Source organism: Kitasatospora sp. NPDC001547 (assembly GCF_042894165.1).
Lineage (GTDB): Bacteria > Actinomycetota > Actinomycetes > Streptomycetales > Streptomycetaceae > Kitasatospora.
Genome location: NZ_JBIAVL010000026.1, coordinates 1 through 89,831 on the forward strand (window position 1 = coordinate 1; position 89,831 = coordinate 89,831).

Annotated in this window: 77 protein-coding genes; 39 read left to right on the top strand and 38 right to left on the bottom strand. The window is 74.5% G+C overall.

Translation table 11 applies throughout. The annotated features are described in order from the left end of the window. Positions 1–115: 115 nt before the first annotated feature. The 3 genes from ACFY0X_RS31555 to ACFY0X_RS31565 all read right to left on the bottom strand — a co-directional run bounded on the left by ACFY0X_RS31555 (position 116) and on the right by ACFY0X_RS31565 (position 3,152). Positions 116–1,558, bottom strand: a complete 1,443-nt coding sequence (locus tag ACFY0X_RS31555; RefSeq protein ID WP_387759718.1) for a TolB family protein — start codon at positions 1,556–1,558, stop codon at positions 116–118. Between the two features lie 174 nt (positions 1,559–1,732). Continuing rightward, complete coding sequence (locus tag ACFY0X_RS31560) at positions 1,733–2,503, bottom strand: lysophospholipid acyltransferase family protein (protein ID WP_387759719.1); 771 nt, start codon at positions 2,501–2,503, stop codon at positions 1,733–1,735. A gap of 223 nt (positions 2,504–2,726) precedes the next feature. Next, complete coding sequence (locus tag ACFY0X_RS31565; RefSeq protein ID WP_387759720.1) at positions 2,727–3,152, bottom strand: DUF4395 domain-containing protein; 426 nt, start codon at positions 3,150–3,152, stop codon at positions 2,727–2,729. A gap of 293 nt (positions 3,153–3,445) precedes the next feature. On the opposite strand from ACFY0X_RS31565, the gene ACFY0X_RS31570 reads away from it, so the two are divergent. From ACFY0X_RS31570 to ACFY0X_RS31590, 5 genes are all read left to right on the top strand, one after another. Further along, on the top strand, positions 3,446–3,772 hold the full coding sequence (locus tag ACFY0X_RS31570) for a thioredoxin family protein (protein WP_387759721.1): 327 nt from the start codon (positions 3,446–3,448) through the stop codon (positions 3,770–3,772). Between the two features lie 287 nt (positions 3,773–4,059). After that, positions 4,060–4,845, top strand: a complete 786-nt coding sequence (locus tag ACFY0X_RS31575; protein ID WP_387759722.1) for an electron transfer flavoprotein subunit beta/FixA family protein — start codon at positions 4,060–4,062, stop codon at positions 4,843–4,845. A gap of 45 nt (positions 4,846–4,890) precedes the next feature. Further along, positions 4,891–5,853 (top strand): electron transfer flavoprotein subunit alpha/FixB family protein, encoded by a 963-nt coding sequence (locus ACFY0X_RS31580; protein WP_387759724.1) that lies wholly within the window; start codon positions 4,891–4,893, stop codon positions 5,851–5,853. Between the two features lie 230 nt (positions 5,854–6,083). Beyond that, a complete protein-coding gene (locus ACFY0X_RS31585) occupies positions 6,084–7,505 on the top strand; it encodes an acyl-CoA synthetase (RefSeq protein ID WP_387759726.1) in 1,422 nt (473 codons plus the stop codon). 298 nt (positions 7,506–7,803) lie between these two features. Then, positions 7,804–8,670, top strand: a complete 867-nt coding sequence (locus tag ACFY0X_RS31590; protein WP_387759728.1) for a C40 family peptidase — start codon at positions 7,804–7,806, stop codon at positions 8,668–8,670. Positions 8,671–8,833: 163 nt separating this feature from the next. Here ACFY0X_RS31590 and ACFY0X_RS31595 read toward each other — a convergent pair whose 3' ends face one another. Next, entirely contained in the window at positions 8,834–9,526 is a 693-nt protein-coding gene (locus tag ACFY0X_RS31595; RefSeq protein ID WP_387759729.1) for a PfkB family carbohydrate kinase, read from the bottom strand. Between the two features lie 324 nt (positions 9,527–9,850). Between ACFY0X_RS31595 and ACFY0X_RS31600 the strand changes: the two genes are divergently transcribed. Together ACFY0X_RS31600 and ACFY0X_RS31605 are read left to right on the top strand one after the other, a co-directional pair. Then, positions 9,851–10,918: an NUDIX domain-containing protein gene (locus tag ACFY0X_RS31600; protein ID WP_387759731.1), complete on the top strand. Its 1,068-nt coding sequence runs from the start codon at positions 9,851–9,853 to the stop codon at positions 10,916–10,918. A gap of 153 nt (positions 10,919–11,071) precedes the next feature. Next, positions 11,072–11,932 carry a DUF4184 family protein gene (locus ACFY0X_RS31605; protein WP_387759732.1) on the top strand — a complete coding sequence of 287 codons (861 nt, stop codon included), beginning with the start codon at positions 11,072–11,074 and terminating at the stop codon, positions 11,930–11,932. Here ACFY0X_RS31605 and ACFY0X_RS31610 read toward each other — a convergent pair. Then, positions 11,908–13,272, bottom strand: coding sequence for a dipeptidase (locus ACFY0X_RS31610; protein WP_387759733.1), 1,365 nt, complete (start codon positions 13,270–13,272; stop codon positions 11,908–11,910). The genes ACFY0X_RS31605 and ACFY0X_RS31610 overlap by 25 nt on opposite strands. Positions 13,273–13,519: 247 nt before the next feature. On the opposite strand from ACFY0X_RS31610, the gene ACFY0X_RS31615 reads away from it, so the two are divergent. Continuing rightward, positions 13,520–14,776 (top strand): geranylgeranyl reductase family protein, encoded by a 1,257-nt coding sequence (locus ACFY0X_RS31615; RefSeq protein WP_387759735.1) that lies wholly within the window; start codon positions 13,520–13,522, stop codon positions 14,774–14,776. A gap of 104 nt (positions 14,777–14,880) precedes the next feature. On the opposite strand, the gene ACFY0X_RS31620 is transcribed toward ACFY0X_RS31615, so the two are convergent. The 3 genes from ACFY0X_RS31620 to ACFY0X_RS31630 form a co-directional block, all read right to left on the bottom strand. Further along, entirely contained in the window at positions 14,881–17,184 is a 2,304-nt protein-coding gene (locus ACFY0X_RS31620) for a glycosyl hydrolase family 18 protein (protein ID WP_387759737.1), read from the bottom strand. A 305-nt stretch (positions 17,185–17,489) separates the two neighbouring features. Further along, a complete protein-coding gene (locus ACFY0X_RS31625) occupies positions 17,490–17,894 on the bottom strand; it encodes a RidA family protein (RefSeq protein WP_387759739.1) in 405 nt (134 codons plus the stop codon). A 62-nt stretch (positions 17,895–17,956) separates the two neighbouring features. Further along, positions 17,957–18,772 carry an ATP-grasp domain-containing protein gene (locus ACFY0X_RS31630; protein WP_387759740.1) on the bottom strand — a complete coding sequence of 272 codons (816 nt, stop codon included), beginning with the start codon at positions 18,770–18,772 and terminating at the stop codon, positions 17,957–17,959. Between the two features lie 285 nt (positions 18,773–19,057). Here ACFY0X_RS31630 and ACFY0X_RS31635 point away from each other — a divergent pair, with 285 nt between their 5' ends. Continuing rightward, positions 19,058–19,831 (top strand): enoyl-CoA hydratase family protein, encoded by a 774-nt coding sequence (locus ACFY0X_RS31635; RefSeq protein WP_387759741.1) that lies wholly within the window; start codon positions 19,058–19,060, stop codon positions 19,829–19,831. Positions 19,832–19,991: 160 nt separating this feature from the next. Here the strand turns inward: ACFY0X_RS31635 and ACFY0X_RS31640 are convergent, their stop codons facing one another. Further along, entirely contained in the window at positions 19,992–20,822 is an 831-nt protein-coding gene (locus ACFY0X_RS31640) for a maleylpyruvate isomerase N-terminal domain-containing protein (protein WP_387759742.1), read from the bottom strand. A 106-nt stretch (positions 20,823–20,928) separates the two neighbouring features. Between ACFY0X_RS31640 and ACFY0X_RS31645 the strand changes: the two genes are divergently transcribed. Beyond that, positions 20,929–21,684 (top strand): acyltransferase, encoded by a 756-nt coding sequence (locus ACFY0X_RS31645; RefSeq protein WP_387759743.1) that lies wholly within the window; start codon positions 20,929–20,931, stop codon positions 21,682–21,684. A gap of 182 nt (positions 21,685–21,866) precedes the next feature. Here the strand turns inward: ACFY0X_RS31645 and ACFY0X_RS31650 are convergent, their stop codons facing one another. Further along, complete coding sequence (locus tag ACFY0X_RS31650) at positions 21,867–23,249, bottom strand: PucR family transcriptional regulator (RefSeq protein WP_387759745.1); 1,383 nt, start codon at positions 23,247–23,249, stop codon at positions 21,867–21,869. A gap of 278 nt (positions 23,250–23,527) precedes the next feature. On the opposite strand from ACFY0X_RS31650, the gene ACFY0X_RS31655 reads away from it, so the two are divergent. Beyond that, positions 23,528–24,400 (top strand): esterase/lipase family protein, encoded by an 873-nt coding sequence (locus tag ACFY0X_RS31655; RefSeq protein ID WP_387759820.1) that lies wholly within the window; start codon positions 23,528–23,530, stop codon positions 24,398–24,400. A 118-nt stretch (positions 24,401–24,518) separates the two neighbouring features. Here the strand turns inward: ACFY0X_RS31655 and ACFY0X_RS31660 are convergent, their stop codons facing one another. Next, positions 24,519–25,094, bottom strand: coding sequence for a HutD family protein (locus ACFY0X_RS31660; RefSeq protein WP_387759747.1), 576 nt, complete (start codon positions 25,092–25,094; stop codon positions 24,519–24,521). A gap of 108 nt (positions 25,095–25,202) precedes the next feature. Continuing rightward, positions 25,203–26,531: an MFS transporter gene (locus ACFY0X_RS31665; protein WP_387759749.1), complete on the bottom strand. Its 1,329-nt coding sequence runs from the start codon at positions 26,529–26,531 to the stop codon at positions 25,203–25,205. Positions 26,532–26,548: 17 nt separating this feature from the next. Between ACFY0X_RS31665 and ACFY0X_RS31670 the strand changes: the two genes are divergently transcribed. After that, complete coding sequence (locus tag ACFY0X_RS31670) at positions 26,549–27,829, top strand: ROK family protein (RefSeq protein ID WP_387759751.1); 1,281 nt, start codon at positions 26,549–26,551, stop codon at positions 27,827–27,829. A gap of 99 nt (positions 27,830–27,928) precedes the next feature. Continuing rightward, positions 27,929–29,047 carry a PLP-dependent cysteine synthase family protein gene (locus ACFY0X_RS31675; RefSeq protein ID WP_387759752.1) on the top strand — a complete coding sequence of 373 codons (1,119 nt, stop codon included), beginning with the start codon at positions 27,929–27,931 and terminating at the stop codon, positions 29,045–29,047. A gap of 110 nt (positions 29,048–29,157) precedes the next feature. Here ACFY0X_RS31675 and ACFY0X_RS31680 read toward each other — a convergent pair whose 3' ends face one another. From ACFY0X_RS31680 to mscL, 4 genes are all read right to left on the bottom strand, one after another. Beyond that, on the bottom strand, positions 29,158–31,665 hold the full coding sequence (locus ACFY0X_RS31680; RefSeq protein ID WP_387759754.1) for a right-handed parallel beta-helix repeat-containing protein: 2,508 nt from the start codon (positions 31,663–31,665) through the stop codon (positions 29,158–29,160). A 319-nt stretch (positions 31,666–31,984) separates the two neighbouring features. After that, positions 31,985–32,860, bottom strand: coding sequence for an MOSC domain-containing protein (locus ACFY0X_RS31685; protein WP_387759755.1), 876 nt, complete (start codon positions 32,858–32,860; stop codon positions 31,985–31,987). A gap of 200 nt (positions 32,861–33,060) precedes the next feature. Beyond that, entirely contained in the window at positions 33,061–33,846 is a 786-nt protein-coding gene (locus ACFY0X_RS31690; protein WP_387759757.1) for a DUF6643 family protein, read from the bottom strand. 395 nt (positions 33,847–34,241) lie between these two features. Then, the gene (gene mscL / locus ACFY0X_RS31695; protein ID WP_387759758.1) at positions 34,242–34,688 is read right to left on the bottom strand and encodes a large conductance mechanosensitive channel protein MscL; all 447 of its coding nucleotides are present in this window, start codon (positions 34,686–34,688) and stop codon (positions 34,242–34,244) included. A 443-nt stretch (positions 34,689–35,131) separates the two neighbouring features. On the opposite strand from mscL, the gene ACFY0X_RS31700 reads away from it, so the two are divergent. The 3 genes from ACFY0X_RS31700 to ACFY0X_RS31710 all read left to right on the top strand — a co-directional run bounded on the left by ACFY0X_RS31700 (position 35,132) and on the right by ACFY0X_RS31710 (position 38,255). Continuing rightward, on the top strand, positions 35,132–36,412 hold the full coding sequence (locus tag ACFY0X_RS31700; protein ID WP_387759760.1) for a glycosyltransferase family 4 protein: 1,281 nt from the start codon (positions 35,132–35,134) through the stop codon (positions 36,410–36,412). A 129-nt stretch (positions 36,413–36,541) separates the two neighbouring features. Beyond that, a complete protein-coding gene (locus ACFY0X_RS31705; RefSeq protein ID WP_387759761.1) occupies positions 36,542–37,216 on the top strand; it encodes a thiol:disulfide interchange protein DsbA/DsbL in 675 nt (224 codons plus the stop codon). Between the two features lie 163 nt (positions 37,217–37,379). Next, positions 37,380–38,255 carry an alpha/beta fold hydrolase gene (locus tag ACFY0X_RS31710; RefSeq protein ID WP_387759763.1) on the top strand — a complete coding sequence of 292 codons (876 nt, stop codon included), beginning with the start codon at positions 37,380–37,382 and terminating at the stop codon, positions 38,253–38,255. Positions 38,256–38,290: 35 nt separating this feature from the next. Here ACFY0X_RS31710 and ACFY0X_RS31715 read toward each other — a convergent pair whose 3' ends face one another. Beyond that, on the bottom strand, positions 38,291–39,040 hold the full coding sequence (locus ACFY0X_RS31715; RefSeq protein WP_387759764.1) for an SAM-dependent methyltransferase: 750 nt from the start codon (positions 39,038–39,040) through the stop codon (positions 38,291–38,293). A gap of 43 nt (positions 39,041–39,083) precedes the next feature. Then, complete coding sequence (locus tag ACFY0X_RS31720; protein ID WP_387759765.1) at positions 39,084–40,232, bottom strand: glycosyltransferase; 1,149 nt, start codon at positions 40,230–40,232, stop codon at positions 39,084–39,086. A gap of 57 nt (positions 40,233–40,289) precedes the next feature. On the opposite strand from ACFY0X_RS31720, the gene ACFY0X_RS31725 reads away from it, so the two are divergent. Further along, complete coding sequence (locus tag ACFY0X_RS31725) at positions 40,290–41,060, top strand: glutamate racemase (protein ID WP_387759766.1); 771 nt, start codon at positions 40,290–40,292, stop codon at positions 41,058–41,060. A 1,299-nt stretch (positions 41,061–42,359) separates the two neighbouring features. Here ACFY0X_RS31725 and ACFY0X_RS31730 read toward each other — a convergent pair. After that, entirely contained in the window at positions 42,360–43,175 is an 816-nt protein-coding gene (locus tag ACFY0X_RS31730; protein WP_387759767.1) for a polysaccharide deacetylase family protein, read from the bottom strand. Between ACFY0X_RS31730 and ACFY0X_RS31735 the strand changes: the two genes are divergently transcribed. From ACFY0X_RS31735 to ACFY0X_RS31750, 4 genes are all read left to right on the top strand, one after another. Beyond that, positions 43,164–43,796, top strand: a complete 633-nt coding sequence (locus tag ACFY0X_RS31735) for a hypothetical protein (RefSeq protein WP_387759768.1) — start codon at positions 43,164–43,166, stop codon at positions 43,794–43,796. The two genes, ACFY0X_RS31730 and ACFY0X_RS31735, sit on opposite strands and share 12 nt — an antisense overlap. Positions 43,797–44,008: 212 nt before the next feature. Further along, positions 44,009–44,281: a hypothetical protein gene (locus tag ACFY0X_RS31740; protein WP_387759770.1), complete on the top strand. Its 273-nt coding sequence runs from the start codon at positions 44,009–44,011 to the stop codon at positions 44,279–44,281. A gap of 289 nt (positions 44,282–44,570) precedes the next feature. After that, complete coding sequence (locus ACFY0X_RS31745) at positions 44,571–45,113, top strand: sugar transferase (RefSeq protein WP_387759772.1); 543 nt, start codon at positions 44,571–44,573, stop codon at positions 45,111–45,113. Between the two features lie 22 nt (positions 45,114–45,135). Continuing rightward, the gene (locus tag ACFY0X_RS31750) at positions 45,136–45,624 is read left to right on the top strand and encodes an NUDIX domain-containing protein (RefSeq protein ID WP_387759773.1); all 489 of its coding nucleotides are present in this window, start codon (positions 45,136–45,138) and stop codon (positions 45,622–45,624) included. Between the two features lie 58 nt (positions 45,625–45,682). Here the strand turns inward: ACFY0X_RS31750 and ACFY0X_RS31755 are convergent, their stop codons facing one another. Continuing rightward, the gene (locus ACFY0X_RS31755) at positions 45,683–46,222 is read right to left on the bottom strand and encodes a PTS-dependent dihydroxyacetone kinase phosphotransferase subunit DhaM (protein ID WP_387759775.1); all 540 of its coding nucleotides are present in this window, start codon (positions 46,220–46,222) and stop codon (positions 45,683–45,685) included. Between the two features lie 458 nt (positions 46,223–46,680). Between ACFY0X_RS31755 and ACFY0X_RS31760 the strand changes: the two genes are divergently transcribed. The 4 genes from ACFY0X_RS31760 to ACFY0X_RS31775 all read left to right on the top strand — a co-directional run bounded on the left by ACFY0X_RS31760 (position 46,681) and on the right by ACFY0X_RS31775 (position 50,035). Continuing rightward, on the top strand, positions 46,681–46,893 hold the full coding sequence (locus tag ACFY0X_RS31760) for a DUF397 domain-containing protein (protein ID WP_387759821.1): 213 nt from the start codon (positions 46,681–46,683) through the stop codon (positions 46,891–46,893). Between the two features lie 840 nt (positions 46,894–47,733). Then, entirely contained in the window at positions 47,734–48,228 is a 495-nt protein-coding gene (locus ACFY0X_RS31765) for a hypothetical protein (RefSeq protein ID WP_387759777.1), read from the top strand. Positions 48,229–48,322: 94 nt separating this feature from the next. Then, on the top strand, positions 48,323–48,406 hold the full coding sequence (locus tag ACFY0X_RS31770; protein WP_387759823.1) for a putative leader peptide: 84 nt from the start codon (positions 48,323–48,325) through the stop codon (positions 48,404–48,406). Positions 48,407–48,574: 168 nt separating this feature from the next. After that, on the top strand, positions 48,575–50,035 hold the full coding sequence (locus ACFY0X_RS31775) for an acyl-CoA dehydrogenase family protein (RefSeq protein ID WP_387759779.1): 1,461 nt from the start codon (positions 48,575–48,577) through the stop codon (positions 50,033–50,035). Between the two features lie 21 nt (positions 50,036–50,056). Here the strand turns inward: ACFY0X_RS31775 and ACFY0X_RS31780 are convergent, their stop codons facing one another. Then, complete coding sequence (locus ACFY0X_RS31780) at positions 50,057–51,052, bottom strand: aminoglycoside phosphotransferase family protein (protein ID WP_387759824.1); 996 nt, start codon at positions 51,050–51,052, stop codon at positions 50,057–50,059. 755 nt (positions 51,053–51,807) lie between these two features. On the opposite strand from ACFY0X_RS31780, the gene ACFY0X_RS31785 reads away from it, so the two are divergent. Then, complete coding sequence (locus ACFY0X_RS31785) at positions 51,808–53,289, top strand: hypothetical protein (RefSeq protein ID WP_387759780.1); 1,482 nt, start codon at positions 51,808–51,810, stop codon at positions 53,287–53,289. Between the two features lie 39 nt (positions 53,290–53,328). Here the strand turns inward: ACFY0X_RS31785 and ACFY0X_RS31790 are convergent, their stop codons facing one another. Then, on the bottom strand, positions 53,329–53,910 hold the full coding sequence (locus ACFY0X_RS31790; protein ID WP_387759781.1) for a hypothetical protein: 582 nt from the start codon (positions 53,908–53,910) through the stop codon (positions 53,329–53,331). A gap of 288 nt (positions 53,911–54,198) precedes the next feature. Between ACFY0X_RS31790 and ACFY0X_RS31795 the strand changes: the two genes are divergently transcribed. Beyond that, positions 54,199–55,710 carry a HEAT repeat domain-containing protein gene (locus ACFY0X_RS31795; RefSeq protein ID WP_387759782.1) on the top strand — a complete coding sequence of 504 codons (1,512 nt, stop codon included), beginning with the start codon at positions 54,199–54,201 and terminating at the stop codon, positions 55,708–55,710. Positions 55,711–55,904: 194 nt separating this feature from the next. Here the strand turns inward: ACFY0X_RS31795 and ACFY0X_RS31800 are convergent, their stop codons facing one another. Then, entirely contained in the window at positions 55,905–56,750 is an 846-nt protein-coding gene (locus tag ACFY0X_RS31800; protein WP_387759783.1) for an undecaprenyl-diphosphate phosphatase, read from the bottom strand. A gap of 229 nt (positions 56,751–56,979) precedes the next feature. Next, positions 56,980–57,675, bottom strand: a complete 696-nt coding sequence (locus tag ACFY0X_RS31805; RefSeq protein WP_387759785.1) for a class I SAM-dependent methyltransferase — start codon at positions 57,673–57,675, stop codon at positions 56,980–56,982. Between the two features lie 388 nt (positions 57,676–58,063). Between ACFY0X_RS31805 and ACFY0X_RS31810 the strand changes: the two genes are divergently transcribed. Further along, positions 58,064–58,489: a DUF4396 domain-containing protein gene (locus ACFY0X_RS31810; protein ID WP_387759825.1), complete on the top strand. Its 426-nt coding sequence runs from the start codon at positions 58,064–58,066 to the stop codon at positions 58,487–58,489. A 131-nt stretch (positions 58,490–58,620) separates the two neighbouring features. Here the strand turns inward: ACFY0X_RS31810 and ACFY0X_RS31815 are convergent, their stop codons facing one another. Beyond that, the gene (locus tag ACFY0X_RS31815) at positions 58,621–59,154 is read right to left on the bottom strand and encodes a PadR family transcriptional regulator (RefSeq protein WP_387759786.1); all 534 of its coding nucleotides are present in this window, start codon (positions 59,152–59,154) and stop codon (positions 58,621–58,623) included. Between the two features lie 168 nt (positions 59,155–59,322). Between ACFY0X_RS31815 and ACFY0X_RS31820 the strand changes: the two genes are divergently transcribed. Together ACFY0X_RS31820 and ACFY0X_RS31825 are read left to right on the top strand one after the other, a co-directional pair. Continuing rightward, entirely contained in the window at positions 59,323–60,093 is a 771-nt protein-coding gene (locus ACFY0X_RS31820; protein WP_387759787.1) for an alpha/beta fold hydrolase, read from the top strand. 95 nt (positions 60,094–60,188) lie between these two features. Continuing rightward, entirely contained in the window at positions 60,189–61,112 is a 924-nt protein-coding gene (locus tag ACFY0X_RS31825; RefSeq protein WP_387759788.1) for an aminoglycoside phosphotransferase family protein, read from the top strand. An 18-nt stretch (positions 61,113–61,130) separates the two neighbouring features. On the opposite strand, the gene ACFY0X_RS31830 is transcribed toward ACFY0X_RS31825, so the two are convergent. The 4 genes from ACFY0X_RS31830 to ACFY0X_RS31845 form a co-directional block, all read right to left on the bottom strand. Beyond that, positions 61,131–61,994 (bottom strand): biotin-dependent carboxyltransferase family protein, encoded by an 864-nt coding sequence (locus tag ACFY0X_RS31830; RefSeq protein ID WP_387759790.1) that lies wholly within the window; start codon positions 61,992–61,994, stop codon positions 61,131–61,133. 12 nt (positions 61,995–62,006) lie between these two features. Then, the gene (pxpB, locus tag ACFY0X_RS31835) at positions 62,007–62,669 is read right to left on the bottom strand and encodes a 5-oxoprolinase subunit PxpB (RefSeq protein ID WP_387759791.1); all 663 of its coding nucleotides are present in this window, start codon (positions 62,667–62,669) and stop codon (positions 62,007–62,009) included. Further along, entirely contained in the window at positions 62,666–63,442 is a 777-nt protein-coding gene (locus tag ACFY0X_RS31840; protein WP_387759792.1) for a LamB/YcsF family protein, read from the bottom strand. Before ACFY0X_RS31840 ends, pxpB begins: the two co-directional genes overlap by 4 nt. A gap of 242 nt (positions 63,443–63,684) precedes the next feature. Then, a complete protein-coding gene (locus tag ACFY0X_RS31845) occupies positions 63,685–64,740 on the bottom strand; it encodes an IPT/TIG domain-containing protein (protein ID WP_387759794.1) in 1,056 nt (351 codons plus the stop codon). A 185-nt stretch (positions 64,741–64,925) separates the two neighbouring features. Between ACFY0X_RS31845 and ACFY0X_RS31850 the strand changes: the two genes are divergently transcribed. From ACFY0X_RS31850 to ACFY0X_RS31865, 4 genes are all read left to right on the top strand, one after another. Further along, positions 64,926–66,464: a hypothetical protein gene (locus ACFY0X_RS31850; protein WP_387759796.1), complete on the top strand. Its 1,539-nt coding sequence runs from the start codon at positions 64,926–64,928 to the stop codon at positions 66,462–66,464. 101 nt (positions 66,465–66,565) lie between these two features. After that, the gene (locus ACFY0X_RS31855) at positions 66,566–67,441 is read left to right on the top strand and encodes a hypothetical protein (RefSeq protein ID WP_387759797.1); all 876 of its coding nucleotides are present in this window, start codon (positions 66,566–66,568) and stop codon (positions 67,439–67,441) included. A gap of 116 nt (positions 67,442–67,557) precedes the next feature. Further along, positions 67,558–72,120 carry a hypothetical protein gene (locus ACFY0X_RS31860; RefSeq protein ID WP_387759799.1) on the top strand — a complete coding sequence of 1,521 codons (4,563 nt, stop codon included), beginning with the start codon at positions 67,558–67,560 and terminating at the stop codon, positions 72,118–72,120. 19 nt (positions 72,121–72,139) lie between these two features. Further along, positions 72,140–72,907 carry a metallophosphoesterase gene (locus ACFY0X_RS31865; protein WP_387759800.1) on the top strand — a complete coding sequence of 256 codons (768 nt, stop codon included), beginning with the start codon at positions 72,140–72,142 and terminating at the stop codon, positions 72,905–72,907. Positions 72,908–72,922: 15 nt separating this feature from the next. Here the strand turns inward: ACFY0X_RS31865 and ACFY0X_RS31870 are convergent, their stop codons facing one another. Both ACFY0X_RS31870 and ACFY0X_RS31875 read right to left on the bottom strand, forming a co-directional pair. Continuing rightward, positions 72,923–73,474: a hypothetical protein gene (locus ACFY0X_RS31870; protein WP_387759802.1), complete on the bottom strand. Its 552-nt coding sequence runs from the start codon at positions 73,472–73,474 to the stop codon at positions 72,923–72,925. Positions 73,475–73,673: 199 nt separating this feature from the next. Then, positions 73,674–74,369, bottom strand: a complete 696-nt coding sequence (locus tag ACFY0X_RS31875; RefSeq protein ID WP_387759803.1) for a FadR/GntR family transcriptional regulator — start codon at positions 74,367–74,369, stop codon at positions 73,674–73,676. Positions 74,370–74,581: 212 nt separating this feature from the next. Here ACFY0X_RS31875 and ACFY0X_RS31880 point away from each other — a divergent pair, with 212 nt between their 5' ends. Further along, positions 74,582–75,136, top strand: coding sequence for a gluconokinase (locus tag ACFY0X_RS31880; RefSeq protein WP_387759805.1), 555 nt, complete (start codon positions 74,582–74,584; stop codon positions 75,134–75,136). 2 nt (positions 75,137–75,138) lie between these two features. Further along, entirely contained in the window at positions 75,139–76,527 is a 1,389-nt protein-coding gene (locus ACFY0X_RS31885; RefSeq protein ID WP_387759826.1) for a gluconate:H+ symporter, read from the top strand. A gap of 342 nt (positions 76,528–76,869) precedes the next feature. Here the strand turns inward: ACFY0X_RS31885 and ACFY0X_RS31890 are convergent, their stop codons facing one another. The 5 genes from ACFY0X_RS31890 to mmuM all read right to left on the bottom strand — a co-directional run bounded on the left by ACFY0X_RS31890 (position 76,870) and on the right by mmuM (position 83,206). After that, positions 76,870–78,462, bottom strand: coding sequence for an FAD-dependent oxidoreductase (locus ACFY0X_RS31890; RefSeq protein ID WP_387759806.1), 1,593 nt, complete (start codon positions 78,460–78,462; stop codon positions 76,870–76,872). Positions 78,463–78,635: 173 nt separating this feature from the next. Continuing rightward, positions 78,636–80,156 (bottom strand): glycerol kinase GlpK, encoded by a 1,521-nt coding sequence (gene glpK, locus ACFY0X_RS31895; RefSeq protein ID WP_387759807.1) that lies wholly within the window; start codon positions 80,154–80,156, stop codon positions 78,636–78,638. A 96-nt stretch (positions 80,157–80,252) separates the two neighbouring features. Further along, complete coding sequence (locus ACFY0X_RS31900; protein WP_387759809.1) at positions 80,253–80,972, bottom strand: MIP/aquaporin family protein; 720 nt, start codon at positions 80,970–80,972, stop codon at positions 80,253–80,255. 325 nt (positions 80,973–81,297) lie between these two features. After that, positions 81,298–82,062 carry an IclR family transcriptional regulator gene (locus ACFY0X_RS31905; protein WP_387759810.1) on the bottom strand — a complete coding sequence of 255 codons (765 nt, stop codon included), beginning with the start codon at positions 82,060–82,062 and terminating at the stop codon, positions 81,298–81,300. A 190-nt stretch (positions 82,063–82,252) separates the two neighbouring features. Next, complete coding sequence (gene mmuM, locus ACFY0X_RS31910) at positions 82,253–83,206, bottom strand: homocysteine S-methyltransferase (RefSeq protein WP_387759811.1); 954 nt, start codon at positions 83,204–83,206, stop codon at positions 82,253–82,255. Positions 83,207–83,379: 173 nt separating this feature from the next. On the opposite strand from mmuM, the gene ACFY0X_RS31915 reads away from it, so the two are divergent. From ACFY0X_RS31915 to ACFY0X_RS31925, 3 genes are all read left to right on the top strand, one after another. Next, positions 83,380–84,285 carry an NUDIX domain-containing protein gene (locus tag ACFY0X_RS31915; protein WP_387759813.1) on the top strand — a complete coding sequence of 302 codons (906 nt, stop codon included), beginning with the start codon at positions 83,380–83,382 and terminating at the stop codon, positions 84,283–84,285. A 50-nt stretch (positions 84,286–84,335) separates the two neighbouring features. Next, the gene (locus ACFY0X_RS31920) at positions 84,336–84,902 is read left to right on the top strand and encodes an NUDIX domain-containing protein (protein WP_387759814.1); all 567 of its coding nucleotides are present in this window, start codon (positions 84,336–84,338) and stop codon (positions 84,900–84,902) included. 129 nt (positions 84,903–85,031) lie between these two features. Beyond that, positions 85,032–87,050, top strand: a complete 2,019-nt coding sequence (locus tag ACFY0X_RS31925; protein ID WP_387759816.1) for an acetoacetate--CoA ligase — start codon at positions 85,032–85,034, stop codon at positions 87,048–87,050. A gap of 68 nt (positions 87,051–87,118) precedes the next feature. Here ACFY0X_RS31925 and ptsP read toward each other — a convergent pair whose 3' ends face one another. Both ptsP and ACFY0X_RS31935 read right to left on the bottom strand, forming a co-directional pair. Then, entirely contained in the window at positions 87,119–88,789 is a 1,671-nt protein-coding gene (ptsP, locus tag ACFY0X_RS31930) for a phosphoenolpyruvate--protein phosphotransferase (RefSeq protein ID WP_387759818.1), read from the bottom strand. Positions 88,790–88,886: 97 nt separating this feature from the next. Beyond that, entirely contained in the window at positions 88,887–89,336 is a 450-nt protein-coding gene (locus tag ACFY0X_RS31935) for a PTS glucose transporter subunit IIA (protein WP_387759819.1), read from the bottom strand. Between the last annotated feature and the right edge of the window lie 495 nt (positions 89,337–89,831).

The following is an 89,831-nucleotide window of genomic DNA, read 5'->3' on the forward strand; positions in this document are numbered from 1 at the left end:
GATGGTACTGCAGGGGGGACCCTGTGGGAGAGTAGGACGCCGCCGAACAATCATTGCTGAAGAACCCCCATCCGGGATCCGGATGGGGGTTCTTCCGTTTACGGAGCCGAACGCTCTATTCGTCGGACTCGGAGCCGGCGCCGGAATCAGACTCGGAATCGGACTCGGACTCCGTCCCGGGCCGCGGCTGTTCGGTGGCTCCCTGTCCCTGGGCCTGGGCCGGCTTCTGGGAATCGGGCCGGGGCGCCTGGGGTGCCTCCGACGCCTGACCGGATGCCTGACCCGAGGGCTGGTCGGAAGGCCGATCCGAAGGGGCGGCCGACGCCTGGGCCGTGGCCTGGGCCTGTTCGGCGGGAGCCGCCGGGCCGTCCGCCGTCCCCCAGGCCGGCCGGCTGAGCCACTTGTCCGCGCTGTTGGTGAGGCGGACGACGCCCGTACCGTCCGGTCGCATGCTGTAGAGGTCGGCCCCGGCGCCCGCGGGGGCCTGGGCGAAGACGATGGACTTGCCGTCGGGCGCGTAGGCGGCCGTGCCGTAGAAGGTGTCCGAGGGCGCGGGGGTCAGGGCGCCGATGGCGCTGCCGTCGGGGTGGACGGTGTAGATCCCGCCGCCGGGGGCGTTGTCGGGGCCGGCCGGGTAGGTGGTGAAGAGGATCTGGGTGCCGTCCGGGGACCAGTCCGCCCGGTCGCCGGCGCGCAGTTCCCAGGGGGTGAGCTGGCGCAGCCCGGTGCCGTCCGCGTTGACGACGTAGATGGCGCGGCTGTCGGCGGGCTGCCCGGTGGCGCTGGTCCGGTACTCGAAGGTGAGCTGCTTGCCGTCGGGGGACCAGCTGGGGTTGCTGACCGCGCCGGAGTAGGGCTTGTCGTTGGTGAGGAAGGTGAGCCGCTGGACGTCGGTGCCCTCGGGGCTCATCAGGTAGAGGTCCGAGTACTGGATCTGGTGGCTGCCGGCCGCGTCCACGGCGCCCCAGGAACGGCTGAAGGCGACCTGCCTGCCGTTCGGGGAGAAGGCGGGGGCGCGCTCGTCCTCGTTGGAGCAGTCGGCGGTGCCGCTCTCGCACAGCGGGCTGACCTGGTGCTCGGTGCCGCCGTCGGCGGGGACGGTCCAGAGCCGGGCGGCGCCGGTCTGCGGGTCGGTGCGGTCGAAGGCGATGGTGGTGCCGTCCGGGGACCAGTCCGGGCGGTCGTCGAGGGCGCGGGCCGGCGGCTGGGTGACCTGGTGCTGGCCGGCGCCGTCGGGCGTGAAGGTGACGATCGCGCTGCTGCTGCGGGAGGCGTCGGTGTAGGCGCGGCTGACGATCAGACCGTTGTGCACGGCGGCTGCGGGCGCTCCGGCGGCCGCGCCGATCACACCGGGGGTCGCGCCGGGGGCCGCGGCGGGTGTCGCCTCGGGGGTGGCGCTGGGGACTTCCGGCCGGATCTCCGAGAGCGGGATCTCCCCGGGTTCGGCCCCGCAGCCGGTGAGCAGGGTGCCCAGGAGCAGAAGGCCCGCACCGGCGCTCGCGCGGGTGCGGGCCCTGCCCGTTGGTGACTGCCGTGTTCCGGTGGTGATCCGTGCCATCTCCGCCTCCGAGCCTTCGACCACTCCGACGTGTGCCCCCGTCGCGGATTCAGGACGAAGGCCCCTGAAAGGAGCTGTCACTGTGTCAGACGGGGGCGTCGGCGGCTGGGCGACACGCGACGGAACGCGCTCGCTCGATCGCACGGAGTAGGTGTGGCGGGTGGAGCGGAGGAGTCAGCCCCGGGCGGCGCGGCGCTCGGCCTTGTCGAGGGCCTCCGCCTCGTCCTCGGCCTCGGCGACCTCCAGGGTGGGCGCGGTGCCGCCGAGGTGGGCGGGCAGCCACCAGCTGTCGTCCGGGCCGGAGGGCTTGCCGGGGTACTCGCGCTGGGCCTTGTCGAGCATCTCGCCCATGGCGGCGCGCAGCCTCCGGGTGACCATCACGGGCTTGTCGTCCGGCCCGAGGTGGATCGGTTCGCCGATCATGATGGTGACCGGGACGTGCCGCTTGGTGAGGGTCTTCGGGCGGCCCTTGGTCCAGAGCTGCTGGGTGCCCCAGAGCACCACGGGCAGCAGCGGGGCGCCGGAGTCGGCGGCCATCCGGGCGGCGCCGGTCTTGAACTTCTTCAGCATGAACGAGCGGCTGATGGTCGCCTCGGGGAACACCCCCACCACCTCGCCGGACTTGAGGGCGCGCACGGCGGCCTCGTACGCGGGCTGGCCGTCGGTGCGGTCCACCGGGATGTGCTTCATGCCGCGCATCAGCGGGCCGGAGATCCGGTGCCTGAAGACGTCGTCCTTGGCCATGAAGCGGGTCTTGCGCTTGCCGCCGCGGTACGCGCCGAGGCCCGCGAACAGGAAGTCCAGGTAACTGATGTGGTTGCTGACCAGGACGGCTCCCCCCCTGGCGGGGATGTGTTCGGCGCCCACGATCTTGATCCGCACGTCGAGCGCGCGGAAGGCGGTGAGTGCGGCGCCGATCACCGGCGGGTACACGAACTCTGCCACGGTCAGTCCTGACTTCCACGGGCCGGAGCCCGGTTCGGCGGGTACCCGCTCCGTTGCGCGGGCGGTGCCGACCGGAGCACGGCACGCCGCGGCGGTCACGGGTGATTCACGGAGATGATCCCCCGAACGAGTGCCCTCTGTCACCTGAGGGGTGCGGTCAAGCGAATTTTGGCGGTGTGACGTCCGTGATGAATTCGAACGGGAACTTTTCCGGGCTCCCGGGTCAGGCGCGGGCGGTGAGGCGGCCCTGGGCGCGCCGGACCAGCGGGTAGAGCTCGCAGCCCACGCAGTAGCCGAACGCGGCGTTGACGAAGGCGGCGGTGAGGGCGGCCGAGCCGGCCAGCACGCCGAGCCAGGTCACCTCGGCGCAGTAGCCGAGGGTGCCGACCGCGGCGAACACCGCGAGGACGCCCTGGTCGAAGCGGAGCGGCCGTTCGTCCTCGGTCGCCGAGGGCGGCGCGAGCCGGGGGAGCACCAGCAGCTGGAACAGCCGGACGTAAGGGGCCAGGCGCAGGCCGCCGAAGGCGCCGAGCGCGAAGACCAGCGTCTGGGCGGCCAGCAGGGGGCAGTTGCCGGTGCGCAGGACGACGGCGAGGACGATCGCGCTGAGCGCTGCGGCTAAGCGGGGGCCGCGAGTATCGGTCTGCAACGGGGGCTCCGGGGGTCGCGACGGGCAGCGGCAGCGGTGGGGCGTCAGCGTCGTCGGTGGACGGTGGCCCGGGCCGGGCCGATGACGCGTCGGCGGACCGGAAGCGGCGTTGGGCGACAGTCGGAGTCCACCGGCCGATCGTACGCGGCCCGGCCCCGGCGGTCGACCGGGTTTCGGGCCCCGCCGGCGCTGCCGCAGACTGGGGGGATGAGTCGTCCCGCGGTGTGCGTTGTGGTGGCTCGACGGCGGCCGGGACCGGCCGCCGCGGGCCGGGAACGACGGGAGGGTCGGGGTTGAGCACCGAGGACGGGGCGGTACGGCTGACGGAGAGCGAGCTGGGCGGGCCGCTCGGCGCGCGGGCGACGCTGGTGCAGTTCTCGACGGCGTTCTGCCAGCCGTGTCGGGCCACCCGGCGGGTGCTCTCCGAGGTGGCCGGGATGGTCGACGGGGTCGAGCACGTCGAGGTGGACGCCGAGGAGCGGCTGGAGCTGGTCCGCCGGCTGGAGGTCCGGCGGACGCCGACCGTCCTGGTGCTGGACGGGGCGGGCCGGGTGGTGCGGCGGGCGGCGGGGCAGCCGCGCAGGGTGGACGTGATCGCGGCGCTCGGCCGCGTGGTGTGAGGCGGGTGCGGGTCCCGGTGGGAGCCCTGGGATGAGCGATCCGGCCGCACTTGTTCCGCCCCGTCGGGTGGAGTCGGTCCCGGGCTGGGGCAGGATGGGCGCAGGCGGCGGGAGCAGCCGCACGGCATAAGCTACTGGCCAGTAGTGACCACTGCGTTTTGGCGAGTATGCTGCCAGGAAGTTCCGGACCGGCACGGGAATTCGCTGCCCGGAGCGGGTGCGTGCCGTGTTCGCGCCCGCTTGCACCGCCGCAGCCGCCGGACGAGACCAGTACAGGAGACAAGGCCGTGAGCTTGAGGATCGTTGTCTGTGTGAAGTACGTGCCGGACGCGACGGGGGACCGTCGTTTCGCGGACGACCACACCACCGACCGGGAGGGTGTGGACGGCCTCCTGTCGGAGCTCGACGAGTACGGCGTGGAGCAGGCGCTGCGGATCGCGGAGGCGAACGAGGGCGCCGAGGTCACCGTGCTGACGGTCGGGCCGGACGACGCCAAGGACGCGCTGCGCAAGGCGCTGTCGATGGGCGCGGACAAGGCCGTGCACGTGAACGACGACGACATCCACGGCAGCGACGTGATCGGGACGTCGGCGGTCCTGGCGAAGGCGCTGGAGCGGGTCGGGTTCGACCTGGTGATCGGTGGCATGGCGTCGACGGACGGCACGATGGGCGTGCTGCCGGCGCTGCTGGCGGAGCGTCTGGGCGTGCCGCAGGTGACGCTGCTGTCGGAGGTGTCGGTCGAGGGCGGCGTGGTGAAGGGCCGTCGGGACGGTGACGCGGCGACCGAGCTGGTGGAGGCTCCGCTGCCGGCCGTGGTCTCGGTGACGGACCAGTCGGGCGAGGCCCGCTACCCGTCGTTCAAGGGGATCATGGCGGCGAAGAAGAAGCCGGTGCAGTCGCTGGACCTGGACGACCTGGGCATCGAGGCGGACGAGGTCGGCCTGGCGGGTTCGTGGACGGCGGTCGAGTCGGTGGCGGCGCGTCCGGCGCGGACCGCGGGCACGGTCGTCAAGGACGAGGGCGAGGGCGGCAAGTCGCTCGCGGCCTTCCTCGCCGACCAGAAGTTCATCTAGTCCCACCCGTTCGCGCATCCAACGATCGATCAGGAGCAACGAATCATGGCTGAGATCCTGGTTCTGGTGGACCACGCCGACGGTGTGGTCCGCAAGCCGGCCCTGGAGCTGCTGACCCTGGCCCGCCGCATCGGCGAGCCGTCCGCCGTCGTCCTGGGCGCCGGTGCGGCCGCGGCCGACATCGCCGCCAAGGCCGGCGAGTTCGGCGCGGCGAAGGTGTACGTCGCCGACGGCGCCGAGTTCACCGACCAGCTGGTCGTCCCGAAGGTGGACGCCCTGGCCCAGATCGCCAAGGCCAACGACGTCGCCGCCGTGCTGGTGACGTCCTCCGGCGAGGGCAAGGAGGTCGCCGCGCGCGTCGCGCTGCGGATCGGCTCCGGCATCATCACCGACGCCGTCGACCTGGAGGCCGGCGACGGCGGTCCGGTCGCCACCCAGTCGGTGTTCGCCGCGTCCTTCCAGGTGAAGTCCAAGGTCACCAAGGGCGCGCCGGTCATCACCGTCAAGCCGAACGCCGTCGCCCCGGAGGCCGCCCCGGCCGCCGGCGCGGTGGAGAACGTCGCCGTCGAGTTCACCGGCAACGCCGCCAAGGTCACCTCCCGCACCCCGCGGGTGTCCTCCGGCCGCCCCGAGCTGACCGAGGCCGCCATCGTGGTCTCCGGCGGCCGCGGCGTCGGTGCCGCCGAGGGCTTCGGCGTGGTCGAGGAGCTCGCGGACGCGCTGGGCGCGGCCGTCGGTGCCTCGCGCGCCGCCGTGGACGCCGGCTGGTACCCGCACAGCAGCCAGGTCGGCCAGACCGGCAAGCAGGTCTCCCCGCAGCTGTACGTCGCGGCGGGCATCTCCGGTGCCATCCAGCACCGGGCCGGCATGCAGACCTCGAAGACCATCGTGGCCGTCAACAAGGACCCCGAGGCCCCGATCTTCGAACTGGTCGACTACGGCGTGGTCGGCGACCTCTTCCAGGTGCTGCCGCAGCTCACCGCCGAGGTGAAGGCCCGCAAGGCCTGATCCCCGGACGACCGAGGAGGGCGTGGCACCGAGGAGTACCCGGTGCCACGCCCTCCGGCGTTCCCGGGGGCCCCTCCTCCTCGGCCCGGCCCCGTCGTCCCCGGAGCGCGGCGGGCGGGGCGGCGGCCCGTAGAGTCGGCGCCGACGCGTGACGCGGAGGCGGACGCGCGAGGCGGGCGCGCCCCGGGACGACGGGGCGCGGTGGCGTGGGACGAGGCGAGGACGGTGGCATGGCACTGCTGACGGCACTTCAGGGCGGTTTCGGCGACGCGGCGGACGCGCTGCGGATCGACGGTCGGACGCTCTCCCGGGAGGACCTGCTGGGCGCGGCGACCGCCGTCGCCGACCGGGTGGCCGGGGCCCCGGCGCTCGCGGTGCTCGCCCGGCCCACCGTCGAGACCGTCACCGCCGTGGTCGGCGGCCTGCTGGCGGGCGTCCCGGTGGTGCCGCTGCCGCCCGACTCGGGGCCCAAGGAGCGCGAGCACATCCTGCGCGACTCGGGCGCGGCGCTGCTCGCGCACGCCGTCGGGGAGACGCCGCCGCAGGACACCCCGGTGGCGGGGCTGCCGGTCGACCCGGCGCAGCGCTCCGCCACCACCTTCGCCGAGCCGGCTCCCGAGTCGACCGGCTTCGTGCTCTACACCTCCGGCACCACCGGCGCGCCGAAGGGCGTGGTGATCCGGCGCGAGGCGGTCGCCGCCGACCTGGACGCCCTGGCCGCCGCCTGGCAGTGGACCGCCGAGGACACCCTGGCGCACGGTCTGCCGCTGTTCCACGTGCACGGACTGCTGCTCGGCGTGCTCGGCGCCCTGCGCACCGGCAGCGCCCTGGTGCACACCGGGCGGCCCACCCCGGAGGGGTACGCGACGGCGGGCGGCAGCCTGTACTTCGGGGTGCCCACTGTCTGGTCCCGGGTGGCGGCGGACCCGGCGGCGGCGGCCCGGCTCGCCCCGGCCCGGCTGCTGGTCTCCGGCAGCGCGCCGTTGCCCGTCCCGGTGTTCGAGCGGTTGGCGGCGCTCACCGGGCACGCCCCGATCGAGCGGTACGGGATGACCGAGTCGCTGATCACCGTCAGCACCCGGGCGGACGGCGAGCGGCGCCCCGGCAGCGTCGGGCTGCCGGTGGACGGGGTCCGTACCCGGCTGGTCGGCGAGGACGGCGCGCCGGTGCCGAGCGACGGGGAGAGCGTCGGCGAACTCCAGGTCTGCGGCCCGACGCTGTTCAGCGGCTACCTCAACCGGCCGGACGCGGACGCCGAGGCGTGGACGGCGGACGGCTGGTTCCGCACCGGCGACGTCGCGGTGATCGGGGCGGACGGCTTCCACCGGATCGTCGGCCGCGCCTCGGTGGACCTGATCAAGAGCGGCGGCTACCGGATCGGCGCGGGCGAGGTGGAGGCCGCGCTGCGCGACCACCCGTCGGTCGCCGACGCGGCCGTGGTCGGCGTGCCGGACGAGGACCTCGGACAGGCGATCGTCGCGTACGTCATCGCGGACGGCGCCGTGACGGGGGACCAGCTGACGGCCTTCGTGGCGGATCGGCTCTCGGTGCACAAGCGGCCGCGCCGGGTCGTCCTGGTACCCGAACTGCCCAGGAACGCGCTGGGAAAGGTGCTGAAGAAGCAGCTGCTGGCGGAGGCCGGCGGACGCTGACGACGGGGCTCCGGACGCCCCCTCGGATGACGGGTGTTCACCCTGATGCGCCGTCGGTGCTCACCACCCGTGACCCTTCCATTGGCGCACTCCACTGCGCGCCGTGAGCGGACGCGTGCCTAACGTGACACGCAGGCAGAACCGAATCCCCTGGACGACACGCCGCGGCTTCCGGTCGCAGGACCGGAAGCCGCGGCGTGCCGGACGGGGGCTCTGCCGACAGGCACGGCCATTCCTGGCCGGTCACACAACCCGCTGCAGTCCGCAGCGATCCGCAGCAGTGAAGGAAGTCAGCACGATGACCACCGTCAACACCGGCGCGCCGGAGGCCGCCGGCGAACCGACCGGGCAGCAGGACGCTGCCGCCGTCCGCCCCTCCCGTCCGTCCCGCACCGCGCGGCTCCGTCGGGGGATAGGCATGGTGGCCGTGATCGCGACCGGCGCGGGCGTGATCGGCCTCGGCACCGGCGTCAGCCCCGCGGCCGCCGAGCCCGCCCCGGCGCACGCCGGGTGGGACGGCTCGCGGTACTGGTTCAAGAACAGTCAGGGGCAGTGGCGCTGGACCTCGCACTACAGCGTGTACGCGGCCCGGACCGGGGGCGGCTCCGCGTCCGCCGCCAAGGCCACCGGCAGGTCCTCCGGGATCAAGCAGGGCTGGGACGGCTCGCGGTACTGGTTCCGCAACAGCAAGGGCGAGTGGCGCTGGACCTCGCACTACGACGTCTACCTGGACCGCACCGGCGGCGGCTCCTCCTCGGGGTCCGCGGGCTCCGGCGACCACGACGACTCGGTCGCGGAGGACCGGGACGTCGAGACCGCCGTGCAGTTCGCGCTCTCCCAGCTGGGCGTACCGTTCCGCCGAGCCGGCAACGGGCCGGACGGCTACGACTGCTCGGGCCTGGTGCAGCAGTCCTTCCGGCGCGGCGGGATCGAGCTGCCGCGCGTCGCCAACGACCAGTACGCGGCCACGACGCCGATCCGCGCGAGCCAGCTGCGCCGTGGTGACCTGCTGTTCTGGTCGCCGGACGGGACCGCGCGCGGCATCCAGCACGTGGCGATCTACCTGGGCGACAACCGGTACGTCGAGGCCGCGCGGCCCGGGACCAACGTCCGGACCTCGGCGATCAGCAGCGGTTACTACCCGGCGTTCATGGGGCGCCCGTAGCGGGTCCGCCGTCCGCCCGTCGGGGGCACCGGGTCCGCCGGGTGCCCTCGACGGGCGTTCCGGGGCGCCGACGCCCCGGCGTCCGCCGGGCGTTCCGCGAAGCATCCGCGGGGCTTCCGCGGGCGGGGGCCGGTGCCCTGACGGGCGCGCCGCCGACGCGTGGTCAGAGGTCCGTCGGGCGGGGCAGGACGCCGCGGGCGCCGAGGCCGGTGACGGCCGCGACGGCGGTGGCGGCCGCGTCGGGCAGGTCGGCGCCGCGGGCGAGCCCGGCGGCCAGGGCGCCGCAGAAGACGTCGCCGGCGCCGGTGGTGTCGACCACCCGGACGGCGGGGGCGGGCAGGTGGACCGCCGTCCCGCCCACGGCGACCAGCGCGCCCGCACCGCCGAGGGTGACCACGGCGCCCTCGGCGCGTCGGGCCAGGACCCGGGCGGCCTCGGCGACGTCGGCGGCTCCGGTGAGCCGGCGGGCCTCGACGGCGTTCGCGACGATCAGCGGGCGGCGTCCGGTGGGGCCGGCCTCCGGCAGGGCGCCGGCGGGGGCGGTGTTGTGCAGCCGGCGGGTGCCGCCCGAGGGGCCTGCGGCGGGCAGGGCGGCGGCGGTCGCCCGGACGCACTCCTCGGGGACCTCGTCGCCGGTCAGGACCACGTCGACGGGGAGCAGACGGAGGCGGCCGAGGGCGACGGTGACCTCCTGCGGGGTGAGCCGGGCGTTGGCGCCGGGCACGACGACGATGCTGTTCTCGCCGGACGGGTCGACCATGACGATCGCCTGACCGGTGGGCACGTCCGAGTGGGTGAGCACGGCGCCCGTCTCGACCGATGGCCGGCGGGCGCAGCGCGGGTACGGAGCGCGCACGCGGGGGCACGGGGCGTACGGGTGGGGGCGCGCGGAGCGTACGAGCGGGGCGTGCGCGGCAAGTCGACCCGTCAGGCGCCCTGTGCCCTAGCAGTAGTGAAGGGGTGCAATTTTGATGTAGACCGGTCTGCATATTTCCGCCCACGGGGGCCTGACCTGGGCACATGCCGCTGTCACGGGGCAGGTCGGGGCGTGCGGGCGGGCGCGTCGGGGAGGCATGGGGAGCGGCGTGGCGCGGGTACCACCACGGGTGGCGCTGGTTCGACCAACGGGGGCGCTGCCCGGTGCGAACGGCATCGGGGGAAGTCGAGGGCAGGGGACGTTGTGATCGTCTGGGTCAATGGAACATTCGGGGCGGGCAAGACGAGCGCCTGCCGCGAGCTGGTGGAACTGCTGCCCGGGAGCGTGCTCTTCGATCCCGAGCTGGTGGGCTTCGGCCTGCGCCGGATGCTTCCGGTCGACCGGTTGGCGACGGTGTCCGACTTCCAGGACCTGGCGGCCTGGCGCCGGCTCGTCCCCGAGACGGCGGCGGCGCTGCTCGGTGAGGTCGGGGGCCCGCTGGTGGTCCCGATGACCCTGCTCCGAGAGGACTACCGGGACGAGATCTTCGGCGACCTGGCCTCGCACGGGATCACGGTGCACCACTTCGTGCTGGACCCTGAAGAAACGATCCTGCGTGACCGCATCGCCCACCGCGAGGAGTGCCCGGGCGATCCGGAGGGCAGCGAGCGGGTCCGCACCTGGTGCCTCGAACACCTGCCCCACTACCGCGCCGCCCGCCGCTGGCTGGTCGGCGACGCCCGCATGATCGACACCAGCGGGCTCTCCCCCCGGGAGACCGCGCACCGGATCGCCGAGCTGGTCCGGGTCGGCGCCGCCCGCTGTCCGATCGTCCAGACCCCGGACCCGACCGGGGACACCGTGGCCTCCGCCGTCCTGTTCTTCGACGAGCAGGACCGCGTGCTGCTGGTCGACCCGGTCTACAAGCCGGACTGGGACTTCCCCGGCGGCGTGGTCGAGCGCGGCGAGGCCCCCACCGACGCCGCCCTGCGCGAGACCGCCGAGGAGCTGGGCCTGCGCCTCGACCCGGCCACGCTGCGCCTGCTCGCCGTCGACTGGGAGCCGCGTACCGGCCCGCGCCGCGGCGGCCTGCGGCTGGTGTACGACGGCGGGCTGCTGAACGCGGAGGGCCGGCAGAACCTGCTGCTCCAGCAGGAGGAGCTGCGCGGCTGGCGCTTCGTCACCCTGGACGAGGCCGGCGAACTGCTGCCCCCGGGGCGGTACCGGCGGCTGGCGGCAGCGCTGGACGCGCGACGGAGCGGCGAGCTGCGGTACCTGGAGGCGGGGAGCCGGGTGGCCGTCGGGCTGGCGAGCACGGCGGACGCGGCGTAGCGGGCGGTCGTCGCGGTCGGTGCGTCCGGCGCGTTCGGTGCGGTCGGTCCAGGGGCAGGTTCACGGCGGTCGGTGCCGGGTGGTCGCGGCGGAGCGGCCCGTGACGCGCCTCCCGGTGCGCGGCGCCGCGGTCACGGGCGGGAGGATGGAGGCATGCCGTTCACGCTGAGCCATCCCGCCGCCGTCCTGCCCCTGCTGGGTGCCGCCGGGGCGCGCGGGCCCCTGGTGGCGTCGGCGCTGGTCGCCGGGTCGATGGCGCCGGACGTGCCGTTCTTCGCCGAGTCCCTGCTGCCCGGCGTGTACGGCCACGGCGGGCTGACGCACCGCTGGTGGGCGGTGCCGACGCTGGACGTGGCGATCGCCGGCGTGCTGGTGGCCGGATGGCACGGGCTGCTGCGCGGGCCGGTGGTGGCGCTGCTGCCCGAGCGCTGGGCGGGCGGCGCCGAGGCGCTGACCGCCCGGCGGGCCGGGGGCGTCCACGGCCTCGGAGGCGGCGGAGCGGCCCGCGGTGCGGCGTGGTTCGCGGCGTCGGCGGCCATCGGCGCGGCCACCCACGTCGGCTGGGACGCGTTCACCCACGGCGGTCGGCTGGGGTCGCGGCTGCTGCCCGTACTGGACCGGCAGGCGGCCGGGGTTCCGCTCTACGAGGCGCTGCAGTACGGCAGTTCGGCGCTCGCCCTGGCGGCGCTGGGCGGCTGGGCGGCGCGTGCGGTGCGGGCCGTCGAGCCGGTGCGGCCGGCCGTGCGGCTCGCGCCCCGGGCCCGGCGGACGGCCGTCGCGGTGCTGGGCGCGGCGACGGCCGCCGGGGTGCTGCAGCGGCTCGGTCCGCTGCGGCGAAATCTGGTGCCGGAGGTCTGCTTCGGCGCCGGGGCCGGGCTCGCGGTGGGCGCGGTCGGGTACGCGGCGGTGCTGGCGGCCGCCCGCCGGTTGCGCGGCGGGCGGCCGGACGTGCCTCGGCAGGCCCCTCGGGACCTCGCCCCGAACGTCCGTCAGACGGAGCGCAGTTCGGCGTAGCGGCGGAGGAACAGCGCCTCGGTGAGGGCCATCCGCTCCAGCTCCAGCGGGTCGACGCTCTCGTTGACCGCGTGGATCTGGGTGGTCGGCTCCTCGACGCCGATCAGCACGATCTCGGCCTGCGGGTAGAGCGAGCGCAGCGTGTTGCAGAGCGGGATCGAGCCGCCCTCGCCGGAGGCGACCATCGGGGTGCCGAAGGCCTCCGCCATCGCCTCGCCCATCGCCTCGTAGGCCGGGCCGCTGGTGTCGGCGCGGAACGGGGCGCCGTTGCCCTGGCGCTCGATCGTCAGGTGGGCGCCGAGCGGGACCTGCGCCCGCAGGTGGGCGACCAGCGCGTCCTGGGCGGCGCCCGGGTCGGTGCCCGGCGCGACGCGCAGGCTGATCAGGGCCTTGGCGGTGGACTGGACGGAGGAGGTGGCGCCGATCACCGGCGGGGCGTCGATGCCGAGGACGGTGACGGCCGGGCGGGCCCAGAGGCGGTCCGCGATGGTGCCGGTGCCGGTCAGGGCGACGCCGTCGAGCACCTTGGCGTCGGCGCGGAACTGCTCCTCCGGGTACTGCACGCCCTCCCACGTCTGGTCGGCGGTCAGGCCGGCCACCGCGACGTCGCCGTTCTCGTCGTGCAACGAGGCCAGCATCCGGACCAGCGACTGCAGCGCGTCCGGGGCGGCGCCGCCGAAGGCGCCGGAGTGCAGGTTGCCGGCCAGCGTGGTGACCGTGGCCTCGACGACCGTCATGCCGCGCAGGGAGGCGGTCACGGTGGGCAGGCCGGGGGCGAAGTTGCCGGTGTCGCCGATGACGATGGCGTCGGCGGCGAGCAGCTCGGGGTGGGCCTCGGCGTAGCGCTCCAGACCGCCGGTGCCCTGCTCCTCGGAGCCCTCGACGATGATCTTCAGGCCGACCGGGTAGGCGTCGCCGTGGACCTGACGCAGCGCCCGCAGGGCGGTCAGGTGCATCAGGATGTTGCCCTTGCAGTCGGCGGCGCCGCGCCCGTACCAGCGGCCGTCGCGCTCGGTCAGCTCGAAGGCGGGGCTGAGCCAGGCGTCCTCGTCCAGCGGGGGCTGGACGTCGTAGTGGGAGTAGAGCAGGACGGTCGGCGCGCCCTCGGGGCCGGGCAGCTCGCCGTAGACGGACTGGGTGCCGTCCGGGGTGTCCAGCAGCCGGATGCCGGTCAGGCCCTCGGCGGCGAAGGCGTCGGCGACCCAGCGCGCGGCCTTCTCGCACTCCTCGACCGGGAACTGGCGCGGGTCGGCGACCGACGGGAAGGCGACCAGTTCGGCGAGGTCGGTGCGGGCACGGTCCATCAGGGACCGGACGGCGTCGGCCAGGGGCTGTGACATCGAGGCTCCGGGGAGACGGTCCGCCCAGGGTGGTGTGCGGGCGGAGGAAGCGGGTTGCGGTAGTGCCGATCATAGGCGGAGCGGAACGGGGTGTTCCGAGGGTGCGGGGGCCGGATCCCCGCGGACCCCGCCGGACGCCGACGGCCCCGTTCCGGTCCTCGGGGAACCGGGTGGCCGGTGAACGGGGCGGCCGGTGACTGGGGCGGCGTGCTCGAACGGCGCGGCCGGACACATAGGATTGCTCGACGTGACTGACTCCGGAAGCTCCGATTCCCGCAGCCCGCTCGACAGCCCGGCCGAGGGCGGTCCGACCGACGACGCGGCCGGGCCGCTGGACGGCGTCTGGGACGTCGTGGTGGTCGGCGCCGGACCGGCGGGCTCCTCGGCCGCGCACGCCGCCGCGGCCCAGGGCCGCCGGGTACTGCTGCTCGACAAGGCCGAACACCCCCGGTACAAGACCTGCGGCGGCGGCATCATCGGCCCGTCCCGGGACAGCCTCCCGCCGGACTTCCGGCTGCCGCTGCAGGACCGGGTGCACGCCGTCACCTTCGCCTACGACGGGAGGTACACCCGCACCCGGCGGTCCAAGCGGATGCTGTTCGGCCTGGTCAACCGGGACGAGTTCGACCTGCGCCTGGTGCAGGCGGCCAAGCAGGCCGGGGCGGTGCTGGTCACCGGGGTGACCGTCACCGGTGTCGAGCAGCGCGGCGGCGAGCACCGGACGGCGCTGGTCACGGCGGCGGACGGGCGCACCTTCGAGGCCCGCGCGGTGGTCGGCGCGGACGGCAGCGCGAGCCGGATCGGCCGGCACGTCGGCGTCACCTTCGACCAGATCGACCTCGGCCTGGAGGCGGAGATCCCGGTGCCGGCGCAGGTCGCCGCCGACTGGTCGGGCCGGATCCACCTCGACTGGGGTCCGCTGCCCGGCAGTTACGGCTGGGTGTTCCCGAAGACCGAGACCAGCAGCCTGACCGTCGGGGTCATCTCGGCCCGCGGCGACGGCGAGCGGACCAAGCAGTACCTCGCCGACTACATCCGCCGACTGGGCCTGTCCGGGTTCACCCCCCGGGTCGAGTCCGGGCACCTGACCCGCTGCCGGACCGAGGACTCGCCGCTCTCCCGCGGCCGGGTGCTGGTCGCCGGGGACGCGGCCGGACTGCTGGAGCCGTGGACCCGCGAGGGCATCTCGTACGCGCTGCGCTCGGGCCGGCTGGCCGGCGAGTGGGCGGTGAAGATCGCCGAGGCGGGCGACGCGACGGCGGTGCGGCGCGAGGCGCTGAACTACGCGTTCGCGGTCAAGGCCGGGCTGGGCGTGGAGATGCGCGCGGGCAAGCAGCTGCTGGGCGCCTTCGAGCGGCGGCCGTACCTGTTCCACGCGGCGGTCTGCCTGGTGCCGGCGGCCTGGCGGGCCTTCGCCCGGACCACCCAGGGGCACACCTCCTTCTCCCAGGTGCTGCGGCAGTACCGGGCGGCGCGGCGGCTGACGGCGATGGCCTCGCGGTAGGACGGCGGTCGTGACGCGGGGCCGGTGCCCCTCCCCGGTGCGGGGAGGGGCACCGGCCCCGTTCGTGTCGTGGCGCGGGCTGTCCGGCTGGCGGCGCGGTGGGGCTACCTGAGCCCGGTGTCCAGTGCGGACATCAGGGTGCCGGACGGGGTGTCGCCGGACATCTCCCAGATCATGCCGCCGAGCAGGTTCTTCGACTTCAGGTAGGCGGTCTTCTGCGAGATCGCCCAGGCGTCGTCGAAGCTCCACCACTGGCCGCCGGCTCCCGTGTAGCCGTACGTCGCGACGGACTTGGGGTCGTGGTAGACCTTGAGGCCGGAGAGGCTGGTGACCAGGTTGTGGTACCCGCGGGTACCGGCCTCGTCGGTGAACTGGCCCGGTGCGGCGCCGTTCGCGGACTGCCAGGCGCCGTTCGCACTGCCGTCCGCGACGCCCTGCCAGCCGCGCCCGTAGAACGGGAAGCCGATGGTCAGCTTGCGCGGGTTGACCCCGGCGTTCAGGTACGTCTGGACGGCCGTGTCCACGCTGAAGTGGGTGCTGTACGGGTCGTTCGGGTCCTGGTAGAGGTTGGAGGCGTGGCCGGTGCGGTTCGGCTCCCAGGAGTTGTCGCTGCCCGAGCCGTGGAAGTCGTAGCCCTGGACGTTGGCGATGTCCAACGAGCCGAAGATCTTCGAGAGGTCCCAGCCGGCGGCGACCTTCGCCGGGTCGGCCGGGGTGAACGCGGTGAGCAGCTTGTGCGAGCCACCCAACGCGTCCAGCTGCTTGCGGAATTCGGCCAGCAGCAGGGTCAGGTTGTCCCTGTCGTTCGGGCTCCAGTGGTTGCCCGGGTGGCCGTCGGCGGAGCCGGGCCACTCCCAGTCGAGGTCGATGCCGTCGAAGATGCCCGCGGCCACGCCGTCGCCGCCGGCGCCGTTGTAGACCGGCAGATTGCCCTTGATCCAGGTGTCGACGCAGGACTTGACGAACTTCTGGCGGGACGCGTCGGTGGCGGCGGCGTCGGAGAAGTACTTGGAGTAGGTCCAGCCGCCGAGCGAGACGACCACCTTCAGGTTCGGGTACTTGGCCTTGAGCTTCTTCAACTGGTTGAGGTTGCCGCGGAGTTTGCCCCAGCCGTCGTCGGCTACGCCGTCCACCGACTGGGCGGCGCTCATCGCCCGGCCGTAGTCCGCGTCGGCGTCGCCGGCGCCGGTGCCCTGGTCCGGGTCCTGCGGGTTGCTGCTGGTGCCCTTGGTGACGCCCGCCATGCAGGTCAGGTTGACCGGATCGATGTTCTCGAAGGCGTAGTTGATGACGTCGAGCTTGGCGGCGGCGCCCGAGGTGTCCAGGTTCTTGACGAAGTACTGGCGGCCGTAGATGCCCCACTGGACGAAGTAGCCGACCCGGGCGTACTTCCCGGCGCCGACCAGGTCCGAGGTGGTCACGGTGAGCGGGGCGGAGGCGGGCGAGGCGTTGTCGGCGGCGTCCCGGGCCTTCACGGTGAAGGTGTAGGTGGTGGACGGCGAGAGGCTGCCGACGGTCGCGCCGAGCGTGCCGCCGGTGACCGTGGCCGCCAGGGCGTCGCCCCGGTAGACGTCGTACGCGGCGACCCGGACGTTGTCGGTGGCCGCGTTCCAGGCGAGCTTCACCTCCGACGAACTGACGGCCGTCGTCCGGAGGCCGGTCGGTGCGGTGGGCGGCGAGGTGTCGGTGGACGGGTCGAAGGTGGACGCCGTGACGGACGGGCCGAGCGGGCCGGTGTTGCCGCGGCTGTCCTTGGCCCGGACGGCCAGGGTGTAGGAGGTGGCCGGGGTGAGGCCGGTGACCAGCACGCTCGTGGCCGGGCCGGTGGCCAGCACGGTGCTGCCGCTCAGCACGTCGTAGGAGGCGACCGGGAAGTCCCCGCCGGTGGCGGCCGGCCAGCTCAGGGCGAGCGTGTGCGCGGTGGACTCGGTGACCGTCGGCGTGCCCGGTGCGGACGGTGGGACGTCCGCCGTGCCGTCGCACTTGTCGCCGTTGACACGGCAGTTGAGCGGGGTGGAGACCGGACCGTTGCCGACGAACCAGAAGCTGTACGGTTCGGTGGTGCTGTGGGCGTTGACGGTGGAGTTGTAGAACGCGGCGGTGGCGGTGACGTGCCGGCCGTTGACGGTCGCGGTGCCGTTGTAGCTGTTGCCGATGGTGACGCCGGTCGGGAGGTCGAACTCCAGGGTCCAGCCGCTCACCGCGGTCGCGTTGTCGTTGCGGACGATGTAGGTGCCCTGCCACCAGGAGCCGTTGTCGGCGGTGGTGAAGGCGGCGGTGAGCCTTCCGGCGGCGTTCGCCGGGGCGGCCAGCGCGGTGAGCGCGGCGAGGGGCAGGAGCAGGACGGAGAGCAGTGCCAGCAGTCTGCTGCGCACGCGCGGGCGCCCGGCCCGGGATCGAGCGGACATGGTTCTCCCTGTGGCTGTGGGGGTTGAACAGGGTGACGTAGAACCTTGGTTGATCCGTGGGCGATCGATGCCTGCGCCGTGGGGAGGCGAGGCATGGGAACTGTAGGAGGACTGGACCAATGCGTCAACAGGTCTGTACCACTCGGGAGTTGACGGGGCTGGGCGCGGCGGGGCGGCGCGAGTCGGGCAGTGCGAGTTGGGCAGCGCGGGCGAACGTGCGACGGATGACAGCTGACAGATTTTGAAATCTGTCAGCTGTCATCCGTCGTCGGTCGGCTGTTACTTGTCCGCTGCCCCCGCGCCGACTACTCCGGGACGATCGCGAACGCCTCGATCTCGATCAGCACCTCGGGCCGGAACAGGGCCGCCACCTGCATCGCGGAGGAGGCCGGCGCCGGAAGCGCGCCCAGGTGCTCGTCGCGGGCCTCACGGACGGCCGCGAGGTGGGCGATGTCCGTCATGAAGTACGTGAGCTTCACGACGTGCTCGAACCCGGCCCCGGCGGCGGCCAGGCAGCGCCGCAGGTTCTCGAAGACCTGCAGCGCCTGGGCCTTCGGGTCGTCCTCGCCGACCAGGTTCCGCTGCTCGTCGAAGGCGACCTGGCCGGAGACCAGGACCAGCCGACCGGTGCCGGTGACGACCTGGGTGTAGCCGGTACCCGGAGCAACCCCGGGCGGCTCGGTGATGTGGGTGAGGTGGGAGGTGGTCATGGCGCGGATCCTCCGCCACGATCCGCCGGGGCCGCAAGCCCGGCCCCGGTGGCGGGCCGCCCTCAGCGCACCACGTCGGGCAGCTCGCGCAGGAACGGGCGGTCAGCGGCGGGGAGCTGGGCCGCCGGGCCACCCGAACGAAGCACCACGTCCAGGACGGCGTCCGGATCGGCGGCGTACCCACCGCTGGCCCAGGCCGCGTTGGCCTCCACCACGGCCCAACTTCCGTCGCCCGTCCGCCCGATGTCCACCACGACGGCGCTCGGCAGCGGCGCGGCCGCCGACGAGGCGGCCAGGACATCACCGGCGAACGCCAGTGCGTCGGCGGCCTGGCCGTCGGGCGCCTGGTCGAGCGGCGCCACCGACAGGTCGTCGTCGATCGCGTACCGGGAGCCGGCCCGCACCTCGCCGTCCAGCACGAACAGCCGGTACTCCACCGCGAACCGCACCACCTCGCTCACCAGCGCCGGCGTGTCCCCGTCCAGCAGCTCGGGCCCGGGCAGCGCCACTCCGTCGGGGTAGACCCGGGCGGCGAACACCTTGTCCACCGGCGGCTTGACGAAGGCCGGGTGCCGCAGGCGGCGGGCCTCGGCCAGCGTGATGCGGGAGACCCGCCGCCCGGTCAGGTCGAGCGGCAGCCGGGTCAGCCAGTCGGCGGCCGGCTCCAGCAGGCCGAGGCCGAACTCCCGCCCTACGGCGTCGCCGAACAGCGGTCCGCCGTAGATGTGCACGCTCGTGTCGAGCAGCTCGGGCGGCGCCTGCCAGGACGTCGCGGTGTACGCCCGCAGACCCCGGCGTCCGGCGGCGGTGCGCAGCTGGAGGCCCGTCTCGTTGATGCGCGGCGCGAGCAGCAGGACGAGGGCGGAGGTGGTGGTCATGGCGACGATGCTGCCGTGGGGGCGGGGACCGCCACCACCGGATTTCGGCGGCTCTCGGCGAGGGACCCCCGGTCGGGGTCTCGGCCCGGTTCCCGGCCCGAGATCCTGGCCCGGTTCCTGGCCCGGTCCCCGGCAGGGAGGAAGGGGAGCGTCTCCGGATCCCCGAGGTGGTCGGCTCTGGCCGAGGGGCGGGTGGGCGTGCCAGAGTCGTGCGGGCGTCGTCCGGGCGGATCCCGGGAGACGCCCGCAGTCCGACCCACCCTCAGCCGGAAGGCAGGCCCGCCGATGACCAGCGCAGCGCCCCTCGTCCACGTCAGCACCGCCGATGCCGTCACCACGCTCACCCTCGACTCGCCGCACAACCGCAACGCGCTCTCCACCCGGCTGATGGCCGAGCTGCGCGCCGGGCTGACCGCCGCCGCGGCCGACCCCGAGGTCCGCGCGGTGGTGCTCGGGCACACCGGCAAGGTGTTCTGCGCGGGCGCGGACCTCTCCGAGGCGACCGGCGCGGACCCGACGGTCGGCCCGCGCGGTCTGGTCGAGCTCCAGCGGGCGATCGTGGACTGCGCCAAGCCGGTGATCGCCGTCATCGACGGGCACGTGCGGGCCGGCGGCCTCGGCCTGGTCGGCGCGGCGGACCTCGCCGTCGCCGGGCCGGCCTCGACCTTCGCCTTCACCGAGGTGCGGCTCGGTCTCGCGCCCGCCGTCATCTCGCTGCCGCTGCGCCCGAAGCTGGACCCGCGCGCCGCCTCCCGCTACTACCTCACCGGCGAGGTCTTCGACGCCGCCGAGGCCGCCCGGATCGGGCTGATCACCAGCGCCACCGACTCCGCCGAGTCCACCGCCGTGGTGCTGAAGGGCCTGCTGGACGCGCTGCGCCTGGGTTCCCCGCAGGGCCTGGCGGAGTCGAAGCGGCTGGCCAACGCCGAGGTGGTGCGCTCCTTCGAACGGGACGCGGACGAGCTGGTGGAGCTGTCGGCGCGGCTCTTCGGCTCGGAGGAGGCGCAGGAGGGCATGCGGTCGTTCCTGGAGAAGCGGCCCGCTCGCTGGGTGCGCTGACGGCGGGATCCCCGGGCGTCCGCGCCCGATGGCCCGGGGACGTCACCGTCCCCGGGCGTCAGGACCGTTCGGACGCCGCCGCCGTTCGCCGGTGCCTCGGCTCCTCGCCGGTGCGTTTGAGTCCTCGCGGGTGCCGCGGGTGCCGCGGCTCCTCGCGGCGTCACGACCAGCGGACCGCCGCCGCGTCGCTCCAGAGTGCGAGCAGGCTCCGGTCGCCGATCGGCTCGACCTTCCCGGCCCGCTCGGCGGACAGCCGGTTCCACAGCAGCGGGTAGAGCTCGTGGGCGGGACCGGTGAGGGTCAGGTCGGCCGGCTCGGGGCTCTCGCCGATGGTGACGGTGGGCGGCTCCTGGGTGATCGTCAGCCGCCAGGAGCCGGCCTCCTCTGCGGTTGCGGTTGCGCCTCCGGCACCGGCTCCGGCGCCAGCACGGGCACCGGCTCCGTCGGTGGCCCGGACCTGGAGGGTGCGCGGCACGTCGCTGCGCAGCGCGGACCGGCCACGGGGCATGAAGCCGCGCACCAGTTCGTCGATGCCGTCCAGGGCGAGCGCGGTGTCCACGACCGGGCCGGGCGCCCCGGCGGCCGCGTCGGCGTCAAGGCGGTGGATGGCGGTCTCGTGCGCCTGGCGCCTGGCCCAGAACGCCAGCGGGCCGGCCGAGGGCAGGAAGCTCCAGCACTCGAGGTCGACGGGCGCCGCGGTGAGCGTGTCCACCAGGGCGGCATGGCCCTCGCGGTACCAGCCGAGCAGCTCGGCGTCCGGTGGCAGCGGCCCGATGGCGGCCTGCGCGCCCGCCTCGTCCAGGGGCGCCCGCAGGCCCCGGGAGACGATGGCGGCGGCCCACCGGTGGACGGAGCCGATGTGTCGCAGCAGGTCCGCCGACTGCCACTCCGGGCAGGTCGGTACGGGGGCCGACGGTTCGGTACGGGCCGCGGCCTCGGCGAGCCGGGTGCCCTCGCGGCGCAGCGCGTCGATGTGCTCGGTGATCTCCATGGGGTGGAGTCTTCCACCGCGGTCGGCTGCAGGTCGCGGATTTCGGACGCTCCTCCGGACGCCTCCCGGCGAACGGGCGGAAGCTACGGGCCGGTAACGTGAGCGCATGCCGATAACCCGTTCCCTCGTCTCAGCCGTCCGGACCGGTGGCCGCCGTGCCGCCGGGCGCCTCGTTCACCGGGGCTGGCGCTGGGTGCAGCAGACCGGTGCGGTCACCAACCGCAACCCCGGCCCGTACCGGTTCGGCGAGCTGGGGGACGGCACGACACTCAGCTTCCCGCTCGGGGCGGTGTTCAACGAGCGGTGGATCACCATCGGGCCGTTCTCGATCATCGGCGAGCGGGTCACCATCAGCGCCGGGTTCCTGCCCGGGCTCGACCTCGGGCCGGATCCGATCGTGCGGATCGGCGGGGGGTGCGTGATCGGCCGGGACAGCCACATCGTCGGGCACCAGTCGATCGTCATCGGCGACGACGTGTGGACCGGGCCCGGCGTGTACATCAGCGACCAGGCCCACGAGTACCGGGACACCGAGCTGCCGATCGGCAAGCAGTGGCCACGCAACGAGCCGGTGGAGATCGGCTCGGGCAGCTGGATCGGCACCGGCTCGGTGATCCTGCCGGGGGCGCGGATCGGCCGCAACGTGGTGGTCGCGGCGGGCGCCGTGGTGCGCGGCGAGGTGCCGGACCACAGTGTGGTCGCCGGGGCGCCGGCCAAGGTGGTGCGCCGCTGGACCGAGGACGAGGGCTGGCAGCCGCCGCTGCGCCACGACGCTCCCCAGCCGGTGCCGGACGGCGTGACCGCGGAGCAGTTGCGCGCCCTGGTCGGCTGGGACCTGCGGCTGCCGGGAGAGCAGGGCTGACGCCGCCGCCGACGTCACGGGTGGCCGACTCGACCTCCTTGCCGACGCCTGGCTCTCGACCTGCTCGCCGACGTCCGACGTCCGACGCCCGATGTCCGACGTCCGACGTCCGATGTCCGACGCCCGCCGGCGCCGGCCGGGGCCCGACTGCCCGCCGCGCCCGGCATCGGAGGTGCCCTGGACTAGCCGGCGAGGGCGGCCTGTTCGGCCGTACGGGCGGCGATGGCGGCGGTGATCCGTGGGACGTCGGCGGGGCGTGTCGGATCCAGGCCGGTCAGCGCGGCGATCCGGCGCAGCCGGTAGTCGACGGTGTTCGGGTGCAGGTGCAGGGCGCTCGCGGTGTGCCGGCGGTTCAGCCCCCCGGCCAGGTGGGTGCGCAGGGTGACGAGCAACTCCCCGGTGTCGGCCAGCGGTTCGAGCAGCGCGGCGAGCCGGGAGCGGGCCCGGCTGGGCCGGGTGAGCTGGTACTCCAGCAGGACGTCGTCCAGCCGGTGCAGCCCCGGCGGTCGGCCGAACGACCGTGCCACGTCCAGGACTTCGTAGGCGAGGGCGGCCGCTGCGGGAACCTCGGCGGGGGTGCCCGCGGCGGCCCCGGCCAGTACGGCCGCACCGGCCGCCCGGGCCGCCGCGGCGAGCGTGGCGGTGAGCACCGGCCAGGGCGCGCCGTCGGTGTCGTCCTCGTCCGGGCCGGGTGACGGGTCGAAGGGGATCAGCACCAGGCCGCCCGTGGGGGTGAGCGCGGTGAGCGCCGACTGCCGGGTGCGGTGGTCGAGTTCGGCCTCGAAGCGGCGCAGCTTGCGGCGGGCGGCGATGCCCGGGTCGACACCGGGAGAGAGCTCGTCGGAGTGGTCGGCGACGGACAGGCAGAGCACGGCGTACCCGGTGGGCAGCCGGAACCCGGCGCGGTCGGCGGCCTCGTCGGCGGGGGTGCCCGCGAGCAGCGCGCCGAGCAAGGAACGCCGGGCCGCGCCCCGCCGGTCGGCACTCGGGTGCCGTCCGTCCAGGTAGCCCGCCCCGGCGGCGGTGGCGGCCTGGCGGAGCTGGTCGAGCAGCAGCCGGTTGAGGACGAGCAGGTCGGCGGCGTCGCCGTCCCGGGCGTGCCGGGTGGCGAACTCCCAGCAGACCTCCAGCCCGAGGTGGTGGGCGAGCAGGACGGCGTCCAGCGGCAGGCCTTCCTCGGCGCGCCGGGCGGCCGACTCCCGGACGGCGGCGAGCTCCTCGGCGGGGGCGGGAAGGCCGGTTCTCACGGTGTGGGCGAGGGCGCGGATGCGGCGCTCGGTGTCCCGGGTCAGCTCGCCGGTGAGCTGTTCGCGGGGCAGCCGGCGGTAGACCGGCACCCGTTCCAGCAGGGCGGCGACCACGGCCTCGGCCAACTCCCGTACACCGCCGAGCAGTCGCTGGTCGGCCGGGAGGCCGCCGATCACCGGGACGCGCCAGTCCGGCGTCCGGTGGGGGGTGCTCGGGGGTGTGCGGCCGTCGCCGCCCGGGGGTGTGGGGTGGGAGCTGGTCGGGGGCGTCCGGTGGGGGGTCGGGGGTGTGCGGTGGGGCGCGTTGTGACCGGTCACAGAGAACACCGTCCAGGTCTGGGGGACGCCCAAGGGCCGGGCCGGAGGGGCGACCGCATGATGGAGCCCTCGGGTTACCTGTTGGTAACAAACTTCCGCTGTGGAGGCAACAGTTGAGAACCCCACTTCTCCGCTTCTCCGCGACTCCCGTGCGCGGCAGGGCCGGCGGCGCACTGGGTGTGCTGCTGCTGGCGGGGGCGCTGGTGGCCGGTGCGACGGTGTCGCCGGCGAGCGCCGCCGCGTCCGCGCCCGCCGTGTCCGGGTCCGCCCCGTCCTCCGTGTCCACGGTGTCGTCCGTGTCCGCTGGGCCGGCTGCGTCCGCCGCGTCCGCCTCGTCCGCTTCGTCCGTCGAACTGCCGCCCGACGGTGACACGGTGGCCTCGCCGCCCGGCGCCAACGACTGGACCTGCCGGCCGAGCGCCGCGCACCCCGCCCCGGTCGTCCTGGTGCACGGCACCTTCGCCAACCGCTACGAGAACTGGCTGGCGCTCTCCCCGTTGCTGAAGAGCCTCGGGTACTGCGTCTTCGCCCTCGACTACGGGACCATCCCCGGCGTCACGTCCAGCGGCAGCGGGCTGCTGCTGCCGATCGGCGGCCTCCGGCCGGTCCCGGAGTCGGCAGCCCAACTCGCCTGGTTCGTGGACCTGGTGCGCAGCGCGACCGGCGCGGCCAAGGTCGACATCGTCGGGCACTCGCAGGGCGGCATGCTGCCGAACTACTACCTCAAGTTCCTCGGCGGCGGGTCCAAGGTCGGTAGGCTGGTCGGGCTGGCGCCGTCCAACCACGGCACGACGCTCGACGGGATCACCAACCTGGCGCCCTACTTCCCGGGCGTCGCGGATCTGATCTACACGGTCTGCCAGGCCTGCCGGGACCAGGCGGTGGGCTCCGACTTCAACAAGGTGATGGCCTCCCGGCCGGACACCGTGCCGGGCGTGAGCTACACGGTGGTCTCGACGGTCCTCGACGAGGTCGTCACCCCGTGGCGGACCCAGTTCCTCAGCGGCCCGGACGTCGACAACGAGGTGGTGCAGGCGCACTGCCCGGTCTCACTGGTGGAACACGTCGGGATCGCGTTCTCGCCGACGGCGCTGCACCTGGTGACCAACGCCCTGGACCCGGCGCACGCCACGCCGGTGTTCTGCGGCTGATGCGATGACGGCGCTCCCGTCTCCCGGGTGGTCCGGGAGACGGGAGCGCCGTCCTGCGTCGGCGCGTCGGTGTGCCGATGTGCTGGCTCCGCTGGTGCGCCGGACCGTCGGCCGGCCGTCAGGCGGCGGCCGTGCGGAAGGTGACGACGGCGGTCGTGCCGTCCGGCTGCAGCTCGTACGTGCCCGAGCCGTCAATCAACGCGGCGTCGTAGCGGGCGAGTTCGACACCGTCGAGGGTGGCGGTGCCGGCCAGGCAGACCAGGAGGGCGGTGCTCCCGTCCGGGACGCCGACGGCGGCGGGCGCGGTGGAGAGGTCCACCGTGGCCTCGACCCGCCCTCGGCGGGTCATCACGTTGAAGTCGACCACCGGGCCGGCCAGCAGGCGGCAGTCGGTGGTGGCGTCGCCGGAGAAGGCGAACGGCCGGAACGGCGCGTCCACCAGCCGCTCGGCGCCGTCGACGGTGAGCGCCATGCCGGCACCCTCGACCAGAGTGATCACCCGGTCGATCCCGGGAAACGGGGAGAACGGCCCGGCCGAGGCGACGTCCGCGAGACTGACCCGCCAGTCGAAGGCGTCCAGTCTGGCTCCGGCCGGGAACCCGGCCACCTCCCTGGTCACCCCGCCCCCGTTGAGCCACGCCGTCGCCGGGCGCGTGCTCGCCCGCAGTACCTGGAAGCGTCCGCTGCTCGTCATGGCCCCGCATCCTGTCACATGACAGATGACGGACAACAGCTGACAGCTGACAGATTTCATCATCTGTCAGCTGTCATCTGTCAGCTGTTATCCGTTGCCCGTCCGCTGTCATCCGTCGTGCGTCGCCCCGCGCCTGACCGACAGCGGCAGCAGCGCCGCCACCGTGGCCGCCAGCGCGACCGTGGTGAGCGCCAGCGGCAGTCCGACCGCGTCGGCGAGGAAGCCGATCACCACCGGGCCGATCAGCATCCCGCCGTACCCGAGCGAGGAGGCGAACGCGACGCCCTGCGGCCCGCCGGCCGCGCCGGCCCGGGCGATGGCGAGCGGGAAGAGGTTGGCCAGGCCGAGGCCGACCAGCACGAACCCGCAGATCGCCACCGGCACCGCCGACGCCAGGGCGGCGACCAGCATGCCGACCGCCGCCGTCAGCCCGCCCAGCAGCATCAGCCGGGTCTGGCCGAGCCTGATGGACAGCCAGGTGCCGCCGACCCGCCCGCCGGCCATCGCGAACGCGTACGCGCCGTACCCGGTGGCGGCGACCACGGAGCTCGCATGGACGTCGTCGGTGAGGTGGAGCGTGGTCCAGTCGGCGATCGCGCCCTCGCCGTACGCGGTGCAGAGCGCGGTGAGGCCGAGCAGCAGGACGAGCAGCCGGGTGCGGGTACGGGCCGAGCCCGCGTCCGTCGCCGAGACCGCCCCGTCGTCGCGCCCCGCCGAGCCCCCGTCCGTCGCCGAGCCCGCCCCGCCCGCACGCCCCGCCGAGCCGGCCCCGTCCGCCCGCCCCGGCGCGACCGGCGTCGCCGCCGGGCTGCGCAGCAGGACGACGCCCGCGCCGGCGGTGACCGCCGCGCCCAGCGCGCCGCTGAGCGCGAGCGCCCACGACGTGCTCAGCGGACCGGCGAGCAGGCCGCTGACGCCGGTGCCGGCCAGCCCGCCGAAGCTGTACCCGGCGTGGAAGCTGGGCATCACGGGCCGCCGCAGTTGCGCGACCAGGTCGACGGCGGCGCTGTTCATCGCGACGTTGGCCCCGCCGTACCCCGCGCCGAACAGCAGCAGCACCCCGCCGAGCGCGGTGACCGAGTGGGCGTGCGCGGGCAGCAGTACGGCGAGGCTCAGCAGGGCGAGCGAGCCGACGGTCACCGCGCGCGAGCCGTACCGCAGGCAGAGCCGGCCGACCGCGGGCATGGTGAGGACGGCGCCGATGGACAGGCAGAGCAGGGCCAGCCCGAGGGCGCTGTGCGAGGCGTCGACCTGACGGCGGATGTCCGGGATGCGGACGACCCAGGCGGCGAAGAGGAAGCCGTCGACGGCGAAGAACGCGGTGAGGGCGACACGTGCAGGACCCCAGGGGCTGTCGGTTGCCGGGGGTGTGCTGCGAGACTGGGGTGAGGGTTGGTCCGGGCGAGTGCGTGAAGCGATTTTGTTTCGAAGCGGCACAAAGTCACAATAGGGGCGTGCAGCTCTCACCATCAAGCCCGAGGCCCGGCACCGGGAACGACTCCGACGCGCCGCGCGACGGCCACCGCCGCGCGGCTCCCGACCGGGGCCGGACGCTGCTCGGCCCCGCGCTCTCCCTGATCCACACCGGTCAGACGCCGACCCGCTCGGCGCTCACCCGCGCGCTGGACGTCACCCGGGCCACCGCCGGCGCGGTCACCGCCGAGCTGGAGGCGCTCGGCCTGATCACCGTCGACTCGCGCCCGGCCGGCGGCGGTCGCGGCCGTCCCTCGCACCGGCTCGCGATCGACCCGCAGGGCCCGGTTGTGATCGCCGGGCAGATCCACGCGGACGGGCTGAGCGTCACCCTGGCCGGCCTCGGCGGGCTGCTGGACGCGCCCCTCCACCTGCCGCTGCCCGCCGCTACCGACCCGGTCCGGATGCTGCGCGCCGTCGCGGTGGCCGGCGCCGAACTCGCCCGTGCGACCGACCGCCGCTGCCTCGGCGCCGCGCTCGCCCTGCCCAACCCGGTCACCGAACCGGACGGCACCGCCCTCGCCGCGCTGCACTTCGCCTGGCCCAGCGGCACCCCCGTCGCCGACCTGTACGACGTCGAGGTCGGCCGCGCCGACCACGGCCCGACCGCGCTGCGCCCGCTGCCCACCGCGATCGCCAACGACGCCAACCTGGCCGCGCTCGCCGAGTACCGGCACGGCGCCGGCCGCGGCGCCCGACACCTGCTCTTCGTCACCTCCGGCCACCGCGGCGTCGGCGGCGCGCTGGTCATCGACGGCCATCTGCACACCGGCAGCGCCGGCCTCGCCCTGGAGGTCGGCCACCTCACCGTCGACCCGCAGGGCCGGCCCTGCATGTGCGGCAACCGGGGCTGCCTCAACTCCGAGACCGACCCCGACGCGCTGTTCGCCGCCGCCGGGCTCACCCCGGATCCGGAGCGCCCACTGCTCGACCAGGCGCGCGAGCTGTGCCGGGCGGCCGCCACGGACGACCGGGCGCGGGCCGCCGTGGAGCACGTCATCGACCGGCTCGGGCTCGGCCTGGCGGGCGTCGCCAACATCCTCAACCCCGACCGGGTGGTCCTCAGCGGGCTGCACCTCCACCTGCTGGAGGCCGCGCCCGACCGGCTGCGGTCGGTGGTAGCCGAGCGCAGCCTGTGGGGGCGCAGCGGCCGGGTGCCGATCGTCGGCGCGGAGCTGGCGCACGGCGCGCTCGCGGGCGCGGCCGAGCTGGCCTGGGGGCCGTACCTGGCGGATCCGCAGTCGGTACCGGTGCTGCCCTGAGGCGATAAGCGGAAGCTGGTGCTTCGGAAATGGTCACTTATCGTGACTCTCATACACTCGTAGTGAGCAGCGGGGGCCACCACGAGGGAGTCAGCGACCATGAGCACCCATCCCGGCATCGAGCCGACCGTCGACGTCGACCGCTCCGACCCGGAGTACCGCGTCTGGCTCAAGGAGGCGGTGCGCAAGGTCCAGGCCGACGCCAACCGCTCCGCCGACACCCACCTGCTCCGCTTCCCGCTGCCCGCGGAGTGGGGGATCGACCTCTACCTCAAGGACGAGTCCACCCACCCGACCGGCTCGCTCAAGCACCGCCTGGCCCGCTCGCTCTTCCTCTACGGGCTCTGCAACGGCTGGATCCGGCCGGGCAAGCCGGTGATCGAGGCCTCCAGCGGCTCCACCGCCGTCTCCGAGGCCTACTTCGCCCAGCTGATCGGCGTGCCGTTCATCGCGGTGATGGCCAAGAGCACCAGCCAGGCCAAGATCGACCTGATCCAGTTCCACGGCGGCGAGTGCCACCTGGTCGAGCGTTCGGACGAGGTCTACGAGGCCTCCGCCCGGCTCGCCGAGGAGACCGGCGGGCACTACATGGACCAGTTCACCTATGCCGAGCGGGCCACCGACTGGCGCGGCAACAACAACATCGCCGAGTCGGTCTTCGCCCAACTGCGCCTGGAACCCCACCCCGAGCCGGCCTGGATCGTCGCCACCGCGGGCACCGGCGGCACCTCGGCGACCATCGCCCGGTTCGTCCACTACATGCAGTACGACACCCGGATCTGCGTGGCGGACCCGGAGAACTCCTGCTTCTTCGACGGCTGGGTGCGCCACGACCCGGCGGCCGTCTGCGAGAGCGGCTCGCGGATCGAGGGCATCGGCCGTCCGCGGATGGAGCCGAGCTTCGTCCCGGGGGCGGTCGACCGGATGATGAAGGTGCCGGACGCCGCGTCGATCGCCGCGGTGCGGGTGCTGGAGCAGGTGCTCGGCAAGAAGGCGGGCGCCTCCACCGGCACGGGCCTGTGGAGCGCGCTGCGCATCGTCGCCGAGATGCGGGAGGCCGGCCGGACGGGCAGCGTGGTCGGCCTGATCTGCGACCCGGGGGACCGCTACCTGGACAAGTACTACTCGGACGACTGGCTGGCGGGCGAGCGGATCGACATCGCGCCCTACCGCGCGGCGCTGGAGTCCTTCCTGGCCGGCGGCGCCTGGACGGGCTGACCCGACCCGCCCGCCGAGCCCGTCCGCGGTGCCCCCGTCCCCGGCTCGACGGCCCGTCACCGCGGGCGAGTTCCCCGGTCGGCGGGCCCACGGCCGGGGCACCGGCGGGCCTACGGCAGCGGCACCGGCGGCAGGTCGGCCGGGACGAGCAGCTGGAGCTCCTCCGTGGACGGGTCCGCGAGGTGGGCGATCCGTACCGCGTGCCGCTCGACCATGGTCTCGAAGACCTGTCGCGCGGTGCGCCCGTTGCCGAAGTTGGGCCCGCGCTCCAGCCCGCCGAAGTGCTCCAGCAGCGCCAGCTCGGTGTCCGCGGAGAGCGCGTACTCGTGCTCGGCGCACTGCGCCCGGGCGATCTCCAGCAGCTCGTCCGCCGAGTAGTCGGGGAACCCGATGGTGCGTGAGAAGCGGGACGAGACACCGGGGTTGGCGGAGAGGAAGCGCTCCATCTCGGCGGTGTAGCCCGCCACGATGACGACCACCTCGTCCCGGTGGTCCTCCATCAGCTTGACCAGGGTGTCGATCGCCTCGCGCCCGAAGTCCCGCGCCCCGTCCTCGGGTGCGAGCGCGTACGCCTCGTCGATGAAGAGCACCCCGCCGCGGGCCCGGTCGAAGGCGGCCGCGGTACGGATCGCGGTGGAGCCGATGTGCTCGCCGACCAGGTCCACCCGGGCCACCTCGACGAGGTGTCCGCGCTGGAGCACCCCGAGCGAGGCGAGGATCTCGCCGTAGAGCCGGGCGACGGTGGTCTTCCCGGTGCCCGGTGCCCCGGTGAAGACCAGGTGCCGGCGCAGCGAGGGCGCCTTGAGCCCGGCCTGGCGGCGGCGCCGGCCGACCGAGATCAGGTCGATCAGCGTGCGCACCTCCTGCTTCACCGTGGCCAGCCCGACCAGGGAGTCCAGCTCGGCGAGCGCCTCGTCGGCCGGACGGCAGTCCGGGATCGGCGCGATCGCCGAGGACGCCGCCGCCGAGGGCGTCGCCATGGAAGACACCAACGCCTGGGCGGCGGGGGCCAGTTGGGCCGTCCGTGGCGCCGGTACGTCGGTGGACCCGAACGACGGACCGGGCCCCGCGCCGTGCCGCCCGGACGCCGGCCCCGACCCCGGCCCCGCCCCGCCACCGGGAGGGGCGGCCGGCACCGGAGCGGCCGCGACGTCGTCCGAGATGCACCCCTCCGTGACCGGCCCCGGCTCGGAGAACTCGAACCCGGCCCGCTGGTTGTGCTCGGCCCGGCACCGGGTGAGCTGGGTCCGGCAGCCGTCGATGATGTGGAAGCCGAAGCCCTTGCCCTGGGAGACCCGGCAGTCCTCGAAGGTGCCCCGCCCCTGCGCCGAGACGTACACCCCGGCGTCGGTGCTGGCGCGTACGGTGCAGTCGCGCAGCACCGGGTCGGCGCCCTTGGTGACGATCACGCCGGTGGCCACGTCGGAGATCTCGCAGTCGGTGAGCAGTCCGCCGCTGCCGTGGTCGCGGAACCAGAGCCCGGTGCCCGACTCCTGCACCCGGCAGGAGGCCAGGGAGACGGTGGCGCCGCCGCTGACCGAGACCGCCGAGCTGCGGATCCGGCTGAACGAGCAGCCCTCGGCGGTGGCGGCGGAGTCCCGGTCGAGGACGAACAGGGCGTCCGGCAGGTCGTGCAGCGAGCAGTCGGTGAGGGTGAGCCGGGCGCCGTCGCTGACCCACAGCGCCGGGTACTCGCCCGTCGAGCCGTGGATCTGGCAGGACTCGGCGACGGCCTCGGTGCCCTGGTCCCAGACCGACAGTGCCCCGCGCCCGAAGTCCCGGACGGTGCTGTGCACGAGGCTCAACCGGGCGCGTCCGCGCAGGTCGGCGCCGTTCTCGGGCAGGTCGTGCACCCGGCAGCCGGTGAGCACCAGCTCCGCCTCGCCGTCCAGGGTCAGCCCGTTGCCGGTGACCCGGTGGATGTCGCAGTCGACCAGCCGCCCGCCCGCGTGCGCCTCGGCCTGCACGCCGCTGCCGCGGATCTCGTAGATCTCGCAGCCGGTCAGTTCGGCCGCGCTGCCCGGGTCGGAGAGCAGGACGCCGGCGCCGGAGGCGTGGTGGACGCGGCAGCGGTCCAGGGCCGCGGTGGCGCCGCCGAGGACGGCCAGTCCGGCCTGTCCGGCGGCGGCGACCTCGCAGTCCTCAAAGGCGGCGGCGGTGTCCGCGCCGCGCAGCCGCAGTCCGAGCCCGCCCGGGTTGGTGACCACGCAGCCGCGCAGGGTCGGCCGGGCGCCGCTGGTGACCTCGACGCCGGTGGCCGAGCGGGTCTCGATCCGGCAGCCGCTGAAGGCGGGCGCCGCCTCCGACCCGGTGATCAGGACGGCCGGGGTGGAGCTGTCACCGCCCTCGACCACCAGGTCGCGTACGGTCGCGGCGGCGGTCACGGTGAGCGCCACCCCGGAGGGCGGGTCGATCCGGACCGTCCCCGGGCCCTGGGCCGGGACGATCGTCACCGGCTTGTCCAGCAGCACGTTCTCCCGGAAGGTGCCCGGCCGCACGGTCACGGTGTCGCCCGGTTCGGCGGCGGCCAGGGCCTCCGCGAGCGTGTCGTACTCGCCCGCGCGGCGACGCCAGCGGGATGCGCTGTCCTGGGTGACCCGGACCCTGTGCTCAGCCATGACGGTCTGTCGTCCCCACCTTCGTCGAGCCGGCGATCATCGGGCCGAACGCGCGGGGGTGCGCGGGCCGTCCGCCCACCGTAGCGCGCCCACGTGGGTGGTCCGGCCGCCCGCGGTCGCGCGGACACCGGTAGCGCTCAACGCCGCCACAGGTTCCGACCACTTGTTTCAACGAGCGCGCACAGCGGTGGTTCCGTGCGGAACGCGCCGGTTCCAGAGCCCGGGACGCGATGAGCGCGGCTCCGCGCGCCGGTGCGCCCCGCCGTCCGGCGGCGCGGGAGGTGGTACGAGCGGTACCCCCACCTCCCGCCCCGAGTGATCAGTGCCCGTCGGCGGGCCAGTGCGCCCCGTCCTCCAGCACCTCGACCTCGTCGCCCAGCCGCAGGGTGCCGAGCTCGTCGCCCTCGACGCCGACCGGCCGCTCGGGGATCAGGTGCTGCCCGAACGCGGCCTTGCGCAGCAGCCGGTGGTGCCGGGCCAGGGTGCGCAGCGGCTCCTTGCCGCGCCGCTCGCCGGTCTCCGGGTCGAGCGTGGTGATCACGCAGCGGCCGCAGGGCTTGACGACCTTGAAGGTGACCGAGCCGATCCGGATCCGGCGCCAGGTGTCCTCGGCCCACGGCTCGGCGCCGCCGATCACCACGCTCGGGCGGAAGCGCTCCATCGGCAGGGTCTCGTGGTCCTCCGGATCCTCGGCGGCGACCAGCTCGTTGAGCCGGTCCAGCGAGGCGGTGGTGGCGAGCAGCAGCGGGAAGCCGTCGGCCATCGAGACGGAGTCGCCGGGCTCGCTGTAGTCGGGGTCGACCGGCCGGGCGCGCGGGTCGTCCAGGTGCACCAGGCGGTAGTCGCCGAGGTGTTCGGCGATCCACTGGTGGGCTTCCTCGGCGGCCTCCGCGGCATGGAAGCGGGTGCCCCAGACCTCGACCTCGGTGAGCGGGTCGCCGGCCGCGGCGGAGGGGGCGGGGACCTCTATCCGGGAGCCGCCGGGGACGGTCAAGGTGAGCACGCCGTCGGGCAGCAGTCCGGCGCGGACCTGTCCGAGGGCCGCGTTCTCCCGCTGGCTGACGAAGCGGCCGGTCGCGTCGGCGAGCATCCAACGGCGGTCCCCGGCAAGGCCCCAGGGTTGGACCACCGCGGAGTCCGGGCTCAGGCGGTACATCGATTTGACGGGATAGACATGGAGTCCGGTGAGCTGCATTCCCCCATCCTGCCAGCCGCCCCCCGGCGCACCGGCAGGCCCCCGGATGCGCACGGACCGCCCGGCACGCCGTGGGGGGCGTGCCGGGCGGTCCGTGGATGACCCGTTTCTCCGTTCGCCCGGCGTACGGGGGGCGCCGGGTGCTGCTCAGGTGGTGCGGGTGCGGGCCGCGTGGGGGGCGGCCTCGGGGTGTCGGTGGGTCAGTAGCCCTGGCCCTGCTGCTGGTAGCCGCCGCCCTGGAACTGGCCGGGTTCGCCGTACTGGCCCGGGCGCTGCGGCTGCATCGGGCGAACCGGTGCGACCGGCGCCATGGCCGGGCGCAGCTGGGCACCGCCGAAGGACTGGTCGCCGCCCTGGCCCTGGAAACCGGGGCCGCCGGCGGCGGTCGGACCGCCGAAGGACTGCTGGCCGCCGAAGCCCTGCGGCCCGGTGGCCTGGCCCTGGCCGAAACCGCCCGGGCCGCCGGCCGGCTGCGCGCCGAAGGTCTGCGGGCCGCCCTGGGCGCCGATGAAGGTGTTCTGGCCGCCGAAGCTCTGGCCGCCGGACGGCTGGTAACCGCCGCCGTTGGTCTGGGTGAAGGCCTGGGTGCCGGCCTGCGGTCGCTGGTACGGCTGGGGGGCGCCGTAGCCGGGGACCGAAGGCTGGGGGGCGGCGTACGCCGGCGCGGGCTGCGCGGGGATGTACGCCGTGGCGGGGCCGGCGGACGGACCGCTGCTCGGGCCGGGGCCCAGGGCGAGGCGGGCGGGCGGCAGCGCGGGGAGGTTGCTGCCTGCACTCTCGTACCCGTTGCCGTAGCGGTTCTCGTAGGACTGGCCGAGGCCGGATCCGTAACCGGACGACAGTGCCGGCGGCAGGGCGGCCGGCACGTTGATGGGTGCGATCTGGGGGACGCCGCGCTCAGCCACGAGGCTGTCGTAAATCGGCGTGCCGGAGGAGAAGGACGGAGAGGGGTAGCCGACTCCGTCGTAGGAGCGGGGCGAGGTCATGGGGCATACGGTAAGCCCACAACGCGCCTGCTGAGGAGAGCGGGAGGGGGAGCAGTTCGAGTGTTTACACAGTCTTCGCTCGCACAAAGGTTTCGAAAGTCGTAAAGACGGACATTCCGGCGTCCGGTTCCGGACAACCTTGGCGCTCCGTCAGTGATCGAACAGCAGCCGGACGGGGCCTCCGGAAGGCCTTGGGGTGTCCGGCCGGTGGACGGTCGGGGGCCCTGCGGAGAAACTTTTTCCGGACGGGCGTGCGCCGGCGCATTCGAGCCCCCGCCGGGGAGGCGGCGGAGGCTCGTGAATGTTTCGGGAATAAAATTCCCGTCAGTCCTCCGGGCGTTCGGTTCAGGCCTGTGACCTGCGCCGTAGGCCCGGTGCCGGCCCGGTGCCGGCGGTCAGTGCGACTGCAGCGCCTGGGCCTGCGCGGGCAGGTCCGGCTTGCCGATCTCGGAGGTGCAGAAGGAGCACCGGGTCGCGGCGGCCGGGATGGAGCTCAGGCACTCCGGGCAGTCCACCTTCGCGGCCGGCGCGGGCTTGGCCGATTCGAAGCGGGACTGGAGCTTGCCGACCGGCAGCACCACGGCGAAGTAGATGACGGCGGCGGTCAGCACGAAGCCGATGACCGCGTTGACGAAGACGCCGTACGGGAACCGGGTTCCGGCCACGTCGAAGGTCTTCTGGGTGAAGTCGCCGACGGCACCGGACGCGACGCCGACCAGCGGGGTGAGGAAGGCGGTGACGAACCCGGTGACGACGGCGGTGAAGGCCGCGCCGATCACGATGCCGACCGCGAGGTCCACCACGTTTCCGCGCAGCAGGAAGCTGCGGAATCCCTTGAACACCGGGTGACTCCAAATCCGTACGGGGGAGGGGAGATGGGGCGGCACGGCGGGTGCCGCCCCGGCCGGACATCCTGCCGAGCGGCCGGGGCCGAGGTCCAACCGCGTTCACCCGCACGGGTAACCGGCGAGGCCGCCGGCACCCGGCGGCCGCGCGTGGCGGGGGCGCTCCGCGTACCGGCCTTTCGGCGGTCGAACATCTGGTCCAATTCGACGGTTTGACACGGCACTTGACACCGGCACGCGCCGGTCAAGGGCGGCGCCGACCCGGCGCGACGGGGTGAGCCGGAGCGCGGCGGGGGGCGAGACGGGGCGCGCGACGGTCGCATCCGGCGCACGACGGCGGCCCCGTGGCGCACACCCGGTGTACACGTGCGGGCGGATGGGCCACCATCAGGTTGCGCGAAGGGGATGTACCGGGCGGAGCGCTGTGCCAAGGTCGGTCCATGCCCGACCATTTGTCGGCCGATCCGGCCGGAAACCGTCCGCGCGTCCTGCATCTGATCAGCGACTCACGCCGTGGCGGAGCACAGAACTTCGCCCGTGACCTCCACCGGGAACTGGGCCGCCGGGGGCAGTCCTCCGCGCTGTGCGCCCTCGCCCCGCATCCGGTGCTCCGGTCCGGCCCCGCCGGGGTGGGTCCGGACCCCGTGCGCCCGGATCACGCGGGCCCGGATTTCCCGGGCCAGGATCCCGCGGGCCCGCGCCCCGCAGGAGCGGAGTCCCCGGGCCCGGACTCCGGGGTCGCGCGCCGGGCCCCGGCCGACTGCTCGGCCGCCTCCGCGCTGCGCTCCGCCGCCGTGCTGGGCCCCGGCCGGCTGCACCCGAGCACCCTGCGGGCACTGCGCTCCGCCGCGCGCACCGCCGACGTGGTGCTCGCCCACGGCTCGGACACCCTGGCCGCCTGCGCCCTCGCCCTGGCCGGCACGGGGACGCCCTTCGTCTACGTCTCGGTCGGCCACCCGCGCTACTGGACCGCCAACCGGCTGCGCCGGGTCCGCGGTGGCGCGCTGATGCACCGGGCGGCCGCCGTCACCACCCTCACCGACGAGGCGCGTGTCGTCCTGGAGGAGCAGTTCCGGCTGCCCGACGGCAAGGTCCACGTGATCCCCAACTCCCGTGCCGCCGAGAGCTACCCGCCCGCCGACGGCCGGGACGACCGGCGTGCCGCGCGGCACGCGCTGGGCCTGCCGGCCGACGTGCTGCTGGTCGCCTGGATCGGGGCGATAGCTCCGGAGAAGCGGCTCGACCTCGCCCTCGACGTACTCGACCGGCTGCCCGACGTCCGGCTGGCCGTCGCCGGGGACGGACCGCTGCGCGAGACGCTGGCCCGCCACCCGGCCGCCGCCCGGGCCCACTTCCTCGGCCCGCTGCCCGACCCGGCCCCGCTCTACCGGGCCGCCGACGCGCTGCTGCTGACCAGCGACAGCGAGGGTGTACCCGGCGCGTTGATCGAGGCGGCGCTGGCCGGGGTCCCCGCCGTGGCGACCGACGTCGGCTGGGTGCGCGAGGTCGTCCGGGACGGCGCCACCGGCGCGCTGGTCGCCCCCGGGGACCCGCTCGCCCTGGCGGAGGCGCTGGGCAAGGTGCTCGCGGTCAACCGGGCGGGCCTCGGCGCGGCGGCCCGGGCGCACGCGCTGGAGCACTTCGAGCTGGGCGCCGTCGTGGACGCCTGGCAGCGACTGGTCACCGAGGTCTCGACGGCGGGCACCGAGAGCGCCGGCTGACCGCGCCGGCCCCGCCTGGGTGGTCCGCCCCGTCCACGGGCGCGGCAGGTTGCGCCGTTCGGGCGAATCCGGCCCGGGCGTGCCGCAGCAACCAGTCGGTAACGAACCGTCGCCAGCACACTGCCCGGTGTGAACTCGAAGTCTCTCCTGCGGTCCACCGTCCTGCTCGCCGTCACCGTCGGGATCGCCGCGTCCCCCGTCCAGGCCGGCGCCATGCCCCACGAACTCCCCGCGGACGTCTCCAAGTTCGTCCAGCTCGATCACCCCCAACCGGTCCGCGAGAGCGCCCGGACCGAGGCGGTCGAGTTCTTCTGGTACGACTGCGGCCACTCCCAGGCGCTCGAACAGCCCCTGCAGGCCTGGGCGGAGAAGCACCACGCCGATGTCGCGCTGCACCGCGTGCCGGCCATCTGGCCCGGCAGCCGGGAGGAGGCCGTACAGCGCGGCCACGCCAGGATGTACTACACGCTGGAGCGCCTCGGACTGGTCGACCGCCTCCAGGCCGACGTCTTCCGCGCCGTGCACAACGAGAAGCTCGACCTCACCACCGAGGCCACCGCGACCAACTGGGCCGCGCGCCACGGCGTCGACCCCCGGACGTTCGGCCGGACGTACCGCTCCGCCGCGGTGACCCAGTCGGTCGAGGACGCCGCCGCCGCCTTCACCCGCTACGGCATCAACGAACTGCCGACGGTCATCGTCCAGGGCGAGTACCGCACCTCGCCGACCCAGGCCGGCGGGGTCGAGGGGATGCCCGAGGTGCTCGACCACCTGGTGCAGCAGGAGCAGGCGAAGAACCACTGAGCCCGCGCGCGGACCGCGCGGCGCAGCTCGCGGCGCGCGGACCTCGCCGGCCTCGCGGATCTCGCGGTGACAGCGGATCAGCTCGCTCATGTGCCCTGCCGGGCAGGCCTTTTGTCCGGCACACACCCTTGTCTAACCGGTAAAGTGCTGTTTAATGGTTAGCATGAGCGAGCTGACGGTCCCGCACGTCCACCACCGCCACGTCGACGTCGACGGTCTGCGCGTCTTCTACCGCGAAGCCGGCCCGGCCGACGCCCCCGTGCTCCTGCTGCTGCACGGCTTCCCCTCCGCCTCCCACCAGTACGCCAGGCTGCTCGACGCGCTCGGCACCCGCTACCGCCTGATAGCCCCCGACTACCCCGGGTTCGGCCACAGCGACAGCCCCGCGCCCGACGCCTTCACGTACCGCTTCGAGACCCTCGCCGACGTGGTCGAGGGCTTCTGCCTCAACCTCGGCCTGGACCGCTTCGCGCTGTACGTCTTCGACTTCGGCGCCCCCGTCGGCCTGCGCCTGGCCACCCGGCACCCGGAGTGGGTCACCGGGCTGGTGGTCCAGAACGGCAACGCCTACGAGGAGGGGCTGTCCGACCAGGCGCGGGAGTTCATCGCCAACCGGCGTGGCGTGCCCGGAGCCGAGCAGGCCGCCCGCTCGATCCTCACGCTGGACGTCACCCGCGCCCAGTACGAGGGCGGCACCGGCGACCCGAGCCTGGTGGCCCCCGACGGCTGGACGCTCGACCAGCACTTCCTCGACCTGCCCGGCCGCAAGGACATCCAAGTCGAACTCGCCCTCGACTACTTCTCCAACGTGGAGCTGTACCCCGACTGGCAGGCCTGGTTGCGCGCCAACCAGCCGCCCACGCTGGTGCTCTGGGGAGTGCACGATCCGTTCTTCACCGCCGCCGGCGCCCGTGCCTACCTGCGCGACCTGCCCGGGGCCGAGCTGCACCTGTTCGACACCGGGCACTTCGCGCTGGAGGAGAAGCTGACGGAGATCGTGCCGCTGATCGACGACTTCCTCGCCCGGGTCGGTAAGTAGCCGGTCGCCCGGGTGAAGTCATCCGGTCCGGCCGATCAGTCGCGGCGCAGCAGGTACGTGACGAAGCCGAACGTCCCCCGGTAGCCGCGCAGCCACTCGGTGCGGTGCCGGTCCGCGGCCTCCCGGGCGGCCGCCGCGTCCGGGTGGTCCGGGTGCTCCAGCGCCCACTGCGCCAGCGAGCCCGTCCAGGAGAACTCGTAGTCGTCCCACTCCTGTTCGCTGCTGACGTACCCGAACACGGGTGTCCAGCCGTCCGCCTGGACCCGGTCGGTGGTCGTCGCCAGATCCGCGTAGTCCTCCCGCGCCGCCCCGCCCAGCCCGTCCAGCGCCGCCTGTGAGGGCTCGCGCTGCCAGAAACCCTCGCCGACCAGCAACCGGCCACCCGGGGCCAGGAGTCCGCGGGCCGCGGCGAGCGTCGGCAGCAGACCGCCGAAGGCGTGGGTGGCACCGACGCACAGCACCAGGTCGAAGGGCTCGCTCGCGGTGAACTCGCGTGCGTCCAGGTGGTGCAGACCGATCCGGCGGACCACACCGAGTGCCGTCGCCGTCTCCCGGGCCTTGGTCAGCGCCGCCGCGTCCAGGTCCACGCCGACCGCCTGCCAGCCCGGGTTGGCCGCCAGCGCCCGGAGCAGCCAGGCGCCCTCACCGCAACCGAGGTCCAGCGCCCGGCCCCGCTCCGTCCCGGCCGTGGCACGGGCCAGGATCCGGGCCACCGACTCGTCCGTCAGCGGGGCCGCGATCGGGTGGTGGGCATGGGCGAGGCGGGAGATCTGCTGACGGTCCATCCGAGCAGTATGGATCCGGCCGCACCGCCGCGCAGGGAATTTCTCACGCCCCGGAGTACGTCCGGCCCTTCCACGCCGCGCCCCGGCCGCGCCAGTGCTGCACCGCCGAGTCGACCGTCATCAGCAGGTACAGCCCCGCGGTGAACGGCAGCAGCAGGACGGCCGCGGCCGGCTGCCCGTAGTAGCGGACCATCGGCAGGTACGTGCCCGCCATCAGCGCCCACGCCGCCCCGCCCGCGGCCGCCACCGCCGGTGCCCCCGCCGCCAGCCCGGCCACCGTCGCCACCGGCGGCACCAGGTACACCAGCGCCAGCCCCAGCACCGTCCCGAGCAGCACCGGTGGCGAGTGCCTGAGCTGGGCGTACGCGCTGCGCGACACCATCCGCCACAGCTGCTCCAGCCGCGGGTACGGGCGCACGCTGTCCACCTCGCCGGCCAGGCCCAGCCAGGTCCGGCCGCCGGTGGACTTCACGGCCCGGGCCAGCGACACGTCGTCGATCACCGCGCCGCGGATCGCCGCCACCCCGCCCGCCCGCTCCAGCGCCTCGCGCCGCACCAGCGAGCAGCCGCCGGCCGCGGCCGCCGTCCGGGCACCCGGACGGTTGCTCCGGCGGAACGGGTACAGCTGGGCGAAGAAGTACACGAAGGCCGGCACGATCAGCCGCTCCCAGCCGGTCTCCACCCGCAGCCGGGCCATCTGCGACACGAGGTCCAGCCCGTTGCTCTCGGCGGCGGCCACCAGCTCGGCCAGCGAGTCCGGGCCGTGCGCGATGTCGGCGTCCGTCAGCAGCAGGTACTCGACGTCCGGACCGGCCAGGGCCACGCCGTGCCGCAGCGCCCACAGCTTGCCGGTCCAGCCCGGCGGCAGCGGGGGAGGGGTGGTGACGGTCAGCTCCAGTCCGTCGATCGTCCGCAGCTCGGCCGCCAGCGCCCCGGTGCCGTCCGAACTGTGGTCGTCCACCAGGATCACCCGGGCCTGCCCCGGGTACTTCTGCGCCAGCAGCGTCGGCAGGCTCACCGGGAGCACGGACGCCTCGTCCCGGGCCGGCACCACGATCGCCGCCCGCGGCCAGCGAACCGGTGGACGACGCGGCGGCAGCCGTACGTCGGTGCGCCAGAACGAGCCGTGGCAGCACGCCAGCCAGAGCCAGACCAGCAGGGAGGACGCGGCGATCCACAGCAGGACGGTCACGTCGGCAGTCTGCCGCAGAACCGGGCCGGGTGGGCGGATCGACTAAAGTCTTGACCCGTGAAGATCGCACTGATGGACTCCGGAATCGGCCTGCTGGCCGCCGCCGCCGCCCTTCGGAAGCTGCGCCCGGACGTGGACCTGGTGCTCTCTTCCAACCCGGCCTCGATGCCGTGGGGGCCGCGTACGCCGGAAGAGGTCACCGAGCTGGCCCTCGGCTGCTGCCGGGCCGCCGCCGCGCTCGAGCCGGACGCGCTGGTGATCGCCTGCAACACGGCCTCCGTCCACGCGCTCGCCGCCCTGCGGGCCGAGCTGGAGCCCGGGCTGCCGGTGATCGGCACCGTCCCGGCGATCAAGCCCGCCGCCGCCCGGGGCGGCCGGGTCGCCATCTGGGCCACCCCGGCCACCACCGGCAGCGCCTACCAGCGCGGACTGATCCGCGACTTCGGCGGCTCGGCGGACGTCACCGAGGTCGCCTGCCCGGGCCTCGCCGACGCGGTCGAGCACGGCGACGACGCGGCCATCACGGCCGCCATCGCGGACGCCGCCGCGCGGACGCCGGCCGGCACCGACGTCATCGTGCTCGGCTGCACCCACTACGAGCTCGTCGACGACCGCATCCGCGCCGCCGTCGCCCCGACCGCCTCCCCGGCGCTCACCCTGCTCGGCTCCGCCGACGCCGTCGCCGCCCAGGCCCTCCGCCGCGTCGCCGACCCCACCCGCACCGGCACCGGAACCCTCACCGTCCTCCACGCCGGCGCCCCGGCCACCCTCCCCCAGGCCGCCGCCCTCTACCCCCAGGGCACCACCCTCGCCACCCTCATCGCCTGACCCGCCCACCAGGGCGCACAGAAAGTCGACCCAGCCGACTTCTCGCGCGTCCCCCTGCCCCATCTGCGCGCATAGCGCCACGGCAGCCGCGCCGGTCTAGCCACCCCTGCGCGCGAGAAGTCGGCCCGGCCGACTTCTCGCGCGCAACCCCCAGCAGCGAGCCCGCCACGGCCCTTTGGAGGTACGGCTCGGACTCCTGCTCCACGAGAGGTCGACGCACAGGGAGGTCGGCCGGGCCGACCTCTGGCGCACTGCGACCGGCCGAATGCCATTATCTACGCGCATAGAACCCCTCCGGCGGGCCGCTGCGCCCAGCTTGGGGTGGAGGCGGCGCACGAGAAGTCGGCCTGTCCGGCTTCTCGCGCAGTGGCTGCGAGGACTTCCTGTTCGCGCCCGCGATGAGATTGGGCCGACTTCCCGTGTGGAGCGCCGAACGCCATCGCTGCGGACGGGCTGCCCTTGAGGCTGCTAACCGGCCGCCAGCCGGGGGTGTGGCACACGAGAAGTCGGCCAGGCCGACTTCTCGCGCAGCGGTCTGCCTCCTGCGCTCCCTGTGCCTATCGACGCACGGCTATACGCGCGAAGACTCCCTTTCCCTGGGTAGTGGGAGGCCGGCCCAGTCGACCTCCCGCGTTGCGTCAGCAGCTGCCGCCACCGCGGAATCGTGGTTGGGGAACGTTCTCGTGGGGCTCGGTTGGCGCACGAGAAGTCGGACCGGCCGACCTTTGGTGCGGCAGGAAGTGGCCCTTCCCGCGCTGAGTGGCTGCAGTGTCTACCCGCGTAGAGCGCGGCAAGTGGGGCTTGCGGTCCGGCCAGGTGCGCAGGAAGTCGGCCTGGCCGACTTCTCGTGGCGCTGCGGCTTGTGCCGTGGGATGAGTTCTGGAGCGGCGTGCAGGGCGTCGATCGGTTCGGCGTTCAGGGGAGGTCCGGCCGACTTTTGGTGCGGCGGGAGTTGCTCCTTGCCGCGAGTGGCCGGCGCGGCAGTTTCTACCCGCGTAGAAGCGTGGCCGAGTGGGGCTTTCGGTCCGGCCAGGTACGCAGAAGTCGGCCGGGTCGACTTCTCGTGCAGGGGGCGCGTGGGGTTCGAGGCTTTTGCCGTGGCGTTCTGTGCAGCGGGGCGCCGGGGTGAGGACCCCATCTATTCGCGTAGATGGAGCGGGTGTTGGAGGGTGTCAGTGCTCTTTATTCCTGGCGCTCGAAATGATCGGGACGGGCGCGGGAGAAGGCGATCTGGTGGCTTGAACCGTGGCCGCACCAAAAGTCGGCCAGGCCGACTTTTGGTGCGGAATCTGGCTCCGGCTAGGCGACGGCTTGGCGGCGCCAGCGGCGGTAGGCGGGTTCGAGGCCGGAGAGGATGGTGTCGAAGCGGCGGGTGCTGGTGGTGGAGTCGACCTGGAGGCGGCTGATCTGGAGGGGATGGGAGGGGAGTCGGGGGCCCAGGCGGTGGTCGGAGAGGAAGCCGAGGCGGTAGCCGAGCTCCTGCAGGACGCTTTCGGCACGGACGTCGTGGCCGCCGTCCGGGTAGGCGAAGGCGATCGGCGGTTCGCCCAGCCAGCGGGTGAGCGCCTCGTGGGCGCCGGTGATCTCGGTGCGCACGGTGTCGTCGTCGCAGCGCCCCAGGCACGGGTGCCCCTGGGTGTGGTTGCCGATGGCGACGCCCCCGTCCCGCAGGGCGAGCAGGTCGGCCGGCGTCAGCTGCTCCTGGCGGGGCGGCCGGCGGTCGGCGCTGACCCGCAGCTCGTGCAGGCTGCGCCGACGGTCCGGGTCCGGCATGGCCTTGAGCCGTCGGAGCAGCTGGGACGGGTGTCCGCAGTCGAGCGACCGGGCCCGGCCTCCGTGCCGGGCGAGGAAGTCGGCCTCGTGCCACCAGAACGGCCGCTCGGTGCCGATGAGCTCCGAGATGACGAACGCGGTGGCCGGGATGCCCCGGGCGTCGAGGGCCGGCAGGGCGTGGGTGAGCACGCTCCGGTCGGCGTCGTCGAAGGTGACCAGGACGCTCCGGGGTGGCAGCGGCCGCCGCTCGGCCACGGCCCGGAGGACCGCGTCGAGCGAGACGGGCGTGGCGAGCCGTTGGAGCCGGTCGAGCTGGGCGCCGAAGGAGCGGTGGTCGGTCACCCCGTGGTAGGCGAGCACCGCGAGCCGCTGGGCGGCCAGGGCCCGGAACAGCGGCTGGACGGGGGCGAACCGCAGCCATTCGCCCCGAGCGTCCTGCTGTTCCGTGTCGACGGCCGCCCGGTGACGGCCCCCGCCGTCCCGGTGCGCACCGTGGTGCTCGCCCTGCCCGCGCTCACCGTGTCGGTGGCCGTCATGGAGGAGATCGTCGTGAAGGACCTCGTCGTGACGGCGCTCGTCGTGACGGCGCTCGTCGTGAAGGAGTTCGTCGTGTGCGCGCTCGCCGAGCAGGCGCTCACCGCGCTGACGATCGGCATGCAGACGGTCGGTGTGCAGGCGGTCGACGGACCGGCCGACGGTGCGCCGGCCCGTCGGCCACCCGGCGGGCGGAGGCAGCGCGCGCACGCCGGGCGTCGGCCGCGCGCGGGCCGTGGAGATCGATGTACTGGACTGGGACTGCGGCACGGTTCCCCCTCGTTCGCCGAGCGGCGTGGCGGTACCGCCGGAGGACGGAGCCCGGCCTCCGACTCCAGGGGCGGCGGCTCCGCTCCTGGATATTCCTGTTCTCGGTGGGGGGTTCACACCCGTCCCTCGAACGGCTCCTGGATCACTCAATGCCATTGAGACCGCTGCGCCGGACGGATGGTTGTACCGGGGGGACGAGGATTTTTCGTGGACTGATTGTGGAGCCGGAAAGCCCGCGCGGACGTCTCGTACACACCTCGGAGCGGCCGTCGCGCGCCCCTGACCAGCCCGGATCCGCCGGTTGCGCAGCGTGTTCGAACCTTCACTCACTGCGGGCTGCCCCCCACGCCGCCCCGGGGTACCTTGGGCTCATGGCAGATGCGGACCGTGACCCCTTCCACCTCCACGGGGCCTCCCGGATGGCTCGTGCGTGCAGTGGCGGAGCCCTGGTCACCCACCAGCTCCCGCTGGCCGTGGTGGGCCTGGCCTGCCTGGCGCTCGGCATCGTCGTGGCCGTGTTCGTTCCGGACAGTGACGGGCCCGCATGGGCGATGGCGGTGGCCGGCTGCCTGGCCGCCGGCGTCCTGCTGCTCGGCCGGATCGCCTTCGGCGTGTTCCGCGACCGGCGTCGCGCCGCGCTCTGACGGCACCCCGGCCAAGGTGCCCGGCCGCCGAGCCGTACGGCGGACCGGCTTCCGTCCGGACGGCGCCCCCACCCGTCGCGTCGATCGCGCTCGGCATTCCGAAACGTCGGTCGAATGAAATTGGTCAGATCGACTGAATATCGTCCAGTCTGACAATCTCGGACCCGCTTCTTTCACCATTCCCGGACGAAGGCTCCATCCCGCCTCTACTGTGAATGCGTTCTTCCGGCTCGAAGCGCCGGGGAGGAGGAGCGATGGGCGGTAGACCGGATCGTGCCGTGGCCGCCTCATGAGGCGGGCCGGCGACGTCGCCGTCGTCGCCCTGGCCGCGATCGTAGCGCTGCCGCTGGCCCTGCTGATCGCCGTCCTGCTCCGCTGCACCGCCGGCGGCCCCGTCCTCCAGCGGCAGACCCGGACCGGCCGGCACGGCCGCGAGTTCCAGATCCTCCGCTTCCGGGCCGACGGGGACGGCCGGCTCACCGCCCTCCTGCGCCGCACCGGCCTGGACGAGCTGCCGCGGCTGTGGAACGTGGCGCGCGGCGAGATGGGCGTGATCGGACCCCGGCCGGCCGGCCCCGCCCAGGTGGTGCGCTACACCCGCCGCGAGCGCGCCCGGCTCGCCGTACGGCCCGGCCTCACCGGCTGGGCCCAGCTGCACGCCGTGCGCCGCAGCCGGACGCCCCGCCCGCTCAGCCGGCCCGAGTGGGCCGAGCTCGACCTCTGGTACCTCGAGCACCGCTCGCTCGGGCTCGACCTGCACATCCTCGGGCTCACCGTGCTCGCGCTGCTGCGGCCCGGGACCGGCCGTGCGCACCGGACCGGCGGCCCGTAGCCGCCCCGATAGGCTGCGGCCCATGGCCATTCCCCCCTTCCTCGCCGAACTCCGCGCCCTCGTGGGAACCCGTCCGCTCTGGTTGAGCGCCGTCGTCGCCGTCGTGCTGGACGACCGCGACCGGGTCCTGCTCGCCCGCCGGGCCGACGACGGCCGGTGGGCGACGATCGGCGGCATCCTCGACCCCGGCGAGCAGCCCGCCGACGGCGTGGTGCGCGAGTGCGAGGAGGAGACCGGGGTGGTGGTCGTGCCCGAGCTGCTCGCCTCCGCCACGGTCTCGCCCCAGGTCACCTACCCGAACGGCGATGTGACGCAGTACCTGGTGCTGACCTTCCGCTGCCGCGCGGTCGGCGGCGAGGCGCGGGTGAACGACGACGAGTCGCTGGAGGTCGGCTGGTTCGGGCTGGACGAGCTGCCGCCGATGATCGAGAGCGAGCACGAGCGGCTGCGCCACGCGCTGGAGTGCGAGGGCCCGGCGGCCTTCACCTGGGAGGGCAAGGAGCGCCCCTGAGCCCGGGCGGTACGCCCGCCCCGCCCGCCCAGCCCACCGAGGGTCTGTCCGGGCCGGGTCAGCCCTTGTGCTGCCGGTAGGCCTCCTCCGCCGCGTCCAGCACCGCGGCCAGGTCCCCGCCCGCCGTGGCGGTCGCGGTGGCGGCCACCGCGCCCTCGACGAACGGGGCGTTGGCGAACCGCACCGGGAACGGCAGCCCGTGCTCGTCCGCCTCGGACAGCAGCGCGCGGACGGTGGTGACCGCCCCGCCCAGGTCGGCGAGCACCACCACGCCGTGGCCCTGGTCCACCCGGCGGGTCGCGGCGGCGACCAGGACGGCGCTGATGCCCGGCCCGTCCGACGGGTCGCCACCGGTCGCGGCGACCGGCGCGGGGGAGTCGGATCCGGTCAACGCGAGCGCGAGGGAGCGCACGGCGGTGGCCAGTTCCTGGCTGTGCGAGACCAGGACGATCCCGACCCGCCCGTGCAGGGCCGGCCGGGCGGGGGTCGGCCGGGGCATCGGGGTGGGCGAGGGAGGCGTACGGGGTGCCGGGGGATGGGCCGAGGGGGCGTCGGAGATGGGGATGACGTCGGCGCGGGTGCCGTCCCGGCGGCTCATCGGCTGCTCCCTTGAGCGGTGGGTGGGGGATCGTTCGGGCAAAACGGTCGGGCGAAGCAGTCGGGCGGAGCGGTCATGTCGAACAGTCAGCCGAGCGACCCGGGCCCACCCGGGCCCACCCGGGCCCCCGCGGGCCCGCACGGGCCCGCCAGGGACTCCCGGACGCCGGCGGCCCCGCCCTCCCACGCCTGTCGGGCCCGCCCGCCCCTCCCGGGCCGGGAAGGCGGTCGGAGGGCGTCCTGGCAGCACTCTGGCAGCTGCCCGCCGCCGCCACCGGCCGGGACACGCCTCAAGCGTTCCTCCGGCAGTGTCCGTCCCCGCCTGGAGGAGTCCTCGTCAACCCGCTGACCGGGGCCGGGCGGTGTGGCTAGGCTGGCCCCGGAACGCCGTCGGGAGGAGATCGGTCAGTGGGATCCAACAGCGGGACGGACACGGAGGCCGGAGGGGCGCAGCCGCAGCTGGCCCCGAACGGGAAGCCCAAGGTGGACTTCACCGGGGCGGAGTGGCTGTGCAGCAGCCAGGGCGTCGGGGACGTGCAGATCGCCTTCGTGGACGGCTACATCGGGATGCGGGACGGCCGCCAGGAGGACGGGCCGGTCCTGGTCTTCACGCCGGGGGAGTGGCGGGCCTTCGTGCTCGGCGCCCGGGACGGCGAGTTCGACCTCACCTGAGGTCCTGCCGGGAGACTTCCCGGCAGGACCCGGCAACACCGGCAGGACCCGGCGGAAGGCCCTGCCGAAGGCCGCGCGGAGGGGCCCGGCTGCGAGGCCGACCGAGGAGGCCGCCGGGCCCGTCACCACAGGAGCGGACCCCGATCGAAGAGGGGTCCGCTCCGCAGGTGATCCTTCGGGTCCGAACATCACAACTGATGATCTATTGAGCGTGCCCCGTCAGAATTTCTGTTGACTGTTAGACAAACGCAGCTCAGAGTATGAGCACGGGCAGACGCCGTGCCCACCGCCCCCACGCGGCCAGACACGGCGCCTGCTGTGCGGCCCGGCAGTGTTGCCGGGCCATCCTCCCAGTCATCCCCTGCGCACCGGGGTGCGTCGGCCGGTCCCGGCCCCACGAAGGGGCCGGCAGTCGCCGGGAGGCTGGTGCTGAAGCCGAGAGCGACTCGGACGACGGCACCGATGCTCGGGACCCGCACGCCCCCACGCGGCGGCGTCCCGAGCAAGATCCACGGGAGCGACGGGCCGGGGCCCCGCGGATCTGGCTTGTGATGCATGGAACTGTTGGCTTGTGTGTTCGTGCGGTGTGCGACGACGAAGCTGGGTGCTCGGCAGTTCGGCACGACGAATGCACGGTGAGGGAAACGCGTGTAGGGCCGCGTTGCGACATGCCGTCCCCCCGAAGGGTGAAACCCAGAACGGCTGTCGTGCTGAACCGAACGTAGCCCGGACGGTTGCTCAGAGTCAACATTGGTCTCTGAGCGTCGATCTCCCGCTCGTCCCCCGGCGGCGCCCCACCCACCTCGCGAGCGTGGTGTGCCGGACACGTACGATGTTCCCATGTCTTTTCTCCGCCGTCGCTCCGGACAGCCCGCCGGCCCGGACTTCGACGTGCTCGCGATGGACCCGGGCGACTGGCCCGGTGACTTCGGTGCGGCCATGATGACCGGCCCGGACGGCTCCTGCCAGGGGATTTTCCTGCGCTACGACCTGTTCGGCGGCAGAGGCCCGGCGATGTTCATCGGCAACCTCCCCGAGGGTTCGCCCGCCCGGGAGACCGGCGACGAGGTGCCCTTCGAGGTGCGGCAACTGCTCGCGGCGCTGGAGAACGACGAGCCGGTCGAGTTCGTCTCGGCCGAGGACTTCCCGGTGATGCTCGGGGACGACCTGCTGATCGTGAAGAAGGTCAAGGTCAGCGAGGAGCGCGTGTTCTGCGCCCAGTTCGGCCGCAGCGACGGCGTCCTGGTCACCATCGCCTCCTGGGACCGACCGGTTTCGGACGACCTGTATCAGCTGCTGAAGCCGCTCCCGGCGGACATGTTCCAGCAGGGCTGATCCGGCGTGGCCGGTCCCGGTGGGGCCGAGCGGCTCCGCCCGGGGGCCGGACGCTGCTTGACGGTATCGATCAACGGTTCGTACAGTCGCGGACATGCCGTGCCGTCTTCCGCTGCTGACCCGTCGCAGGCATCTGGATCTGCGGCGCACCGCCAGCGCGGCGTGTCCGAGCCGCTGAGGGGGATCCGTCCCCCGGCGGCGGGTGGTCGGCCGGGTGTCCGGTCGGCGCCGACACCAGGGGGCGGGTCGTGAGCCGGCCTCCGGGGCCGCCGATCGGAACCGCGCGCCCGTACGGCGTGCCGCCCGCATTCGCCGAGCCCACGCTGCCGCCCGGAGGCACCGCACCATGACGACCCGCGCCGCCAACCGTTCGAGTGCCGATCATCGGACTGCCGACGGTTCGTCCGTCACCGGTTCGTCCCACGACCGTTCGACCGTCGATCGTTCGCTCGGGAACGCTCCCGCCGACACCGCTCCGGTCGAGGAGGCCCCCGTCGGGCGCCGCTCCCGGACCGCTCCGCGGTCGGCGGGTTCCGACCGGTCGGATTCCGGCCATCCCGAATCCACCGGCTCCACCTCCGCCGGTTCCCGCGGCGCCGGTTCCACCGCCGCCGGTCCGGCCGGCTCCACCGGCCCCGCGCCCGACCGCACCGCGGTCGAGGCCGCCCTGGCCGGCCTGCCCCGGGTGGTCGACCTGCTGGCCGCCCGGGCCGAGGAGCACGACCGCGACGGGACCTTCCCGTACCAGGGGATCGAGGCCGTCCACGAGGCCGGGCTGCTCACCCTCACCGTCTCCGAGCGGTACGGCGGTCCGGGCGGAACGCTCGCCGACACCGTCCGGGTGCTGTCCCGACTCGGCCGCGGGGACGCCTCGGTGGCGGTGGTCACCGCCTTCACCCTGCTCCGGCACGCCGAGCAGGCCCGCCGGGCCGACTGGCCGACGGCCGGCTACCGGCGGCTGCTCACCGAGTCCCGGCGCGGTCCGGCGCTGGTCAACACGCTGCGCGCGGAGCCCGGCGCCGTCGCGGGCGAGCTGCCCGGGACGGTCGCCCGACGGGACGGCGACGGCTGGCTGCTGACGGGCCGCAAGACGTACTGCACCGGCGCCGAGGCGCTCGCCTGGATGGCGGTGACCGCACGGACCGACGAGGAGGAACCGCGGGTCGGCACCTTCCTGGTCCGCGGCGAGAGCGAGGGCCTGGAGATCGACCCGACCTGGGACCAGCTCGGCCTGCGGGCCAGCGCCAGCCACGACGTCGTGCTGGACGGGGTCCGGGTGCAGGCCGACCTCGCGCTCGGCCTGACGGCCGGTCGCCGGACGGCCCGTCAGGGCGCCGACGCCGAGGCGGAACTCACGCTGGCCTGGCACGACCTGGCCCTCTCCGCGGTGGCGATCGGCGTCGCCCGGGCCGCCGAGGCCTGGCTGATCCGCTTCCTCAACCAGCGCACCCCGGCCAACCTGACCGAGCCGCTCGGCACCCTGCCCCGCTACCGGACCGCCCTCGGCGAGATCGAGGCCCAGCTGATCGGCGCCGAGGAACTGGTCGAGGGCCTGGCTCCCCGGGTGGACCGGGGTGAGCCGGAGGCCGTCGCCCGGACCGGTCCGGCCCACCTGCTGGCCACCCGGGCCGCCACGGCGGTGGTCCAGCAGGCCGTCGCCCTCACCGGCAACCCCGGCCTGAGCCGGCGCCACCCGCTGGAGCGCTACCTGCGGGACGTGCTCAGCAGCCGGGTGCACCTGGCCCCGGACGAGACCGTCCTGGAGGCCGCCGGCCGGGCCGCCCTCGAACGGGGCGCCCGGCCGTAGGCCTGCCGTCGGACCCGCGGTTCAGCGCGTCCCGACCGCGGCGCGGACGGCCCGGCGGGCGAGCGCCGCGTCGTCGTAGAGCCGGCGGATCATGATCCGCTGCTCCTCGCCGGCGCCCGGCACGTCGTACAGCCGGATCTCCCGCATCAGCACCAGCACCAGGTTCACCAGGAACGCGTCCCGGGCCAGTGTGCCGCCGCTCTGGGCGAGTTGGCTGATCTGGCGACGGGCCGCGGTGTCCCCGGACAGGACGCTCCAGAGCACCGCCAGGTCGTAGCCGGGCAGGTACCAGCCGGCCTGCTCCCAGTCGACCAGCACCGGGCCGGACGGCGCCAGCAGCATGTTGCTGAGCAGGGCGTCGCCGTGGCAGAGCTGGAGCGGGGTGTGGCCGAGGCCGTGCAGCAGGCCGCGCAGGTCGCCCGCGTCCCGGTCGGTGAGCTGGCCCACCGAGTGGTAGCGGGAGATCTCCAACTGGTAGTCCAGGCGCGGCTGGAAGACGTCGGTCGGCGGCCGCCACAGGTTCAGCGTGCGGACCGCGTTGAGCAGCGCCCGCACCTCGCCCGGGGTGGGCGCGTTGACCGGGTGGCGCTCGCGGGCCGCCGGGCGCCCCGGCACGCGCTCCATGACCAGCACGCACCGGTCGTGGTCGGCCGCCACCAGCCGGGGCAGCCGCACCGGCGGACGGTGCCGGACGAACGCCCGGTAGACCGCCACCTCGTGGTGGAAGTCGGCCACCAGCTGCTCGAAGTACTCACTCCGCACCGCCTGCGGCGCCAGGCACTTGGCGACCACCGGAGCCCGCCCGATGGTGCCCGCCACCAGGATGTGGCGGCTGCCCTCGCGCAGGACCTGGCGCGGGGTGAACGCGGGACATATCCGCGCGACACTGGCGAGTGCCGCCCGGACCGCCGGGGTCTGGAGCGCCGAGGGGTCGATCCGCTCCGGGCCGCCGGCGCCGGGCTGGCCGGGCCGCCGCGCCCGCAGCACCTGGCCGTCGGCCTGCCGGGCCAGCGGCATCCGGCCACCGGCCGGCAGCGCGGTCTCCGGGCCGCGCAGCCCCAGCGCCGTACGGCCGGCGGGGCCCAGCGCCGTACGGCCGGTCGGGACGACCCGGGTGTCCGTGGCCCGGCCCTCCGCGCCGCGCGGGGCCGCGGGCCGTACCGCCGGAGGCACCGCCCTGGGGCCGGTGCGGCCGGCGGCCGCGGTGGGGGGGCGCAGCGCGGGGCGGGTCGCGGTGGGCGTGGGGGTCGTCGCTGAGGAGTACATGGGCTGAGGGAGGTCCCTTCCGGTCCGTCGGCGGGTGCTGCCCCGCGGGGGCGGGGGAGGGCCGGTGCCGTGTGCTTCCTGGCGTGACGGCGGCCCTGCGGGTGCTGCGGTAGGTCCTGCGGTGCTTCGTGCGGTGCGGTGGGTGGTGCACGGGCGCCGGGCACGGACGCGGGGTCAGGAACCCCTGGTCGGCGGTGCTCCGGCCGTCCGCACCCTGGGGAATGCGGTCGGCCGGACTGCCGTGGCCGTGCCCGGCGCTCCCGCGCCACCCGGCCGCGCCACCCCCTCGGGTGAGGACCGGGAGCGCCCCGTGCCACCGTCGGGGGACATGCCCCGACGCTGGTGGGACGCCGCCCGACCCGGGGGGCGAAGTGGCGCACCTCTACAACACACCCGTCGGGCACTGGCTTAGTAGTCTGGCGGGCCCTGGCGAACGGTGGCGAATGCTCGCCTGGCACTTGCCGGAGCCTCTAGCCTCGGATCAGCCGAGGAACCTGGGGGCTTCGTTGAGCAGGGAACCCAACACCCGACTGGCCGATCTGTTCGTCCTGACCGGATGGTCGAAGGGCGAGCTGGCGCGGCTGGTCAACCGTCGGGGTGCCGCGATGGGACAGCTGCAGCTGTCCACCGACACGTCGAGGGTACGGCGTTGGATCGAGCAGGGGGAGATCCCGCGCGATCCGGTGCCGAGGGTGCTGGCGGCCGTGTTCACGGAGCGGCTCGGACGTGTCGTCACCACTGAGGACCTCGGTCTGGAACGACACCGGCCCACCAGGTCCGGAGCGGAAGCGCCCGCAGCAGTGCCATGGTCGCCGGATCGAACAGCCGCGGTCCTCACCGAGTTCACGGGAATGGACCTCATGCTGAACCGACGTGGATTGGTGGGCGCCGGAGCCGCGCTCACGGCCGGGGCGGTCATCGCCGACTCGCTGAAGGGCTGGCTGGGCGGGGACGCGGTCGCCTACGCGGCCTCCGTCCCCGGGCCGCGACAGGTGGTCACCGGGGGCGGAGCGCACCCGGTGGTGGACGTGTACGACGCGGGCCCGGTCGGGCTCGACGAGGTGGAGTCGCTGGAGCACTCCGTGCAGGTGTTCCGGGCCTGGGACGCGGCCCGCGGCGGCGGGTTGCAGCGCAAGGCCGTGGTCGGTCAACTGAACGAGGTCGGCGGCCTGTTGACGCACCGGCACGCGCCCGCCGTGGAGCGGCGGCTGTGGCTGGTCGCGGCCAACCTGGCGGTGCTGGCGGGCTGGATGTCGCACGACGTGGGCCTGGAGCCCACCGCCCAGAAGTACTTCATGATCGCGGCGGACGCGGCCAAGGAGGCCGGTGACCGGCCGCGGGCCGGCGAGGCCATCTCCCGGGCCGCGCGGCAGATGGTGCACCTGGGCCGGGCCGACGACGCGCTCGACCTGATGTCGGCGGCCAAGGCGACCGGCGGGCGGCTGATGCCCAGAACCCGCGCCATGCTCAACACCGTCGAGGCCTGGGCGCACGCCTCGATCGGGCACTCCCAGGACACCTACCGGCTGCTCGGGGAGGCCGAGGAGCTGTTCGGCGAGGAGGCGCCGGAGCCGCCGCCCTCGTGGATGCAGGTGTTCGACGAAGCCGAACTGCGCGGCATGCAGGCCCTGGTGCTGCGCACGCTGTCCGAGCACGACCCGGCGGCGGCGCCCGACGCCCGCCGGCACGCGGAGCGGGTGATCACCTTGCGCGAGGGCACCGGGCAGCTGCGCTCGGCGCTGTTCGACCGGATCACCCTGGCCTCGGTGCACCTGCTCACCGGCGAGCCGGACGCGGCGCAGTTCCAGGCCAAGATGGTGATGAACCTGATCGGCCAGAACTCCTCGCACCGGACCTGGGACCGGCTGCGCGAGATGTACCGGCTGACCGCGCAGTACCGGGGGCTGCCGGCGGTGGACGAGCTGCGGGAGGTGCTGGGCCGGCAGCTGCGGGCGGCGGACGCCAAGAACCGGCCGCGGCTGACCTGAGGGCTTCGCGGGGGCGCGGTTCCGGTCCGGGCCGTCGGCTCAGAGCGGCGGGGCCGGGCGGAGCAGCATGCGCAGCGCGACGACGGTGCCGTCCGTGCCGAGGACGGGCTCGCCCGCGCACTCGACGCCGTCGTGCCGTCCGTCGGGCCGGCGGACCCGCAGGGTGCCGGCGGCGTGGCGGCCGTGCACCAGGGTGTCGGTCATCATCCGCCGCAGCAGCGGGCGGTCCGCCTCGGGGAGGCGGTCGGGCAGCCGGTCGAGGCTGAGCGGGCCGTGTCCCGGGTCGCAGCCGAGGAGGAGGTAGGTCTCCGGGCTCCAGAGGATCCCGTCGGTCAGCAGGTCCCATTCGGCGGAGCCGAGCAGGCCGTCGTCGATCCCGGCCCCGTGCTGGTCGCCGCCGTCGCCGAGGTAGGGGCCGGACGGCTCCCGCGCCGTGCCGTCCACTCTGCCGTCCGTTCCGCTGTCGGCGTCTCCCGCGCCGTCCCCGCCCGCGGTGCCCGGCGCGTCGGCCGTGGTGCCGCGGGCGACGCGCCCGGCGCCCGCCGCGCTGCTCCCGCCCGTCGGAGCGCCGTCCATCGCGGCGGCTCCCGGCGGGCGGGTGGCGCCTAATGGCATGTTCATGGCGGACCCATCGCTCGGGTGCGGCCCGCGCGGTGCGGGCCGTTCGGACAGTGAGAAGACTGTCGCACAGCGTCGTCATCCTTGTGGGCGATTTGGACAGAACGCAGGCAAAATTCCAGTGGCATATGCCACTGTGGCCGGAGCGCTCGTCGCCCTGTGTGCGGACGGGGGCGCGAGGCGGTAACCTTCGGTGATTCCGGCGCCCGGGCGCCCACCGCAGTACCGACCAGAGACCCCGGCGACGGAAATCCCGTTGCCACTACGACCGCCGCAACGGATGCTGACCTCATGTTCGAGCCAGTGATAGCACCCAGTGCCAGCCTCCTCGGCCTCCTTCAGCGAGGCCGCGGTGACGGGCAGCTCCACGCGCTGGCCGCCGACCGTGCCGAGGCCATCGCCGCGCTGGAGGAGTGCGTCACCAGGGATCCGCGAGCCGACTGGCAGGTCGAGAGCCGCTCCCTCTACTACGCCCGCATCTACATGGAGCTGGAAGCCCCCCTCGACGGCATCGAGGACCACCTCCACTCCGCCGAGGACCTGGTCACCGACGACGAGAGCCGCACCGGCCTCGCCCTCTCCGTCCTGGGCCACCTCGCCGCGTACGGCCGGCGCGACGCGCTGCTGATGCTGCGCGAGTACGCCGCCACCGGCGCCAACTGGTCCTGGGCCCTCGACGAGCTCGCCCTGCGCGACGACGACCGCGGCCTGCTGCTGCTCGGCACCGCCGTGCTGGACCGCTTCGCACCGGGCCCCGAGGGCGACGCCGAGCTGCGCGAGTTCATCCGCAACGCGTACGAGCCCCGGCCCTGGCGGCTGTGGGCGGCCTACCACCCCAGAGTGGCGGCGGCCAGCGAACAGTCACCCTTCGACCTGTGGCAACGCCAGATCAACCGCAGCGGCGTCACCCCCGGCTGGTCCACCGCCGACGTGCTGGCCTGGGCCGACCAGGGCGAGCTCGGCGGCCTCGGCGCCGGTGCCTTCCTCGGCGGGCCCGACGCCCGACCGGAGTCCGCGCGCGGCACCGAACCGTCGTCCGGCCCCGACGCGGTGGACCGCCGCGCCGCCGCGGCCGCCCGCTGCCTGACCGCCGTCGTCCGGCCGGAGGACCGCCCGCTGCTGCTGGAGGCGGCCCGCGACGGCCTGCCCGGCGCCCGCCGGGCCGCCCTGCGCCACCTGGTCGACCAGCGCGACCCGGCCGCCGTCGAGCTGATCGAGGCCGCCGCCGCGGACGTGGACGACCGGATCGTCCGCGCCGCCCTGGAACTGCTCGGCCGGATGCGCGGCCCCGAGGTGCTGGCGCACGCCCGCCGCTGGGCCGACCCGTCCAGCGGCGGCGCCGACAGCGCGCTCGGCGAGGCCGCCGTCCAGCTGCTCGCCGACGCCGGGGAGCCGGCCGACGCGCCGCTGGTGGTGGCCGGGCTGCGCCGCTGGGTCTCGGTGCGCGGGGTCGGCGGTACCGGGCTCGGGTCCCTGGTGGACGGTGCGGGGCGGCTGGCCGCCGCCGAGGCCGTACCGGTCCTGCGCCACATCTACGGGGAGGCCGCCTCCTCGGAACTGCGCGGACGCGCCGCCCAGGCGCTGGCCGCGACCGACGTGCACTTCCCGGAGGGGCCCGCCGTCGAGTGCCTCTGGGACTGCGAGGAGTCCACGCGTGAGCTCGCCGCGCGCCACGTCGCCACCACGGGCGACGCGCGTGTGCTGGAGCGGTTGCGCCGGCTCGCCGCCGACCCGGCCGAGGAGGCCGAGGTCCACGCCGCCGTACGCGGCCGACTGACCGCCGCCCGGGAGTTCGGGCGTTAGGGTCTGTCTTCAAACTCGCGTCTGCGGGGCGACGACAGACCCTGGGGCTGTCCGACGATTCCCGCGGGTGCCGGTTGTCGGACACGCCCTCGGGTCCTCGACGTTCGGTGGGCCGGGACACCCTGTCGGTGTCCCGGCCCACTCGTCTTCCGCGGTCCCCGCAGTCCGTGGGTCCCCGTTTCTGAAACCTGGTTCTACTTCACCGCGCCCGCGTCCGGGGTCAGGACGCCGCCGATGACCAGTCCGATGATCAGAACGCCGAGCAGTACCCGGTAGACCACGAACGGCATGAAGCTGTGGGACGAGATGTACTTCAGGAACCAGGCGATCGCCGCGTAGCCGACCACGAAGGCGATCACGGTGGCCAGGACGGTCGGCCCCCAGGCCGGGGCCGGGCCCTCGCCGATCTTGAACAGCTCCAGCGCCCCCGAGGCGAGCACCGCCGGGATCGCGAGCAGGAACGAGTAGCGGGCCGCCGCCTCCCGGCTGTAGCCGAGCAGCAGGCCCGCGCTGATCGTGCCGCCGGAACGGGACACGCCCGGGATCAGCGCCAGCGACTGGGCGAGGCCGTAGATGCCCGCGTGCGGCAGCGTCAGGTCGGTGATCGGACGGGCGTGCCGGACGGCCCGGGTGCGGTCGGCGAAGGCCAGGACCAGGCCGAAGACGATCAGGGTGGTGCCGATGATCCGCAGGTCGCGCAGGTGGGTCTCGATGGTGTCCTGGAACAGCTTGCCCAGGATGCCGATCGGCAGGGTGCCGATGATCACGAACCAGCCCATCCGCGCGTCCGGGTCCGAGCGCAGCGCCGGCCGGAACAGCGACAGCGCCCAGGTCCTGATGATCGACGCGATGTCCTTGCGGAAGTAGATCAGCACCGCGGTCTCGGTGCCGAGCTGGGTGACGGCCGTGAAGGCCGCGCCCGGGTCCTTCCAACCGAACAGGGCGGAGAAGACCCGCAGGTGGGCGCTGGAGGAGATCGGCAGGAACTCGGTGAGCCCCTGGATCAGGCCGAGGACGGCCCCGTGGAACCATTCGGTCACCGGGCACCCGCCGGGGGTATCCGTCGGGCGTGGAGCAGGGGCGGCATGGGCTGGTCCTTGCGGGTCGGAAGGGCGTGCGGGACCGCCGTGACCCGACCGGCCCACCGGCCGCGCGCGAGCCCGGCGCGCGGCTGATGGTACGGGGTGAAGGTGACGGTTTTCCGTTCACCCTTCGTTCCGGCTTCGCGCACGGGATCGCCGCCGGTCCGGAGCCCTTTCCGGGCGCGTGCTACGGCACCGGCCGCGCCCGGACCCAGGTGCGGTCCGCGGTCAGGTAGCGCTCGACCGCCAGGTCGGCCTCCGCGAGAGCCCGCTCGAACGCCTCGGTGCTGAGCGGGCGGGACAGGAAGGTCTGCGTCCAGGTGCCGTCCGGGAAGACGTACTCGAAGCGCACGGAGTCCACGCCGTCGCCGACCGGTGTGGCCGAGACCAGCCGGGCCCGCGCGTCCGGGCCGATCGAGCTCTCCCGCGGCACGTTCCGGTGCCAGTCCTCGCCCTCGCGCTGCACCAGGACGCAGCCGTCCTCGGCGACGTGCCGGCGGCAGGCCCCCAGCAGGCCCCGGCGGACCGCCTCGTCACCGGCGTGCACCAGGAAGGAGGCCAGCATGACGACGTCGAAGCGCTCGCCGAGATCCAGCTCCTCGATGGGGCTGCGCACCGTACGGACGTCCGCGCGGACCCGGGCCAGCATCTCGGCGGACTCGTCCACGGCCGTCACCGTGAAGCCGCGGTCGGTCAGCGGGTGCGTCATCCGGCCGACACCGCAGCCGAGTTCGAGGATGCGGGCACCGGGCGGCACCGCGGCCTCGACCACGTCCGGTGCGTCGCCCGCGGGGAGGCGGCTCCACACCTCGACGGCGCAGCCGTCCGGGGTGATCGCGCCCGCACCCGTTCCGTCGTAGCCCTCGCGTCGTTCGTCTGTCATGCCGCTCATCGGAACACGGGCGGGTGCACGGTGGAAGAGGGCGTCGGAACGGGATTGCGGGATACCCCAGGGGGGTATATCTTCGAGTAGCGACGGAGCGAGGGAAGTGGCGCCGAACAGGGCGCCGGGGCAAATGGAGGACGACATGGCGCACCCCGCGCGGCACGAGCACCACGAGCACACCGACGAGCAGCACGCCGGTCACGAGCACCGCGAGCAGCACGGGCACGCCGGGCGCGACGGGCACGACCACGGTGGCCACCAGGCGCACCACGGCCACCGGGCCCACGGCGGCCACCGGGCCCACGGCGGCCACCGGGCCCACGGCGGCCACGGGGCCCACGCCGGTCACCACCAGGCCCACGGCGCCGGCGGCACCAGCTGGCGGATGGCCGCGCAGGCGACCCTGCACTGCCTCACCGGCTGCGCCATCGGCGAGATCCTCGGCATGGTGCTCGGCACCGCCTTCGGCCTGCACAACGGCGCGACCGTGGTGCTCTCGATCCTGCTGGCCTTCGTCTTCGGCTACGCGCTGACCATGCGCGGCGTGCTGAAGGCCGGCCTCGACGTCGGCGCCGCGGTCAAGGTCGCGCTGGCCGCCGACACCGTGTCGATTCTGGTGATGGAGCTGATCGACAACACCGTGATGGTCACCGTCCCGGGGGCGATGGACGCCGGTCTCGGGGACCTGCTGTTCTGGGGGGCGTTGGCGGGCGCGCTGGCCCTGGCCTTCGTGCTGACCGTCCCGGTCAACAAGTGGATGATCGGCCGGGGGCGCGGCCACGCCGTGGTGCACGCCTACCACCAGCACTGATCCCGCCCCGAGGCGCCGGACCCCTCTCGCCTGCGGCCCGCACCGACCGTCGAACGGTCGGTACGGGCCGCGGCGCGTCCGGGGTCGGGGCAGGGGGTGTCCGAGGTTCCCGCCGGCCGCCGGGGTGCGGCCTACCGCGGGCCGCCCTCCAGGTCGGCCAGGGTCGCGTGCAGCCAGGCGAGTTCGGCTTCCGTGGTGGCGCGGGCGACCAGGAGCAGGCCGCGCCGGAACGGGTCGGCGAACTCCTCGGCGCCGACGGGGCGGTCGCCCTCGTAGAAGAAGCTGGCCGGCTCGGCGAGGAAGGACAGCCGGCGGCGGAGCACGGCGGCCTGGGCGGCGGGGTCGGCGAGGTGCCGAAGGAAGGCGAGCAGGGTGAACCAGCGGTTCTCGTCGCTGACGTCGAGCGGCTCGGGCTCGCGCAGCCGGTCGAGCAGCGCGGCGCGGCCGGCCTCGGTGAGGTGCAGGGTGTGCCGGGGCGCGGCCGCGCTGCCCGGTTCGGTCTCGCGGACCAGCAGGCCGTCGGCCTCCAGGCGCTTGATCGCGGGGTAGAGCGTGCCGTCGCTGATCGGGCGGACGTGGCCGGTGAGCGCGGCGAGGTGGCGGCGCAGCTCGTAGCCGTGCAGGGGGCGGTCGTACAGGAACCCGAGGATGGCGAGCTTCAGCATGGGGTCACTCTCTCAGATCCTTCCCTCGGGGCGTGGGTATATCGGTTACGCGATACCTCGATTGCGAGGTATGGTCCTGGTTGTCAGCCGGAACCCCCGAGCCGTCTCCCCGGCCTTCGGGGGCCGGCGACCCCGAACCGGCAAACCCTGGAAGAGGAGCGATTGAGCATGCGCGAGGCCCCCGTCACCCCGAACGGCGACCGGATCCGCTGGGTCGAGCTGCCCGGCGCCGAGCCGGCCCGCCTCTACCTGCACGGGCTCGGCGCCACCTCGCCGGCCTACTTCGCGGCCGCCGCCGTCCATCCGCGGCTCGCCGGGCGGCGCTCGCTGCTGCTGGACCTGCTCGGCTTCGGCCTCAGTGACCGGCCGACGGACTTCGGCTACACACTGGAGGAGCACGCGGACGCGGTCGCGGCGGCGGTGGCGGCCGCCGGACCGGACCGGGTCGAGGTGGTCGGCCACAGCATGGGCGGGGCGGTCGCGATCGTCCTCGCCCAGCGGCACCCGGGCCTGGTCGAGCGGCTGCTCCTGGTGGACGCCAACCTGGACCGGATCGACCTCGGCCGGCGCAACCCCGGCAGCAGCGGCATCGCGGCGTACACCGAGGAGGAGTTTCTGGCCGGCGGCCGGGACGAGGTGGCCGAGCGGGTCGGCCCGTTCTGGTGGTCCACCATGCGGCTGGCCGGCCCGGAGGCGGTGTACCGCAGCGCCCGCCACCTCGCCCGGGCGACCGTCCCGACGATGCGGGAGATGCTGCTCGGCCTGGACCTCCCGCGCACCTTCCTCCACCCGGAGGCGGACGGCGAGCCGGCGGGCGCCGACGCCCTCCGCGCCGCGGGCGTACGGGTGGTGGCGGTGCCGGACTGCGGGCACAACATCATGCTCGACAACCCGGACGGCTTCGCGGCCGCCGCGGCGGAGGCGCTCGGGCAGGGATGAGCGCGGACCGGCGGGCCCGGCCCCGACAGGCCCCGGGTCGACCGGGCTCGAACCCGCCGTAGGCTGAGGCGCACCGCCCGAGAGGAGCCCGCCCGATGCCCGTCGAGGTCCCGCCCGCGCTGGCCGCGTCCCTGGAGGAGTTCCTCGGCGCCGAGGGCCGGGCCTGGGCGGCCCGACTCCCCACCCTGGCGGGCGAGTTGCTCGACCGCTGGGAGCTGCTCCCGGACGGGCCGGTCGCGCACGGCATGGTCGCGCTGGTGCTGCCCGTGCTGCGGGCCGACGGCGCACCGGCCGTGCTCAAGCTCCAGCCCGTGGACGAGGAGACGGTGGGTGAACCGCTCGCCCTGCGGAGCTGGGACGGCCGCGGCGCCGTCCGGCTGCTCGACCACGAGCCGGCCACCGGCTCCCTGCTGTTGGAGCGGCTGGACCCCGGCCGCTCCCTGCTCGCCCTGCCCGACGACCTCGCGGCCCTGCGCGTGATCGCGGAGCTGCTGCGGGAACTGACGACGCATCAGGCACCGTCCGGGCTGAGGACCTTGGCGGACGGGTCGGCCCGGCTGTTGGAGCGGACGCCGGCGGCCGCCGCCTCCCTCGCCGACCCGGCCGAGCGGCACCTGCTCGCCGACTGCGCGGCCGCCCTGCGCGAGGTCCGCGCCGAGCCCGGCGACCGCCTGCTGCACTGGGACCTGCACTACGGCAACGTGCTGGCCCCGCTCCCGGGCAGCGGCCGGGCGCCCTGGCTGGCCATCGACCCCAAGCCGCTGGCCGGCCACCCGGGCTTCGAGCTGCTCCCGGCGCTGCGCAACCGCTGGGCGGACGTGGTGGCCACCGGCGATCCCGCCCGGGCGCTGCGGCGGCGCTTCGACCTGCTGACGGAGGCGCTGGAGCTGGACCGCGAGGTGGCGGCGGCCTGGACGCTGGCCCGGGTGCTGCAGAACGCGGTCTGGGCGGCCGAGGAGGGCGAGGCACGGCTGGACCGGCCCCAACGCGTCGTCGCCGAAGTGCTGTTGGGGCGCTGAGCGCGCCCGGCGAGTCGTTCAGCGCTCCCGCAGGGGTATGAAGCGCACCGGTGTCCCCGGCCGGGCCTGTGCGGCGGCCGCGAGGTCGCCGGCCGGCACGACGCCGATCACCGGATAGCCGCCGGTGGTCGGGTGGTCGGCCAGGAACACCACCGGCTGCCCGTCCGGCGGAATCTGCACCGCGCCCAACACCATTCCCTCGCTGGGCAGTTCGCCCTCCCGGGTGCGGGCGACCGGCGGGCCCTCGGTGCGCAGCCCGACCCGGTTGCCGGTCGGCGAGACCAGGTACCGGTCACGGCCGAGGCGGGCCACCGCCTCCGGGACGAACCAGTCCGCGCGCGGTCCGAGCCGCAGCCGGAGCACCAACTCGGCCGGGGGAGCGGGCAGCGGCACCAGCTCGGGCCGGGCCCGGTGCGGCGGCGGGGCGCCGACCGGCAGCCGGTCCCCGGCGGTCAGCGGGGCCGGCCCGAGCCCGGAGAGCAGGTCCGCCGAGCGGCTGCCGAGCACCGGCGGGACGGCGATCCCGCCCGCCACCGCCAGGTAGCCGCGCACCCCGGCCGTCGCCGCCCCCACCTCGACCACCGATCCGGCCGGCACCACGAACGGTGCGCCCCAGGCGGCCGGCCGGCCGTCCACCCGGACGGGCGAGGGCGCACCGGTGACGGCGAGCAGCACCGGTCCGACGGCCCGCAGCGCGACCCCGCCGAGCGTGGTCTCCAGCCCGGCGGCCCCGGGGCCGTTGCCCACCAGCCGGTTGGCCGCCCGCAGCGCGGGCTCGTCCAGCGCCCCGGCCCTCGGCACCCCGAGGTGGGCGACCCCGCGCCGCCCGAGGTCCTGGACCGTGGTCAGCGGTCCCGGCCGCTCCACCACCAGCTCGTTCAACGCCGCCTCCCCTCAGCCGCGTTCCGCCGTGAAGCGGACCCGGGTGCCCGGCGCCAGCAGGGCCGGCGGCTCGCGGTCGGTGTCCCAGAGGGGGAGCGCCGTCCGGCCGATCAGCTGCCAGCCGCCGGGGGAGGGGTGCGGGTAGACGCCGGTGTACGGGCCGGCCAGGGCCACCGAGCCGGCCGGGACGGTGCCGCGCGGGGTGGACCGGCGCGGCACCTCGTAGCGCGCCGGGAGGCCGGTGAGGTAGCCGAAGCCGGGGGCGAAGCCGCAGAACGCGACGACGTACCCGGGTTCGGTGTGGATCCGGACGGCGGCCTCCTCGGACACCCCCCACAGGGCGGCGACCTCGGCCAGGTCGGCGCCGTCGTACACGGTGGGGACCTCCACCAGCGGCCCGTGCGGCGCCCCGGCCGCCGTCGGGCGGGCGGTGCGCAGCAGGGCCGCCACCGCGTCGACCTCCGCGACGCCGTCCAGCAGCAGGGTGCGCGCGGCCGGCACCAGTTCCTCGACGGCGCCGAGTTCCCCCGCCTCCCGGCGCTCGGCCAGCCACTCGTACAGCGCCGTCACCTCGGCCGTCCCGGGCAGCTCGACCAGCAGCGCCCGGTCGCCGACCCGGCGCACCGTCCCCGCCGCCGGGCGCGCCGCCCCCGCCGTGAGGTGCGGTTCCGTCATGTGAAGGCCTCCACCCGGACCCCGGCGGAGGCCAGGGCGCCGCGGATCCGCCAGGCGAGCTGGGCGGCGCCGGGGGTGTCGCCGTGGACGCAGAGCGAGCGGGCCTCGACGGCGATCCGCTCGCCGCCGGAGGCCTCCACCGCGCGGTCCCGGGCGATGCCGACGGCGCGGGTGATCACCGACTCGGGGTCGTGCACCACCGCGTCCGGCTCGCGGCGCGGGACGAGGGCGCCGGTGCGGGCGTACGCGCGGTCGGCGAAGGCCTCGGCGACCACCGGGAGTCCCACGCCCTCGGCGACCTCCAGCAGCAGGGAGCCCGGCAGGCCGAGCACGGGCAGCGGCCCGTCGCAGACGGCGCCCGCCCGCAGCACGCCGGCCACCACGGCCTCGGCCTGCTCGGAGTCGCCGACCACCCGGTTGTAGAGGGCGCCGTGCGGCTTGACGTAGGAGACCTTGGAGCCGGCCGCGCGGGCGAACACCTGGAGGGCGCCGATCTGGTAGGCGATCTCGTCGGCGAGCTCCTCGGGGGGCACGTCCATCGCGCGGCGGCCGAAACCGGCCAGATCGCGGTAGGAGACCTGGGCGCCGATCCGGACCCCGCGCTCGGCCGCCAGCGCGCAGACCCGGCGCATCGTCGACGGGTCACCGGCGTGGAACCCGCAGGCGACGTTGGCGCTGGTCACCACGGACAGCAGCGCCTCGTCGTCGGTCAGGGTCCAGCGTCCGAACCCCTCTCCGAGGTCCGCATTGAGATCGATCACCGCATCGGCCACGCCCGTCCGCCTCCCAGCAGCTGTTGAGCCAGATGGTAGGGCCTGCGGATGAAGGCCGTTGTCCGTGACCCGGAGCGCCCAGCCGGCGCCACGGCGTGTGCGGGGGACCGCACGCCCCGGGGCGGCGCCGCGCCGGTCCGTGCCGGCCGGTGGGCGGAACGCGTCGGTGCCCGGACTCCGCGGAGCCCGGGCACCGACGGCGGGCGGTACGCCCCCTGGGGGCGCTGCGCCGCGTCCCGCCGTTACGCCGTGTAGGTGTAGGTCGCCGGCGCGCTGGTCCCGCCCGCCGTGGTGACCGTGACGCCCACCGGTCCGGGCTGGTCGCCCGCCGGGGCCGTGGCCGTGCAGAAGGACGGCCCGCAGGAGACGTGGGTGGCCGGCACCCCGCCGAAGGCCACCGTCCCGTACGTCAGGTTGCTGCCGATCACGTTCACCCTGGTCCCGCCGACGGCCGGGCCGGAGGCGGGGGAGAGGCTGCTGACCACCGGGGCGGCCGGGGCCGGCGGCGGGGCGCCGGTGTAGTCGAAGGCGGCGGGGGCCACGGCCGTGCCGCCGGGCGTCACCACGCTGACCGGGGCGCTGCCCGAGCCGCCCGGGGTGGTCACCGTGCAGGCGGTGTCGGTGCAGGTGCCGGGCGCCGGGACGCCGCCGACGAGCACCATGCCGTGGGCCAGGTCGCTGCCGCTGACGGTGACGGCGGTGCCGCCCGCCCCCGGGCCGGTGGTGGTGCCGAGGCCGGTGACGGCCGGGGCGGCCTGGACGGTGGCCGGCAGGGGGCTCCTGCTGACGAGGTCGTAGCTGGAGACGTGCCCGGTCGGGTCGGTGTCGTTCGGGTTGGCGACGGTCGCGGTGATCGTGCCGGCGATCGGCACGCCGGGCGTCGTGGCCAGGTTGAGCTTCATGAAGTTGTAGCTCCCGACCGCCCGGGTGGCGGTGAACACGGCCTCCAGGTGGCGGTGGTCGGGGGAGAGGACCGAGGTGAAGGTGTAGTCCTGCGGTGTGGGGAAGAACATCGCGCCGTCGGTGGTGACGCCCGGCGGCAGGTCGAGGGTGATGTGCGTCGGCCCGGTCAGGTCCGCGGTGCCGGACGAAGTCCAGCCCACCGCCATGTTGCCGGTGGTGAAGAACCCGCCGGGGTAGTTCCCGTTCTGCGAGACGGTCACGTGCTGGGCGGAGGTCGACGCGGTGACGGCCGGCGCGGCCGCGGCGGTGGCGCCGGTGGCGAGGACGGCGCCGGTGGCGAGGGTGGTCGCGGACAGCGCGGCGGCGAGGCCCGCTTTGGCCAGTCGGGTGATCATGGGTCGATCATCACCGAACCGACGCGCCGCCCTCACGGTTTTCTCGAACACGGGTCCGGCAATGGCGGAATCCCGTCGAAACCGCGTTCTGAACCGGCCTCCCGCACCGCCGCCCACCTGCCGCTCCGCCCGCCCGCAAGGTCCGTTTCGGTCGATGTCGGTGCGAACCTCTAATCTTGTCCTCCGTGACCGCCATCGCAGACCCGCCCACCGAGCCCGGCCTCCGACCGCCCGCCGGTCCGGCCGTCGCGCGCCCCGCGCCCGGCCCCGCCGCCGACGAGGGCCTGGCCCGCCGGCTCAAGGCGCTGGCCTGCACCGCCCCGCTGCACGACCTGGACAACCGCAAGGTCAACCTGGCCGGCGAGTACGGCGGCTACGCGATGGCCGAGGTCGGCCTCGCCGCGATCGACCTGGTCACCCTGCACATGGACTTCGACACCGGCGCCGACCGCGAGATAGTGCTCGCCCGGCTGCTGCCCCGGGTCGCCGCCCAGGCCGCCGGCCGCCCCGCCGCCGAGCACGAGCGGGTCGCCCGCTGGGTGCTGGAGTCGCTGATCAACGTCGGCAGCGTGGACCGCGGCTTCCGCGCCGTCTACGGCACCTTCGGCGCGGACGGCGAGTACGTCCGCCGCGACTACGACTTCAAGCTGATCGAGGAGGTCCCAGGACCCGACGGCGGCGTCTACCTGCGCACCACCGACGAGGCGGTCAACGTCCTGGTCGGCGCGCTCGACACCGACGTCACCTCGGCCCAGATCGCCGCCGAGGTCAAGCTGGAGGTGCTGATCCGCCGCGGCCGCCTGGCCGACGCCCAGCTCGCCGCGGAGCAGGCCCGCTACCGCACCGTCCAGTACGCCGAGACGCTGCGCCGCGCCCTGGACGCCACCCGCCGCAACGTCCGGGCGGTCGACTGGATGCGCGCCGTTCCGGACCTCATCGAGGAGGCGCTGGACCACATCGCGGACCGCTACCGGCACGAGAACGCGATTCTCACCAACATCCGCAAGGCCCGCGACGAGGCCGAGGAGCCGGAGCACAAGCGCCGCGCCGCCGAGCTGGTCGACATCGTCAAGGACTGCATCCGGCGCCACACCCAGCTCCAGACCCGCCTGCTGGAGGCCGGCCCGCTGTTCCGCGCCGAGCAGGACCGGCAGGCCTTCGCCACCCCCGGCGCCCGCAGCGGCATCGACCTCTACGGCCAGCTGCTCGCCCCCGTGCTGCGGCTGCCGATAGAGCAGGCCGTCCGCCCCACCGGCGCGTTCTTCGCCCGCGGCGCCGGTCTGCGCACCCCCGTCTCGGTCCGCGTCGCCGACCTGGTCGACCTGCTGCTCACCCCGCCGGTCGAGCGCGAGCACCTCGGCGCCGAGCTGCCCGACCCGGACCTGGTCGCCACCCCGGACGACAGCCGGTTCTCCGAGGCCCAGCTGGAGTCCGCGATGGTCCTGCTCGACCTGCCCCCGGACGCCCCCCGCCGGCTCTCCGGCCTGCTCGCCGACGCCCGCAAGCAGGACCCGGACCTGCCGTACCTGGTCGCCCTGCTCGCCGTGCACGCGGCCAGCCCGCCGGTCGGCACCGCCTATCGCCAGGGCGAGGAGCGGCTGCTGTTCGCCGTGGACGACGGCACCCCGCTGCGCGACCAGGAGTTCGGCGGCGCCGACCTGATCGTCGGCAGCGCCCTGCTCGACGCGGCCGGCATGGCCGCCGACCGCAAGGACGCCGGCTGACGGCCGGGAAGCACGCACCGGGCCGGCCCTCCGGGACCAGACCCGCCGGAACCCACCTTGACGAACCGTAACCACCGCGCCACCCCCGAGGAGCACCGCCCGTGACGACCCACCACGACACGTCCTGGGCGGCCGAGAGCGAACCCGCGGCCCCCGCGCCGATCACCCCGGCCGACGTCGCCGACGCCGCCCGGCTGGTCTCCTTCGGCCTCCAGGCCAAGCTGCTGCCCGCCCGGGACGCCGAGTACGCCGAACTGGTGCGCCGCCACCGCGAGGACCCGCCGTTCGCCCGGCTCGCCGACGCCATCGCCACCGGCATGGGCCTGGTCGTCCTGGAGGTCTCCCCGCGGGCCGGCATGGCCGTGGCCGCCGCCGAGGACTCGCTGTTCGCCGTCCGGATGGGCGACTACTCGCGCCGCGCCGCCTCCGAGTCCACCGACCGCTTCCTGCACGGCCTCGCCCACCTGGCCGTCGCCGCGCTGGCCTTCCCCCGCCCCGAGGACCTCGCCGACGACGGCTACCTCGGCCGGATCACCGTCAACGGCGTCGACTCCTTCGTCCGCCAGGCCTGCCGCCGCCTGGAGGAGCAGGCCGACGCCGAGGGCGCCAACACCGACCCGGCCTCCGACGCCCCCGGCCTGGAGGCCGCCTGGCGGGTGTGGGCCCGGCGCACCGCCACCGGTGCCACCAAGGACGCCCGCCGGCTCTCCGGCTCCACCATCGGCATCGTCGCCAAGGCCGTGCTGTTCCTGGTCGACTCCGGCTTCCTGCAGAAGGTCTCCGACGACTCCGGCGGCACCTACCGCACCACCGCCCGCTACCAGCTCCAGGTGCGCGACCTGGCGGGCAGCGCCGCCATGGCCGAACTGCTCGACCTCGGCATCGTCCCGGTCTCCGACGGCACCGCCAGCCTCCTGCCGCCGGACACCGGCGACGAACTGGTCGCCGACGCGGGGCTGCCGTTCCACTCGCTCTGAGCCCGGGGCTCCGGGTCCACCCGCTCGGAGCCCCACCGCGCCGGCCGCGGCCCACCCGCCCCGCGCCGGCCCGCGCCCATCCCTCACGCCACGCAAGCCACGGAGAACCGCCGCACATGTACGAGCTCAACCGGGTCCGCCTCTACTCGATCGGACCGGCCGGCGCCCGCTACGCCGACACGGTGCTCGACCTGCGCGGCGTCGGCGAGCCGGTCGCCGACCCCGCCCCGCAGCAGATCGGCCTGTTCGGCGAGGACCCCGACGGCCCGGTCCGCCGCCCCGCCCCGGCCGGCGTGCTCTTCCTGGAGAACGGCGGCGGCAAGTCCGTCCTGCTCAAGCTGATCTTCTCGGTCATGCTCCCCGGCCACCGCAACACCCTCGGCGGCGCCAGCTCCGGCGTGCTGCGCAAGTTCCTGCTCGCCGACGACTGCGGCCACGTCGCCCTGGAGTGGCAGCACACCGTCACCGGCGAGCTGATCGTGGTCGGCAAGGTCAGCGAGTGGCGCGGCCGCCAGGTCTCCTCCGACCCGCGCAAGTTCGCCGAGACCTGGTACTCCTTCCGCCCCGGCCCCGGCCTGACCCTCGACTCGCTGCCGGTCGCCGAGCGGGTCAGCCTGGCCGGCGACCAGAAGGCCCGCGGCCGCCGCCGCACCATGAAGGGCTTCCGCGACGCCCTCACCGAGGCCGGCAAGGCCCACTCCCACCTCGACCTGGTCTTCGAGGACGGTCACGACCGCTGGACCGAGCACCTCGGCGAGCTCGGCCTCGACCCCGAACTCTTCCGCTACCAGCGCGAGATGAACGCCGACGAGGGCGAGGCGGCCGGCCTCTTCGCGGTCAAGCACGACAGCGACTTCACCGACCTCCTGCTGCGCGCCGTCACCGACACCCGGGACACCGACGGCCTCGCCGACCTCGTGCACGGCTTCGCCGCCAAGCTCGGCCGCCGCGCCGAACTCACCGCCGAACGCGACTTCACCGCGGGGTCGGCGGACCTGCTGGAGCGCATCGCCGAGGCCACCACGGCCCGCGAGACGGTCCGCGAGGCCCACCGCACCGCCGAGCGCCGCACCCGCCGGCTCGCCCACGCCCTCGCCTCGCGCGCGGCCGCCGAACGCGACCGCGCCCAGGACCTCGCCATCGAGGTCGCCGCCGCCGCGAGCGCCGTCACCGCGGCCGAGGCCGACCGCACCCGGCACAGCCTGATCGCCGACGAACTCACCTACCGGCACGCCACGTTGAGCCTCACCGCGGCCACCGCCGAGGCCGCCGCGCTGCGCCGCGAACTCATCGACGCCCGCACCCTGCACTCCGCCTGGCAGGCCGCCGAGGCGGTGCTGCGCCAGCGCGCCGCCGCCGACCGGGTCGCCCGGGTCGCCGCCGCGATCCGCGAGGCCGAGCTGGACGCCGCCCCCGCGCTGGCCGCCCGCGCCCGCGCCGCGACCGCCCTGGCCCGCGCCCTGGAGGCCGCCGCCGCGGCCGCCGAGTCCCGCGCCGACGCCGAGGAGGAGCGCGCGGGCGAACTCCAGCAGGACGGCGGCAAGGCGCAGTCCGACGCCACCGAGGCCGCCACCGCCGCCCAGAAGGCCCGCAGCGAGGCCGAGCACCTGCGCCAGCGCCTCGCCGAGGTCGAGCAGGAGACCGAGGCCGCCGTCTCGGCCGGCTTCATCGACGCCGACGGCGACGTGGACCCGGCCCGCGCCGCGCTGCACGCCGCCGACGTCGAGAAGGCCGCCGCCGCCGCGCTCGCCCAGGCCCGCGCCGCCGCCGAGGCCTCCGCCGCCCGGCTCCGCGAGGCCGCCGCCGCCACCTCGCGCGCCGAACTCGCCGCCGAGCGGGCCGGCGACGCCCGCAAGGACGCCGCCCGGGCCCTCGCCGCCGAGCAGCGCACCGCCGCCCTGCTCGCCACCGAACAGCGCCTCGCCGACCTGCTCTCCCTGACCGCCTACCAGGACGGCGCGGAGGAGGACGCGGGCTTCCTCACCCCCGCCGTGCTCGACCGCAACGCCGAGTACCTGCGCGAACTCCTCGACGAGTCCATCGCGACCGCCGAACGCACCCTGTTCGACCTCCGGACGGCCGCCGCCGACGACTCCCGCATCCTCGCCGCCCTCGGCGACGGCGGCCTGCTGCCGCCCGGCCCGGACGTGCTCGCCACCGTCGAGTACCTCGCCGAGCACGGCATCCCGGCCCTGCCCGGCTGGCGCTACCTCGCCCAGTCCGTCGACCCGGCCGACCACGACGCGATCCTCGCCGCCCGCCCCGAACTGGTCGACGGCGTGGTCGTCACCGACCCGGCCTCGCTGGAGCGCGCCCGCGAGGCCCTGCAGGCCGCCGCCCTGCTGCCGCGCTCCACCGTCGCCGTCGGCGCCGCCGCCTCGCTGATCGCCCCGATCACCGACGAGCCCGCCTTCTTCCTCGTCCCGCCGAACCCGGCCATGCACGACGAGTCCGCCGCCGACGGCGAGCGCCGCGACCTGCGCGCCCGGGTGAGCGCCCGCGAGGAGCACATCCGCGAACTGGCCGGCCGCCTCGGCGCCGACCGCGCGCTCGCCGCCCGCCTCGCCTCCTGGCACGCCAGCTGCCCGCCCGGCACCCTCGCCGAACTCGCCGCCGCCGCCGAGGCCGCCCGCGAGCAGGCCGAGCAGGCCGCCGCCGCCCTGGCCACCCTGCGCGCCGACCACGACGAGGCCGAGACCGACCACGCCGCGGCCGCCTCCGCCCACGAGGAGCACCGCGAGGCCGCGCAGCGCGCCCGCCGCCGCGCCGACGCCCTCTCCGGCCTCGCCTTCCGGCTGCGCGAGCGCGGCAACTGGGCCCGCCGCCAGCGCGAACTCGCCGAGGACGCCGCCGAGTGCGACCGCCGCCAGGCCCTGTGCGCGGAACGCGCCCGCACCTGCGACGAGGACCGCCGCGCCGCCCAGCGCGCCGCCGACGACGCCCGCCGTACGGCCCGCGCGCTGCGCGCCGAACGTGCCGAGATCCCCGCCGCCGAGCAGGCCGACGAGCCCGCCGAGGCCGCCCCCGCCGCGCTGCCCGCCCTGCGCGAGGCCTACCGCGCCGCCTCCCAGCTGTACGAGAAGGTCGGCGTCGGCGCCGACCTGCGCGCGGAACAGGCCCGCGCCGAGGGCGACGAGGCCGCCGCCGCGGCCGAACTCGACCGCCTCACCAACAAGGTGCGCACCCGCGCCGAGGAGCTCCTCGGCAGCCCCGACGGTGCCGACGGCCCGGCCCGGCAGGCCGCCGCCGCCCGGGCCGAGGAACTGGTCGCCACCATCGAGGCGCGCTCCGCCGTCGCCAGCGAGCAGCTCGGCCGGCTGCGCGGCGAGGCCGAACGCTCCGCCCCCGCCGACGGCGAGGCGCACACCGAGCTGCCCGAGGACCTCGTCCCCACCGACCCGGAGCACGCCCAGGCCCTGCTGCGCACCGCCACCAGTCGGCTCGCCGAGCGCCGCGAGGCCCTGGACGCCGCCCGCACCGCCCACACCGACCTCCAGCGCACCTTCGACACCGCCCAGGCCGCCGCCGCCGACTTCGACGAGCTGGCCGGCCAGCTGCGCGACGGCCTGCGCGACCACCAGGAGGACCCGGAGGACCCGGTCGAGCCGTACCTCGGCTCGCTGGCCGAGGCCCGCACCGGCGCCACCGAGGCCCGCCGCGCCCTGCGCACCGCCGCCGGCGAGCTGTCCTCCGCCGAACTCGCCGTCCGCGACGCCTCCGACGCCCTGGTCCGGCACGCCAACGCCGCCCGCTACGAGGCCGTCCGCACCCCCGCCCGCCAGCAGATCCGCGAACTGCCCGCCTCCGCGCTGCCCGAGCACGCCGCCGCCTGGGCCGCCGCCTTCGCGCCCCGGCTGCGGGTGCTCACCGACGAGCTCGCCCAGCTGGAGAAGAACCGCGGCTCGATCGTGGACCGGCTGCGCGGCCTGGTCGAGTCCTCGCTCACCACCCTGCGCGCCGCCCAGCGGCTGTCCCGGCTGCCCGAGGGCCTGGGGGAGTGGTCCGGCCAGGAGTTCCTCCGGATCCGCTTCGAGGACCCGGACCACGCCACCCTGGTCGAGCGCCTGGGCGAGGTCATCGACGAGGCCACCCGCGCCGCGGTCAGGAAGAACAGCGACCTGCGCCGCGACGGCATGTCCCTGCTGCTGCGCGGGGTCGCCGCCGCGATCGGCCCCAAGGGCGTCAGCGTCGAGATCCTCAAGCCCGACGCGGTGCTGCGCGCCGAACGGGTCGGCGTCGGCCAGATGTCCGACGTCTTCTCCGGCGGTCAGCTGCTCACCGCGGCGATCGCGCTGTACTGCACGATGGCCGCGCTGCGCGCCAACGACCGCGGCCAGTCCCAACTGCGGCACGCGGGCACGCTGTTCCTGGACAACCCGATCGGCCGCGCCAACGCCACCTACCTGCTGGAGCTCCAGCGGGCCGTGGCCGACGCGCTCGGCGTCCAGCTGATCTACACCACCGGCCTGTTCGACACCACCGCGCTCGCCGAGTTCCCGCTGGTGATCCGGCTGCGCAACGACGCCGACCTGCGGGCCGGCCTCAAGTACATCTCGGTGGAGGAGCACCTGCGTCCGGGCCTGCCCGCCGCGCCGGACCCGGACGGCCCGACCATCCACGGCGAGATCACCGCCACCCGGATGTTCAAGCGCCCCGCGGAGGTTCCGGCTCAGCCGTGAAGTGGATAGCGTGATCATCATGTTGACGATCGCGCACCTCAGTGACATCCACCTCGGCCAGGACCACCGCCGGGACGGCGGCGAGCGCGCCCGGCGGCGGGCCGAGCAGGTGATGGCGTACCTCGACGCCCTGCCCGGCCCGCTGGACGCGGTGCTGGTCACCGGCGACCTCGCCGACCAGGGCCTGGCCGAGGAGTACCGGCAGGTGGCCGAGGTGCTGAAGTCCCGGCACCCGGTGCTGATCTGCCCCGGCAACCACGACTCCCGGGCGCCGTACCGGGAGGTGCTGCTCGGCGAGGCGCCGGCACAGGGCCCGGTCAACCGGCTGCACCGACTGCCGGGCGCCGACGTGCTGATGCTCGACTCGTCCGTACCCGGGCAGCACGACGGCCTGCTGGACGAGGAGACGCTGGACTGGCTCGACGCACAGCTCACCGAGGGGCGTACCGAGTTGCCGGCGCTGGTGGCCTTCCACCACCCGCCGGTGGAGCTGCACCTGCCGTACGTCGACCCGATCCGCCAGTTCGGCGAGGAGCGGCTGGCACGGGTGCTGCGCGAGCACCCCCGGGTGGCCGCCCTGCTCTGCGGGCACGCCCACACCGCCGCCGCGACCACCTTCGCCGGCCTGCCGCTGCTGGTCGCGCCCGGCGTGGTCTCCACCGTCACGCTGCCCTTCGAGAGCGAGCACGAGATCGCCTTCGACCATCCGCCGATGCTGGCCTTCCACGTCCTGGACGACGACCGCCGGCTCACCACCCACTACCGGGCGCTGCCGGTGCGGGACTGACCGACCCGGCCGCCGCTACGGGTGGTTGGGCCGGACCCGGGCCTGGCGCGGCGGCTGCGGCGGTGACTGGCGCGGCGGTTGGTGGGGCTGCTCGCGCGGTTGTCGGTACGGCTGCTGGTACGGCGCCCGCGGCGGCTGGTACCCGGGCCCGTACGGCTGCTGCCGCCCCGGCCCGTACGGCTGTTGCCCGGGCGCGTACGGCTGCGGCTCGGCCGACTCGTACGGCTGCCGGTACACCGAGGACGGGCCGGGCGGGGGGAGCGGCCGCGCGGCCGGCGGCCCGGGCGGCGTCCGGCTGCCCGCCATCGGGTACGCGGAGCCGGGCGCGCGCATCCGCTGGGCCGCGACCTGGCGGGAGATCAGGATCTCCAGCAGGCACCACATGGTGCCGAACACCCCGAGCCCCATCGCCAGCAGCGCGGGCGTCAGCAGCCAACTGCCCGCGTACGAGGCCAGCGTCGCCACCACGACACCCACCAGGGTGAAGGACAGGCAGAGCACCGCCCGGACTGCGGCGGCGCGCACCTCGTCGGGCAGGCGGCGACGACGGCGGCGTGGCACGGACATCGAGCGACCCCCAGGCACGTGGCGCGTGTTCGGTGAAGCATACGGAACGGGCGCACACGAAACACGCCCCTTCGCCTCACTCTGCCCAGCCGAACCGGGACTATGCGTCCGAAACCGTCGAACTACCGCCAAACCCGTGCCATCCGGGCAGCCCCGGCCGGCCGCGAGGGGCAGGCCCGGCGGCCGGGCGGGCCGGCGCTCAGCCCAGCTGGAGGTTGAGCTCCTCCAGTGCGCCGGTCACGATCGTCCGCATCGCCTGCTCGGCGTGGACGGCGTCCTCGGCGCAGATCGCCTCCGCGACCTCGCGGTGCAACCGGATCGCGTACGGCTCCGGCTGATGGGGCATCAGATGGTACTCGGTCCGGCCGGTGAGCACCGCCGCGACGGTGTCCCCGAGGTGGGCGAACATCTCGTTGCCGGAGGCCCGCAGCACCAGGGAGTGGAAGGCGATGTCGTGCCTGAGGAAGGCGGTCAGGTCGGCGGCCCGTGCGGTGACCGTCAAGTCCACGGCCAGTGAGCTGAGTTCGCGCCGGTCGTCGTCGCTCGCGTGGGCGGCGGCGAGCGCGGCCGCGGCCGGTTCGACGGCCACCCGCAGCGAACCGAGGGAGCGCAGCTGGGCGGGCCGGTCCGAGCCGGCCAGGCGCCAGCGGATCACCATCGGGTCGAAGACGTCCCAGAGCGACCTGGGCTGCACGGTGATCCCGACCCGCCGCCGGGAGGCGACCATCCGCATCCCCTCCAGGATCCGCACCGCCTCCCGGACCACCGTCCGGGACACCCCGAACCGGGCCTCCAGCTCCTCGCCGCGCAGCACCGCCCCCTCGGGGATCTCCCCCGACGCGATCGCCGGCCCGAGTTCGTCAAGCAGCCGCCCGGGCAGCCCCTGGATCTCCATCCGCCCAGCGTAGTCGCCCGCCCCGCGAGCCCCCGTGCCGCCCTGCGGGCCCCGGCACCGCCCTGGCACCGCCCCGACCGTCCCGTCGCCGCCCCGAGGCCGCCTGCGATCCAGGCCACACCGCAAAAGTATGACGATTTGGTTTCCGGCACTTGAATACGTCATATCTTTGAGGCGATAGTGGCGGCCAGGCAACGAAGGAGCACCACCCCATGGCTCTCAGCGTCGAGATCCACGACCTCCCGCAGGCCCCCCTCACCGTTGTGGTGATGGGCGTCTCGGGCGTCGGCAAGACCACCCTGGCCCGCCTGCTGGCGGACCGCCTCGCCCTCCCCTTCGCCGAGGCGGACGACTTCCACCCCGCGGCCAACATCGCCAAGATGTCGGCCGGCATCCCGCTGGGCGACGAGGACCGCGCCCCCTGGCTGCGCGCCATCGGCGCCTGGCTCAAGGAGCGGACCGAGTCCGGCAGCGGCGGTGTGGTCACCTGCTCGGCGCTGAAGCACCGCTATCGCGACACCCTGCGCGCGGCCTGCCCGGGCGCCTTCTTCCTGCACCTCAGCGGTGGCCACGAGCTGGTCGAGGACCGGCTCAGCCACCGCTCCGGCCACTTCATGCCGTCCTCGCTGCTCGACTCGCAGTACGCCGCCCTGGAACCCCTGGAGGCGGACGAGCGCGGTGCCGTCCTGGACGTGGGCCCGTCCCCCGAAGAACTCGTCGAGATGGCCGTGGCACTGCTGCGGCCCGTCAATGGAGACCTCGCGTGAGCATGTCCCCCACTCTGCTGGCGGCCGCCCCACCGGCCCTGCCGCACACCAGCAGTGACTCCCAGCTGCTGATCGCGGTGCTGCTCAGCATCGGTGCGATCGTCGTACTGATCACCAAGCTGAAGCTGCACCCGTTCCTCGCCCTCACACTCGGCTCCGGTCTGCTGGCCGCCGTCGCGGGCGCCCCCTTCGACAAGCTGCTCAGCAGCTTCTCCACGGGCTTCGGATCCACCGTCGCCAGCGTCGGCCTGCTGATCGGCCTCGGCGCGATGCTCGGCAAGCTGCTGGCGGACTCCGGCGGCGCCAACATCATCGCGGACACCGTGCTCTCCCGCACCGGGAACAAGGCGCTGCCCTGGGCGATGGCGCTGATCGCGGCCGTGCTCGGCCTGCCGCTGTTCTTCGAGGTCGGCGTCGTCCTGCTGATCCCGATCGTGCTGCTGGTCGCCCGCCGCGGCAACGTGCCGCTGATGCGGATCGGCATCCCGGCCCTGGCCGGCCTGTCGGTGCTGCACGGCCTGGTGCCCCCGCACCCGGGCCCGCTGGTCGCCGTCGACGCGCTGAAGGCCGACCTCGGCATCACCCTGGCGCTCGGCCTGCTGATCGCCGTCCCGACCCTGGTCATCGCCGGTCCGCTGTTCGCGCGGCTGGCCGAGCGCTGGGTCGGCCCGCTGGAGCTCCCGGCGGCCACCGCCCCCGAGGAGACGGCCAAGCACGACCGCACCCCGTCCTTCGCCGCGGTGCTGGCCACCATCCTGCTGCCGGTCGTGCTGATGCTCGGCAAGGCGCTGGCCGACGTGGTGATCGACGACCCGAAGGCGATCGGCCAGCGGGTGTTCGACTTCATCGGCTCCCCGCTGATCGCGCTGCTCGCCGCGACCCTGCTCGGCATGGTGACCCTCGGCAAGGCGGCCGGTTTCGACCGGGCCCGGATCTCCGACACCGTCGGCAAGTCGCTCGGCCCGATCGCCGGCATCGTGTTCATCGTCGGCGCGGGCGGCGGCTTCAAGCAGACCCTGATCGACGTGGGCGTCGGCAACGCGGTGAGCGAGTGGTCCGGCAAGTGGCACATCTCGGCGCTGCTGCTGGGCTGGCTGATCGCCGTGCTGATCCGCCTGGCCACCGGCTCGGCGACGGTCGCCACGATCACCGCGGCCGGCATCGTCTCCCCGCTCGCCGCGAACATGTCCTCGACCCACGCGGCCCTGCTGGTGCTCGCGATCGGCGCCGGCTCGCTGTTCCTCTCGCACGTCAACGACGCCGGGTTCTGGCTGGTGAAGGAGTACTTCGGGATGAGCGTCGGGCAGACGCTGAAGTCCTGGTCGGTGATGGAGACGGTGATCTCGGTGGTCGCCATCGCCCTGATCCTGCCGCTCAGCCTGGTCATCTAGCGCACGAAGCAGCAACGCCGAGGGGCGGCACCCGTGACCGTACGGGTGCCGCCCCTCGGCGTTTCGCCGACCGGGCCCACCGGCTCGGGCCCGGCGGGCCCGCCGCTCCTCCACGGGCCCGGCACGCCCGGTCCGACCCGGAGCCCGGTCCGCCCTGCATGAACGCACGCCCGGTACGTCCGGCCCGACCCGGAGCCCGGTACGTCCGGCACGTCCGGCACGACCGGAGACAGGCAGGCACCCGCCACGCACGGAGGCCAGGCAGCCGCCCGGTACGCCGGAGGGCGGGCGCCCGGGGGAGTCCCCGGACGCCCGCCCTCCGTGAGCGGTCCGACCTACGTCCTACTTCTTGCGCTTCGCCAGGAAGGCCTCGACCTCGGCCTTGATCTCCGGCGTGTCCAGCCCGCGCACGGTCATCGTGGTGCGGCGGCGCAGCACGTCGTCCGCCGTGTACGCCCACTCGTTGTCCGCCGCGTACGCGACCTGCGCCCAGACGTCCGGACCGTCCTCGTGGATCGGCCGGCCGAGCTCCGGGTTCTCGTCGATCATGCGGGCGATGTCGAAGGACAGGGTGCCGTAGTGGCTGGCCAGGTGCTTGGCCACCAGCGGCTCCATCCGCGAGCCCGGCTCACGGTCGATCAGCAGGCGGTGCGCCACCGCGTTCGGCGCGCCGACGCCCGGCAGCGGGACGGTCGGGGCGATCGGGGACATGTCCTCGCCGAGGCTGGTGCCGGGCACGTGGGCCAGCTTCTCCAGCACGGCGCGGCCGATGTGCCGGTAGGTGGTCCACTTGCCGCCGGAGACCGACAGCATGCCGCCGCGGCCCTCGGTGACGACCGTCTCGCGCTTGGCGGCGGCGGTGTCGCCCGGGCCGCCCGGGAGCACCCGCAGGCCGGCGAAGGAGTAGGTGATCAGGTCGCGGTCGAGGTGCTCGTCGCGGATCGCGTGCGCGGCCTCGCCCATGATCTGGTCGATGTCCGCGTCGGTGGCCCGGACGTCCTTCGGGTCGCCGGTGTACTCCTCGTCGGTGGTGCCGAGCAGGACGTGGTCCTCCCACGGGATGGCGAAGGAGACGCGGTACTTGTCGATCGGGATGGTCAGCGCGGCGCGCCACGGCGAGCGGCGCTTGACGACCACGTGCGCGCCCTTGGAGAGGCGGATCGACGGCGCGGCGCCGGCGTCCTCCATCTTGCGCAGGTGGTCCACCCACGGGCCGGTGGCGTTGAGCACCAGGCGGGCGTCGACGCCGAACTCGGTGCCGTCCAGGCGGTCGCGCAGCTCGGCGCCGGTGACCCGGCCACCGGTGAAGCGCAGCCCGGTGACCTCGGCGTGGTTGAGCACCACGGCGCCGGCGTCGACCGCGGCGCGCACGGTCATCACGGCGACGCGCGAGTCGTTCATCTGGTGGTCGCCGTAGACGGCCACCGAGCGCAGGCCCTCGGTGCGCAGCGCGGGCACCTGCTGGGCGGCGTGCGCGGCGGTGGAGACCCGGCCCATGCCGTCGCGGAAGGCGGACAGCGCCGAGTACAGGAAGACGCCGGCGCCGAGCTTGGCGGCGCCGTGCGGGCCGCCCTTGTAGACCGGGACGAAGAAGGTCAGCGGGTTGACCAGGTGCGGGGCCACGTCGGTGGAGAGCGCGCGGCGCTCCTTGTGGTTCTCCGCGACCAGCTTGACCGCACCGGTCTGCAGGTAGCGCAGACCGCCGTGGACGAGCTTGGAGGAGGCGCTGGAGGTGGCGCCGGCGAAGTCGCCGGCGTCGACCATGGCGACCTTCAGACCGGCCTGGGACGCGGTCCAGGCGACGGCCGTGCCGAGGATGCCGCCCCCGATCACCAGCAGGTCGTAGGTGGCCTTGCCGAGCAGTTCGCGGGTCTCGGCGCGGGAGGCGGTGCGGCCGGCGGTGCGCTCGGCGCCCAGGGTCGGGATGGTTGCCATGGTGATTGTGTACGGCGCGCGGGTCGGGCGGCGCCGTTACTCCTCTCGTGTGCGGTGCGGCCCCTCGGGAGAGGCCGGTCGGCCCGGTGCGGCGGGCCGGTGAAACACGGTGACGCCCGCTGCCGGAACGGCGGGCGGCCGGCCGGGGCACGGGGCCCCGACCGGCTGTTCGATCAGTTGTTCTCTTCCTCTTCCACCCAGTCCATGGTGCGCTCCACGGCCTTGAGCCACTTCTTGTACTCGCGCTCCCGGGTGGCCTCGTCCATGCGCGGGGTCCACTCGGCGGCGCGGTGCCAGTTGGCCCGCAGGGTGTCGAGGTCGTTCCAGAAGCCGACGGCGAGTCCGGCCGCGTAGGCGGCGCCGAGGGCGGTGGTCTCGGCCACGTAGGGGCGCTCGACCGGGGCGTCCAGGACGTCGGCGATGTTCTGCATGAGCAGGTTGTTGCTGGTCATGCCGCCGTCGACCTTGAGGGCGGTGAGCTCGACCCCGGAGTCCTTCTGCATGGCGTCGACGACCTCGCGGGTCTGCCAGGCGGTGGCCTCCAGGACGGCCCGGGCCAGGTGGCCCTTGGTGACGTACCGGGTCAGTCCGGCGATCACACCGCGGGCGTCGGAGCGCCAGTACGGGGCGAACAGGCCGGAGAACGCCGGGACGAAGTAGGCGCCGCCGTTGTCCTCGACGGTGTTGGCGAGGGTCTCGATCTCGGCGGCGGTGGAGATGATGCCGAGCTGGTCGCGCAGCCACTGGACGAGCGAGCCGGTGACGGCGATCGAGCCTTCCAGGGCGTACACCGGGGCCTGGTCGCCGATCCGGTAGCCGACGGTGGTCAGCAGGCCGTGGTACGAGTTGACGATCTTCTCGCCGGTGTTCAGCAGCAGGAAGGTTCCGGTGCCGTAGGTGGACTTGGCCTCGCCCTCGTCGAAGCAGGTCTGGCCGAACAGCGCGGCCTGCTGGTCGCCGAGCGCGGAGGCGACCGGGACGCCGGCCAGGTCGCCGACGGCCTCGCCGTAGACCTCGGCGGAGGAACGGATCTCCGGCAGGACGGACATCGGGACGCCCATCGACTCGGCGATCTTGTCGTCCCACTGCAGGGTGTGCAGGTTCATCAGCATGGTGCGGCTGGCGTTGGTGACGTCCGTGACGTGCTTGCCGCCGTCGACACCGCCGGTGAGGTTCCAGATCACCCAGGTGTCCATGGTGCCGAAGAGGATGTCGCCGGCCTCGGCGCGCTCGCGCAGGCCCTCGACGTTGTCCAGCAGCCAGCGGATCTTCGGGCCGGCGAAGTAGCTGGCCAGCGGGAGGCCGGTCTCGCGGCGGAAGCGGTCCTGGCCGACGTTGCGGCCCAGCTCGCGGCAGAGCGTCTCGGTGCGGGTGTCCTGCCACACCAGTGCGTTGTGCACCGGCTCGCCGGTGTTCTTGTCCCACAGGACGGTGGTCTCGCGCTGGTTGGTGATGCCGATCGCGCGGATGTCGTCCTTGGTCAGGCCGGCCTTCTCCAGCGCGCCGCGGACGACGGACTGCACCCGGGTCCAGATCTCGGCGGCGTCGTGCTCGACGTAGCCGGGCTGGGGGAAGATCTGCCGGTGCTCCTGCTGGTCGACGGCGACGATCCGGCCGTCGGCGCCGAAGATGATGCAGCGGCTGGAGGTGGTGCCCTGGTCGATCGCGGCGATGTAGTTACCGGTGGAGGTCATGGGGAGGGTCCTCGGCTCGGGTTCGGGGGATACGGGGTGGGTGGGCCTGACGCTCGCTCGGTCAGTCCCCGTGTGCGGCGGGGTCGAACCCGTCCGTCAGAAGATGGCGTTGTAGACGCCGCCGGCCGCGAGGCCGCCCAGGATCGGGCCGACGACCGGGACCCAGGCGTACGACCAGTCGGAGCCGCCCTTGTTCGGGATCGGCAGCAGGGCGTGGGCGATGCGCGGGCCGAGGTCGCGGGCCGGGTTGATCGCGTAGCCGGTCGGACCGCCCAGCGAGAGGCCGATGCCGACGACGGTGAAGGCGACCATCAGGGTGCTGGTGCCGGACTGGGTGAGGCCGGAGTTGGTGCCGATGGTGAGGATCGCGAAGCAGAGCACGAAGGTGCCGATGACCTCGGTGAGCACGTTCTGGAACGGGTTCCGGATCTCGGGACCGGTCGAGAAGATGCCGAGGGTGGGCTCCTCGTTCGCGTTGAACTGGCCCAGGTAGGTGGCCCAGACCAGGACGGCGCCGATGATCGCGCCGAGCAGCTGGGAACCGAGGTAGAGCGGCACCTGGCCCCACTCGCCGCTCTTGACCGCGAGCGCGATGGTGACGGCCGGGTTCAGGTGGGCGCCGGACTTCGGGGCCGACATGTAGGCGGCGATGAGGACCGCGAATCCCCAGCCGAAGGTGATCGCCAGCCAGCCGGCGTTGACGGCCTTCGACTTCTTGAGGGTCACGGCGGCGCAGACGCCACCGCCGAGAAGTATCAGGGCGGCGGTGCCGAGGGTTTCGCCGACGAAGACGTCGCCGTTGGAGAACGCGGACACAAAGACTCCCTTGTCCATATGGCCCGGAGGGTGGGGTGGGGGCGGGCGGCCGGTCGATCACTGTGCGGGTGAGCGCACTGTGGAGGTGATCTCTCCGGCCATCGTTCGACAATGTCGACCGTCATGCGGAAGCTTCCTCCCCAGGTCGCCCCCACGTCAAGGCAGGGTTACGCAGCTGTGACCCTCGCCTCGACGGGTTCGTCGACGTTACCGAGCGGAGCGCCCCGAACCAGGACAAAACGCCAGAGGCGCGGACAGGCCTCCCGCCCGTCCGCGCCTCAGCGTGACGAATCGACGGCTCTGCGCGAGCCGTCCGTGGATGTGCTCAGAACCGCCCGGCACCCAGGTCGCGGGAGATCGCCCGCGCCGCGCTGCGCACCGAGGCCACCAGCGAGGGCTTCACGAACCCGTCCTCGCAGACCCGCTCGACGGCGCCGCTGATGCACACCGCGCCCACCGGGTTGCGCCGCCGGTCCTGGATCAGCGCGCCGATCGAGGCCACGCCCTCCCAGGTCTCCTCGATCGAGTCAGCCCAGCCGCGCTCCCGGATCAGCGCGCACTCGGCGTCCACGTCGGCCGCCCCGGTCAGCGTCCGCACGGTGTACGACTCGTACGGCCCGTCGCCCAACTCCCCCCGCGCGACCGGGTCGTAGGCCACCAGCACCTTGCCCAGCGCGGTGCTGTGCAACGGCTGCATCGAACCGACCTCCAGCACCTGCCGGGTGTCGTCCGGCCGGAACACGTGGTGCACGATCAGCACGCCCTGCTGGTGCAGCACCCCCAGGTAGACCGTCTCCCCGGACGCCCGGGCCAGGTCGTCCGCCCACACCAGCGCCCGCGCCCGCAGCTCGTGCACGTCCAGGTAGCTCTGCCCCAGCCGCAGCAGTTCCGCGCCCAGCTGGTACTTGCCGGTCTCCGGATCCTGCTCGACGAACCCCTCCTGCTGCAGCGTGCGCAGGATGCCGTGCGCGGTGCCCTTGGCGAGCTCCAGCGCCGTCGCGACCTCGGACAGGCCCAGCCGGCGTTCGCCGCCGGCCAGCAGGCGCATGATCGCGGCGGCCCGGGAAAGCGACTGGATCGGGCCGGGCATGGGAACCTCCGCGCTGACAGGCGGTCGACAATGTCGACCGCAGTGGTGACGGGACGAGTCTGCCAGGCCGCGCTGACTCCGTGCACCTTCCCCCCGGGTAACCCGCCCTCCGCCCGCTGTTCACTTACGGCGCGGCCGCGGTCCGGCCGCTGTGTGCGCGCACGACCGCGCGCAGGTCAGCCGTCGGTCGTCAGCCGTGCCGGCCCACCGCGCCCGCCCGCTGCGCCCGGAGCACCGCCACCTCCGCCGCCAGCGCCGCGATCCCGTCCGTCCCGACCCGGCAGCAACCGCCCACCAGCCGCGCCCCGTCCGCGAGCCAGCCGCTCACCCGGGCCGAGCGGAAGGTCGGCTCGCCGCACCAGCCCCGCCGGGCGGCGTCCCAGCTCTCCCCGCTGTTCGGGTAGACCACCACCGGCTTCCCGGTCACCTCGGCGGCCACCGCCACCGCCCGGTCCGCGTCCTGCGGCGTACAGCAGTTGACGCCCACCGCGACCACCTCGTCCACGTCGGCGGCCAGCGCGAAGGCCTCCGCCAGCGGCTGTCCGGCCCTGGTCCGGTCGCCCTCGACGCTGTACGACAGCCAGGCCGGCACCCCGAGCCCGCGCACCAGGCCCAGCAGCGCCCGCGCCTCGTCCGCGTCCGGCACCGTCTCCAGCGCCAGCACGTCCGGCCGGGTCGCCGCCAGCACCTCCAGCCGCGGCCGGTGGAAGTCCGCCAGCTCCGCGACGCTCAGCCCGTACCGCCCCCGGTACTCCGAACCGTCCGCCAGCACCGCCCCGTACGGGCCCACCGAGGCCGCCACCCAGCGCCGCCGCCCGCCCGGCTCCGGGCGCGCCGCCTCCCGGGCCAGCTCCACGCTGCTCGCGAGCAGCCGCGCGGCCTGCGCCCGGTCCACCCCGCGGCGCGCGAAACCCTCGAAACTCGCCTGGTAGCTCGCGGTTATCGCGACGTCCGCGCCCGCCGCGAAGTACGCCCGGTGCGCCGCCACCACCGCCTGCGGGTCGTCCGCCAGCAACCGCGCCGACCAGAGCCCGTCCGAGAGGTCGTGGCCGGCCGCCGCCAACTGGTTCGACATCCCGCCGTCGAGCACCAGCGGCCCGGCGGCCAGCGCGGCGGCGAAGTCCGGCGGGGGAGCAGTGGGCATGTCGGTCTCCTCTGGCAGAGTTCCTGGTCACAGCCTAGAGGTGGGCGCCCCGGCCGAGCGGGAAAATCGTTTGCCGCAGGGGAACGCAATCGCTACGTTGTGCTCAGCCCGAGAAGAACGGCGCCGGCAGGGCAGGTCCGGCGGCACCGGTGAGCACGGAGAGGAGCCCGGCGATGGCAGCGGACGACCAGCCGCCCTCCACCGGGCCCGGAGCCGAGCAGGAATGGCTCGCCGCGTACGACCCGCGCGCCTACGCCCCGATCGCCGTCACGGTGGACGTGGTCGCCCTGACCTTGCGCCACGGCAGCCTGCACGTCCTGCTCGTCGAACGCGGCGCCCCGCCCCACCAGGGCTGTTGGGCGCTGCCCGGCGGCTTCCTGCGGGCCGGAGAGGAAGGCCTGGACGAGGCCGCCGCCCGCGAGCTCGCCGAGGAGACGGGCCTGCGGAGCGCCTCCGAGGCCGAGAACCGGCTCTGCCGCCTCCACCTCGAACAGCTCGGCACCTACGGCGCCCCCGACCGGGATCCACGGATGCACGTCGTCTCCGTCGCCTACCTCGCCTTCGCCCCGGACCTGCCCGACCCCCGGGCGGGGACGGACGCCGCGGCCGCCGCCTGGCACCCCGTCTCCGACCTGGACCTCCGGCCCCCCGGCCGGTCCCGAGCCGCCGGTGCGCCCGCCGACACCCACGGGGGTGGTGTCGAGGGGCGCACCGGCCCAGGCCCGCTCACGCTGGCCTTCGACCACGCCCGGATCCTCTCCGACGGCCTCGACCGGGTACGCGCCAAACTCGAGTACAGCCCGCTGGCCACCGCCTTCCTGCCGTACGACTTCACCATCCCCGACCTCCGCGCCGTCTACGAGGCGGTCTGGGACGAGAAGCTCCACCCCGGCAACTTCCACCGCAAGGTGCTGTCCGTGCCCGGCTTCGTCGAGAGCACCGGCACCACCACCGAGCGCGGCGGCGCCCGCGGCGGCCCCCGCGCCCGCACCTACCACGCCGGCGACGCCCGACTGCTGCACCCCGCGCTGCTCCGTCCCACCCGCGACGGCACGGCCGACGACCCGGGCACCTCCTGAGGCTCCGCCGCCCACGGCGATACCGCCGGCCCCCCGGCTACCATCCGGCCATGACCACTGACGAAACGACGCCCTCCGAGGAAGCGCAGCGGACCGCCCACCGGCCGTTCTCGCACTGCCACTTCTGCGGCACGCCCTACCCGCCCGACACCCGCCTCTGGCCGCGCACCTGCCCCGGCTGCGCCGAGATCAGCTACCGCAACCCGCTGCCCGTCGCGGTCACCGTCCTCCCCGTCACCCGCCCCGACGCCGACCCCGCCCTGGTCGTCATCCGCCGCACCATCGAACCCGGCTACGGCGAACTCGCCTTCCCAGGCGGCTACATGGACTACGGCGAGAGCTGGCAGCAGGCCTGCGTGCGGGAACTGCAGGAGGAGACCGGCATCTCGGCCGACCCGGCCGAGGTCACCCTGATCCACACCGCCTCCGACCCCAACGGCCGCTTCGTCATGCTCTGCGGACTGCTCCCGGCCCGCCCGCTCGCCGACCTCCCGCCCTCCCGCCCCACCGACGAGACCGACGGCTGGCTGCTCGCCACCGTCGAAACCCCGCTGGTCTGGGACTTCCACAACGGGATCCTGCGCCGCTGGTTCAGCGGCGAGTTCACCGCGCGCTGAGCTCCCGCCCACCCGTCGGCCGACCCTGGCGCGGCGGGCGATCACATGGCATGGTCTGCACCGACAGCCCAACCGGACGGGTCTGCCACGAGCGCTCCCGTCCCCACCACCGGCCGGGAGACCACCACCGTGAGCACCCCACCGCAGGACCAGCCGCTCTGGCGCCCGAATCCCGCTCGCGCCGCCGCCACCACCCTGGTGGCCTTCCAGGCCTGGGCCGCCGAACACCACGGCGCCCCGGCCGCCCCGCTCGCCCCGGCCGCCGACGACCAGCAGGCCGCCCAGCGCTACGCCGACCTGCACGCCTGGTCCACCGAGGACCTCGACCGGTTCTGGACCGCGGTCACCCAGTGGTTCGACGTCCGCTTCACCCGGGCCCCCGAAGCGGTCCTCGCCGACCCGGCCATGCCCGGCGCCCGCTGGTTCCCCGGCGCCCGGCTCAACTACGCCGAGCACGCCCTGCGCGCCGCCGAGGACCCGGCCAACGCCGACCGCCCCGCCATCCTCCACCTCGACGAGACCACCGACCGGCCGGCCGTGCTCACCTGGACCGAGCTCCGCCGCCAGGTCGGCTCGCTGGCCGCCGCCCTGCGCGCCCGCGGCATCGGCCCCGGCGACCGGGTCAGCGCCTACCTGCCCAACGTCCCGCAGGCCGCCGTCGCCCTGCTCGCCACCGCCGCCGTCGGCGCCGTCTGGACCAGCTGCGCCCCCGACTTCGGCGCCCGCAGCGTCCTCGACCGCCTCCAGCAGATCGAACCCGCCGTCCTCTTCGCCGTCGACGGCTACCACTACGGCGGCAAGGACCACGACCGCACCGAGGTCGTCGCCGAACTCCGCCGCGAGCTGCCCGGCCTGCACACCGTCGTGCACGTCCCGCTGCTCGGCACCCCCGCCCCCGAGGGCGCCCTGAACTGGGACGACCTGGTCGCCGACGACGTCGAGCCGGTCTTCGAGCCGGTCCCCTTCGACCACCCGCTCTGGGTCCTCTACTCCTCCGGCACCACCGGCCTGCCCAAGGCCATCGTCCAGAGCCAGGGCGGCATCCTGCTCGAACACCTCAAGCAGGCCGGCCTCCACCTCGACCTCGGCCCCCGGGACCGCTTCCTCTGGTACACCTCCACCGGCTGGATGATGTGGAACTTCCTGCTGGCCGGCCTCCTCGTCGGGTCCACGATCGTCACCTACGACGGCAGCCCCGGCCACCCCGACACCGGCGCCCTCTGGTCGGTCGCCGCCCGCACCGGCGCGACCGTCCTCGGCACCTCCGCCGCGTACGTGATCGCCAGCCGCAAGGCCGACCTCCACCCCGGCCGCGACCTCGACCTCTCCGCCGTGCGCTGCATCGGCACCACCGGCTCCCCGCTCCCGCCCGACGGCTTCCGCTGGATCTACGACGAGGTCAAGGAGGACGTCTGGCTCGCCTCCGTCAGCGGCGGCACCGACGTCTGCTCCTGCTTCGTCGGCGGCGTCCCCACCCTCCCCGTCCACCTCGGCGAGATCCAGGCCCCCTGCCTCGGCGCCGCCGTCGAGTCCTGGGACGTCCAGGGCAAGCCGCTCACCGACGCCGTCGGCGAACTCGTCGTCACCAAGCCCATCCCGTCGATGCCCACCGGCTTCTGGAACGACCCCGAGGGCACCCGGTACCACGACAGCTACTTCGACATGTACCCCGGCACCTGGCGCCACGGCGACTGGATCACCGTCACCTCCCGGGGCACCGTCGTCATCCACGGCCGCTCCGATTCCACCCTCAACCGCCAGGGCGTCCGGATGGGCTCCTCGGACATCTACGAGGTCGTCGAGCGCCTCCCGGAGATCGCCGAGTCCCTGGTCATCGGCCTGGAGGAGCCCGAAGGCGGCTACTGGATGCCGCTGTTCGTCGTCCTCGCCCCCGGCGCGGAGCTGAACGACGAGGTGATCGGCCGCATCCGCACCTCGCTGCGCACCGAACTCTCCCCGCGCCACGTGCCGGACGAGGTCATCGCCGTCCGCGGCCTCCCGCACACCCTCACCGGCAAGCGGATCGAGGTCCCGGTCAAGCGCATCCTCTCCGGCACCCCGCTGGAGCAGGCCGTCAACCCCGGCTCCGTCGACCGCATCGAGCACCTGCGCTTCTTCGAGCAGCTCCGCCTCGACCGCCAGGGCTGACCGGCCGACCCGCGGCACACGAAAGGGGCGCCCCCGGGTGGGGGCGCCCCTTTCGTGTCGCTACGCGGTCACTCGCCGGAGAGGACCTGCTGCGCCGCGGCCCGCGCGTCCTCGGCGCTGTCCGCGGCCCGGGCCGCCTCGGCCGCCCGGCGGCACTGCGCCAGGGTGTACTTGGCCAGCGTGGTCCGCACATAGGGGATCGAGGCCGCGCCCATCGACAGGCTGGTGACACCCAGACCGGTCAGCACCACGGCCAGCAGCGGGTCGGAGGCCGCCTCGCCGCAGACGCCGCAGCTCTTGCCGCTCGCCCGCGCGGCGTCGGCCGCCGAGGCGACCAGGTCCAGCAGGGCCGGCTGCCACGGGTCCTGGAGCCGGGCCAGCGCACCCACCTGACGGTCGGCCGCGAAGGTGTACTGGGCGAGGTCGTTGGTCCCCAGCGAAAGGAACTCGACCTCCTGGAGGATCGCCCTGGCGCGCAGCGCGGCCGACGGAATCTCCACCATCGCACCGAACTTGGCGTTCAGCCCGGCCTCACGGCACGCGCTCGCGAAGTCCCTGGCGTCCTGGCGGTCGGCCACCATCGGCGCCATCACCTCGAGGTGCACCGGCAGCCCCTCGGCCGCCGTGGCCAGCGCCTCGAGCTGGGTCCGCAGCACCTCGGGGTGTTCGAGCAGGGTGCGCAGACCGCGCACGCCCAGCGCCGGGTTCGGCTCGTCGGCGGGGGTCAGGAAGTCCAGCGGCTTGTCGGCGCCGGCGTCCAGCACCCGGACCACCACCCGGCCCTCGGGGAACGCCTCCAGCACCTTGCGGTACGCCTCGACCTGCTTCTCCGCGGTGGGCGCCTTCGCCGAGTCGTCCAGGAACAGGAACTCGGTGCGGAACAGGCCGACGCCCTCGGCGCCGTTCTCCACCGCGGCCGGCACGTCGGCCGGGCCGCCCACGTTGGCCAGCAGCGGCACCCGGTGTCCGTCCGAGGTCTGCCCCGGGCCGGAGGAGGCGGCCAGCGCGGCCTTGCGCTCGGCGGCGGCCGCCCGCAGCTCGTCCTGCTTCTCCTGGGACGGCTCCAGCAGCACGTCGCCGGAGCTGCCGTCCACCGCGACGACGGTGCCCTCGGCGACGTCGATCGCGCCGGGCAGCGCCACGACGGCCGGCACGCCCATCGCCCGGGCCAGGATGGCGCTGTGGCTGGTCGGCCCGCCCTCCTCGGTCACGAAGCCGAGCACCAGGGCCGGGTCGAGCAGCGCGGTGTCGGCCGGCGCGAGGTCCCGCGCGAACAGCACGTACGGCTCGTCGCTGTCCGGCACGCCGGGCATCGGCACACCGAGCAGCCGGGCCACGATCCGGTTGCGCACGTCGTCCAGGTCGGCGACCCGCCCGGCCAGGTACTCCCCGGCGGAGGCGAGCAGTGCCCGGTAGGCCGCGAACGCGTCGTAGACGCCGCGCTCGGCACTGCTGCCGACGGCGATCCGGCGGGACACGTCGGCCATCAGCTCCGGGTCCTGCGCCATCAGCGCCTGGGCCTCCAGCACGGCCTGGGCCTCGCCGCCCGCGAGGTTGCCGCGCGCGACGAGGTCGGCGGCGACCGCCTCGACGGCGGCCTGGGCGCGGGCCTGCTCGCGCGGGGCGTCCTCGGTCGGGATCTGGGTGGCCGGGGGCTCCAGCACCGCCGTCCCCATGTGCCGCACCTGGCCGATCGCGACCCCGTGGCTCACGCCCACGCCGCGCAGCGTCTTCTCCATGTCACCTGTCTCCGCTGAGATGAGCGGCCCCGCCGGGAACCGCTGAGTGGGGGCCGCCCCGTCATCTCGTCCGGGGCGGGTGTCGGAAGGAAAGGAGTCAGCGCCAGCTGAACAGCTGGTCGCCCGCCTTGGCGTCGCCGTCCTCCCGCAGTTCGCCGAGCGAGTCGGCGGTGGCCTCCAGCGCCACGATCGGCGAGATCGGCGACTTGCCCGCGGCCTCGACGGCGGCCGGGTTCCACTTGATGACGGCCTGACCGCGGGTCACCGTGTCGCCCTTGTTGACGAGCAGCTCGAAGCCCTCGCCGTTCAGCTGGACGGTGTCGATCCCGAGGTGGGTCAGCACCCCGTGGCCCTCGGCATCCACGACCACGAACGCGTGCGGGTGCATGGAGACGACGACACCGTCCACCGGAGCGACCGCCGTGGTCTGCTCGCGAACGGGGTCGATCGCGGTGCCCGGGCCGACCATCGCACCCGAGAACACCGGGTCGGGCACGCCCGCGAGCCCCACGATCTTGCCGGTCAGCGGCGACGTCACAGTGGTCATGGTTGTGCCTCCCAAATGCGCAGTACAGCGAGTGGCCGCGAGGAGCGGCACGACGATCAACTGAAGCCTAAATCATGTCAACTTCGGACATCTGCTGACATTCCCGGGCGAAGGCCCCGCCCACGCCTACCCAATCGGCCGGCGACTCACCGGCCCGCGAGTGGTCTAGTCCTCTGGGCCGATGCGCCGCACTCTACAGGCATCTTGGCGAAACGGGACCATTGCTGTATATGCTCGCGAGAGCAACAAATCATGCCGCCTTCCGGGGGCTCCCGGCGCGCCCCGGTTCGCGCTCCGGCTGCCGACCGGCTATGGTTGGTCGAGTCGCCGCGACTCCGCGGTTAACGCCAGATTTCAGATGCGAAAAGCCCCGGTAAACGGAGCGGAAAGCGTCTGGTAGGCTGGAAACACGAAAGAACGAAGCCCGGAGGGCCTGCTGGAAGGCGGCTCGAAGGAAGCGTCCGTTCCTTGAGAACTCAACAGCGTGCCAAAAGT

What these genes read in the sequence shown, in the direction of transcription:
- ACFY0X_RS31555 (WP_387759718.1), bottom strand. Translation starts at nt 1,558, where the DNA reads ATGGCACGGATCACCACCGGAACACGGCAGTCACCAACGGGCAGGGCC.
- ACFY0X_RS31580 (WP_387759724.1), top strand. Translation starts at nt 4,891, where the DNA reads ATGGCTGAGATCCTGGTTCTGGTGGACCACGCCGACGGTGTGGTCCGC.
- ACFY0X_RS31585 (WP_387759726.1), top strand. Translation starts at nt 6,084, where the DNA reads ATGGCACTGCTGACGGCACTTCAGGGCGGTTTCGGCGACGCGGCGGAC.
- ACFY0X_RS31590 (WP_387759728.1), top strand. Translation starts at nt 7,804, where the DNA reads ATGACCACCGTCAACACCGGCGCGCCGGAGGCCGCCGGCGAACCGACC.
- ACFY0X_RS31605 (WP_387759732.1), top strand. Translation starts at nt 11,072, where the DNA reads ATGCCGTTCACGCTGAGCCATCCCGCCGCCGTCCTGCCCCTGCTGGGT.
- ACFY0X_RS31610 (WP_387759733.1), bottom strand. Translation starts at nt 13,272, where the DNA reads ATGTCACAGCCCCTGGCCGACGCCGTCCGGTCCCTGATGGACCGTGCC.
- ACFY0X_RS31620 (WP_387759737.1), bottom strand. Translation starts at nt 17,184, where the DNA reads ATGTCCGCTCGATCCCGGGCCGGGCGCCCGCGCGTGCGCAGCAGACTG.
- ACFY0X_RS31625 (WP_387759739.1), bottom strand. Translation starts at nt 17,894, where the DNA reads ATGACCACCTCCCACCTCACCCACATCACCGAGCCGCCCGGGGTTGCT.
- ACFY0X_RS31630 (WP_387759740.1), bottom strand. Translation starts at nt 18,772, where the DNA reads ATGACCACCACCTCCGCCCTCGTCCTGCTGCTCGCGCCGCGCATCAAC.
- ACFY0X_RS31635 (WP_387759741.1), top strand. Translation starts at nt 19,058, where the DNA reads ATGACCAGCGCAGCGCCCCTCGTCCACGTCAGCACCGCCGATGCCGTC.
- ACFY0X_RS31640 (WP_387759742.1), bottom strand. Translation starts at nt 20,822, where the DNA reads ATGGAGATCACCGAGCACATCGACGCGCTGCGCCGCGAGGGCACCCGG.
- ACFY0X_RS31645 (WP_387759743.1), top strand. Translation starts at nt 20,929, where the DNA reads ATGCCGATAACCCGTTCCCTCGTCTCAGCCGTCCGGACCGGTGGCCGC.
- ACFY0X_RS31660 (WP_387759747.1), bottom strand. Translation starts at nt 25,094, where the DNA reads ATGACGAGCAGCGGACGCTTCCAGGTACTGCGGGCGAGCACGCGCCCG.
- ACFY0X_RS31675 (WP_387759752.1), top strand. Translation starts at nt 27,929, where the DNA reads ATGAGCACCCATCCCGGCATCGAGCCGACCGTCGACGTCGACCGCTCC.
- ACFY0X_RS31680 (WP_387759754.1), bottom strand. Translation starts at nt 31,665, where the DNA reads ATGGCTGAGCACAGGGTCCGGGTCACCCAGGACAGCGCATCCCGCTGG.
- ACFY0X_RS31685 (WP_387759755.1), bottom strand. Translation starts at nt 32,860, where the DNA reads ATGCAGCTCACCGGACTCCATGTCTATCCCGTCAAATCGATGTACCGC.
- ACFY0X_RS31690 (WP_387759757.1), bottom strand. Translation starts at nt 33,846, where the DNA reads ATGACCTCGCCCCGCTCCTACGACGGAGTCGGCTACCCCTCTCCGTCC.
- ACFY0X_RS31700 (WP_387759760.1), top strand. Translation starts at nt 35,132, where the DNA reads ATGCCCGACCATTTGTCGGCCGATCCGGCCGGAAACCGTCCGCGCGTC.
- ACFY0X_RS31710 (WP_387759763.1), top strand. Translation starts at nt 37,380, where the DNA reads ATGAGCGAGCTGACGGTCCCGCACGTCCACCACCGCCACGTCGACGTC.
- ACFY0X_RS31715 (WP_387759764.1), bottom strand. Translation starts at nt 39,040, where the DNA reads ATGGACCGTCAGCAGATCTCCCGCCTCGCCCATGCCCACCACCCGATC.
- ACFY0X_RS31740 (WP_387759770.1), top strand. Translation starts at nt 44,009, where the DNA reads ATGGCAGATGCGGACCGTGACCCCTTCCACCTCCACGGGGCCTCCCGG.
- ACFY0X_RS31745 (WP_387759772.1), top strand. Translation starts at nt 44,571, where the DNA reads ATGAGGCGGGCCGGCGACGTCGCCGTCGTCGCCCTGGCCGCGATCGTA.
- ACFY0X_RS31750 (WP_387759773.1), top strand. Translation starts at nt 45,136, where the DNA reads ATGGCCATTCCCCCCTTCCTCGCCGAACTCCGCGCCCTCGTGGGAACC.
- ACFY0X_RS31755 (WP_387759775.1), bottom strand. Translation starts at nt 46,222, where the DNA reads ATGAGCCGCCGGGACGGCACCCGCGCCGACGTCATCCCCATCTCCGAC.
- ACFY0X_RS31765 (WP_387759777.1), top strand. Translation starts at nt 47,734, where the DNA reads ATGTCTTTTCTCCGCCGTCGCTCCGGACAGCCCGCCGGCCCGGACTTC.
- ACFY0X_RS31770 (WP_387759823.1), top strand. Translation starts at nt 48,323, where the DNA reads ATGCCGTGCCGTCTTCCGCTGCTGACCCGTCGCAGGCATCTGGATCTG.
- ACFY0X_RS31775 (WP_387759779.1), top strand. Translation starts at nt 48,575, where the DNA reads ATGACGACCCGCGCCGCCAACCGTTCGAGTGCCGATCATCGGACTGCC.
- ACFY0X_RS31780 (WP_387759824.1), bottom strand. Translation starts at nt 51,052, where the DNA reads ATGCCGCTGGCCCGGCAGGCCGACGGCCAGGTGCTGCGGGCGCGGCGG.
- ACFY0X_RS31790 (WP_387759781.1), bottom strand. Translation starts at nt 53,910, where the DNA reads ATGAACATGCCATTAGGCGCCACCCGCCCGCCGGGAGCCGCCGCGATG.
- ACFY0X_RS31795 (WP_387759782.1), top strand. Translation starts at nt 54,199, where the DNA reads ATGTTCGAGCCAGTGATAGCACCCAGTGCCAGCCTCCTCGGCCTCCTT.
- ACFY0X_RS31805 (WP_387759785.1), bottom strand. Translation starts at nt 57,675, where the DNA reads ATGACAGACGAACGACGCGAGGGCTACGACGGAACGGGTGCGGGCGCG.
- ACFY0X_RS31810 (WP_387759825.1), top strand. Translation starts at nt 58,064, where the DNA reads ATGGCCGCGCAGGCGACCCTGCACTGCCTCACCGGCTGCGCCATCGGC.
- ACFY0X_RS31815 (WP_387759786.1), bottom strand. Translation starts at nt 59,154, where the DNA reads ATGCTGAAGCTCGCCATCCTCGGGTTCCTGTACGACCGCCCCCTGCAC.
- ACFY0X_RS31820 (WP_387759787.1), top strand. Translation starts at nt 59,323, where the DNA reads ATGCGCGAGGCCCCCGTCACCCCGAACGGCGACCGGATCCGCTGGGTC.
- ACFY0X_RS31825 (WP_387759788.1), top strand. Translation starts at nt 60,189, where the DNA reads ATGCCCGTCGAGGTCCCGCCCGCGCTGGCCGCGTCCCTGGAGGAGTTC.
- pxpB (WP_387759791.1), bottom strand. Translation starts at nt 62,669, where the DNA reads ATGACGGAACCGCACCTCACGGCGGGGGCGGCGCGCCCGGCGGCGGGG.
- ACFY0X_RS31845 (WP_387759794.1), bottom strand. Translation starts at nt 64,740, where the DNA reads ATGATCACCCGACTGGCCAAAGCGGGCCTCGCCGCCGCGCTGTCCGCG.
- ACFY0X_RS31860 (WP_387759799.1), top strand. Translation starts at nt 67,558, where the DNA reads ATGTACGAGCTCAACCGGGTCCGCCTCTACTCGATCGGACCGGCCGGC.
- ACFY0X_RS31865 (WP_387759800.1), top strand. Translation starts at nt 72,140, where the DNA reads ATGTTGACGATCGCGCACCTCAGTGACATCCACCTCGGCCAGGACCAC.
- ACFY0X_RS31870 (WP_387759802.1), bottom strand. Translation starts at nt 73,474, where the DNA reads ATGTCCGTGCCACGCCGCCGTCGTCGCCGCCTGCCCGACGAGGTGCGC.
- ACFY0X_RS31875 (WP_387759803.1), bottom strand. Translation starts at nt 74,369, where the DNA reads ATGGAGATCCAGGGGCTGCCCGGGCGGCTGCTTGACGAACTCGGGCCG.
- ACFY0X_RS31880 (WP_387759805.1), top strand. Translation starts at nt 74,582, where the DNA reads ATGGCTCTCAGCGTCGAGATCCACGACCTCCCGCAGGCCCCCCTCACC.
- ACFY0X_RS31885 (WP_387759826.1), top strand. Translation starts at nt 75,139, where the DNA reads ATGTCCCCCACTCTGCTGGCGGCCGCCCCACCGGCCCTGCCGCACACC.
- ACFY0X_RS31890 (WP_387759806.1), bottom strand. Translation starts at nt 78,462, where the DNA reads ATGGCAACCATCCCGACCCTGGGCGCCGAGCGCACCGCCGGCCGCACC.
- glpK (WP_387759807.1), bottom strand. Translation starts at nt 80,156, where the DNA reads ATGACCTCCACCGGTAACTACATCGCCGCGATCGACCAGGGCACCACC.
- ACFY0X_RS31905 (WP_387759810.1), bottom strand. Translation starts at nt 82,062, where the DNA reads ATGCCCGGCCCGATCCAGTCGCTTTCCCGGGCCGCCGCGATCATGCGC.
- mmuM (WP_387759811.1), bottom strand. Translation starts at nt 83,206, where the DNA reads ATGCCCACTGCTCCCCCGCCGGACTTCGCCGCCGCGCTGGCCGCCGGG.
- ACFY0X_RS31915 (WP_387759813.1), top strand. Translation starts at nt 83,380, where the DNA reads ATGGCAGCGGACGACCAGCCGCCCTCCACCGGGCCCGGAGCCGAGCAG.
- ACFY0X_RS31920 (WP_387759814.1), top strand. Translation starts at nt 84,336, where the DNA reads ATGACCACTGACGAAACGACGCCCTCCGAGGAAGCGCAGCGGACCGCC.
- ptsP (WP_387759818.1), bottom strand. Translation starts at nt 88,789, where the DNA reads ATGGAGAAGACGCTGCGCGGCGTGGGCGTGAGCCACGGGGTCGCGATC.
- ACFY0X_RS31935 (WP_387759819.1), bottom strand. Translation starts at nt 89,336, where the DNA reads ATGACCACTGTGACGTCGCCGCTGACCGGCAAGATCGTGGGGCTCGCG.